111 protein-coding genes and 1 riboswitch (2 of these 112 only partly in view) are annotated in these 110,756 nt (G+C 67.7%); of the genes, 71 read left to right on the top strand and 40 right to left on the bottom strand.

Annotated features, from left to right (window positions below; genetic code table 11):
- The 7 genes from ACZ50Z_RS21745 to ACZ50Z_RS21715 form a co-directional block, all read left to right on the top strand.
- Positions 1-582: the final stretch of an aromatic ring-hydroxylating oxygenase subunit alpha gene (locus ACZ50Z_RS21745; RefSeq protein ID WP_464485402.1), read on the top strand. The gene continues 819 nt to the left of window position 1, outside the view; only the last 582 of its 1,401 coding nucleotides appear in the window; its start codon lies off the left edge, out of view; the stop codon is at positions 580-582.
- The gene (locus ACZ50Z_RS21740) at positions 579-2,423 is read left to right on the top strand and encodes a flavin-containing monooxygenase (protein WP_464485401.1); all 1,845 of its coding nucleotides are present in this window, start codon (positions 579-581) and stop codon (positions 2,421-2,423) included. Before ACZ50Z_RS21745 ends, ACZ50Z_RS21740 begins: the two co-directional genes overlap by 4 nt.
- Positions 2,420-3,370: an SDR family NAD(P)-dependent oxidoreductase gene (locus ACZ50Z_RS21735; protein ID WP_464485400.1), complete on the top strand. Its 951-nt coding sequence runs from the start codon at positions 2,420-2,422 to the stop codon at positions 3,368-3,370. The genes ACZ50Z_RS21740 and ACZ50Z_RS21735 overlap by 4 nt, the downstream gene beginning before the upstream one ends.
- A 13-nt stretch (positions 3,371-3,383) precedes the next feature.
- Positions 3,384-4,526 (top strand): CaiB/BaiF CoA transferase family protein, encoded by a 1,143-nt coding sequence (locus ACZ50Z_RS21730; protein WP_464486348.1) that lies wholly within the window; start codon positions 3,384-3,386, stop codon positions 4,524-4,526.
- Positions 4,527-4,570: 44 nt separating this feature from the next.
- Positions 4,571-6,283: a thiamine pyrophosphate-binding protein gene (locus ACZ50Z_RS21725; protein WP_464485399.1), complete on the top strand. Its 1,713-nt coding sequence runs from the start codon at positions 4,571-4,573 to the stop codon at positions 6,281-6,283.
- Between the two features lie 15 nt (positions 6,284-6,298).
- Positions 6,299-7,726 carry an aldehyde dehydrogenase family protein gene (locus tag ACZ50Z_RS21720; RefSeq protein WP_464485398.1) on the top strand — a complete coding sequence of 476 codons (1,428 nt, stop codon included), beginning with the start codon at positions 6,299-6,301 and terminating at the stop codon, positions 7,724-7,726.
- Positions 7,727-7,959: 233 nt separating this feature from the next.
- Positions 7,960-9,954 (top strand): acyltransferase family protein, encoded by a 1,995-nt coding sequence (locus tag ACZ50Z_RS21715; protein WP_464485397.1) that lies wholly within the window; start codon positions 7,960-7,962, stop codon positions 9,952-9,954.
- 5 nt (positions 9,955-9,959) lie between these two features.
- On the opposite strand, the gene ACZ50Z_RS21710 is transcribed toward ACZ50Z_RS21715, so the two are convergent.
- Both ACZ50Z_RS21710 and ACZ50Z_RS21705 read right to left on the bottom strand, forming a co-directional pair.
- Entirely contained in the window at positions 9,960-10,619 is a 660-nt protein-coding gene (locus tag ACZ50Z_RS21710; RefSeq protein WP_464485396.1) for an O-methyltransferase, read from the bottom strand.
- On the bottom strand, positions 10,616-10,864 hold the full coding sequence (locus ACZ50Z_RS21705) for a hypothetical protein (protein ID WP_464485395.1): 249 nt from the start codon (positions 10,862-10,864) through the stop codon (positions 10,616-10,618). The genes ACZ50Z_RS21710 and ACZ50Z_RS21705 overlap by 4 nt, the downstream gene beginning before the upstream one ends.
- Positions 10,865-10,875: 11 nt before the next feature.
- Positions 10,876-11,048: riboswitch (M-box (ykoK) riboswitch) on the top strand.
- Between the two features lie 250 nt (positions 11,049-11,298).
- Between ACZ50Z_RS21705 and ACZ50Z_RS21700 the strand changes: the two genes are divergently transcribed.
- Positions 11,299-11,514, top strand: a complete 216-nt coding sequence (locus tag ACZ50Z_RS21700) for a hypothetical protein (protein WP_464486408.1) — start codon at positions 11,299-11,301, stop codon at positions 11,512-11,514.
- A 73-nt stretch (positions 11,515-11,587) separates the two neighbouring features.
- Positions 11,588-13,390: an NRAMP family divalent metal transporter gene (locus ACZ50Z_RS21695; protein WP_464485394.1), complete on the top strand. Its 1,803-nt coding sequence runs from the start codon at positions 11,588-11,590 to the stop codon at positions 13,388-13,390.
- On the opposite strand, the gene ACZ50Z_RS21690 is transcribed toward ACZ50Z_RS21695, so the two are convergent.
- Positions 13,382-14,326 carry an NADP-dependent oxidoreductase gene (locus ACZ50Z_RS21690; RefSeq protein WP_464485393.1) on the bottom strand — a complete coding sequence of 315 codons (945 nt, stop codon included), beginning with the start codon at positions 14,324-14,326 and terminating at the stop codon, positions 13,382-13,384. The two genes, ACZ50Z_RS21695 and ACZ50Z_RS21690, sit on opposite strands and share 9 nt — an antisense overlap.
- Positions 14,327-14,470: 144 nt before the next feature.
- Here ACZ50Z_RS21690 and ACZ50Z_RS21685 point away from each other — a divergent pair, with 144 nt between their 5' ends.
- On the top strand, positions 14,471-15,088 hold the full coding sequence (locus ACZ50Z_RS21685) for a hypothetical protein (RefSeq protein ID WP_464486347.1): 618 nt from the start codon (positions 14,471-14,473) through the stop codon (positions 15,086-15,088).
- A 10-nt stretch (positions 15,089-15,098) separates the two neighbouring features.
- Here the strand turns inward: ACZ50Z_RS21685 and car are convergent, their stop codons facing one another.
- Both car and ACZ50Z_RS21675 read right to left on the bottom strand, forming a co-directional pair.
- Positions 15,099-18,671, bottom strand: a complete 3,573-nt coding sequence (gene car / locus ACZ50Z_RS21680) for a carboxylic acid reductase (RefSeq protein ID WP_464485392.1) — start codon at positions 18,669-18,671, stop codon at positions 15,099-15,101.
- A gap of 110 nt (positions 18,672-18,781) precedes the next feature.
- Entirely contained in the window at positions 18,782-19,537 is a 756-nt protein-coding gene (locus tag ACZ50Z_RS21675) for a L,D-transpeptidase (RefSeq protein ID WP_464485391.1), read from the bottom strand.
- A gap of 339 nt (positions 19,538-19,876) precedes the next feature.
- On the opposite strand from ACZ50Z_RS21675, the gene ACZ50Z_RS21670 reads away from it, so the two are divergent.
- Positions 19,877-20,809 carry a LysR family transcriptional regulator gene (locus ACZ50Z_RS21670; protein ID WP_464485390.1) on the top strand — a complete coding sequence of 311 codons (933 nt, stop codon included), beginning with the start codon at positions 19,877-19,879 and terminating at the stop codon, positions 20,807-20,809.
- Here ACZ50Z_RS21670 and oxc read toward each other — a convergent pair.
- Complete coding sequence (gene oxc / locus ACZ50Z_RS21665) at positions 20,793-22,550, bottom strand: oxalyl-CoA decarboxylase (protein WP_464485389.1); 1,758 nt, start codon at positions 22,548-22,550, stop codon at positions 20,793-20,795. The two genes, ACZ50Z_RS21670 and oxc, sit on opposite strands and share 17 nt — an antisense overlap.
- Before the next feature lie 254 nt (positions 22,551-22,804).
- Here oxc and ACZ50Z_RS21660 point away from each other — a divergent pair, with 254 nt between their 5' ends.
- On the top strand, positions 22,805-24,406 hold the full coding sequence (locus tag ACZ50Z_RS21660) for a FadD7 family fatty acid--CoA ligase (RefSeq protein WP_464485388.1): 1,602 nt from the start codon (positions 22,805-22,807) through the stop codon (positions 24,404-24,406).
- A gap of 12 nt (positions 24,407-24,418) precedes the next feature.
- Here ACZ50Z_RS21660 and ACZ50Z_RS21655 read toward each other — a convergent pair whose 3' ends face one another.
- Complete coding sequence (locus ACZ50Z_RS21655; RefSeq protein WP_464485387.1) at positions 24,419-26,587, bottom strand: elongation factor G-like protein EF-G2; 2,169 nt, start codon at positions 26,585-26,587, stop codon at positions 24,419-24,421.
- A 120-nt stretch (positions 26,588-26,707) separates the two neighbouring features.
- Positions 26,708-27,121: a TIGR03668 family PPOX class F420-dependent oxidoreductase gene (locus ACZ50Z_RS21650; protein ID WP_464485386.1), complete on the bottom strand. Its 414-nt coding sequence runs from the start codon at positions 27,119-27,121 to the stop codon at positions 26,708-26,710.
- A gap of 138 nt (positions 27,122-27,259) precedes the next feature.
- Here ACZ50Z_RS21650 and ACZ50Z_RS21645 point away from each other — a divergent pair, with 138 nt between their 5' ends.
- From ACZ50Z_RS21645 to ACZ50Z_RS21630, 4 genes are all read left to right on the top strand, one after another.
- Complete coding sequence (locus ACZ50Z_RS21645) at positions 27,260-28,309, top strand: S1C family serine protease (protein ID WP_464485385.1); 1,050 nt, start codon at positions 27,260-27,262, stop codon at positions 28,307-28,309.
- 121 nt (positions 28,310-28,430) lie between these two features.
- Positions 28,431-30,215, top strand: a complete 1,785-nt coding sequence (gene treS / locus ACZ50Z_RS21640) for a maltose alpha-D-glucosyltransferase (RefSeq protein WP_464485384.1) — start codon at positions 28,431-28,433, stop codon at positions 30,213-30,215.
- 2 nt (positions 30,216-30,217) lie between these two features.
- Positions 30,218-31,576: a maltokinase N-terminal cap-like domain-containing protein gene (locus tag ACZ50Z_RS21635; protein ID WP_464486346.1), complete on the top strand. Its 1,359-nt coding sequence runs from the start codon at positions 30,218-30,220 to the stop codon at positions 31,574-31,576.
- 68 nt (positions 31,577-31,644) lie between these two features.
- On the top strand, positions 31,645-32,349 hold the full coding sequence (locus ACZ50Z_RS21630; RefSeq protein ID WP_464485383.1) for a YoaK family protein: 705 nt from the start codon (positions 31,645-31,647) through the stop codon (positions 32,347-32,349).
- Between the two features lie 40 nt (positions 32,350-32,389).
- Here the strand turns inward: ACZ50Z_RS21630 and ACZ50Z_RS21625 are convergent, their stop codons facing one another.
- From ACZ50Z_RS21625 to ACZ50Z_RS21595, 7 genes are all read right to left on the bottom strand, one after another.
- Positions 32,390-33,430 (bottom strand): esterase family protein, encoded by a 1,041-nt coding sequence (locus tag ACZ50Z_RS21625; protein ID WP_464485382.1) that lies wholly within the window; start codon positions 33,428-33,430, stop codon positions 32,390-32,392.
- 234 nt (positions 33,431-33,664) lie between these two features.
- A complete protein-coding gene (locus ACZ50Z_RS21620; protein WP_464485381.1) occupies positions 33,665-34,483 on the bottom strand; it encodes an ABC transporter permease in 819 nt (272 codons plus the stop codon).
- A complete protein-coding gene (locus ACZ50Z_RS21615; RefSeq protein ID WP_464485380.1) occupies positions 34,473-35,312 on the bottom strand; it encodes an ATP-binding cassette domain-containing protein in 840 nt (279 codons plus the stop codon). Before ACZ50Z_RS21615 ends, ACZ50Z_RS21620 begins: the two co-directional genes overlap by 11 nt.
- Positions 35,309-35,770 (bottom strand): MarR family winged helix-turn-helix transcriptional regulator, encoded by a 462-nt coding sequence (locus ACZ50Z_RS21610; RefSeq protein WP_464485379.1) that lies wholly within the window; start codon positions 35,768-35,770, stop codon positions 35,309-35,311. Before ACZ50Z_RS21610 ends, ACZ50Z_RS21615 begins: the two co-directional genes overlap by 4 nt.
- Before the next feature lie 57 nt (positions 35,771-35,827).
- Positions 35,828-36,325, bottom strand: coding sequence for a metallophosphoesterase family protein (locus ACZ50Z_RS21605; protein WP_464485378.1), 498 nt, complete (start codon positions 36,323-36,325; stop codon positions 35,828-35,830).
- Complete coding sequence (locus ACZ50Z_RS21600) at positions 36,322-39,219, bottom strand: MMPL/RND family transporter (RefSeq protein WP_464486345.1); 2,898 nt, start codon at positions 39,217-39,219, stop codon at positions 36,322-36,324. Before ACZ50Z_RS21600 ends, ACZ50Z_RS21605 begins: the two co-directional genes overlap by 4 nt.
- Before the next feature lie 29 nt (positions 39,220-39,248).
- Positions 39,249-39,680: an MmpS family transport accessory protein gene (locus ACZ50Z_RS21595; RefSeq protein WP_464485377.1), complete on the bottom strand. Its 432-nt coding sequence runs from the start codon at positions 39,678-39,680 to the stop codon at positions 39,249-39,251.
- A gap of 92 nt (positions 39,681-39,772) precedes the next feature.
- On the opposite strand from ACZ50Z_RS21595, the gene ACZ50Z_RS21590 reads away from it, so the two are divergent.
- From ACZ50Z_RS21590 to ACZ50Z_RS21575, 4 genes are all read left to right on the top strand, one after another.
- Entirely contained in the window at positions 39,773-40,081 is a 309-nt protein-coding gene (locus ACZ50Z_RS21590) for a metal-sensitive transcriptional regulator (protein ID WP_464485376.1), read from the top strand.
- A gap of 32 nt (positions 40,082-40,113) precedes the next feature.
- The gene (locus ACZ50Z_RS21585; RefSeq protein WP_464485375.1) at positions 40,114-40,728 is read left to right on the top strand and encodes a mycothiol-dependent nitroreductase Rv2466c family protein; all 615 of its coding nucleotides are present in this window, start codon (positions 40,114-40,116) and stop codon (positions 40,726-40,728) included.
- A gap of 52 nt (positions 40,729-40,780) precedes the next feature.
- Positions 40,781-41,182, top strand: a complete 402-nt coding sequence (locus ACZ50Z_RS21580; protein WP_464485374.1) for a DUF302 domain-containing protein — start codon at positions 40,781-40,783, stop codon at positions 41,180-41,182.
- 123 nt (positions 41,183-41,305) lie between these two features.
- Positions 41,306-41,947 (top strand): GAP family protein, encoded by a 642-nt coding sequence (locus ACZ50Z_RS21575; RefSeq protein WP_464485373.1) that lies wholly within the window; start codon positions 41,306-41,308, stop codon positions 41,945-41,947.
- A 32-nt stretch (positions 41,948-41,979) separates the two neighbouring features.
- On the opposite strand, the gene ACZ50Z_RS21570 is transcribed toward ACZ50Z_RS21575, so the two are convergent.
- Positions 41,980-42,153 carry a hypothetical protein gene (locus ACZ50Z_RS21570; protein WP_464485372.1) on the bottom strand — a complete coding sequence of 58 codons (174 nt, stop codon included), beginning with the start codon at positions 42,151-42,153 and terminating at the stop codon, positions 41,980-41,982.
- A 71-nt stretch (positions 42,154-42,224) separates the two neighbouring features.
- Positions 42,225-43,061 (bottom strand): alpha/beta fold hydrolase, encoded by an 837-nt coding sequence (locus tag ACZ50Z_RS21565; protein WP_464485371.1) that lies wholly within the window; start codon positions 43,059-43,061, stop codon positions 42,225-42,227.
- 116 nt (positions 43,062-43,177) lie between these two features.
- Between ACZ50Z_RS21565 and ACZ50Z_RS21560 the strand changes: the two genes are divergently transcribed.
- Positions 43,178-43,633 carry a MaoC family dehydratase gene (locus ACZ50Z_RS21560; RefSeq protein WP_464485370.1) on the top strand — a complete coding sequence of 152 codons (456 nt, stop codon included), beginning with the start codon at positions 43,178-43,180 and terminating at the stop codon, positions 43,631-43,633.
- Between the two features lie 71 nt (positions 43,634-43,704).
- Here the strand turns inward: ACZ50Z_RS21560 and ACZ50Z_RS21555 are convergent, their stop codons facing one another.
- From ACZ50Z_RS21555 to ACZ50Z_RS21540, 4 genes are all read right to left on the bottom strand, one after another.
- A complete protein-coding gene (locus ACZ50Z_RS21555) occupies positions 43,705-44,895 on the bottom strand; it encodes an IS30 family transposase (protein ID WP_464483774.1) in 1,191 nt (396 codons plus the stop codon).
- A 140-nt stretch (positions 44,896-45,035) separates the two neighbouring features.
- Positions 45,036-46,331 (bottom strand): acyl-CoA dehydrogenase family protein, encoded by a 1,296-nt coding sequence (locus ACZ50Z_RS21550; RefSeq protein WP_464485369.1) that lies wholly within the window; start codon positions 46,329-46,331, stop codon positions 45,036-45,038.
- A gap of 80 nt (positions 46,332-46,411) precedes the next feature.
- Positions 46,412-47,110, bottom strand: coding sequence for a GAF and ANTAR domain-containing protein (locus tag ACZ50Z_RS21545; protein WP_464485368.1), 699 nt, complete (start codon positions 47,108-47,110; stop codon positions 46,412-46,414).
- Between the two features lie 65 nt (positions 47,111-47,175).
- Positions 47,176-48,267, bottom strand: a complete 1,092-nt coding sequence (locus ACZ50Z_RS21540; protein ID WP_464486344.1) for a F420-dependent hydroxymycolic acid dehydrogenase — start codon at positions 48,265-48,267, stop codon at positions 47,176-47,178.
- Between the two features lie 52 nt (positions 48,268-48,319).
- On the opposite strand from ACZ50Z_RS21540, the gene ACZ50Z_RS21535 reads away from it, so the two are divergent.
- Both ACZ50Z_RS21535 and ACZ50Z_RS21530 read left to right on the top strand, forming a co-directional pair.
- Positions 48,320-48,931: a GNAT family N-acetyltransferase gene (locus ACZ50Z_RS21535; protein ID WP_464485367.1), complete on the top strand. Its 612-nt coding sequence runs from the start codon at positions 48,320-48,322 to the stop codon at positions 48,929-48,931.
- A 30-nt stretch (positions 48,932-48,961) separates the two neighbouring features.
- A complete protein-coding gene (locus ACZ50Z_RS21530; protein WP_464485366.1) occupies positions 48,962-49,324 on the top strand; it encodes a hypothetical protein in 363 nt (120 codons plus the stop codon).
- A gap of 34 nt (positions 49,325-49,358) precedes the next feature.
- On the opposite strand, the gene ACZ50Z_RS21525 is transcribed toward ACZ50Z_RS21530, so the two are convergent.
- Complete coding sequence (locus ACZ50Z_RS21525) at positions 49,359-50,033, bottom strand: TetR family transcriptional regulator (RefSeq protein ID WP_464485365.1); 675 nt, start codon at positions 50,031-50,033, stop codon at positions 49,359-49,361.
- A 70-nt stretch (positions 50,034-50,103) separates the two neighbouring features.
- Here ACZ50Z_RS21525 and ACZ50Z_RS21520 point away from each other — a divergent pair, with 70 nt between their 5' ends.
- The 4 genes from ACZ50Z_RS21520 (at position 50,104) to ACZ50Z_RS21505 (ending at position 54,035) form a co-directional block, all read left to right on the top strand.
- The gene (locus tag ACZ50Z_RS21520) at positions 50,104-51,207 is read left to right on the top strand and encodes a ferredoxin reductase (protein ID WP_464485364.1); all 1,104 of its coding nucleotides are present in this window, start codon (positions 50,104-50,106) and stop codon (positions 51,205-51,207) included.
- Between the two features lie 94 nt (positions 51,208-51,301).
- Positions 51,302-52,408, top strand: a complete 1,107-nt coding sequence (locus tag ACZ50Z_RS21515) for a fatty acid desaturase family protein (protein ID WP_464485363.1) — start codon at positions 51,302-51,304, stop codon at positions 52,406-52,408.
- 44 nt (positions 52,409-52,452) lie between these two features.
- Positions 52,453-52,977 carry an SRPBCC family protein gene (locus tag ACZ50Z_RS21510; RefSeq protein ID WP_464485362.1) on the top strand — a complete coding sequence of 175 codons (525 nt, stop codon included), beginning with the start codon at positions 52,453-52,455 and terminating at the stop codon, positions 52,975-52,977.
- On the top strand, positions 52,977-54,035 hold the full coding sequence (locus tag ACZ50Z_RS21505) for an LLM class flavin-dependent oxidoreductase (RefSeq protein WP_464485361.1): 1,059 nt from the start codon (positions 52,977-52,979) through the stop codon (positions 54,033-54,035). Before ACZ50Z_RS21510 ends, ACZ50Z_RS21505 begins: the two co-directional genes overlap by 1 nt.
- A gap of 67 nt (positions 54,036-54,102) precedes the next feature.
- Here ACZ50Z_RS21505 and ACZ50Z_RS21500 read toward each other — a convergent pair whose 3' ends face one another.
- Together ACZ50Z_RS21500 and ACZ50Z_RS21495 are read right to left on the bottom strand one after the other, a co-directional pair.
- On the bottom strand, positions 54,103-55,215 hold the full coding sequence (locus ACZ50Z_RS21500) for a DUF1214 domain-containing protein (RefSeq protein WP_464485360.1): 1,113 nt from the start codon (positions 55,213-55,215) through the stop codon (positions 54,103-54,105).
- A complete protein-coding gene (locus ACZ50Z_RS21495) occupies positions 55,212-55,787 on the bottom strand; it encodes a TetR/AcrR family transcriptional regulator (RefSeq protein WP_464485359.1) in 576 nt (191 codons plus the stop codon). Before ACZ50Z_RS21495 ends, ACZ50Z_RS21500 begins: the two co-directional genes overlap by 4 nt.
- Before the next feature lie 28 nt (positions 55,788-55,815).
- Here ACZ50Z_RS21495 and ACZ50Z_RS21490 point away from each other — a divergent pair, with 28 nt between their 5' ends.
- Together ACZ50Z_RS21490 and ACZ50Z_RS21485 are read left to right on the top strand one after the other, a co-directional pair.
- Entirely contained in the window at positions 55,816-57,060 is a 1,245-nt protein-coding gene (locus tag ACZ50Z_RS21490; protein ID WP_464485358.1) for a sulfotransferase family protein, read from the top strand.
- Positions 57,061-57,089: 29 nt separating this feature from the next.
- Positions 57,090-57,977 (top strand): alpha/beta fold hydrolase, encoded by an 888-nt coding sequence (locus ACZ50Z_RS21485; RefSeq protein WP_464485357.1) that lies wholly within the window; start codon positions 57,090-57,092, stop codon positions 57,975-57,977.
- 25 nt (positions 57,978-58,002) lie between these two features.
- Here the strand turns inward: ACZ50Z_RS21485 and ACZ50Z_RS21480 are convergent, their stop codons facing one another.
- Positions 58,003-58,215 carry a TOBE domain-containing protein gene (locus ACZ50Z_RS21480; RefSeq protein ID WP_464485356.1) on the bottom strand — a complete coding sequence of 71 codons (213 nt, stop codon included), beginning with the start codon at positions 58,213-58,215 and terminating at the stop codon, positions 58,003-58,005.
- A 105-nt stretch (positions 58,216-58,320) separates the two neighbouring features.
- On the bottom strand, positions 58,321-58,935 hold the full coding sequence (locus tag ACZ50Z_RS21475) for a TetR/AcrR family transcriptional regulator (protein WP_464485355.1): 615 nt from the start codon (positions 58,933-58,935) through the stop codon (positions 58,321-58,323).
- A 128-nt stretch (positions 58,936-59,063) separates the two neighbouring features.
- On the opposite strand from ACZ50Z_RS21475, the gene ACZ50Z_RS21470 reads away from it, so the two are divergent.
- Positions 59,064-60,389, top strand: a complete 1,326-nt coding sequence (locus ACZ50Z_RS21470; RefSeq protein ID WP_464485354.1) for a cytochrome P450 — start codon at positions 59,064-59,066, stop codon at positions 60,387-60,389.
- Between the two features lie 5 nt (positions 60,390-60,394).
- Here the strand turns inward: ACZ50Z_RS21470 and msrA are convergent, their stop codons facing one another.
- Positions 60,395-60,910, bottom strand: a complete 516-nt coding sequence (gene msrA, locus ACZ50Z_RS21465; protein ID WP_464485353.1) for a peptide-methionine (S)-S-oxide reductase MsrA — start codon at positions 60,908-60,910, stop codon at positions 60,395-60,397.
- A 130-nt stretch (positions 60,911-61,040) separates the two neighbouring features.
- On the opposite strand from msrA, the gene ACZ50Z_RS21460 reads away from it, so the two are divergent.
- The 4 genes from ACZ50Z_RS21460 (at position 61,041) to ACZ50Z_RS21445 (ending at position 63,901) form a co-directional block, all read left to right on the top strand.
- Entirely contained in the window at positions 61,041-61,547 is a 507-nt protein-coding gene (locus tag ACZ50Z_RS21460) for a nuclear transport factor 2 family protein (protein WP_464485352.1), read from the top strand.
- The gene (locus ACZ50Z_RS21455; RefSeq protein ID WP_464485351.1) at positions 61,544-62,563 is read left to right on the top strand and encodes an NAD-dependent epimerase/dehydratase family protein; all 1,020 of its coding nucleotides are present in this window, start codon (positions 61,544-61,546) and stop codon (positions 62,561-62,563) included. The genes ACZ50Z_RS21460 and ACZ50Z_RS21455 overlap by 4 nt, the downstream gene beginning before the upstream one ends.
- A 79-nt stretch (positions 62,564-62,642) precedes the next feature.
- A complete protein-coding gene (locus ACZ50Z_RS21450; RefSeq protein ID WP_464486343.1) occupies positions 62,643-63,470 on the top strand; it encodes a class I SAM-dependent methyltransferase in 828 nt (275 codons plus the stop codon).
- Between the two features lie 50 nt (positions 63,471-63,520).
- Complete coding sequence (locus ACZ50Z_RS21445) at positions 63,521-63,901, top strand: DUF427 domain-containing protein (RefSeq protein ID WP_464485350.1); 381 nt, start codon at positions 63,521-63,523, stop codon at positions 63,899-63,901.
- On the opposite strand, the gene ACZ50Z_RS21440 is transcribed toward ACZ50Z_RS21445, so the two are convergent.
- Complete coding sequence (locus ACZ50Z_RS21440; protein WP_464485349.1) at positions 63,895-64,296, bottom strand: nuclear transport factor 2 family protein; 402 nt, start codon at positions 64,294-64,296, stop codon at positions 63,895-63,897. The genes ACZ50Z_RS21445 and ACZ50Z_RS21440 overlap by 7 nt on opposite strands.
- A 60-nt stretch (positions 64,297-64,356) precedes the next feature.
- Between ACZ50Z_RS21440 and ACZ50Z_RS21435 the strand changes: the two genes are divergently transcribed.
- The 8 genes from ACZ50Z_RS21435 to ACZ50Z_RS21400 all read left to right on the top strand — a co-directional run bounded on the left by ACZ50Z_RS21435 (position 64,357) and on the right by ACZ50Z_RS21400 (position 72,242).
- Positions 64,357-65,268, top strand: coding sequence for a DNA-3-methyladenine glycosylase family protein (locus ACZ50Z_RS21435; protein WP_464485348.1), 912 nt, complete (start codon positions 64,357-64,359; stop codon positions 65,266-65,268).
- Positions 65,269-65,367: 99 nt separating this feature from the next.
- A complete protein-coding gene (locus tag ACZ50Z_RS21430) occupies positions 65,368-65,916 on the top strand; it encodes a Dps family protein (RefSeq protein ID WP_464485347.1) in 549 nt (182 codons plus the stop codon).
- Between the two features lie 153 nt (positions 65,917-66,069).
- Positions 66,070-67,053: a pirin family protein gene (locus tag ACZ50Z_RS21425; protein ID WP_464485346.1), complete on the top strand. Its 984-nt coding sequence runs from the start codon at positions 66,070-66,072 to the stop codon at positions 67,051-67,053.
- Positions 67,054-67,055: 2 nt separating this feature from the next.
- Positions 67,056-67,688, top strand: coding sequence for a TetR/AcrR family transcriptional regulator (locus ACZ50Z_RS21420; RefSeq protein WP_464485345.1), 633 nt, complete (start codon positions 67,056-67,058; stop codon positions 67,686-67,688).
- A gap of 55 nt (positions 67,689-67,743) precedes the next feature.
- Complete coding sequence (locus ACZ50Z_RS21415; protein ID WP_464485344.1) at positions 67,744-68,685, top strand: class I SAM-dependent methyltransferase; 942 nt, start codon at positions 67,744-67,746, stop codon at positions 68,683-68,685.
- A gap of 32 nt (positions 68,686-68,717) precedes the next feature.
- Positions 68,718-69,659, top strand: coding sequence for a class I SAM-dependent methyltransferase (locus ACZ50Z_RS21410; protein WP_464485343.1), 942 nt, complete (start codon positions 68,718-68,720; stop codon positions 69,657-69,659).
- A 229-nt stretch (positions 69,660-69,888) separates the two neighbouring features.
- Entirely contained in the window at positions 69,889-71,322 is a 1,434-nt protein-coding gene (locus ACZ50Z_RS21405; protein WP_464485342.1) for an aldehyde dehydrogenase family protein, read from the top strand.
- 56 nt (positions 71,323-71,378) lie between these two features.
- Entirely contained in the window at positions 71,379-72,242 is an 864-nt protein-coding gene (locus tag ACZ50Z_RS21400; protein WP_464485341.1) for an SDR family oxidoreductase, read from the top strand.
- 24 nt (positions 72,243-72,266) lie between these two features.
- Here the strand turns inward: ACZ50Z_RS21400 and ACZ50Z_RS21395 are convergent, their stop codons facing one another.
- Together ACZ50Z_RS21395 and ACZ50Z_RS21390 are read right to left on the bottom strand one after the other, a co-directional pair.
- A complete protein-coding gene (locus tag ACZ50Z_RS21395; protein WP_464485340.1) occupies positions 72,267-73,100 on the bottom strand; it encodes a tyrosine-protein phosphatase in 834 nt (277 codons plus the stop codon).
- Entirely contained in the window at positions 73,093-74,313 is a 1,221-nt protein-coding gene (locus tag ACZ50Z_RS21390) for an acyl-CoA dehydrogenase family protein (protein WP_464486342.1), read from the bottom strand. Before ACZ50Z_RS21390 ends, ACZ50Z_RS21395 begins: the two co-directional genes overlap by 8 nt.
- Positions 74,314-74,432: 119 nt before the next feature.
- Between ACZ50Z_RS21390 and ACZ50Z_RS21385 the strand changes: the two genes are divergently transcribed.
- From ACZ50Z_RS21385 to ACZ50Z_RS21370, 4 genes are all read left to right on the top strand, one after another.
- The gene (locus ACZ50Z_RS21385) at positions 74,433-74,894 is read left to right on the top strand and encodes a nuclear transport factor 2 family protein (protein WP_464485339.1); all 462 of its coding nucleotides are present in this window, start codon (positions 74,433-74,435) and stop codon (positions 74,892-74,894) included.
- Between the two features lie 237 nt (positions 74,895-75,131).
- Positions 75,132-76,223: a Re/Si-specific NAD(P)(+) transhydrogenase subunit alpha gene (locus ACZ50Z_RS21380; RefSeq protein ID WP_464485338.1), complete on the top strand. Its 1,092-nt coding sequence runs from the start codon at positions 75,132-75,134 to the stop codon at positions 76,221-76,223.
- Between the two features lie 9 nt (positions 76,224-76,232).
- Complete coding sequence (locus ACZ50Z_RS21375) at positions 76,233-76,562, top strand: NAD(P) transhydrogenase subunit alpha part 2 (protein WP_464485337.1); 330 nt, start codon at positions 76,233-76,235, stop codon at positions 76,560-76,562.
- Entirely contained in the window at positions 76,559-77,983 is a 1,425-nt protein-coding gene (locus ACZ50Z_RS21370; RefSeq protein WP_464485336.1) for an NAD(P)(+) transhydrogenase (Re/Si-specific) subunit beta, read from the top strand. Before ACZ50Z_RS21375 ends, ACZ50Z_RS21370 begins: the two co-directional genes overlap by 4 nt.
- A gap of 63 nt (positions 77,984-78,046) precedes the next feature.
- Here the strand turns inward: ACZ50Z_RS21370 and ACZ50Z_RS21365 are convergent, their stop codons facing one another.
- Entirely contained in the window at positions 78,047-78,172 is a 126-nt protein-coding gene (locus ACZ50Z_RS21365; protein ID WP_003874194.1) for a hypothetical protein, read from the bottom strand.
- A 157-nt stretch (positions 78,173-78,329) separates the two neighbouring features.
- On the opposite strand from ACZ50Z_RS21365, the gene ACZ50Z_RS21360 reads away from it, so the two are divergent.
- Positions 78,330-78,965: a TetR/AcrR family transcriptional regulator gene (locus ACZ50Z_RS21360; RefSeq protein ID WP_014381479.1), complete on the top strand. Its 636-nt coding sequence runs from the start codon at positions 78,330-78,332 to the stop codon at positions 78,963-78,965.
- Here ACZ50Z_RS21360 and ACZ50Z_RS21355 read toward each other — a convergent pair.
- Positions 78,962-79,852 (bottom strand): alpha/beta hydrolase, encoded by an 891-nt coding sequence (locus ACZ50Z_RS21355; RefSeq protein WP_464485335.1) that lies wholly within the window; start codon positions 79,850-79,852, stop codon positions 78,962-78,964. The genes ACZ50Z_RS21360 and ACZ50Z_RS21355 overlap by 4 nt on opposite strands.
- A gap of 110 nt (positions 79,853-79,962) precedes the next feature.
- Here ACZ50Z_RS21355 and ACZ50Z_RS21350 point away from each other — a divergent pair, with 110 nt between their 5' ends.
- The 3 genes from ACZ50Z_RS21350 to ACZ50Z_RS21340 are packed head-to-tail and all read left to right on the top strand — an operon-like array spanning position 79,963 to position 83,186.
- Positions 79,963-81,063 carry an NAD(P)H-dependent amine dehydrogenase family protein gene (locus ACZ50Z_RS21350; RefSeq protein ID WP_464485334.1) on the top strand — a complete coding sequence of 367 codons (1,101 nt, stop codon included), beginning with the start codon at positions 79,963-79,965 and terminating at the stop codon, positions 81,061-81,063.
- 17 nt (positions 81,064-81,080) lie between these two features.
- Positions 81,081-81,824: a glucose 1-dehydrogenase gene (locus ACZ50Z_RS21345; protein WP_464485333.1), complete on the top strand. Its 744-nt coding sequence runs from the start codon at positions 81,081-81,083 to the stop codon at positions 81,822-81,824.
- A gap of 21 nt (positions 81,825-81,845) precedes the next feature.
- Positions 81,846-83,186, top strand: coding sequence for an FAD-binding oxidoreductase (locus tag ACZ50Z_RS21340; RefSeq protein ID WP_464485332.1), 1,341 nt, complete (start codon positions 81,846-81,848; stop codon positions 83,184-83,186).
- A 73-nt stretch (positions 83,187-83,259) separates the two neighbouring features.
- Here the strand turns inward: ACZ50Z_RS21340 and ACZ50Z_RS21335 are convergent, their stop codons facing one another.
- From ACZ50Z_RS21335 to ACZ50Z_RS21320, 4 genes are all read right to left on the bottom strand, one after another.
- Entirely contained in the window at positions 83,260-83,808 is a 549-nt protein-coding gene (locus tag ACZ50Z_RS21335; RefSeq protein WP_464485331.1) for a TetR/AcrR family transcriptional regulator, read from the bottom strand.
- A 15-nt stretch (positions 83,809-83,823) separates the two neighbouring features.
- Positions 83,824-84,645, bottom strand: a complete 822-nt coding sequence (locus tag ACZ50Z_RS21330) for a thioesterase family protein (protein ID WP_464485330.1) — start codon at positions 84,643-84,645, stop codon at positions 83,824-83,826.
- A gap of 18 nt (positions 84,646-84,663) precedes the next feature.
- Positions 84,664-85,482: an SMP-30/gluconolactonase/LRE family protein gene (locus ACZ50Z_RS21325; RefSeq protein WP_464485329.1), complete on the bottom strand. Its 819-nt coding sequence runs from the start codon at positions 85,480-85,482 to the stop codon at positions 84,664-84,666.
- Positions 85,483-85,555: 73 nt separating this feature from the next.
- Positions 85,556-86,032: an SRPBCC family protein gene (locus tag ACZ50Z_RS21320; protein ID WP_464485328.1), complete on the bottom strand. Its 477-nt coding sequence runs from the start codon at positions 86,030-86,032 to the stop codon at positions 85,556-85,558.
- Positions 86,033-86,164: 132 nt separating this feature from the next.
- Between ACZ50Z_RS21320 and ACZ50Z_RS21315 the strand changes: the two genes are divergently transcribed.
- From ACZ50Z_RS21315 to ACZ50Z_RS21305, 3 genes are read left to right on the top strand one after another with little or no spacing between them, the layout of a single operon-like run.
- Positions 86,165-87,055, top strand: a complete 891-nt coding sequence (locus ACZ50Z_RS21315; RefSeq protein WP_464485327.1) for an acyl-CoA thioesterase — start codon at positions 86,165-86,167, stop codon at positions 87,053-87,055.
- A gap of 5 nt (positions 87,056-87,060) precedes the next feature.
- Positions 87,061-87,981, top strand: coding sequence for an LLM class F420-dependent oxidoreductase (locus ACZ50Z_RS21310; RefSeq protein ID WP_464485326.1), 921 nt, complete (start codon positions 87,061-87,063; stop codon positions 87,979-87,981).
- Entirely contained in the window at positions 87,982-89,151 is a 1,170-nt protein-coding gene (locus ACZ50Z_RS21305; RefSeq protein ID WP_464485325.1) for an acyl-CoA dehydrogenase family protein, read from the top strand. It begins immediately after the preceding gene.
- A gap of 70 nt (positions 89,152-89,221) precedes the next feature.
- On the opposite strand, the gene ACZ50Z_RS21300 is transcribed toward ACZ50Z_RS21305, so the two are convergent.
- Both ACZ50Z_RS21300 and ACZ50Z_RS21295 read right to left on the bottom strand, forming a co-directional pair.
- Positions 89,222-89,899 (bottom strand): DUF427 domain-containing protein, encoded by a 678-nt coding sequence (locus ACZ50Z_RS21300; protein ID WP_464485324.1) that lies wholly within the window; start codon positions 89,897-89,899, stop codon positions 89,222-89,224.
- Between the two features lie 279 nt (positions 89,900-90,178).
- On the bottom strand, positions 90,179-90,913 hold the full coding sequence (locus tag ACZ50Z_RS21295) for an SDR family NAD(P)-dependent oxidoreductase (RefSeq protein ID WP_464485323.1): 735 nt from the start codon (positions 90,911-90,913) through the stop codon (positions 90,179-90,181).
- Positions 90,914-91,106: 193 nt separating this feature from the next.
- On the opposite strand from ACZ50Z_RS21295, the gene ACZ50Z_RS21290 reads away from it, so the two are divergent.
- The 10 genes from ACZ50Z_RS21290 to ACZ50Z_RS21245 all read left to right on the top strand — a co-directional run bounded on the left by ACZ50Z_RS21290 (position 91,107) and on the right by ACZ50Z_RS21245 (position 100,230).
- Complete coding sequence (locus ACZ50Z_RS21290) at positions 91,107-92,276, top strand: CaiB/BaiF CoA transferase family protein (RefSeq protein ID WP_464485322.1); 1,170 nt, start codon at positions 91,107-91,109, stop codon at positions 92,274-92,276.
- A 150-nt stretch (positions 92,277-92,426) separates the two neighbouring features.
- Positions 92,427-92,990 (top strand): hypothetical protein, encoded by a 564-nt coding sequence (locus tag ACZ50Z_RS21285; RefSeq protein ID WP_464485321.1) that lies wholly within the window; start codon positions 92,427-92,429, stop codon positions 92,988-92,990.
- A gap of 4 nt (positions 92,991-92,994) precedes the next feature.
- Complete coding sequence (locus tag ACZ50Z_RS21280) at positions 92,995-93,699, top strand: NIPSNAP family protein (protein ID WP_464485320.1); 705 nt, start codon at positions 92,995-92,997, stop codon at positions 93,697-93,699.
- A gap of 17 nt (positions 93,700-93,716) precedes the next feature.
- Positions 93,717-94,937, top strand: coding sequence for a cytochrome P450 (locus ACZ50Z_RS21275; protein WP_464485319.1), 1,221 nt, complete (start codon positions 93,717-93,719; stop codon positions 94,935-94,937).
- A 1-nt stretch (position 94,938) separates the two neighbouring features.
- Entirely contained in the window at positions 94,939-95,907 is a 969-nt protein-coding gene (locus ACZ50Z_RS21270; RefSeq protein WP_464485318.1) for a zinc-binding dehydrogenase, read from the top strand.
- 10 nt (positions 95,908-95,917) lie between these two features.
- Entirely contained in the window at positions 95,918-96,676 is a 759-nt protein-coding gene (locus ACZ50Z_RS21265) for an HpcH/HpaI aldolase family protein (protein WP_464485317.1), read from the top strand.
- Positions 96,673-97,083 (top strand): nuclear transport factor 2 family protein, encoded by a 411-nt coding sequence (locus ACZ50Z_RS21260; RefSeq protein ID WP_464485316.1) that lies wholly within the window; start codon positions 96,673-96,675, stop codon positions 97,081-97,083. The genes ACZ50Z_RS21265 and ACZ50Z_RS21260 overlap by 4 nt, the downstream gene beginning before the upstream one ends.
- A complete protein-coding gene (locus ACZ50Z_RS21255; protein ID WP_464485315.1) occupies positions 97,080-97,808 on the top strand; it encodes an SDR family NAD(P)-dependent oxidoreductase in 729 nt (242 codons plus the stop codon). The genes ACZ50Z_RS21260 and ACZ50Z_RS21255 overlap by 4 nt, the downstream gene beginning before the upstream one ends.
- Positions 97,790-99,310 (top strand): flavin-containing monooxygenase, encoded by a 1,521-nt coding sequence (locus ACZ50Z_RS21250; protein WP_464485314.1) that lies wholly within the window; start codon positions 97,790-97,792, stop codon positions 99,308-99,310. Before ACZ50Z_RS21255 ends, ACZ50Z_RS21250 begins: the two co-directional genes overlap by 19 nt.
- On the top strand, positions 99,307-100,230 hold the full coding sequence (locus ACZ50Z_RS21245) for an alpha/beta hydrolase (RefSeq protein ID WP_464485313.1): 924 nt from the start codon (positions 99,307-99,309) through the stop codon (positions 100,228-100,230). The genes ACZ50Z_RS21250 and ACZ50Z_RS21245 overlap by 4 nt, the downstream gene beginning before the upstream one ends.
- Here the strand turns inward: ACZ50Z_RS21245 and ACZ50Z_RS21240 are convergent.
- On the bottom strand, positions 100,227-101,339 hold the full coding sequence (locus ACZ50Z_RS21240; protein ID WP_464485312.1) for an alcohol dehydrogenase catalytic domain-containing protein: 1,113 nt from the start codon (positions 101,337-101,339) through the stop codon (positions 100,227-100,229). The two genes, ACZ50Z_RS21245 and ACZ50Z_RS21240, sit on opposite strands and share 4 nt — an antisense overlap.
- Positions 101,340-101,353: 14 nt before the next feature.
- Between ACZ50Z_RS21240 and ACZ50Z_RS21235 the strand changes: the two genes are divergently transcribed.
- Positions 101,354-101,830, top strand: a complete 477-nt coding sequence (locus ACZ50Z_RS21235; protein WP_464485311.1) for an acyl-CoA thioesterase — start codon at positions 101,354-101,356, stop codon at positions 101,828-101,830.
- A gap of 58 nt (positions 101,831-101,888) precedes the next feature.
- Positions 101,889-102,329: an SRPBCC family protein gene (locus ACZ50Z_RS21230; protein ID WP_464485310.1), complete on the top strand. Its 441-nt coding sequence runs from the start codon at positions 101,889-101,891 to the stop codon at positions 102,327-102,329.
- A 138-nt stretch (positions 102,330-102,467) separates the two neighbouring features.
- On the opposite strand, the gene ACZ50Z_RS21225 is transcribed toward ACZ50Z_RS21230, so the two are convergent.
- Complete coding sequence (locus ACZ50Z_RS21225) at positions 102,468-103,145, bottom strand: GntR family transcriptional regulator (protein WP_464485309.1); 678 nt, start codon at positions 103,143-103,145, stop codon at positions 102,468-102,470.
- 194 nt (positions 103,146-103,339) lie between these two features.
- Between ACZ50Z_RS21225 and fadD5 the strand changes: the two genes are divergently transcribed.
- From fadD5 to ACZ50Z_RS21195, 6 genes are all read left to right on the top strand, one after another.
- On the top strand, positions 103,340-104,926 hold the full coding sequence (fadD5, locus tag ACZ50Z_RS21220) for a fatty-acid--CoA ligase FadD5 (protein WP_464485308.1): 1,587 nt from the start codon (positions 103,340-103,342) through the stop codon (positions 104,924-104,926).
- Positions 104,927-105,219: 293 nt separating this feature from the next.
- Positions 105,220-106,035: an MlaE family ABC transporter permease gene (locus ACZ50Z_RS21215; protein ID WP_464485307.1), complete on the top strand. Its 816-nt coding sequence runs from the start codon at positions 105,220-105,222 to the stop codon at positions 106,033-106,035.
- 1 nt (position 106,036) lies between these two features.
- On the top strand, positions 106,037-106,906 hold the full coding sequence (locus ACZ50Z_RS21210) for an MlaE family ABC transporter permease (protein WP_464485306.1): 870 nt from the start codon (positions 106,037-106,039) through the stop codon (positions 106,904-106,906).
- Between the two features lie 5 nt (positions 106,907-106,911).
- Entirely contained in the window at positions 106,912-108,219 is a 1,308-nt protein-coding gene (locus tag ACZ50Z_RS21205; RefSeq protein WP_464485305.1) for an MCE family protein, read from the top strand.
- Positions 108,216-109,256 (top strand): virulence factor Mce family protein, encoded by a 1,041-nt coding sequence (locus ACZ50Z_RS21200; protein ID WP_464485304.1) that lies wholly within the window; start codon positions 108,216-108,218, stop codon positions 109,254-109,256. Before ACZ50Z_RS21205 ends, ACZ50Z_RS21200 begins: the two co-directional genes overlap by 4 nt.
- Positions 109,253-110,756, top strand: partial view of a virulence factor Mce family protein gene (locus ACZ50Z_RS21195; protein WP_464485303.1) — the 5' portion only. Its footprint extends 62 nt past the window's final position; 1,504 of the gene's 1,566 nt are visible here — the first part of the coding sequence; it begins with the start codon at positions 109,253-109,255; its stop codon lies off the right edge, out of view. The genes ACZ50Z_RS21200 and ACZ50Z_RS21195 overlap by 4 nt, the downstream gene beginning before the upstream one ends.

Below are 110,756 nucleotides of genomic sequence, written 5' to 3'. Positions count from 1 at the left end.
GTGTACACGATGGAGGAAACCAACGCCACCACCACCCAGACCCTGGTGAACGCGGCCAAGCGACTGGTCGACGAGTTGCCCGAGGGCACCCCGGCCGACAAGGTCCTCGAGCATTGGCTGGCGTCGGCGCGCCGCGACGACGAGGCCCGCGGCGTGGTGTGGCCCACGATCCCTGCCGACATTCTGGGCCAGGCCGGCACCGCGTGGCAGATCTTTCCGAACTTCCAGATCGGGCAGGGTCTGACCAGCGCCCTGTGCTACGGCGCACGGCCGCACCCCAGCTACAACCCCGACAAGTGCATCTTCGAGGTGTCGGTGTTCGAGCTGTATCCGAACGGCCAAGAGCCCCAGACGGAATGGGAGTACACGCCGGTCGGCGACCCGCGGTGGCGGTCGGTCCTGCCGCAGGACTTCTCCAATATGGCCGCGGTGCAGCAGGGCATGAAGTCGCTCGGCTTCCCCGGCACCAAGCCCAACCCGTACCGCGAACGCAGCACCGTCAACTTGCACTACCAATTATCGAGATACATGGGTGCCGGTGAGCCCCAGGAACTTCCACGCAAGGAGTCGCCCTCGGCATGACCATGTACCAGGACAACTGCGGGCCCACCGCCACGCCCGACGACGTGGACGTCGCCACGCTGCGCGAGAAGTACCGGCTGGAGCGCGAAAAGCGGCTGCGCAAGGAGGGTTCCAAGCAGTACATCGAGTTGGAGGACGATTTCGCCGGCTACTACGAGGTCGACCCCTACACTCCGACCACGCCGCGCGACCCGATTTGCGAGGACATCGACGTCGCGGTCCTGGGCGGCGGCTTCGGGGGCCTGCTGTCGGCGGCCTACCTGAAGAAGGCGGGCGTCGACGACGTCCGCGTCATCGAGCTGGGCGGGGACTTCGGCGGCGTCTGGTACTGGAATCGGTATCCCGGCATCCAGTGCGACAACGAATCCTACTGCTATATACCACTTCTCGAAGAGCTCGACTTCATGCCGTCGAAGAAATTCGCGGACGGTGCCGAGATCTACCAGCACTGCCGGAACATCGGCAAACACTTCGGGCTCTATGATTCGGCGATCTTCTCCACCCAGGTGCGCGACCTGCGTTGGGACGAGGAAATCAAGCGCTGGCGCATCGGCACCAACCGCGACGACGACATCCGTGCCCGGTTCGTGGTGCTGGCATCGGGTCCCTTCCACCGGCCGAAATTGCCGGGCATCCCGGGGATCAAGGACTTCAAGGGCCACGCGTTCCACTCGTCGCGGTGGGACTACGACTACACCGGCGGAAACAGCGGCGGCAACCTGCACAAGCTCGCTGACAAAAGGGTCGCCGTCATCGGCACCGGCGCCACCGCGATCCAGATCGTCCCGTTCCTGGGCCGAGACGCCCAGCACCTCTACGTTTTTCAGCGCACCCCCTCGACCGTCGACCAACGCAACAACGCGCCGACCGACCCGGAGTGGGCGAAGTCGTTGCAGCCGGGCTGGCAGCGGGAACGGCAACGCAACTTCCACTCCTGGACGTTCGAGGGCATGGCGCTGGGTCAGCCGGATCTGGTGTGCGACTTCTGGACCGAGCTCGGGCGCAACACCGCGGCCCGGGTGCTCGCGCTGGACGACCCCGCGTCGCTGACCCCCGAACAGTTCATGGCGATCCGCGAGGAAGAGGATTACAAATTGATGGAGCGGCTGCGCCGTCGCATCGACGTGATCGTCGAGGATGCGCAGACCGCCGAGGCGCTCAAGCCCTACTACCGGTTCCTGTGCAAGCGGCCGCTGTCCAACGACGAGTACCTGCCGATGTTCAACCGCCCCAACGTCACCCTCGTCGACGTCTCCGATTCCAAAGGCGTGGAGCGGATCACGGAGAAGGGACTGGTGGCGGGCGGCGTCGAGTACGAAGTCGACTGCATCATCTATGCCAGCGGCTTCGAAATCACCACCGAGATCAGCCGCCGCTACTCCATGGAGATCGAGGGGCGCGACGGTCTGTCGCTGTTCGACTATTGGCGCGACGGTTACCAGACGCTGCACGGGATGACCAGCCGCGGATTCCCGAACCAGTTCTATACCGGTTTCACCCAGGTCGGCATCTCCGCCAACATCGCCGCCAACTACGAGCTGCAGGGCGAGCACATCGCCTACATCATCGCCGAGGCGTTGAAGAGAGGGGCGAGGACCGTCGAGCCCAGCCAGGCGGCGCAGGAGCAGTGGTGCGCGACGATCCGGGAGACCGCGGTCGACAATTCGGCGTTCGACGCCCAATGCACGCCCGGCTACTACAACAACGAAGGCGGCGGTGGGGGAGAGGGCATCCGGTCGCACCTGGGCGAACCGTACGGCCCCGGCTTCTACGCCTTCGAGGACCTGCTGCGGGTGTGGCGCGACAAGGGCGACCTGGACGGGTTGGTGCTCGGAACTTGAGCGAAACCCTTTCAGCGCGATTGCGATTCGACGGCCGTGTTGCCGTGGTGACCGGGGCCGGCCGCGGGTTGGGTCGCGCGTACGCGCAACTGCTGGCCTCGCGCGGGGCGAAGGTGGTCGTCAACGACGTCGGCGGCGCCCTCGACGGCGCCGGGGTCGACGCCGGCCCGGCCGAGCAGGTGGTTGCCGAGATCACCGCGGCGGGCGGACAGGCCGTCGCGTGCAGCGCGTCGGTCGCGACCGCCGAGGGCGGCGACGCGATCATCGCGACCGCGATCGAGCACTACGGCCGCATCGACATCTTGGTGCACAACGCCGGCAGCGTCCGTCGCGGCTCGCTGAAGGAGATGAGTTACGAGGACTTCGACGCCGTGCTCGACGTGCACCTGCGCGGCGCGTTCAACGTGGTGCGCCCGGCGTTTCCGCTGATGTGCGCGGCGGGCTATGGGCGCATCGTGCTGACGTCGTCGATCGGCGGCCTGTACGGAAACCATGGCGTGGCCAACTATGCGGCCGCCAAGGCGGGTGTGATCGGGTTGTCCAATGTCGCCGCGCTCGAAGGGGCGGCCGAGGGCGTGCGGTGCAACGTGATCGTGCCGGCGGCGGTGACGCGCATGGCCGAAGGCATCGACACGTCGGCCTACCCGCCGATGGGCGCGGAACTCGTTGCGCCCGTGGTGGGCTGGCTCGCGCACGAATCCTGCTCGGTGACCGGTGAACTGTTCATCGCGCTGGCTGGGCGGGTTGCCCGCGCGGTGGTCGCCGAAAGCCCGGGGGTGTGCCGGTCGTCGTGGACGATCGAGGACGTCGGCAGCCATCTGGACGCGATCCGCTACGTCGAGGCGCCGCTCATCTTCCCGGTCGTTCCCGATGGCCACAACGAGCACATCCGCTACAGCTTCGATCTGGCGCACAGGTCGGGGCACCAAGGAGCGCTCAATGGCTAGCCCCACGGGCCCCATGGCCGGCGTGCGCGTCATCGATCTCACCGCGATGGTGATGGGGCCCTACTGCACCCAGATCATGGCCGACATGGGCGCCGACGTGATCAAAGTCGAACCGCCCCAAGGCGATAACACCCGCTACATCTCGGTGGGCCCCGCGCCGGGCATGAGCGGGGTGTTCGTCAACGTCAACCGGGGCAAGCGCGGCATCGTGCTGGACCTGCAGACCGACGCCGGAACACGGGCGTTGCGTGCTCTGGTCGAGACCGCCGACGTGTTCATCCACTCGATGCGCGCCAAGGCGATCGCCAAGCTCGGCTTCGGCTACGACGACGTCGCCGCGATCAACCCGCAGGTCGTCTACACCAATTGCTACGGGTACGGGCGACGTGGGCCCGATCGCGATCGCCCGGCCTACGACGACACCATCCAGGCCGAATGCGGCCTGCCTGCGGTGCAACAGCAGTTGACCGGCGAGGCCGACTACGTCGGCACCATCATGGCCGACAAGATCGCCGGATTGACGGCGCTCTACGCCACGATGATGGCGTTGTTCCACCGCGAACGCACCGGGCAGGGGCAAGAGGTCGAGGTCGCCATGTTCGAAACCATGGCGTCGTTCATGCTCGTCGAACACGCCAACGGCGCCCTGTTCGATCCCCCGCTGGGACCCGCGGTGTATCCGCGCACGGTGGCGCCCAACCGCCGCCCGTACCGCACCAGCGACGGCTACATCGCCGCGCTGATCTACAACGACAAGCACTGGAACGCGTTCATGACAGCCGTGCAGCCGCCGTGGGCCAGCGAGCTGTACGCGACGCTGGAACAGCGGGCCCGCGAAATCGACACGGTCTACGGGCTACTGGCCGAGACGATGAAGGAGCGCACTACCGCCCAGTGGTTGGAGCTCCTGCGGGAACTCGAGATACCGGCCGCGCCGCTGAACACGCCCGGCGCGCTGTTCGACGATCCGCATCTCAATGCCGTCGGGATGTTCGAGACGGTGGACACCCCGCACGGACCGGTGCGCTTCCCGGGAGTGCCCACCTGGTTCTCCCAGACACCGGGCCGCGTCGCAGGTCCGGCACCAGAACTCGGCGCCGACACCGCCGCGGTCCTCGACGAGCTGGGTCTGGCGGTCGACGCGAACCCCGGATAACGCTTGCTCATTGAAATTTATTGCTAGTAAAGGAGTTTTCCACCATGGCCGTGCCCGTCTACAAACGCATCCTCGACCTGTTCGAGGCCGAGGGCATCAACACACTGTTCGGCATTCCGGACCCGAACTTCGTGCACATGTTCGCCGAGGCCGAGGCTCGCGGCTGGTCGGTGGTCGCACCGCATCACGAATTGAGCGCGGGTTTCATGGCCGAGGCGGCGTCGCGGATGACGGGCAGGCCCGGCCTGTGCATCGGCACGCTCGGCCCCGGCATGGCCAACATGGCGGGAGCGATCCAGTGCGCTCTCGTCGAGAACTCGCCGGTGATCTTCCTCGGCGGCCAGCGCGCCCGCATCACCGAGCGCCGGGTGCGGCGTGGACGCATCCAATTCGTCCGCCAGGAACCGCTTTTCGCGGCGTCGGTGAAGTACAGCAGCTCGATCGAGTACGCCGACCAGACCGACGAGATCATCCATGAGGCGATCCGCCAGGCCATGTCCGGCACCCCCGGCCCGGTCTACGTCGAATACCCGTCGCACGTCATCCTCGAAGAGCTCAACGTGGCCGATCCGCTGCCGCCCCACCGGTATCGCCTGGTCAACCAGGGGGCAGGCGCCCCGGAGATCGCCAAGGCCGCGAAGCTGATTCGCGAAGCGAAGAGCCCGATTCTGTTGGTGGGCCACGGCGTGCACACGTCGCGCACCGGCCCCGCGGTCAAGGAGCTCGCGGACTTGATGGCCTGCCCGGTCATCCAGACCTCCGGGGGTACGTCGTACATCCCGGGTCTGCAGGACCGGACCTTCCCCTACCTGTTCTCCCCGGCCGCCAACGAGGCGGTCGAGGAATCCGACCTCTGCGTCGCGCTGGGAACCGAACTCGGTGAGCCCATGCACTACGGCCGGACCCAACATTGGGCGGACAACGACGCGAACCGCAAATGGGTGTACGTCGAGCAGGACCCGGCCGCCATCGGCGTCAATCGCCAGTTCGACGTGCCGCTGGTCGGCGATCTGCGCGGCGTCGTGCCGCAGCTCGTCGACGCGCTCCGCGACACGCCGCGCACCCCGGCGGCCAACCTCGAGAAGTTGGTCAAGGCCGACGCCGAGGAGCTCGCTCAGCTCGCCGAGAGCGCGCCGTCGGGCCGTTCGCCGATCCACCCGGCGCGCTACGTCGTCGAGGCCACCAAGGCGTTCAACGAGCTCGACGACGGCATCCTGGTGCGCGACGGCGGCGCGACCGTGATCTTCCAGTGGACCTACTCGCAGTCCAAGCCGCGCGACGTGATCTGGAACCAGAACTTCGGCCACCTGGGCACCGGTTTGCCGTACGCCGTTGGAGCGTCGGTGGCCGAGGGTGGCAACCGTCCGGTGATGCTGCTGACCAGCGATTCGGCGTTCCTCTTCCATATCGCCGAGCTGGAAACCGCTGCGCGGCAGAACCTTCCGCTGGTGTGCGTGGTGGGCGTCGACCATCAGTGGGGCTTGGAAGTGGGTGTGTACAAGCGCACCTTCGCCCAGCCGTCACCGCAGCCCGGGGTGCACTGGAGCAAGGACGTCCGGGTGGACAAGGTTGCGGAGGGCTTCGGTTGCCACGGCGAGTACGTCGAGAAGGAATCCGAGATCGGCCCGGCGATCGCCCGCGCCTACGCCAGTGGCAAAGTCGGCGTCGTGCATGTGTGCATCGATCCGAAGGCCAACTCCGAGGAGATGCCCAAGTACGACCGATTCCGGACCTGGTATGCCGAAGGCACTCAGTAAGAAGAGGATGATGTCATGCGCGAATACCTGAAGTTCTACATCGACGGACAGTGGGTCGACCCGGTGCGGCCCAACGCCTTCGAGGTGGAGAACCCGGCGACCGAGCAGGTTTCCGGCAAGATCTCGCTGGGGTCGGCGGCCGACGTCGACGTGGCGGTCCAGGCCGCTCGGCGGGCCTTCGCCGGCTGGTCGCAGAGCACCCGCGAACAGCGCCTGGACCTGTTGCAGGCCATCCTCGCCGAATACCAGAAGCGCGCGGACGACCTCGCCGAGGCGGTTACCGAGGAGATCGGGGCGCCGCCGTCGCTGGCCGCGGGCCCGCAGGTCTTCCTCGGCATCGGCCACCTCACCACGGCCATCGACGTGCTGAAGAACTTCCCGTTTTCCGAACAACGCGGACAGACCCTGATCGCCAAGGAGCCTATCGGTGTCTGCGGCTTGATCACGCCGTGGAACTGGCCGATCAATCAGGTCGCGGTCAAGGTGTACCCGGCGTTGGCGACCGGCTGCACGGTCGTCCTGAAACCCTCTGAGGTCGCGCCGTATTCGCCCTACATCTTCGCCGAGATCCTGGCCGCCGCGGGCGTGCCGGCCGGGGTGTTCAACCTCGTCAACGGCGACGGCGCGGGCGTGGGCGTGGCAATGGCGAGCCATCCCGACATCGACCTGGTGTCGTTCACCGGGTCCACGCGCGCCGGCATCGAGGTCGCCAAGTACGCCGCCCCGACGGTGAAGCGAGTGACCCAGGAACTCGGCGGCAAAAGCCCCAATATCGTCCTCGACGACGGTGGCTTCGCCGACGGCGTCCGCGCCGGTGTGGCCAACATGATGCCGAACTCCGGGCAGAGTTGTAACGCGCCGTCGCGCATGCTGGTGCCGAATTCACGGATGGCCGAGGCCATTTCGATCGCGCGCGAGGTAGCCGAGCAAGTCCAGGTGGGCAGCGCCGACGCGACGGCGATCGGGCCGGTGGCGTCGAGGGCACAGTTCGAGAAGGTCCAGCGCCTGATCCAGCAGGGCATCGACGAGGGCGCCACCGTGGTCGCGGGCGGCCCGGGCCGGCCCGCCGGGCTGGACTCGGGGTACTACGTCAAGCCGACCGTCTTCGCGCACGTCACCAACGAGATGGCGATCGCGCGCGAGGAGATCTTCGGGCCGGTGCTGTGCATCCTCGGCTACGACGACATCGACCAGGCCGTCGCGATCGCCAACGACACCGAATACGGCCTCGCCGGCTATGTTTCCGGGGCCGATCTCGACACGGCGCGCGCCGTCGCCCGCCGGATCCGCGCGGGATGGGTGACGATCAACCACGCGTTCGACATGAACGCCCCGTTCGGCGGCTACAAGCGCAGCGGCAATGGCCGCGAATGGAGCGACTTCGGCTTCCACGAGTATCTGGAGGTCAAGAGCACCCTGGGCTACGCGCCCGACAAGGCCTGATGCCCGACCCCGAAATCCGCACGCGCCGCGGCGCAAAACCGTTGCGTGTCCTCCACGCGATCCCGTAGGTCCGCCCTTAAGCTGGCTCCGTTCACGAGGAGGGGCAGCGACGTATCGGCATCAACCATGGCGCCGGGCGGGATGGTAGTCACGGCGCGTTGACGGCGAGCACCGAGCCGGGCGGGTCTCACCCCGCACCGGCGCGTCGTACTCGGCCCCGATGGGTCGCACCCGTGCGCCGGGTGGGCCGGCTGGCGGTTTGGGACCGGCCGGAGCGGCGCAGCGGAATCCCCGCGCTCGACGGCCTGCGCGCGATCGCGGTAGCGCTGGTGCTCATCGGGCACGGCGGCATCCCCGGGGTCAGCGGCGGATTCATCGGCGTCGACGTCTTCTTCGTCCTGTCCGGATTTCTCATCACATCGCTGCTGCTCGACGAGCTCGGGCGCACCGGCCGCATCGAGCTCACCGGCTTCTGGATCCGGCGGGCGCGGCGGCTGCTGCCGGCGTTGGTGTTGATGGTGCTCACCGTGGCGGCGGCCCGGCAGCTGCTGCCCGAGCGGTCGCTCACCGGTCTGCGCGACGACGCCATCGCCGCGTTCGTGTGGATGGCGAACTGGCGGTTCGTCGCCCAGAAAACCGACTACTTCACCCAGGGCGCACCGCCGTCGCCGCTGCAGCACACCTGGTCGCTCGGGGTGGAGGAGCAGTACTACTTCGTCTGGCCGCTGCTGCTGATCGCGGTCGCGGTGTCGCTGGCCGCGCGCGCGAGGCGCCGCTTCACCCGGGCCACCGTCGGCGGGGTGCGCTTCGCGATTTTCCTGATCGCCACGCTGGGGGCGTTGGCGTCCGCGGCGCTCGCCATCGTCATGGCCTCCGACGCCACCCGCGACCGGATCTACTTCGGCACCGACACCCGCGCGCAGGCACTGCTGGTCGGCGCGGCGGCGGCGGCCCTGCTGGTGCGGGATTGGCCGTCGATGAACCGCGGTTGGTGCATGATCCGCACGCGGTGGGGCCGGCGCGCCGCCCGGATTCTGCCGCTGCTGGGTTTGGCGGGGCTGGCTGCCGCGACCCACTACGCCACCGGTGCCAGCGGCGAATTCCGACACGGCTTGCTGATCGGCGTCGCGATCGCGGCCGTCGTCGTCATCGCCCCGGTCGCTTCGGAGCAACGCGGCATCGTCGCCCGCGCGCTCGCGTTGCCGCCGCTGGTGTGGCTCGGGACCATCTCCTACGGGGTCTACCTGTGGCACTGGCCAATCTTCTTAACGCTCAACGGCGAACGCACCGGATGGTCCGGGCTGCCGTTGTTCGCCGCCCGGTGCGCCGCCACGGTGGCGGTGGCCGCTGCGTCGTATTGGGTGCTCGAGCAGCCCATCCGGCGCTGGCGCCCGGCGCGGGTGCCGCTGCTGCCGTTGGCGGCGGCAACCGTGGGCAGCGCCGCGGCGGTGACGCTGTTGGTGGTTCCGGTCGGAACCGGCCCCGGGCTGCGTGAGGCGGGCTTGCCGCCCGGCGTCTCGGCGGTCGCCGCGGTCTCACCGTCGCCGCCTGGCGAAAGCCGGCCGCGCGATCCTAATCGGCCGTTCACCGTCTCGGTGTTCGGTGATTCGATCGGGTGGACGTGGATGCACTACCTGCCGCCGACACCGGGATTCGCGTTCCTCGACCACACCGTCATCGGATGCAGCCTGGTGCGCGGCACCCCGTACCGGTATGTGGGTCAGACCCTCGAGCAGCGCTCCGAATGCGACGGCTGGCCGATCCGCTGGGCGAGGCAGGTCAGCCAGGACCAGCCGGATGTCGCGCTGCTGATCATCGGCCGCTGGGAAACCGTGGACCGCGTCAACGAGGGCCAGTGGACCCACATCGGCGACCCGACCTTCGACGCCTACCTCAACGGCGAGCTCGAGCGGGCGCTGACCATCGCCGGTTCCACCGGCGTGCGGGTGGTGGTGGCGACCGTGCCCTACAGCCGCGGCGGTGAAAAGCCGGACGGCCGGCTCTATCCCGAGGACCAGCCGGACCGCGTCAACCTCTGGAACACCATGTTGCGCAAGACTGTCAGCCACCATCCAAATGTCGCGATCCTCGACCTGAACAAGAAGCTGTGCCCCGACGGTGTCTATACCGCCAAGGTCGACGGCATCAAGGTGCGCAGCGACGGCGTGCACCTGACCCCGGAAGGGGTGAAGTGGCTGACGCCGTGGCTCGAGGAATCGCTGCGGTAATTCTTCTAATTGCCCGTGCGGCAGCTGATTTCCATGCTGTCGCTGTCGCGGACTTGAAAGTTGAAGCTGACGTAGCCGTTGGCCTGGTCGCGTACGCGGTCGAGATACGGCGCCATGTCGGCTGAGCTGGCGTTGTCGGCGATGACCAACGCACCCGTGGAAAGCCGGGGCTCCAGCAACTCGATTACGGGCAGGTACAGATCCTTCCAACCGTCGAGCAGCAGGAAATCGACTGCTCCGTCCACGCTTTCCAGCGTGGTCAGGGCGTCGCCCTCGAGAATCGTGATCACATCGTCCAGGCCCGTCTCGGCGAACGTCTTCGTCGCCGCCGCGATCTTGGTCTCGCTGAGCTCGGTGGTCACCACCCGGCCGCTGCCGTTGTCACGCACCGCCGCCGCCAGGTGAACGGCGGAAATGCCGAAGGACATCCCGAATTCGACGACGGTGGCCGGGCGGGTGGCGCGCACCAGTGAATACAGCAGCCGGCCGGCTTCGGGCGTCACGGGGATGTAGAACTCGCTCATCGCCTCGGCGCGCTCCCGGGCGGTCATCGGCTGATCGAACGTGCCACGCCGCTCGCGCAACAGCGACATCTGGTTCGTCGACTCGGCGTACATGCGGTCGAGCGTCGAAGCGACCCGGGGATCCTGCAGCGTTGTGGTCATCTCGCCGAGCCTAGCCCGGCGACGGTGAGCGCCGGGACGGCGCGAGTGAGGAGTCGGGCGATCGAACCGGGCCCGGCGACGGTGAGCGCCGGGACGGCGCGAGTGAGGAGTCGGGCGATCGAACCGGGCCCGGCGACGGTGAGCGCCGGGACGGCGCGAGTGAGGAGTCGGGCGATCGAACCGGGCCCGGCGACGGCGCCACGCTCAGCGCAAATGAGTTTGACGAGCCCGGGCCGCGGTGCCACTATGGACTCCGCAAGCACCTCGGTAGGTGAGGCGTCTGCATGGATATAGGCCACTGACCCCGAACGTCGAGAGACGCCCCGGGTCAGGACAGCTCTTCCCGGACCCAAGGGTTGAGCCCAAGTGGCTTCTGGAATGTTCCGGATACGCCGTGCAGTGCCGAAGCTCCGACGAGAGGGGTGCGACCGGCGGCGTTGGTGCCGTCGGTCACTTCTGCCTCCTCCCGTTCAGGTGAATGTGACGACACCCGCGTGTGTCCCGGCCGTGAGGAGGTGAGGGCGAGATGAGTCCCGGCGATAGTCCGTATCCGAAATTCGTTTTGTCCCGATCCGGCTCCGGCATTCCTTCCGCCGCCTGACCTTGCGACTGGTCCTGCGCGGCTGACACGTTCCACAGACGGTGTCGACGCCGATCGGACCCCTGGCAGGAGAAGATCATGGCTTTTGTTGTTACGCACCGTTTTTCCGCCGTTCCGAGCGGTCGCGGGCGCTCGATGCTGCGCGCCGGCCGGCTGCTGGCCGACAAGTTGCACCTGCGGGCCAACCTGACCCCACAGGAGCGGGCCAACCTGTACGTCTCGCGGATGCCGATCGCGGTGGTCACCGCCTCGCTGGGCGGACACGCTTCGGACCGCGCCGACAACCATTGGTGATCCGTTCCGCGCATCGAGTGCATCCCGCATGCCCTCACCGCGAGGTGAGAACGATTCGTATAGCGAGGATCAGATGACGTCGATCCACACCGGCGGCGGCCGCCGCGGCCCGGGTTTCGGCCGCACGGCCGCCGCGCCGGAGAACCCGCGCGCCGACACGCAGACGCCGACGGTGCTCGACACCGCGCACGTCGGCGACATCGTCGGCGCGTTCGGTCGCATCGCGCGCGACGGCACCGGCGGCACGGCGAGCGGCCGCTGGCGGCGGCTCAAGACGCTGGCGGTCATCACCGGTCCCGGCCTGATCGTGATGGTCGGCGACAACGACGCCGGTGGCGTCGCGACCTACGCCCAGGCCGGCCAGGACTACGGGATGGGCCTGCTATGGACGCTGGTGCTGATGATTCCGGTGCTGTACGTGAACCAGGAAATGGTGTTGCGGCTGGGCGCGGTCGCCCGGGTGGGCCACGCCCGCTTGATCTTCGAACGGTTCGGCAAGTTCTGGGGCGCCTTCAGCGTCGGTGACCTGTTGGTCTTGAACGCGTTGACGATCGTCACCGAATTCATCGGTGTGTCACTGGCTCTCGGCTTCTTGGGCTGCCCGAAGATCGTCGCCGTCCCGGCGGCCGCGGTGCTGCTGTTCGCCGTCGTGGCCGGGGGCTCGTTTCGGCGCTGGGAGCGGTTGATGTTCCTGCTGATCGCGGTGAACGTCCTGATCATCCCGATGGTGCTGCTGGTGCATCCGGCCCCGAAAGCGACTGCGGCAGGGCTGATCCCGCAGTTCCCCGGCGGGCTGAACTCGACCGTGCTGCTGCTGGTGGTGGCGATCGTGGGGACGACGGTCGCGCCGTGGCAGCTGTTCTTCCAGCAATCCAACGTAGTGGACAAGCGCATCACCGCGCGCTGGATCCCTTACGGGCGAGCCGATTTGGTGATCGGGATCGTCGTCGTCATGGTCGGTGCGACGGCGCTGATGGCGGTGACGGCGTTCGGGATGGCGGGCACCGCCGATGCCGGGCACTTCACCGACGCGGGCGCGGTCGCCGGGGGGTTGACCCGGCATCTGGGCGGCACGGTAGGGGCGCTGTTCGCGATCATCCTGCTGGACGCGTCGCTGATCGGCGCCAACGCCGTCGGCCTGGCGACGACCTATGCCGTCGGTGACGCCATGGGCAGGCGGCACTCGTTGCATTGGAAGATCAGCGAGGCGCCGGTGTTCTACGGCGGCTACGCGGTGCTGCTCGCGGTATCCGCGGCGGTCTCCTTCAGCCCCGACCACGTCCTGGGCCTGGTGACCCAAGGCGTGCAGGCGCTCGCCGGCGTGTTGCTTCCCTCGGCGACCGTCTTTCTGGTGTTGCTGTGCAACGACCGCGCGGTGCTCGGACCGTGGGTGAACACGGTGCGGCAGAACATCGTTGCGTGGACCATCGTGTGGTGTCTGGTGCTGTTGTCCCTGGCGTTGACGGCGACGACCTTCTTCCCGGACCTGTCTACGGCCACCATCGAGGCCGGGCTCGCCGGCGGCGCCGCGATCGGCATCGCCGGCGGCGCGGTGATGATCATCGTCGGGCGGCGACACCGCAACCTGGCCGACGCCGAAGCGATCGTGCGCACGCTCGGAGGGGGGCTGGACCCGGAGCAGGTCGACGAACTGGACGACGCCGCTTCGCTCACCCGCGCCGAGCGGCGGGCCGTGCGCCGCCAGGACCGGGCCGCCTGGCAAACCCCGAACCTGGCCGTGCTCGACCGGCCGGCAATGTCGCCGATGCGCCGGGCGGGGTTGTTCACCCTGCGGGGCTACCTGGTGGTGGCAGTCGCGTTCGTCATCATCAAGATCGTGCAGGCCGGTGTCGCCGGACCGGTCATTTCATTGTGAGTTGGTAGGCAGCAGAACGATTTTCCCGTGGGTGTGCCGTTGTTCGAGTTCGGCGAAAGCGTCGGCGACCCGGTCCAGCGGATAGGTTGCGGCGATGTCGAAGTCGATGGCGCCGGAGACGATCAGGCCGGCCATTTCGGCGAGCACCTCGGGTGTCGAGGCGTCCATGCTGCCTTCGGTCTTGGCGCCCACCTCGGCGGCCTTCTGGAAGGCGATGATGGTGTCGATCCGCTTCGGCGCCACGCCGAGGTCCACCGCGAGCTGGACGTAGTCGGGGCCGAACAGGTCGACGAACGCGTCGATTCCATCCGGTGCCGCGTCACGTAGCCGCTCGGCGAGCCCATCACCGTAGGCGATCGGGACGACGCCATGCGCGCGCAGCCAGTCGGCGTTGCCGGGGCCCGCGATGCCGAGGACGCGCGCCCCGCTGTGCACCAGAAGTTGCACGACCAGGCTGCCCACCCCGCCCGCGGCGGCCGACACGGCGACCGTGTCACCCGGTCGGGGAGCCACCGCACGCACGGCGGCATACGCCGTCACACCGGCCACGTAGAGCGAACCCGCTGCCTCCCAACCGAGTTGGGCGGGTTTGTGGATCAATTGGCCCACCGGCACGGCGGCATGGGTCGCGTGGCTGGACCGGCGCAGGCTGAATCCCAAAACCTCGTCGCCGACCGCGAACTCGGTGACCCCGGGCGCCACCGCCGTCACGACGCCGGCGAGGTCGCTGCCCTCACCGGAGGGAAAGGTGGCCGGGAACATCTCGTGCATCGCCCCGACCCGGATGCCGGCCTCGCCGGGGTTGATCCCGGCCGCGCGAACCTCGACGACCACCTCGCCCGGGCCGGGCGCGGGCATATCGATGTCCGCGACGTACAACACCTCACGCCCCCCGTATCGGTCGAACCGTACGGCGCGCGCCGCTGCAGCGGTCATGGCGATCTCCTTACCGCGACGATGCCCCCACCCACGCCAGCATAGGCACGCGAAGAGCTATCCACCGGCGGCCCGTTGGGCATATGTTCGTAGCAACTCGAACACGGATGACGTGTGGAAGGGATTGGCGTGGGGGTTCCGGGGATGCGCAGCGCGGGCCGGGCATTGCTGCGCGTGGGCGCGATCGTCGCGGTCGGCGTCGTGGGCGCGGGCTGCGGCGGCACGGACAATCCTGCGCCGCCCTCCGCGACGGAGTCGAGCCCGCCCGCTTCGCCGACCGGATCGAGCGCGGTCACCGGGCCGCCGCCGGGGCAACCGACCGATTACGGCTACTTGCTGATCAAGTCCAGCGACGTGGGCGGGGATCTCACGGCACCCCAGTCGCCGATGCTCAATCCCAACAACGCACCGGGGGTCGCTCAGCTGTTCGCCAACGCCGACAGCAGCCGGCGCCTGTGGGACACCATCGTGGTGAGCACCGATCCGTCGGCGGCCGCGGCCGAACTCGCCGGCAGCAAGAGCGATTACGCGGGCAAGGTGGTCGGCGACTGGCGGCCTCTCGCGGTGGGAGCCAACGGGTCGACGGTGTCGGGCGCCTCGCCCGACAACTCCCAGGCGATGACGGTCCTGCTGTTCACCGAGGGCAAGGCTTTCGTCACCCTGGAATTCGACAGCGCACCGAATGACCCGTTCGACCCGGCCGCGGCGCTCGAGATCGCGCGCAAGCAGGACGCCGCGGTCAAGCGGGGGCTGCCCGGCTAGGCGGCCCCGGCTACACCAAACCCAGCAGGCGTAGGTCCGCGACATACTTGTCGATCAACGCTGCCGACAGATGCGGGATGTCCTCGTCCGCACCGATTTTGGCGATCTGCACCGCGTGGCGGAAGACGTCGGTGGGGGCCGGCGCGCCGCGCAGCGGCGTCTCGGGCTCCCGGTAGGCGTCCAGCAGCGGCAGCACCGAATGCTGGCGCTGCTTGTCCGGTAGGGCGCGAAGGGCCGTGGTGAAGCGGCCCAGCCATTCGTCGTAGTCCTCAATGCGCCGGATGTCGTGCCCGGCGGCGATCAACCAGTCGACGAACACGTCCAGGGAAACGCCGTCGTCGTGCGGGTTCATCACGTCATAGGAGCGGTAGCCGGCTTCCTCGGCCGCCATCTGCTCGCCGAGCGTGGTGACCGCTTCGGCCACGAAGTCGGCGGGCAGCCCGTCGTAGTGGGCCACCGCCCGGTCGCCTCGCTCGTCGGCCCGGTAGAACGAGGAGGGCGCGATGCCGGTGGTCAGCAGGCTGAATATTAAGCGGGTGAACGCATCTGGCACGTTCAGCTGTCCGGCGTACCGGCTGTGCGCAAGGATCATGTCGGAGCGGAAGACGGCGACCGGCAACCCGCACAGGTCGTGCGCCTCACGCAGCAACACCTCACCGGCCCACTTGCTGTTCGCGTACCCGTTCGCATAGCTGTCGTCGATCGCGCGTACCGAGCTGACCGCACGGATGTCGCCGTCTTCGGCGAACGCTCCGGGATCGACCGTCATGGCCACGGCGACGGTCGACAGATAGGTGACCGGCTTGATCCGCGTCGTGATCGCCAGGCGGATCAACTCGGCGGTGCCGACGACGTTGGGTCCGAAGAGTTGGTCGTACGGCAGCACGTGGTTGACCAGCGCGGCCGGATGGACGATCAGATCGACGGTGTGGGCCAGGCGCTGCCAAGTCGCTTGGTCCAGGCCGAGATTCGGCGCACCGATGTCGCCGACGATGACTTCCAGGTGCTCGGCGGCCAGCGCCCGGAACCTCTCCAGCAACTGCGGATCCCCGCTATCGAAAACCGCCTCCAACCGCTTGAGGGCCGCGGTGCTGTCCGTCGCGCGGATGACGCAGATGAGCTTCCCGGCGGTCTCGGCGAGGCGCTCGAGCCATTCGAGGGCCAGGAAGCGACCGAGGTAGCCGTTGGCGCCGGTCAGCAGGACTGTGTGGGGTGTGCCGGTCGCGCGCGGCAGGGTCGGCGCGTCGGCCAGGGTCGTCGCGTCGATGAACTTGTCCAACGTGAGCTCCGCGGCGCGGACCTGGGCGGCGTCGCGCCCGTGCACCGTCGCGAACGTTGGCCGGTGCGACCCCGATTCACGTTCGGACTCAACGTATTCCGCGAGCTGCGCCAGATCGGTGGCGGGTCCGGTGATCATGCCGACGGGCACGTCGACGTCGAAGATGTCGCGCAGCAGGTTGGAGAAGGTCAACGCCGACAGGGAGTCGCCGCCGAGTTCGATGAAGAGCGCGTCGGGCTCGGGCGGTCCGCCGGCCACACCCAGCAGCGCCTCGGCGGCTCGGGTGAGGGTGAAGATCACCGGGTGCTTGTCCGCCCCCTCGCGCAGTGCACGCAACTCGGTCACGCGGTTTTCGGCCAGCTCGGCGTAGAGCTGTTCGAGCCGGTCGGCGTAGCGCTCTTTGAGCTTCGGCCGCAGCAGCTTGCCCACGCCCGAAAGCAGGCCGTTGTCCTCGCTGAACGGCTCGGTCTCGACCACGAAGTCGACGGGCACCTCATAGGACTGCAGTTCGGCGAGTTGTGCTGACTGGCGCAGGGATTCGGCGAGCGCGGCCTTTAGGCCGGCGGGATCCCCGGCGAATCGCCGGTCGGCGTCGGCCGTCGGCACGACGACGGCCAGCAGATAGGGTCGTTCGCTGTTGCCGTAGACGAAGATCTGGCGGACCAGCGGCGCGCTGGCGAACACGGCCTCCAGGCGTGCGACGGCGACGAACTCGCCCTGCGCCAGCTTCAACACGTTGTTGCGGCGGTCGACGTAAGCCAGCCGATCCGGTTCCAGCTCGGCCATCACATCGCCGGTCCGGTAGTAACCGTCGGGGTCGAACGCATCGGCGGTGACGTCCGGTCGTTTGAAGTAGCCCGGCGTGGCGGTCAGCGACTTCACCAGCAATTCGCCACGGGGATAAGGCTTGTCGGTGTGGAAGTAGCCCAGTTCGGGAACGTCGATCAGCTTGTAGTCCAGCACCGGGGGACGCGTCATGCGCCCGTCCTTGGTCACCATGCCGACCTCGGTCAGTCCGTAGCCGTCGAGAACGTGGACGTCCAAACATGTTTCGACGAAGTCGCGCATCTCCGCGGCCAGCGGCGCCGTTCCGCAGAAGGCGGTCACGATGCGCCCGCCGAGAACCTGCTCACGCAGCTCGGTTTGCGCCTGGGCTTCGGCCGAGGCGGCATCGGCGCCCGACGCCACCAGTCGATCGACGGCGCTCTGGTGGCGCTGATAGAGCATTTCCGCCACCCGGGGCACCAGACCCATCTCGGTGGGGCGCACCAGGTTCCAGTCGTCGAACAACGTGGACAGGTCGCTTTCCGGCACGAAATAACTGGTGCCGCCGGCCTGGAACGCCGTCGACAGCGGTATCCGGCCGCCGAGATGATTCAGCGGCATGAAGTTGACGTTGAACACCGGCGTGTCCGCGAAGTCGGGCATCAGCTCGTTGGTCCACACCTTGGCCAGCATCCGCTCGGTGTACATGGCGCCCTTGGGTAATCCGGTGCTGCCCGAGGTGTACATGATCATGGCCAGCCGCTGATCGGTGTCACCGGTGTACATGGGCTCGGGCGGCAGGGCGCGGCCGCGTTCGATGATGTCGTCGAGGGTTTCGATGGTCACCGCCGTGCCGGCGGTCGCCAGCTTCGCCCGGGCGCGTTGCAGCGCTTCGCGGTGCTCGTCGACCTCGGGCTGGTAATCGAAGACCACGAGGCGCCGCAACGATGAGCTTTTCGCCGCCGCGTCGACGGCAAGGTCGAGATAGCCGACGCCGGCGGCCAGTATCGACGGCTCGACCTCGTCGACGATGGGCCGCAATCGTGAGGCGGTGGTGTTGTGTTGCAGCGGAACGGCAACCAGCCCGAGGTAGGCGCAGACCAGATCGAGGGTCAGGTATTCCGCGCTGGCGAAACCGACTGTCGCGACGAAGTCCCCGGGTGACACAGGGTTTTCGGCGTCGTGCCGCCACGCGCCGGCGATCGCGCGAACGTTGGCCCACAGCTCGCGGTAGGTCATCGTGTCGAACCGGGGGAGCAGTCGCGTGGTGGTGCGACCGGTCGCCGGGTCGGTGCTCAGTGTCCTGGCCCGCCAGCCCAGTGCGGGCCGATCGGCGTAGCCCTCGACAAAGAGCTCGAGAATCTGGGGCAGCCGCAGGTCGGGTTGGCGCGCTGCCTGCTGCAGCGACAGATCGGGTTTCGCGCCGCGGAACTGTTCGTCGCTGCCGGCCAACTCGCGGATGCGGCCGGCCACCCGCTCGCGCGCCGTGCTGATCGGGCCGCTAGAGCTAACTTTCGTGCGCTTCGCGTCACCGGTCATGGCCCGCCTCTCGTTCAGATCCCTCGTCTACCGAGAACTCACCGCCGCCGGCCGGTCTTCCGTTCAACGGGTGTGACGACTGTCACATGCCAGGGATCTACGGGTGCGCGTCAGGCCACGACCTGGATGGGGTCGCCGACGTTGACCTGGTTGAAGTACCACGCCGCGTTGTCGGGGCTGAGGTTGATGCACCCGTGGCTGACGTTGGCGTACCCCTGGGAATCGACCGACCACGGAGCCGAGTGCACGTAGACGCCGCTCCAGGTGACCCGGACTGCGTACTGGGCGGTGATCTTGTACCCCTCGGGCGAGCTGAGCGGGATGCCGATGGTGCGCGAGTCCATCACCACGGTGCGCTGCTTTTCCAGCGCGGTGAAGCTGCCCATCGGGGTGGGCCTGCTGGGCTTGCCCATCGACGCGGGCATGGTGCGCAGCACCTCTCCGTCCCGGCTGACGGTGAAGGTGTGCTTGGAGATGCTGGCGACACCGAGCAGTGCGTCGCCGGTGTCGAACCCGGTAGTCAGGGCCTGCACACCCACCGAGACGTGGGTGTGTGGGGGCCAGTACTGGTTGGGGACCCACTGCACGACCGTGTTGTGGACCCATTCGAAGTGTCCCGGCGTGCCGCTCGGCGACGTCACGCGGATCGACCGCTCGACGGCGGCCCGATCGGCCACCGGCGCGGTGAAGGTCACCACGACGGGGTGCGCGACACCGACCACGGCGCCGTCGGCGGGCAAAATCGAGGCGACCTCGGGGGCGGGATGCGGTGTGGGCACGGCGGCGGTGCCGCGCGCCGTCGATCCCACTAGGCCGATGACCGTGATCGCGACCATAACAAATAGATAACGAACACCTCGACGCATAGCGTCCACCCTTCGAGATGGTGCGATCAACACACGGATATTCTACGGGTTACCCAGGAATTACCGGTTTCAGCAAACAATGACAGCCCGTCGCGGTCGCCACTGTCACGATCCGGGAACCGATTGAGTTCAATTGCGTCAGCTTCCCGGCCAAGGCGTCCTGCTCGAGCGGCACCTGCGTGAAAAGCGAACCGATGCTGCGGTTTTCGCGGCCGAAATATCCCGGATCTCCCTCGCGTGCCGACGCGCGGCCGCCGCGGGCCTGGCGCACCCGTCGGGCGCGCGTTAGCCTCAGCGAGATCGGCGCCCCAAGCCCGAGCCGAACCCCGAGGAGTGCGGGTGCTCTTCCGCCAGCTGGAGTACTTCGTTGCGGTCGCCTCCGAGCGCCACTTCGCCCGGGCGGCCGAGAAGTGCTTCGTATCCCAGCCCGCGCTTTCTGCCGCGATCGCCAAGCTGGAACGGGAGCTCAACGTCACGCTGATCAACCGCGGCCACAGCTTCGAGGGCCTCACCCCCGAGGGGGAGCGGCTGGTGGTGTGGGCCAGACGGATTCTCGCCGAGCACGACGCCTTCAAGGCCGAGGTCGACGCCGTGCGCTCGGGCATCACGGGGACGCTTCGGCTCGGCACCGTGCCGACGGCCTCGACCACGGCATCCCTCGTGCTCTCGGCGTTCTGCTCCGCGCATCCGCTGGTGAAGGTGCAGATCCTGTCCCGGCTGGCGGCGACCGAACTCTACCGGCGCCTGCGCGAGTTCGAACTCGACGCCGCCATCGTGCACGCGACACCCGGCGAGGCCCACGACGCGAACCTCGTCCCGCTGTACCAGGAGCGCTACGTGCTGCTGTCGCCCGCGGAGGTGTTGGGATCCGGTGCGGCGACGATCACCTGGGCCCAGGCCGCGCAATTGCCGCTGGCGTTGCTCACCCCCGACATGCGCGACCGTCAGATCATCGACAAGGCCTTCGCCGATCACGGCATCACCGTGCGCCCCCAGGTGGAAACCGACTCCGTCGCTTCGCTATTCGCTGCGGCGGCCGCCGGAAATTGGGCATCCATCGTGCCGCACACGTGGCTGTGGACCTCCACGCTGGGCCCGGAAATCCGGGCGGTGGAGATGGTCGATCCGGTGCTGAAAGCCGACGTCGTGTTGGCGACCAACTCGAGCGGACCCGGGTCGCCGATCGCGCGTGCGCTGGCGGCGTCGGCCGCGGGGCTGGCGCTGAACGAGTTCTTCGACGCCCAACTCCTGGGCGTCACCCGCCGCCGCTGACCGTGTCTGAAGTGGCCGCGCGGGGCGGGTTCCGGTTGGCCAGATGCCCGCTTTCCACGCCGGCGGCCGGGTCGAGCTCGCAGTCGATGACCGTCGGCGCCCCGGAGCCGATCGCCTCGGCCAGCGCGGCGCGCAGCTCGCCGGGCGTGGCGACGTGATAACCCTTGCCGCCGAACGCCTCTGCGATCAGCTCGTGGCGCGCCCCGGCGTTGAGCACGGTGGGGGCCGGGTCCGAAGGGTGGGCGGCCGCGCCGGGCGCGGTCTCGTCGCCGCGATAGACGCCGCCGTTGTTGAGGATGACGACGGTCACCGGCAACCGGTAGCGGCAGATCGTCTCGACCTCCATCCCGCTGAAGCCGAAGGCGCTGTCTCCCTCGATCGCGACGACCGGCCTGCCGGTCTCGACGGCGGCCGCGATCGCATAGCCCATGCCGATTCCCATCACGCCCCAGGTCCCCGTGTCGAGCCGGTGGCGCGGCACCTCCATGTCGATGACGTTGCGGGCCAGGTCGAGCGCGTTGGCACCCTCGTTGACGACGTAGACGTCGCGGTTATCTTGCAGCACAGCCCGAATCGCGCCGAGCGCGTTGTAGAACCGCATCGGGTGGGGGTCGTCGGCCAGGCGCTCGCGCATCTTGGCGTCGTTGCGCGCCGTGCGGTCGGCCAGCTCGGCGGTCCATTCCGCGGGCGCGGCGACCGGCCGGGCGGTCACGGCGTCACACAGCGCGGCCATCACCGAGCCGATGTCGCCGGCCAGGGGCGCGGCGATCGGCTGGTTGCTGTCGAACTCCGAGGCCGCGATGTCGATCTGCACGAATTTGGTGTCGGCCGACCACTGCGGCGACTCCCCATGGCCCAGAAGCCAATTCAGCCGGGCGCCGACCAGCAGGACGGCGTCGGCGCGGGCGATCGCCAGCGAGCGTGCGGCGGCCACGGACTGCGGGTGGGAATCCGGCAGTAGCCCCTTGGCCATGGACATCGGCAGGAACGGAATCCCGGTCGCCTCGACGAACTGCCGAATCTCGTTGTCCGCCTGGGCGTATGCTGCGCCCTTGCCCAGTACGATCAGCGGTCGCCGCGCCTGGGCCAGCACGCTCAGTGCGCGCTCGACGGTGTCGGGTGCCGGCAGCTGGCGGGGCGCGGGGTCGACGACCCGCCAGATCGTGGCGGCGGCGGCCGAGGCCTCCAGGGACTGGCCCAGGACGTCGCCGGGGATGTCGAGGTAGACACCGCCGGGGCGCCCGGAGACCGCGGTGCGAAAGGCGCGCGCGACGCCGCCACCGATGTCCTCGATCCGGTTGATCCGGTAGGCCGCCTTCGCGAACGGCCGCGCGGCGCCGAGCTGGTCGAGGTCCTGGTAGTCACCGCGGCGCAGGTCCACCAGCGCCCGATCGCTCGAACCGGAGATCTGGATCATCGGGAAGCAGTTCGTCGTGGCGTTCGCCAGTGCGGGCAAGGCGTTGAGGAAGCCGGGCCCTGACGTCGTGAGGCACACGCCGGGCCGGCGGGTGAGGAATCCGGCGGCCGCGGCGGCGTTGCCGGCCGAGGCTTCCTGCCGAAAACCGATGTAGCGCATGCCCGACGCCTGCGCGGTCCGGGCGAGGTCGGTGATCGGGATGCCGACGAGGCCGTAGATGGTCTCGACGTCGTTCGCCTTGAGCGCCTCCACCACGAGGTGGAAGCCGTCGACCACGCGGGCCGGGTCCTGCGCGTCGCCTCCCGACGCCGAAACGGTGGACATCTGCGACTCCTCGGGTGCGGGCGGCGGTACTGATCCGGTACTGGCCTAGCCATCACTGTGACCCCGGCGCCCGGCGTGTGTCCAAGTCGAACCCGCTATCCGACGATTGACGACGTCTATCGCCGCAGCTCACGCCAAGCGGCCACGCTCTCGATAGCCGAGGGTTATCGGTCGTGAGTGAATCGGTATTGGCGCCTCAGACGACCGCCGGGCAGGGTGGCAGCGACGGCCAAAGTTTGGGAAGGAGCGCGGCGATGGGGTCCGATTCGACAACCGGTGGCGAGGTCACGAGGTCCGCCGGCCCGCGCATCGCCGACCTGCTCGAGGCGGCGGCGCGGCGGGCGCCGCAGGCGTGCGCGCTGGTCGTCACCGCCGAACGCATACCGCTCAGCTACCGCGAATTGTCCCGGCTGGTCGATGATCTGGCCGCGCGGCTGAAGGCCGGCGGCCTGCGGGCGGGTGACCGTGTCGCGCTGCGCGCGGGCAGCAACGCCGAATTCGTCGTCGGGCTGTTGGCGGCGTCGCGCGCCGATCTCGTGGCGGTTCCGCTCGACCCGGCCCTGCCGGCAGGCGAGCAACGCGCCCGCAGTGAGGCGGTGGGTGCGCGCGCGGTGCTCGTCGACAAACTCAGCGATGACGACAACACGGCGCCGCCGGGCTGGCCCCTGGCGGTGCACGTCGGGCCCGACGCCCCAACGGTCAGCCTGGACGTCACCGCCGCGCCCGAGCCCGACGTCGCGACGCCGCAGGGCCTGCGCGACGACGACGCCATGATCATGTTCACCGGCGGCACCACCGGCATGCCCAAGATGGTTCCCTGGACTCGCCACAACATCGCCGCCTCGGTCGCGGCCATCGTCGCCGGATACGCTCTGGGAGAACGAGATTCGACCGTCGCGGTGATGCCGCTCTACCACGGGCACGGTCTGCTCGCCGCCCTGCTGGCCACCCTGGCATCCGGGGGATCGGTGTTGCTGCCCGCGGGTGGACGGTTCTCCGCGCACACGTTCTGGGACGACATCGAGACCGTCCGGGCCTCCTGGTACACGGCCGTCCCGACGATCCATCAGATCCTGCTGGAACGCGCCCGAACCGAGCGGCCCGCCGGCACCGGCGCCCTGCGCTTCATCCGCAGCTGCAGCGCGCCGCTGACCGCCGAGACGGCGCAGGCCTTGCAGGACACGTTCTCGGCCCCGGTGGTGTGCGCGTTCGGGATGACCGAGGCGACCCACCAGGTGGCCACCACGGCGGCCGAAGGCGCCGGACACAGCGAAAACCCCGGTGCCACACCGGGTCTCGTTGGTCGTTCGACGGGCCCGGAGATCCGGATCGTCGGACCCGACGGTCAGCCGCTGCCCGCCGAGACCGTCGGTGAGGTGTGGCTGCACGGCCCCACCGTGGTGCGGGGCTACCTCGGCGACCCGTCGATCACCGACGCCAACTTCACCGGTGGATGGTTGCACACCGGCGATCTGGGCACCCTGTCGCCGGCCGGCGACCTCGTGATCCGCGGCCGCATCAAGGAACTCATCAACCGCGGCGGGGAGAAGATCTCGCCGGAGCGCGTCGAGGCGGTGCTGGCCAGCCACCCCGACGTCCTGGAGGTCGCCGTGTTCGGCAGGCCGGACACGCTGTACGGCGAGACCGTGGCCGCGGTGATCGTCCCCCGCGGATCCGCCGCGCCGACCGCCGAGGAGCTGGCCTCGTTCTGCCGTGACCGGTTGGCCCCCTTCGAGGTGCCGGCCGGCTTCCAACAGGCGGCGGAGTTGCCGCACACCGCCAAGGGCTCGCTGGACCGGCGCGCCGTCACCGAACAGTTCGGGCGCAGCGGGGCGCCGCCATCGGACGAGGGCTAGCAAGCCCCCGCCTCAGACGCCGGCGTTCACCCGGGCCGCGGCGGATTCCGGCATGGGTTCGTAGCGGGCGAACGATCGGGTGAACGAGGCGGCGCCGTGCGCCAGTGACCGCAAATCGATGGCGTAGCGGGTCAGCTCCACCTGGGGCACCTCGGCCTTGACGACGGTGCGTTCGTTGCCCGCGGTGTCGGAACCGAGGACCCGGCCGCGCCGGCTGGACAGATCGCCCATCACCGCGCCGACGAAATCGTCGGGCACCAGCACCGAGATCTCGTCGATCGGCTCGAGCAGCGCCACCTTCGTCGCGGCCGCGGCCTCCCGCAGCGCCAGCGAGCCGGCCATCTGGAACGCGAAGTCCGACGAGTCGACGCTGTGCGCCTTGCCGTCGAGCAGGCTGACGCGGATGTCGACCACCGGGTAGCCCGCGTGCACCCCCTTCTCCATCTGGGCGCGCACACCTTTCTCCACGCTCGGAATGAACTGCCGGGGCACCGCCCCGCCGACCACCTTGTCCACGAACTCGAAGCCCGAGCCCTCCGGCAGCGGCTCCACCTCGATGTCGCACACCGCGTACTGGCCGTGCCCGCCGGACTGCTTGACGTGACGGCCATGGCCTTTGGCCTTGCCGCCGAAGGTTTCTCGCAGCGGGACGCGCAGCTCGACGGTGTCCACGGTGACGCCGTACCGGTTGGCCAGCGCATCGAGCACCACGCCGGCGTGGGACTCACCCATGCACCACAGCACGACCTGGTGGGTTTCTTGGTTCTGCTCGATCCGCAGCGTCGGGTCCTCGGCGGCCAACCTGCCCAGCCCCACCGAGAGCTTGTCCTCGTCGGTCTTGGCGTGGGCGGCGATCGCGACCGGCAGCAGGGGTTCGGGCATGGTCCAGGGCTTGAGGACCAGCGGCTCCGCCTTGTCCGAAAGGGTGTCGCCCGTCTCGGCGCGGCTCAGCTTGCCGATCGCGCAGATATCACCGGCCACCACGGCCGTGGCCTGGCGCTGCTGTTTGCCCAGCGGAAACGACAGGACGCCGACGCGCTCGTCCTCGTCGTGATCGGGGTGCGCATGGCTATTGCCTTGCGTCCCTTCGAGACCGCCGAAGAACGACGCGAAATGGCCCGACACATGAATCGTCGTGTCGGGCCTGATGGTCCCGGAGAACACCCGGACCAGGCTGACCCTGCCCACGTAGGGGTCCGACGTCGTCTTCACCACCTCCGCGAGCAACGGCGCGCCGGTGTCACACGTCAGGCTGGCGTGCGGTGCGCCGAGTTGCGTAAAGACCTCCGGCAGAGGGTGTTCCATCGGCGACGGGAATCCGCGGGTGGCGACCTCCAGCAGCTCGTAGGTGCCCACCCCGGTGGTGCTGCAGACCGGGATCACCGGGAAGAACGACCCGCGGGCGACGGCCCGCTCCAGGTCGGCGATGAGGACGGATTCGTCAATGGCCTCACCGCCCAGATACCGCTCCATCAGCGATTCGTCCTCGGACTCCTCGATGATCCCTTCGATCAGGGCGCCGCGCGCCTCCTCGATCTGCCCGGCGTCCGACGGGTCCGGCGCCTGCATGGTGCGTTTGCCGTCGGCGTACTCGTAGCGCGCCTGCGACAACAGGCCGATCAGACCGTGGCAGGAGGGCAGCCCGGACGGCAGGTAGAGCGGTAAAACCTTGTCGCCGAACGCATTCTGCGCGGCAGCCAGCGCATCGGAATAATTCGCGCGGGTGTGGTCGAGCTTGGTGATCACCACGGCGCGCGGCATGCCGACCTGGTTGCACTCCTGCCACAGCGATTTGGTGGGCTCGTCGACGTCTTCGTTGGCCGCGATCACGAACAGCGCGCAATCGGCGGCGCGCAGCCCGGCCCGCAGTTCCCCGACGAAGTCGGCGTAGCCGGGCGTGTCGACGAGGTTGACCTTGACGCCGTCGTGCGACAGCGACGCGACGGCGACGCCCACCGACCGCTGCTGCCGGATCTCGGCGTCGTCGTAGTCGCAGACCGTGTTGCCGTCGGCCACCGAACCGCTTCGGGTCAGGACGCCGGCGGCGACCAACAGCGCTTCGACGAGAGTGGTTTTGCCGCCCCCCGACGGTCCCACCAGAACCACGTTGCGAATCTCGCCCGGACCGTTGGCGGTAGGAGCGTTTCCGGCGCCTTGAGAAGTAGTTGTCCTGTCCGCCATGACTTTCCTCCAGGTTGCCCGGGGCGCGCCGTCGCTGACCTAGCCAGCACCTATCTAGCTACCATCCACCCAACTTCGGTCGACCACAAGACCGTCGGGCCGAATCGAACCGCCGGGCAGTCAGTAATGCCAGCTCGACCAGTGCTGCACGGCGATGGCGATGACCGGACCGTCCAGCGAAACCGATTGGTACTGAGGGTATTTCGCACTGAGCAGCCGGCGCCCGACCTCCAGGGCCTGGCCGTCGTCGTGGATGGTGGCGACACCGTCGACCCGCACCCACCACAGCTGGGTCCAATCGTCGGAGTAGTGGTCGACCAGCAGGCTCACCCGGGGGTTGGCGTCGATGTTGGCCAGCCGCCGCAGCCGCCGCGTCGTTTTCGGTTTCGCGTCGACGGCGGTGTAGACCACGTCCCGATCGGCGGCGACCGCGAAGACCACCGGCACCAGGTGCGGCGCTCCGCCCGGTGTGACGGTGCCCAGCCGCGCTACCGGGGACTCGGTGAACCTGGTCCGGGGGTCGAATTCGCCCACCGCGTCAGCTTAGGGGCGAGAACCTGGCACATGCCGTGCATAGCTACCTGCATTACGGTTATGTACACATAATTGTGCCGCCCAGAGCCTGAGGCTGGGACAGTGTGTTGTTTACGGCGACGCAGGAGGGTGACACCGATGAGCAAATCGCACCACCGCTCGGTCTGGTGGTCAAGGGTGGTCAGCGTGCTGGCCGTGGTCGCAATCGGCCTCGGTCTGGACGCGGGTATCGGCCTCGGAACAGCGACCGCGTCGCCGCCCGCCCTGCCGCTGGACCCGTCGGCGATGGTCGGTCAGGTGGGGCCGCAGGTGGTCAACATCGACACCAAGTTCGGCTATAACAACGCGGTCGGCGCCGGCACCGGCATCGTGATCGACCCGAACGGCGTCGTGCTGACCAACAACCACGTGATTTCGGGGGCCACCGACATCAGCGCCTTCGACGTCGGCAACGGGCAGACCTACGCCGTCGACGTGGTCGGCTACGACCGGACCCAAGACATCGCGGTGCTGCAGCTTCGCGGCGCCGCCGGGCTTCCCACCGCCGCTATCGGTGGCGAGGCCACGGTGGGCGAGCCGATCGTCGCGCTGGGGAACGCCGGCGGTCAGGGCGGCACGCCCAGCGCGGTCACCGGCAAGGTCGTCGCGCTCAACCAGAGCGTCTCGGCGACCGACACGCTGACCGGTGCGCAGGAAAACCTGGGCGGCCTCATCCAGGCCGACGCGCCGATCAGGCCGGGCGACTCCGGCGGTCCCATGGTGAACAACGCCGGGCAGGTGATCGGTGTGGACACCGCCGCCACCGACAGCTACAAGATGTCCGGCGGGCAGGGCTTCGCCATTCCCATCGGCCGCGCGATGGGCGTCGCCAACCAGATCCGGGCCGGCGCCGGCTCCAACACCGTGCACATCGGCCCGACCGCGTTCCTGGGCCTGGGCGTGATGGACAACAACGGCAACGGCGCGCGGGTGCAGCGCGTGGTCAACGCCGGGCCCGCCGGGGCCGCCGGGATCGCCGCCGGCGACGTCATCACCGGCGTCGACAACGTCGCGATCACCGGCGCGACGTCCATGACCGAGGTGCTCGTCCCGCACCACCCCGGCGACACGATCGCGGTGCATTACCGCTCGGCTGACGGCGCCGACCGCACCGCGAACATCACGCTGGCGGAGGGGCCGCCGGCCTGACACATCCGGCGACGACATCCGGCCGGAGGCCAATTCGTTTGCCCCCGGCCGTGATTCGTCGTCCACATATGGCCGTGATTCCGAATGTCGCGCCTCGGGTACCCGTGGCATCGTGGATTTGATGAACGACGCACGAGAAGCTGTCGAGCACCATCCCGAAGGGGGCAGTCACGTCCAGGACGGCGTCGTCGAGCACCCCGACGCCGAGGACTTCAACAACGCCGCCGCGTTGCCCACCGACCCGACCTGGTTCAAGCACGCCGTGTTCTACGAGGTGCTGGTCCGCGCGTTCTTCGACGCCAACGCCGACGGCGCCGGTGACCTGCGCGGACTGCTGGGGCAGCTGGACTACCTGCAGTGGCTGGGCATCGACTGCATCTGGCTGCCCCCGTTCTACGACTCGCCCCTGCGCGATGGCGGCTATGACATCCGGGACTTCTACAAGGTGCTGCCCGAGTTCGGGACGGTCGAGGATTTCGTCGCGCTGCTCAACGCCGCGCACGAGCGGGGCATCCGCGTCATCACCGACCTGGTGATGCACCACACCTCCGACTCGCACCCCTGGTTCCAGGAGTCTCGCCATGACCCCGACGGCCCGTACGGCGACTACTACGTGTGGAGCGACACCAGCGAGCGTTACACCGACGCCCGCATCATCTTCATCGACACCGAGGAGTCCAACTGGACGTTCGACCCGGTGCGCAAGCAGTTCTACTGGCACCGGTTCTTCTCGCACCAGCCCGACCTGAACTACGACAACCCGGCCGTGCAGGAAGCCATGATTGACGTGCTCCGCTTCTGGCTCGAACTGGGCATCGACGGGTTCCGGCTGGACGCGGTGCCCTACCTGTTCGAACGGGAGGGCACCAACTGCGAGAACCTGCCCGAGACGCACGCCTTCCTCAAGCGCGTCCGCAAGGTCATCGACGACGAGTTCCCCGGCCGTGTGCTGCTGGCCGAGGCCAACCAGTGGCCGGCCGACGTCGTCGAGTACTTCGGTGACGCGACCACCGGCGGCGACGAATGCCACATGGCATTTCACTTCCCGCTGATGCCGCGCATCTTCATGGCGGTCCGCCGCGAATCACGCTTCCCGATCTCGGAGATCCTGGCCCAGACGCCCGAGATCCCCGACCTGGCGCAGTGGGGGATCTTCCTGCGTAACCACGACGAGTTGACGCTGGAGATGGTCACCGACGAAGAGCGCGACTACATGTACTCGGAGTACGCCAAGGACCCGCGGATGAAGGCGAACGTCGGCATTCGCCGCCGGCTGGCGCCGCTGCTGGACAACGACCGCAATCAGATCGAGCTGTTCACCGCGCTGCTGCTGTCGCTGCCCGGCTCGCCCGTCCTCTACTACGGTGACGAGATCGGCATGGGCGACGTGATCTGGCTGGGTGACCGCGACGGGGTGCGCACGCCGATGCAGTGGACGCCGGACCGCAACGCCGGCTTCTCCAAGGCCAACCCCGGGCGGCTGTATCTGCCGCCCAGCCAGGACTCCGTCTACGGCTATCAGGCCGTCAACGTCGAGGCGCAGCGCGACACGAGCACGTCGCTGCTCAACTTCACCCGGACGATGCTGGCGGTGCGGCGCCGCCACGAGGCCTTCGCGATCGGAACCTTCGAGGAGCTGGGCGGCTCGAACCCGTCGGTCCTGGCCTTCGTGCGGCAGGTGTCGGCAGGAGACCAGGCCGGCGACACCGTGCTGTGCGTCAACAACCTGTCGCGGTTCCCGCAGCCGATAGAACTGAATCTGCAGCATTGGAGTGGATGCACGCCGGTCGAGCTGACCGGGCAGGTGGAGTTTCCGCGCATCGGTCACCTGCCCTATCTGCTGACCCTGCCGGGACACGGGTTCTATTGGTTCCGGCTGACCGGATGCGAGGAGGAGGCCCTATGACCATGACCGAACCGGGCAAACTGCCGTGGTCCGACTGGCTTCCGCAGCAACGCTGGTACGCCGGACGCAACCGCCAGCTCTCCGGCGCCGAACCGAGTGTCGTCATCGGCTTGCGCGACGACCTTGACCTGGTCCTCGTCGACGCCTCCTATGCCGACGGATCCCGGGACCGCTACCAGGTGATCGTGCGGTGGGATGCCGCCCCGGTCTCCGAATACAGCAGCGTCGCCACCATCGGCGCCGCCGACGACCGGACCGGTTTCGACGCGATGTATGACGCCGATGCGCCGCAGTTCCTGCTGTCCCTCATCGACTCGTCGGCCACGCGCGGCGCGTCCGGCGTCGAGGTGCGATTCGCCAAGGAGCCCGGCGTCGAGCTGCCGCTGGAGGCGATGGCGCACGTGTCCGACGCCGAACAGTCCAACACCAGCGTCATCTTTGACCGGGACGCGATCTTCAAGGTGTTCCGCCGGGTCAGCAGCGGCATCAACCCCGACATCGAGCTCAACCGCGTGCTGGGCCGCGCCGGCAACCCGCACGTCGCCCGCCTGCTGGGCACCTACGAGATGACGGGTCCGGGCCAGGCCGCCGACGAGGTGTGGCCGCTGGGCATGGTCACCGAGTTCGCCGCCAACGCCGCCGAAGGCTGGGCGATGGCCACCGCCAGCGTTCGCGACCTGTTCGCCGAGGGCGATCTGTACGCGTACGAGGTCGGCGGCGACTTCGCCGGGGAGTCGTTCCGCCTCGGTGAAGCCGTGGCCTCCGTGCACGCCACCCTGGCCGAGACCCTCGGCACCTCGCACGCGGTCTTCCCGGTGGACAACGTGCTGGCGCGGCTGTCGTCGACCGTGGCCCTGGTTCCCGAGCTCAGGGACTGCGCGGCGACCATCGAAGAGCGGTTCGGCAAGTTGGTCGCCGAGACGATCACTGTGCAGCGCGTCCATGGTGACCTGCACCTGGGACAGGTGCTGCGCACGCCGGAAAGCTGGTTGCTCATCGACTTCGAAGGCGAGCCGGGCCAGCCGCTCGAGGAACGCCGCGCGCCCGATTCGCCGCTGCGCGACGTGGCCGGCGTCCTGCGGTCATTCGAATACGCCGCCTACGGGCCACTGGTGGACCAGGCCTCTAATAACACGGACAAGCAGCTGGCGGCCCGGGCCCGCGAATGGGTCGAACGCAACCGCGCCGCGTTCTGCGACGGCTACGCGGCCGCCTCCGGGGTCGACCCCCGCGATTCGGCGCAGCTGCTGGCCGCCTACGAACTGGACAAGGCCGTCTACGAGGCCGGCTACGAGGCGCGGCACCGGCCCGGCTGGCTCCCGATCCCGCTGCGTTCGATTGCCCGCCTGACCGCGGTCTAGGGGTTCGTCCGTTATCGGGCTCATCGCCGTGCGCTGCGCGCACCGCCGGCTTCTGGAACCATGTGCGTGTGCCGAACGAGATCAACAACAGTGAGTCGCGGTTGTCGTGGGTGCTGGCGGTGGTGGCGGGAATCCTGGGAGCGACCGCCTTCACGCATTCCGCCGGCTACTTCGTGACCTTCATGACGGGGAACGCCCAGCGGGCGATGCTCGGGTATTTCCGCGGCGACGTGTTGCTGTCGGTGACGGCGGGCGTGTTGATCGTGTGCTTCGTCTCCGGTGTGGTGATCGCCTCGGTGTGCCGCCGGCACTTCTGGGTGGCGCACCCGCATGGGCCGACGGTGCTGACGACGTTCAGCCTGGCGGCGGCCACCATGGTGGACGTCATCGACGAGGGTTGGGAAGAGAACCTGCTCGATTTCGCGCCGATCATGTTGCTGACGTTCGGCATTGGGGCCCTGAACACCTCGTTCGTCAAGGACGGCGAGGTGTCGGTCTCGCTCAGCTACGTGACCGGGACGTTGGTCAAGATGGGCCAGGGCATCGAGCGCCATATCGCCGGGGGGACGGCGGCGGACTGGCTGGGTTATTTCCTGCTGTTCGCCAGCTTCGTGGTGGGCGCCACCGTGGGCGGTTTCATCAGCCTGTTCGTCAATGGGACGTGGATGCTGGTGATGGCCACGGTCGTGTGCGCGTTTACCACCGGCTACACCTACTTCCACTCCGATCGGCGCGCCCTGCTCGGCGCGGGCGAAAAAGAGCATCGGCAGTAGCGCTGACCGGTGCGCTACTGCCGATGCTGGTTCGTCGGGTTCAGGTGGCTGGTTGTGCCGGCTGTGCCGGTTGCGCGGGTTGCGGGGTGGTGTTGCTGGCCAGCAGCACCTGCTGCATGTCGGGCTTCATGGCCATCAGCTGCTGGTTCCAGTAGGGCCACGAGTGTGTCCCGTTGGCCGGGAAGTTGAAAACGCCGTTGCGCCCGCCGGCGGCCACGTAGTTGTTCTGGAACTGCTCATTGGTGCGCAGCGTCATGCCCTCCAGGAATTTGGCCGGCATGTTGTCGCCGCCGAGGTCGCTGGGGGTGCCGTTACCGCAGTAGACCCAAAGGCGGGTGTTGTTGGCGACCAGTCTCGGAATCTGGATCATCGGGTCGTTGCGCTTCCACGCCGGGTCGCTCGACGGCCCCCACATGCTGTTGGCGTTGTAACCGCCCGCGTCGTTCATCGCCAGCCCGATCAGGGTGGGCCACCACCCCTCGGACGGGTTGAGGAAGCCCGACAGCGCGGCGGCGTACGGGAACTGCTGCGGGTAGTAGGCCGCCAGGATCAGTGCGGAGCCGCCCGACATCGACAGCCCCACCGCGGCGTTGCCCGCCGGCGAGATCTGCTTGTTGGCCTGCATCCACAGCGGCATTTCCTGGGTCAGAAACGTCTCCCACTTGTAGGTGTAGTTCTGCCCGTTGCCCGACGACGGCTGGTACCAGTTGCTGTAGAAGCTGGACTGGCCGCCGACCGGCATGATCACCGACAGGCCGGACTGGTAGAACTCCTCGAATGCGGGGGTGTTGATGTCCCAGCCGTTGTAGTCGTCCTGCGCGCGCAGGCCGTCCAGGAGGTACACGGCGTGCGCGCCGCCCGGCTGGAACTGGACTTTGATGTTGCGGCCCATCGACGGCGACGGCACCTCCAGGTATTCCACCGGGAGCCCCGGCTTGGAAAACGCGCTCGCGGTGGGGAAACCCCCGGTGGCGGCGACGAGACCGGACAGCAGGGAGGCCCCGACGGCCGCGATCGCCAGTCGGCGCGGCATGTTCGCCCCCGCGCCACGCAACTTTCGCATCTTTTCGATGAACGACATAGCTCTCTACCCATCCCAACTTTCATCTGCCGCACCGTGCGGTGGAATCTGTTCTCGGGGAGTGAAACACAAGGGGAGGGCCGGATTCGGTTGTCGTGGCCGCGGTGACTGATCGCGGTTGGCTAACGATTGAGAGTCGGCCAGACATCGTCACATTCGGGTCACGATCGATTCTCGGAACCATGCCGAACCCTTGCGCCGTGCCCGCGCGTCCGCTAGAGCCGCCGTGGCGGTCTAGGCGACCAGGCGGCGCAAAAGCGTTGACGCCGCGGTGATTCCGAGCACCGCCGCCACCACCAGCACGACGATGCCGATCGGGTTGAACGGGGTCCCGATCAGCAGCGCGCGCAGGGCATCGACCTCGTAACTGAGGGGATTGACCTTGCTCAGTGCGCGCAACCACGCCGGCATCACGTCAACCGGGTACAGCGCGTTGGAGGCGAAGAACAGAGGCATCGTGATCGCTTGTCCGATGCCCATCAGGCGATCGCGATTGCGCACCAGGCCGGCCAGCGTCATCGACAGGCAGGCGAAGAACGCGGCGCCGAGCATGACGACGGCCATCGCCGCCGCGATCCGCAAGGGATTGATCGTCAGGCCCACACCCATCAGGTAGGCCAGCGCCATCACGCCGACGACCTGGGCCACTGAACGCACCCCGGCCGCAAACGCCTTGCCGGTGATCAGCGCCGACGCCGGTGCCGGTGTCACCATGAGCTTGGCCAGGACGCCGGCGTCCCGGTCCCAAATGATCTGTATCCCATAGAAAATGGAGATGAACAACGCCGACTGGGCGATGATCCCGGGCGCCAGGAAGGCCAGATACGACACCGACCCGGTGGCGATGACGTGTAAGTGGCTGAAGGTGGTACCGAAAATCAGCAGCCACAGCGCTGGCTGCACCATCCGGGTGACCAGCTCGGTCCGGTCGTGTTGCAGCTTCTGCAGTTCGACGATCGCGAATGCCCCGATGCGGCCGGACAGCGCGCCGATCCGCTGCCAGCCCCGCGGCGCGCGCAGCAGTGTCCCGGCCGCGGCGCTATCAACCGACACGGCGCGCCACCGTTCTGCTGGAGCGGATTTCACGAATGGACGCGGATTCCTCGGCCGAATCCACCGCGTTGTCCAAACCCGTTGCCGCGTAATGGCGGAAGACATCCTCGAGCGTGGCGCCCGCCGACCCCTTCGAGATCTGGGCCTTCAACACGTCGGGGGAGCCGACGGCCCGCAACGCGCCCTGGTGCATCAGCGCCACGCGGTCACACAGCGCGTCGGCCTCCTCCATGTAGTGGGTGGTCAGCAGCACCGTCATGCCGAACTGAGCCTGCATCTTTCGCACCTGCGACCACACGCCGTCGCGCGCGATCGGATCCAGCCCCACCGTCGGCTCGTCCAACACCAGCAGCGACGGCCGATTGACCAGTGCCTGCGCCACCTCGAGACGCCGGACCATGCCGCCGGAGTAGGCCGACGCCATGCGGTCGGCCACGTCGGACAGGTCCATGGCGGCCAGCGCCTGGTCGACGCGATCGGAGCGCTCGGCGCGCGGCACCCCGTACAACCGCGCGAACCACTCCACGTTCTGCCGGCCCGTCAATGCGGGCTCGATCGAAAGCTGTTGCGGCACATAGCCGATATTGGCTCTGATATCGGTGGTCTGGCGCCGCGCATCCATGCCGAAAATGCGCAGTTCACCGTGCTGCACCGGGGCCAACGTGGTCAGCATCCGGACCATGGTCGTCTTTCCGGCGCCGTTGGGCCCCAGCAGGCCCATGGTTTCGCCGGGCCGGACCTGCAATGTCACGTCGTCGACGGCGGTGAACTGGCCATAGCGATACGTCAGGTGTTTGGCGTCGATGGCCATCGGCACCGCCGCGCTCATGATCGCCGCTCCTGAAGCATTCGGGTCATCGTGTCGAGGACCTCCAATCCCTTTGTCAAGGACTCGATTTCGTCGGCGTCGAGTTCGTCGAGCACCTCGGACAGCAAGGCGCGCCGCGCGGCGCGCGACGCGTCGAGGATCTGCTGGGCGGGCTCGGCGAGCTGAAGTCGGCACACGCGGCGGTCGGTGTCGCCGGCGGTGCGCCGCAGCAGGCCGTCGGATACCAGCTTGGTGACCAGGGTCGAGGCGGTATTGGCCACCAGCCCGAGCTCGGCCGCCGCGGCGCTGACCGAGATTCCCGGGCGCCGGCCGACCAGCCACAACAGCTCGGACTGCGATTCGGAGAGTCGCGACGAATCGAACGCGCGGCCGGCCGACCGGCGCAGCTGCCGGCGGAACCGGCCGACCACGCCGAACAGGTCGGTTGCGACATCGGTGCGTGTGTTCACTTCCGCCATGATACCTCTGTAGCCGAGCTATTTATATGGGGAAGCTCCGCCTCCGGTATGTACCCGCTACCTGGGCAGGCGATGCAGCACGACGTCGGTCACCGCGCCGTCGTCGACGTCGGCGGTCATATATGTGCAGAACGGCTGGCGGCGCCGGTCGGTGGGGGACCCGGGATTGAGCAGGCGCAACCCGGTCTCGGTGGTGCTGTCCCAGGGGATGTGGCTGTGCCCGAACACCAGCACCTGGCTTTCCGGGTACAGCCGCGCCATGCGCGCTTCGCGGCCGGCGGTGGCGCCGGTTTCGTGGGTGACGGTGAACCGGACACCCGCCAGGGTCACGTCCGCCCGCTCGGGGAGCCGGGCCCGCAAGGCCGGGCCGTCGTTGTTTCCCCAGCACCCCACCAGGCGGGTCGCGACGTTTTCGAGGCGGTCGAGGAACTCCGCGGCGATCCAGTCCCCGGCGTGCATGACGACGTCGGCCCCGGCGACCTCGTCCCACACCTGTGCGGGCAGGTCGCGGGCGCGTTTGGGGATATGGGTATCGGCGATCAACAGCAGCCTCACGGACCCATTGTGAGCGCTCCGGGCCTTTCCGGCCTCGGCCCCATGGGGTCCGGGTTACCGGCGTCCTGCCCGAGAACCAGCGAACGAACCAGCCGACGCGGTCCGAAGGGCCGCAACATGGCGCTGGCGGGACGCGGGCGCACCCGCAGCGGCCACCAGAACCAACGACCGAGCAGCGCCGCGATGGACGGCGTCATCAGCGAGCGCACGATCAGGGTGTCGAACAACAGGCCAAGCCCGATCGTGCTGCCGGCCTGTCCGATCGAGCGCAGGTCGCTGGCGACCATCGACATCATGGTGAACGCGAAGACGAGGCCGGCTGCGGTGACCACGCCGCCGGTGCTGCCCATCGAGCGGATGATGCCCGTCCTCAGTCCGGCGCCGATCTCCTCCTGGAACCGCGACACCAGCAACAGGTTGTAGTCGGATCCGACGGCCAGCAGGATGATCAACCCGAAGACCGGTGCAATCCAGTTCAGATCCAGTCCGAAGAGGTGTTGCCACACCAACACCGACAGCCCGAACGCGGCACCCAGCGACACCAGCACCGTTCCGATGATCACCAGCGACGCGATCAACGCGCGGGTGATGACCAACATGACGGCGAAAATCAATGTCAGAGCGGCTATTCCGACGATCAGCAGGTCATATTGGGAGCCCGCTTGGATATCGCGGTAGATTGCCGCCGTGCCGGCGAGGGAGAACTTCGCGCCGGTCAGGTTGGTTCCCTTGACGGCCTGCTGGGCGGCGGCCAGCTCCGGCTTGACCGCCGAGATGCCTGCAGGCGTCGCCGGATCCGCCTCGTGGGTGATGATGAACCGCGCGGCCTTGCCATCCTGCGAGAGGAAGAGTTTCAGGCCGCGCTGAAAGTCGGCGTTCTGGAACGCTTCCGGGGGAAGATAGAAATAGTCGCCACTCTTGGACGCGTCGAAGGCCTGACCCATCGCGCTCGCCGTATCGGTCATCTGGGCCATCTGCGTGACCAGGCCCGAGAAGCTGCTGTGCATCGTGAGCAGGGTTGCCTGCATGGACTTCGCCACGGCGATGATCGGCGGGAACTGCGCGAGCAACTGCGGCAGTATCGCGTCGACATTGTCCATGTCGTTGATGAACGTCTTCATGTTGGCGCTGAATTTGTCCACGCCGTCGATCGCCTCGAACACCGACCTCGATGCCCAGCAGACGGGGATGTTGAAACAGTGTTGTTCCCAATACAAATAGTTGCGGAACGGCCTGGCGAAATCGTCGAAGTCCGCCAGATGGTCTCGCATCTGGTCCACTGTCGATTGCATCTCATGCATGTCGCCGATCATGCGATGCGTCGTGTCGCTCATCTGTGCCAGCAAGCCTCGCATCCGTTCCATCGAAACGATCATGGCGCCGAGGTCATCGCTCATCGTGAGCATGTCGGCCGTGCGGTCCCTCATGAATTGAAGGTTCTGCTGGATCGGAATCGATTGGGCGCTGATCTGAAACGGTATCGACGTGTGCTCGATCGGCCCGCCCAGCGGGCGGGTGATGCTTTGCACCATCGCGATTCCCGGCGAACGAAAGACGTCCTTGGCAATCCGATCCAGGATGATCATGTCACCGCTGTTACGCATGTCGTGATCGCTCTCGACCATGAGGACGTCGGGATTCATTGTCGCGGCGCTGAAATGGCGCTCCGCGGCGGCATATCCGACATTCGATGGCAGGTCGGCGGGGATGTAGAAGCGATCGTTGTAGCTGACCTTCATGCTCGGCATGACGAGGATGCCGACGACGGCGATGGCCAGCGAGACCGCGAGCACCGGGCCGGGCCATCGCACGGTCGCGGTGCCGACCCGCCGCCATCCGTGGACCTTGACGGCCCGTTTCGGATCGAGCAGGCCGAATCGGCTGGCAACGGCGACCACGGCGGGCGCGGCGGTGAGCGCGCCGGCGACGACGACGACCAATCCCAACGCGGACGGAATGCCCAGTGCCTTGAAATACGACAGACGCGCCAGGTGGAGACAGAAGGTGGCCCCGGCGATCGTGAGCCCCGAGCCCAAGATGATATGAAAGGTCCCGCGGTACATCGTGTAATAGGCGGTTTCCCGATCGTGGCCGGCCTGCCGTGCCTCCTGGTACCGACCGATGAGAAAGATCGCGTAATCGGTACCCGCCGCGATCGCCAACGAGGACAGCATGGCGACGACGAACGTAGAGAATCCCAGCAGGCCGTTGCTCCCGAGGAGCGCGACAAGTCCTCTGGCGGTCCCCATTTCGAAACCGACCATGACGAGAACCAGTAGCACCGTGCTGATGGAACGGTAGGCGATGAAGAGCATGATCATGATGACCACGCCGGTCACGCCCATCATCTTGAACATGCTTTTGTCGGCGGCTTCGTTCATGTCCGTGGTCAGCGGGGCCGGCCCGGTGACGTAGACGTTGAGCCCTTGGGGCCGTGCTGAATTGCTGACGATGTCCCGCACCGCCTTGACGGATTCGTTTCCTTCGGTGCTGCCCTGGTTACCCGCCAGATTGAGTTGGACGTAGGCGGCTTTGCCGTCCCGGCTCTGGACACCGGCGGCCGTGAGTGGATCGCCCCACACGTTCTGGACGTGCTGCACGTGCTTGGGATCGGCCCGCAGCTTTGTCACCAGGCCGTCGTAGTAGCGGCGCGCCTCGTCGCCGAGCGGCTTGTCACCCTCCAGGACAATCATCGCGGTGCTGTCGGAATCGGACTCGTGGAAGGTGGCACCGATGTGCTTGGCGGCGATCATCGCCGGCGCGTCTTGCGGTGACATCGTCACCGCGTGGTTGCGCGCCACCGATTCGATCGGCGGCACAAGCACATTCAGCGCGACGGTCAACAGCAGCCAGCCCAGCAAGATCGGCACGGCGAACCTGCGGACAAACCGCATGAATTTCGGGCGAGTCTCGTTGTGGGTGCTCATGCGGCCTTCACCAAACAGGAAGTCTGCGCGTGGTGTCCGGCCGAGGACCGCTCATCCTTGACCTCGCCGTTGACGGTGATACGGCACCCGATGTCATCGCTATTGCCCTGTGCCACAACGCTCGCGAACACGGCCGGCACGGTCGTCGTGATCGTGAAGTCCCAGGGCAGGGTGGTGAAGTTCGCCTGTTGTGGCTTCGCTGCGCTGTCCAGGTAGCTCACGCTTCCCGTTGTGCCGCTGGGGCCGTAGACCGCGTAAGTCACCCGCTTCACGTGCGAAGCCTCGAGTGGCGCGGCGCTGCTGCCGGTCACCGAGAAGATTTCGTCGGTGCCGAATACGCCGCGCAGCCGCATGACGGCGTCACCGCCGAGGGCAACCGCCACCACGACGACGAGCGGCACCCAGGCGCGTTTGGCGAACGTCAACATCGAGACCCCCTTGATCGGTGCTCTTCCGTGCGACGGGCAATCCCTGCCCGCGCCGTCAGCATATACCCTACGGGGTATGGTATAAAGGGTGCATGGCGATCACAGGCAACGGCAGCGGACCGGACAAAGAAGGCGTCGCGAGGCACGACCCCGGCGACATCGACGTCGTCCTCACCCGGTTACGTCGGGCGCACGGTCAGCTCGGTGGAGTCATCTCGATGATCGAGCAGGGGCGTAGCTGCAAAGACGTCGTGACGCAGTTGGCGGCGGTGTCGAAGGCGTTGGACCGCGCCGGGTTCAAGATCATCGCGTCCGGCCTGCGCGACTGCATCACGCGGGAAGACGATCAGCCGGCGCTGTCCATCGATGAACTGGAAAAACTGTTCCTCAGCCTGGCGTAAGGGCCCGGCTGCTACGGAAGGGGAAGAGGCAAATGTCCTCAGCGCAGCGCGATCACACCGAACCGAAGGTGACGCTGTGGCTAGACCCGGTGTGCCCGTTCTCATGGAACACCGCGCGTTGGCTGCACGCCGTCGCCGAGAAGGCCGGCTGGGCCGTCGATTGGCGGCTGATGAATCTGGCCGTTCTCAATGAGGGCCGCGAACTGCCGCCCGCCCAGCGGGCCCGGATGCGTGACTCACAACAGATCGGCCGGCTGATGGCCGCCATCGCCCGCGAACCGGACGCCACCGGATGGGCGGCCGCGTATTTCGCCTTCGGGAAGCGTTACTTCGACCGTTCGGAACCCCTGGATGCCGGCCTCGTCGCGCACACGCTGACGACGGTCGGCGCCCGCGGCGCCCTCGCCGCGGCGGTCTCGGACGCCACCCTGGACGAACTCGTGCGCCGGGAGCATCAGGCTGGGCAAGACGCGCTGGGTGAAACCGGCGGCAGCCCGATCCTGCAGATCGGCGAGCACGCATTCTTCGGGCCGGTCCTGACCGCGCTACCGGACACGCACGCCGCCGCCGCGCTGTTCGATGCGGTCGCCACGTTGGCCGCAACACCGCAATTCGCTCAGTTGCAACGGCCACGTACTGCGGCCTGACGCGGTACACGGCGAAAACTTGGGTAGTTCAACGCTGAAAGAGGAGAAACACATGACATCGGGATTGAGCACCACGCTGCACACCTCGTTCGAGGACGCGGTGGACCGAACCACAAAGGCGCTGGCCGATCAGGGTTTCGGCGTACTGACCACCATCGATGTGAAAGCGACGCTGAAGCAAAAGCTCGGGGAGGAGATGGAGGACTATCTCATCCTGGGTGCCTGCAACCCCGCGCTGGCGCATCGCGCACTGGACATCCATCGCCAGATCGGCCAGTTATTGCCGTGCAACGTGGTGGTGCGTTCCGACCCGGCCGGCGACGGCGACGCAGTCCTGGTCGAGGCGATGGATCCGCAACTCATGGTCAAAGTCACCGGCCAGGCGGGCGCATTGCAGGACGTCGCGGACCAGGCGACCGCCAAGCTGCAAGCGGCGATCGGCGCACTGGGCTGACGCGTCGGCAGATGCGTCGCCGCCCACCGACCGCTGTCTCGCGGCTTCCCCGGGGGACCCGCGTGACGCACCGGCCGCGCATCCTTCCTGAAAGGCGTTGATTTGTCGGTGCTTTCAGGCCTGGTGGCAGCGAAGCTGACCGCACCGGCGGTGGTGATCGCGCTGTCTCCCGTGCCCATTGTGGTGTCGTTGCTGCTGCTTGTTCACCATGACCGGCCGTATACGTCCAGTGTCGCCTACCTCCTGGGAAGATTGGTTTCGCTGGGAACGCTCACGTTCGCGTTCATGCGCGTCCCGCGACTGTTCGACATGCTGCTGCAACCCGCCCCCCGATGGGTCGACTGGGTGACAATGGCCGGAGGCGCAACCCTCGTGGGGTTGGGGGCGCGCCTGTGGTGGTTGCGTCGCGGTTCGGCCTCCCCTCCCGGATGGGAGGGGAGTGTTGGCACCATAAGCCCTGTGGCGGCGGCCGGAATCGGCATGTTTCCAATGCTGGCCAACCCAAAAGTGTTGGCCGCCAGCGCGGCCGTCGGTGCCGAGATCGCCCCCTTCTCCGGTGCGAGCGCCGTTACCGCCGTCGCCTACTACACCCTCCTGGCGAATTCGACTGTGGCAGCGCCGATCCTCGCTTACTTTGTCGTCGGCCCGCGCATCGATTCGCGACTTGAACGGCTACGACATTGGATTCAGCGTCGGCACCGAGAGATCATGGCGGTCACGCTCGTGATCGTGGGCATCGCGGTCGTGCTGTACGGCTTGGCCTGACAGCGGGCGCGCCACGGCATCGCCGTGCGCTGTCAGTCTTGTTCGCTTCGCGCTTCCGCCCCGGTCTCGCCGGCATCGAAATCGTCATCGGCCCCGGCCGCTCCGACGTAGGAGCCATCCTCCTCGCCTGCGGCGGCACGCGACCGCGTTTGGTGCGTTTCGGGTTCGACGTCGGGCTCGGATTTGTGTCCCTTATCTTCGAGCATGCTTTCCTTCCCTGCAGCTCATTGCCTTCGGAAAGGGATTCCCTCGTTGCTCTTGGTGAAACACACTCGAGCTAGCGCGCCAGGAAATCGAGCAGCGCGGCATTGAATTCCTCGGGATGGCTGATGTGGCAGCCGTGCGGCCCGTCGGCGATCACCCGCAGTTCGCTGCCCGATATCGCTTCGTGCGTGCGCAGTGCCGACCCGTGCAGCGGCACGGATTCGTCGCCCTCGCCGTGGATGATCAGCGTCGGCACCGACACCCGCGCCAGGTCACCCCGGAAGTCGGTGTTGGCCCACGCGGCCATGCACGCCAGCGACGCCTCCTTGCTCGCCTGCTTGCACAGCCCGAGCGCGGCGTCGCGCGTCGCACCGCTCACGCGCAATTGCCCGTTGGCGGTGAAGAATTCGGTCATTTGTTGGTCGTAGAAGGCGTCTTGGTCCTTGACGAACGCGGCGGTCGCCCGCGCCGCGTCCTTCATGGTGAGCGGCCCGTCCGGATTGGCGGTGGTCTGCAACAGGTACGGGGTCACCGACGAGGCGAACACGACGCTGTGCACCCGGTCGGCGCCGTAGGTCGACAGGTAGCGGGCGATCTCGCCGCCCCCCATGGACGAGCCCACCAGAGTGAGGCTACGCAGGTCGAGGGACTCGATCAGGCTGTGCAGATCGTGCGTGAGGCTTTCGTAGCTGTAGCCGGTGAGCGGCTTGTCGCTGCGACCGAACCCACGCCGGTCATACGTGATGACCCGATAGCCGGCGGCGTGCAGGACCGGGACCTGAGCCGACCATGCCTGCCCGGACAGTGGCCAGGGGTGCATGAGCAATACCGGTCGACCCGTGCCACCGGTGTCGTCGAGATGCAGGCGGGTGTCTTTGACAAGTCCGTGATGCGCGATCACATCGGGCATGAAGCGGCCCTTCCGTGAGATGGGTGCGTCCGTTCACCGGCTACTACCCGCGAGGGCCCGGGGCTAACCGTGCGGCCCAACGCTATTGTTATCAGCCGAAACCAAGGAGAACACGCATGCGAACCTTTGAATCAGTCGCCGACCTCACCGCCGCGGCGGGCGAGACTCTGGGACACAGTGACTGGGTCACCATCACCCAGGAAGACATCAACCTGTTCGCCGACGCGACCGGCGATCACCAGTGGATCCACGTCGATCCGGAGCGAGCCGCGTCCGGGCCGTTCGGCAAGACCATCGCCCACGGTTTCATGACCCTGGCGCTGTTGCCTCAGCTGCAGCACCAGATCTACACCGTCAACGGCATCAAGCTCGCAATCAACTACGGCCTCAACAAGGTTCGTTTTCCCGCGCCGGTTCCGGTCGGCTCGCGGGTGCGCGCGCAACTCTCGCTGGTCAGCGTCGACGACGTGGGCAACGGCGCCGTGCAGGCCACCCTCTCGACCATCGTCGAGATCGAGGGCTCGGCCAAGCCGGCGTGCGTGGCCGAGAGCGTCGTCCGCTTCGTCGCCTAAAACCCGCGCCGACGACGCGCCCCGAAACCCGCATCGAGCGTCGACTTGTTGGGGTGGATAACGGGGCGGTTTCACGCGGTGTTTGCAACAGCGGGTGGTTTTGACGGGTTGGAGAGTAGTTCGTCGAGGGCTTCGGCGGGGGTTTTCCAGCCCAGTGTTTGGCGGGGCCGGTTGTTGAGTTTGGCGGCGACGTAGTCGAGGTAGTCGGCGGGAAACGCGGATAGGTCGGTGCCTTTAGCAAAGTATTGGCGCAGCAGTCCGTTGGTGTTTTCGTTGGTGCCGCGCTGCCACGGTGAGTGGGGGTCGCAAAAGTAGATATCCAGTTGGGCGGCCTCGGCGATGGCGATGTGGTTGGCCATTTCTTTGCCTTGATCCCAGGTCAGTGTTTTGCGCAGGATTGCCGGCAGCTGCGCCATTTTGGCCACGATGGCCTCCTGCAGCGCCAGCGCTGTGTGGTCCTCAGGCAGGTGCAGCAGCATCACGAACCGCGTCATCCGCTCCACCACGGTGCCGATCGCCGAGGCCGATGCGGCGCTGCCCAGGATCAGATCGCCCTCCCAATGCCCGGGTACGGCGCGGTCTTCGACCTCGGGTGGGCGCTCGCTGATGTTGACCATGTTCGGGATGCGGCCGCGGCGCTGATCGGCGCGGCGCTGGGGTTTGCGCAGTGCACGCCCGGTGCGCAGGCAGCTGTGCAACTCGCGGCGCAAGTTCCCTTTGCCCTGAACGTAAATCGCTTGATAGATCGTCTCGTGGGACACCCGCATCTCCGCCTCGTCGGGAAAATCCATCACCAGCCGCTGAGCAATCTGGGTGGGACTGTGCTGGTCTTGCAACCGAGTCTGCACCTCATCATGCAGCCGCTGGTTGGTGGCCAGCTTGCCCGGTTTGGGCCGGCGAGCCCGCTCCCGGGCGCGCGCATGGGCCTTACTCGCGCGATAACGCGGCCGGGGATCCCACCCGCCGCGCCATCGGGCGCCGAATCGATACCGCGCCCGGTAGCGCCCGCGGCACCACCCATTGCGGTTGATCTCACGCATCACCGTCGTTGGGTGACGACCCAACCGATTCGCGATGTCACGGATCGACTCGCCACGGGCCACACCGTCCTGGATCTCTTCGCGCTCCTCATAGCTCAGCCGAGGCCGCGAGCGGGGCCCAACTGCTGGAAACTTTGGTCTCACCCCGCCAGCATCAGCAAACCATTGCTGACCACTGGACATCGACACGCCGACAGCCACCCCGGCCTCACCGGGCGACATTCCCTCCTTGATGTGATCCCAAAACCGACGGCCCAACCATGACAACGACGACGGACGCACAACAACTCCTCATCTAGAAGCTGTTGCATTCACCCCCTGAAGGGAAGCGGGTTTTTCGCCCAACAGGTCGACGCTCGACGTTAGAACTCGGCGACCGCGTGTTCCAGGCGTTCAGCCAGCCGCGCCTGGGCTTCCGCCCGCCGGGTGGGGATATGGGCCGACGGGAAAGGCGTTGTCACCGGCTCGTATTCGCGCAGCGTGCGGCGGGCCACCGTCATCTTGTGCAGCTCGGTGGCGCCGTCGGCGATGCCCAGCGACTCGGCGGCGACCATCATTTTGACGAAGGGCATCTCGTCGGAGACGCCGAGCGCGCCGTGCAGGTGCATGGCCCGCTGCGCGACGTCGTGCAGCACCTGGGGCATCGCGACCTTCACCGCCGCGATGTCGCGCCGCACCTTCTGGTAATCGTGGTGCTTGTCGATCAACCACGCGGTGCGCAGCACCAGCAGCCGGAACTGTTCGATCTGGATCCAGCTGTCGGCGATCTTCTCCTGGGTCATCTGGAAATCGGCGAGCCGCCCGTGCCGGGTTTTGCGTGACACCGCTCGTTCGCACATCATGTCGAAGGCACTGCGCGCCAAGGCAATTGTGCGCATCGCGTGGTGGATCCGCCCCCCGCCGAGCCGGGTCTGCGCGATCATGAACGCCTGCCCCTCACCGCCGAGCACGTGATCGGCGGGCACCCGCACGTCGTTGTAGCGGACGTAGGCGTGGCTGGCGCGCTGTGACGACTCCGCGCCGACGCCGACGTTGCGCACGATCTCGATGCCCGGCGTCTCGGCGGGAACGATGAACAGCGACATCTTGTCGTAGGTGCGGGCGTCGGCGTTGGTGACCGCCATGACGATGAAGAACGACGCGTGTTTGGCGTTGGTGGAGAACCACTTTTCGCCGTTGATGACCCAGTAGTCGCCGTCACGGATGGCCGCGGTGACGAACTGCCCCGGGTCGGAACCCCCCTGGGGTTCGGTCATCGAATAGCACGAGGTGATCTCGCCGTCCAAGAGCGGCTGCAGATAGCGCGCCTTTTGCTCGTCGGTGCCGAACAGCGCGAGAATCTCGGCATTGCCGGAGTCCGGCGCTTGGCAGCCGAAGACCGACGGGGCCCAGCGGGATCTGCCCAGGATTTCGTTGAGCAGCGCGAGTTTGACCTGACCGAAGCCCTGGCCGCCCAACTCCGGGCGCAGGTGCGCGGCCCACAGCCCCTGCTCCTTCACCTGCTGCTGCAAGGGCCGCAGGACGGCCATCATCTCGGCGTTCTTCTTGTCGTAGGGGTCGAGGGCGACCAGATCGAGCGGCTCCAGCTCCTCGGCCATGAATTTTTCAACCCAGTCCAGCTTCGCCTGGTATTCGGGGTCAGTTTCGAAGTCCCACACCGTGGCCACCATTCCCCGGCGCCGCGCCGCGCCGGACTCGTTGCTGAAGCCACCCCATCCTAGAGCGGGGCGAACAAGGATCAGACTTCGCCGCGGGTGTCGATCACCCGCTGGGCGATGTCGATGAGCTTGGTCTGGCTCTCCTGCGACAGCCGACGCAGCAATTCGAAGGCGCGCACGTCGTCGACGCCGTAGCGCTCCATGATGATGCCCTTGGCCTGCCCGATTCGGTCTCGCGTCGACAGGGCCGACTGCATCTGCAGCCCGTGGCGCCCGGCCATGATCGCCGAGGCGGCATGCGCGGCGAACACGGTTCCGATGGTCTCGGCTTCGGTGTCCCACACGCCGGACTGGAAACTGAACAGGTTCAGCGCGCCGGCGGTGCGTTCCGCGGTGTACAGCTTGAACGACAGGCCGCCGAGCACGCCGCGTTCGACTGCCGCCGGGGCGTACCGGGGCCAGCGCGGTTCGTCGCGCATGTCGTCGCTGCGCACGATCGTTTCCTTGAGGGCCGCGTCGTGACACGGCCCCTCACCGAAATCGTGCTGCAGCTTGTCGAGCTGGGCGACCAGGCTGTCGGTGTCCGCGACCGATTCGAACTCCCCACCCGCCTTGAGCAGCAGCACCCCAGCGAGGTCGGCGGCCGGTATCAGCTCGACCGCGGCGGCCGTCACGTCGGCGAGGACGTCGTCGAGCGAGCGTGGCGTGGCGATCTCACGCGCAAGATCGGCCATCCGCACGGCCAGCTCGTGTGCTGCGGTTGGGTCTGGAGACTCCATGGGACCGAATTGTCCACGATGTGGTCCGCTGCGTCACTGTCGGGCGGCGCTCCGATCGGCCTGGCTCAGCGCAACTTCGGCAGGACGTCGGTCCGGTAGAAGTCGATGGCGGCGATCGGGTCGTCCTGGGGAAAGTGCAGGAAGGGAACGGCGCCTGCGTCGAGCACCCGCTGCACGGCGCTGACGTGCGGGGCGGGGTCGGTGCCGACGGTCCAGCCGGCCAACACCTTGTCGATGGGGTTGGACTCGGCGGCGCGCTGGATCTCGACGGGATTGGGTTGGTCGACGGCGCCGGCCGTGAAACGCCACAGCGTCGCCGCGCGCGCGGCCTTCGCCTTGTCGCCGACGACCGCGAACACTTCGGCGCGTTTACCCAACGTGCCCACATCGCGCCCGGCCGCCTGGGCTCCGGCACCGAAGGCCGCCAACAGTTTTGGGTTCGTCACGTCGTGGGCCTGGGTGATCCAGCCGTCGCCGTACTGTCCGGCCAGTTTCGCGCTCTTCGGGCCGCCGGCCGCCACGAAGATCGGCGGCGGGGTGGCCGGGACGTCGTAAAGCTTCAACGAATTCGTCTGAAAGTACCGACCGGAGAAGGAGATTCGCGATCCGCTCCACAACCGGCGGATCAGGTCGATCGCCTCGACCAGCCGGTCATGGCGCTCGGCGTAGTTGCCGTAGGCATTGGTGGTGGCCTGTTCGTTGAGGCGCTCGCCCGTGCCGACTCCCAGAAACACCCTGCCCGGGTTGAGGATTTCCATCGAGGCGAAGGCCTGCGCGACCGTGGCGGGGTGGTAGCGGTAGGTCGGGCAGGTCACCCCGGTGCCGAACGAGATCCGGCTGGTGGCGCTGCCCACCAGCGCCAGCGTGAGCCACGGGAACATCGAATGGCCCTGGTTGTCCTGCCACGGCTGTATGTGGTCGCTGGCCCACACGTAGTGGAAACCCGCCTCCTCGGCCGCCTGAGCCTGCGCCACCAGCCGATCGGTGCGGAACTGCTCGTGGGACAGCACCAACCCCACGCGCTTGCTCGACGGCGAACCGGTGGACTTGCCGTGACCGGTGCCCGGTTTCGCGCAGCCGTCCGCCAGCCCGACGGACCCGAGTACGCCCGCGCCGGCGGCCACCCGCCCGAACGCTCGCCGCGACATGCCGATCACCGGGTCGGCATACCCGCGCCGCCTCACCCACACACCCACTAGCGTGACGTGGATGACCCCGCACGTCCGCCCGGCGCGCAAGGCCGACGTCCGCGAGCTGTCGCGCACCCTGGCCCGCGCGTTCTATGACGACCCGGTGATGATCTGGCTGATGCCCGACGCGGTCAAGCGCACCGCGCACCTGACCCGGCTGTTCGCGACGATGACCCGCCACCACCATCTGGCGCGCGGCGGGGTGGAGGTGGCCGAGGACTCCGGCATCGGCGCTGCGGCGCTGTGGGATCCGCCGGATCAGTGGCAGGAGACGCCCGGCGCGCAGCTGGCGATGACACCCACGTTCCTGCGGGTGTTCGGTCTGCGTTCGATGCGCGGGCGCGCGGTCCAGGAATTGATGAAGAGCGTGCACCCCGAGGAACCGCACTGGTATCTGGCGGTGATCGGCAGCGACCCGGCGGTCCGCGGTCAGGGATTCGGTCAGGCCCTGATGAGATCGCGGCTGGACCGCTGCGACGCCGAATACTGCCCGGCCTACCTCGAGTCCACCAAAGCCGAAAACGTCCCGTATTACGAGCGTTTCGGCTTCAGCGTCACCCAGGAGATCGTGCTGCCGGACGGCGGCCCGACGATGTGGGCCATGTGGCGCACGCCGCGGGCCCGCGTTTAGTCACCCAATCCGGCGGGCAACCGTTTTGGCATGAGCGACAACCCCCACGCCGACGATCTGGTCGACCCCGCCGACTTTCCCGAAGAGGGCGGCCCGGGTGACACCCTGAACGCGAGCGAAGGTACCGACTCGGACGAACTGCGCAACGACGACGGCGACATCGTCGTCGATCCCCCCGAGGACTGGAGTGAGGCCAACCGTTTCGGTGTGACGGCGAGAGAAGAACGGGAGGGCGAATCCCTCGACGACCGGCTGGCCGCCGAAGAGCCCGATGTGCCGGATGACATCGAGCCCGTCGACCCCGTCGACAAGGCCCCGCGGCGCGCGCACCGCGGTCAGATCGACGGCACACCGGAAGACGGCGATTCGCTCTACGACGTCGTCGACGAGTAAGTCAGTGCTCGCCTGTTTACTGCCGCCGGCGTGATCAGGGGGTGCTTTGCCACCCGGCGATGCCGGTCGCGATCATCCGCAACTGCTTGACGGCGAGCCGGCGGATGTCCTCGGTGGCCTCGGCGCTCCGCGAATCCTCGATGGCCTCCGCGATGACGATCATGGCGTTGACGAACAGGGTCGCCAGCACGTTGAGGTCCTCGGTGGTCCACTTGTTCAACCCCGGGAACCGCGCCAGGTCGGTGGCCAGCTCCGACGTGATCAGCCGGATCTCGGTGCGAATGGCGTAGCGCAGCACGGACAGCCCGCTGTTGCGCTCGCGACCGATGAGCCTCCAGTGCTCGCGCCGGTCGGCCACGCTGGCGACCAGGATCTCGACGGACGACTCGATCACCCGGTTCGGGTCCAACTTGCCGGCGCGCGCGTCGCGCAGGGTGTCACGCAGGCTGCGAAACGACTCGTCGATCAGGACCAGGCCGAGCGCCTCCATCGACTCGAAATGGCGGTAAAACGCCGCCGGCACGATCCCGACCTCGCGGGTCACCTCGCGCAGGCTCAGGCTGGAAAAGCTGCGGTCCTGCAACAGCTTGAGGGCCGCGGCGATGATGGCGCGCCGCGTCGCCTCCTTGCGCTCCTCGCGCGACTGGCTTTCCCGCGAGCGTTCGCGTCCGGAGCCGCGCGCCCGTGAGCTAGGAGTACGGCTGTTCACTATGTGAACCCTACCACATCCGGCTAGTAAACCCTTGACGACCTGGCTGTTGCGGTCGCACGGTGTACATATGTTCACTCAAACCGCTCAAGCTTCTGGCCGAGTCCTCGCGCGGACGTTCCGCCAGCGCGTGTTGGGTTCAGAGCTCCTAGACCTGCTGACCGGTCCGCACGGCGTCGACCGCTACACCGAACTCGTCGCACCGACCTGGACGCTGGGCGAAGCCCGCGCCAAGGTGACCGACGTGCGCCGGACCACCCCCCGCAGCGTCACGCTCACCCTGACCCCCAACGACACCTTCCTGGCCGCGAACTCCGTCCGAGCCGGACAGTACGTCAACCTGACCGTCGAGATCGACGGGCGGCGGCACACCCGCTGCTACTCGCCGGCCAATGCCGAAGGGACGACCACCCTCGAACTGACCATCGGCCGGCACGAGGGAGGGCTGGTCTCCAACCATCTGTACGAACACGCCCGCCCCGGCATGGTGATCGGTCTGGCCGGCGTCGGCGGCGACTTCACGCTGCCGCCGCACGGCTCGCAACGACCGCGCCGGATCCTCTTCGTCTCCGGGGGAAGCGGGATCACTCCGGTGATGGCGATGCTGCGCACCCTGCTCGCCCAGGACCATCGCGGCGAGATCGCCTTCGTCCACTACGCGCGCACACCCGCGGAGGCCTGCTATCGCGACGAACTGGCCGCGATGCCCTCGGTGCAGGTACTGCACGGTTACACCCGCTCACAGGGCGGCGATCTGGATGGCCGCTTCGGCGCGGAGCACCTGGCCGCCGCGATGCCCTCGCCCGATGCGGTATTCGTGTGCGGGCCATCGGCTTTGGTCGAGGCCGTGCGCGAGCACTGTGACACCGTGTACACCGAAAGCTTCGTCCCACCGGCCTTCGACCCGCCGGCGAACCCGTCGGGCGGGCGAGTCACGTTCTCCGACAGCGGTGTCGACGTCGTCGACGACGGACGCTCGCTGCTGGAGCAGGCCGAATCCGCGGGCCTCTCCCCGGAAAACGGCTGCCGCATGGGCATCTGCCACACCTGCACCCGGCGCAAAACCGCCGGAACCGTGCGCAACCTGGTCACCGGCGCGGTCTCGACCGCTCCCGATGAGGACGTGCAGATCTGCGTGTCCGTTCCGGTCGGTGACGTCGACCTGTCCCTCTAACAGCAACCAAGCTCGCGAATGTGAATTATGCGACGGCCGCACCGCGTGTCGCGTCGCGAGATTCACAGTCGCGGCGGAATCCGGAGGAAATGCCATGACACAGAACAAGATCACCCTGACACCCGAACAGGCCGACGCCTTCGGCCGCGAGCTCGACGCCATCAAAGAGCGCGTGATGGCCGACCTCGGCGAAAAGGACGCCGAGTACATTCGTCGCGTCATCAAGACCCAGCGCGCCCTGGAGGTCGGCGGACGCGTGCTGCTGTTCCTGCCGCCGGCCTGGCTGCTGGGCACCGGCATGCTCGGCGTGGCCAAAATCCTGGACAACATGGAGATCGGCCACAACATCATGCACGGCCAGTACGACTGGATGCGCGACCCGGCGATCTCCGGTCGCACCTTCGAGTGGGACACCGCGTGCCCGGCGGATCAATGGCGGCACTCGCACAACTACATGCACCACACCCACACCAACATCGTGGGTATGGACCGCGACATCGGCTACGGCATCCTGCGGATGAGCGAGGACCAGCGCTGGCAGCCGTACTTTTTGGGCAACCCGATCTACGCCTTCCTGCTGATGGTGTTGTTCCAGTACGGCGTCGCGCTGCACGAACTGGAAACCGAGCGCATCCGCTCCGGCGAGATCGGCCTCGAGGACAAGCGCGAGGTGCTGCGGGCGATCTGGCAGAAGACCCGGCGGCAGACGCTCAAGGACTACGTCGCGTTCCCGCTGCTGGCCGGCCCCTTCGCGCCGTTCGTCTTCACCGGCAATCTCACGGCGAACCTGATGCGCAACGTGTGGTCGTACATGATCATCTTCTGCGGCCACTTCCCCGATGGCACACAGGAATTCACCGTCGAGGAAACCAAGGACGAGTCGCGTGGCATGTGGTACTTCCGCCAGGTCCTCGGCTCGGCGAACCTCACCGGCGGCAGGCTCTTTCATCTGCTGTCCGGCAACCTCTCCCACCAGATCGAGCACCACCTGTTCCCGGACATGCCGGCCCGCCGCTACGCGGAGATCGCGCCCGAGGTGCAACGGATCTGCGAGCGCTACGGCATCCCGTACAACCGCGGGCCCCTGCTGCGGCAGTTCGGCACCGTCGTCCGCAAGATCGTCAGGCTGACCTTCCCGGACGGCTGGCTGCCCAAGCCCGGCGCCGAGGAGCCCGCCGTTCGCGAGCCGGTCGCCGCGTAAGTCGGGGCCGTTCCGGCATTGCCTTGTGCCGGGCGAAGGGGACAATGAGGTCCGTGGAATGGACCGGCGCGCGCTATGCGGACACTCCGACCGTGGAGGCCTCGACGTGGATCGACGCCGATCCCGAGCGCGTCTGGAGCCTGGTCTGCGACATCGCGCTGATGCCCGCGGTCAGCAACGAACTCCAGGCGGTGGAGTGGGCGGAGGGATCGGACGGCCCGCGGGTCGGCGCCCGCTTCGTCGGGCACAACGAGCATGAGGCCTTCGGTCAATGGAGCACCACGTCGCAGATCGTCGCGTGCGATGAGCCACGCGAATTCGCCTGGGCCGTCGGCCAACCCGACAACCCGGCCGCAACTTGGCGATTCCGGCTGACTCCCCGCGACGGCGGCACCGCCCTGAACTACTGGATGCAGATGGGTCCGGGCCGCTCGGGGCTGTCGACCGCGATCGACTCGATGCCCGACAAGGAACAAAAGATCGTGTTCGTGCGGATGCGGGAGTTCGAGGCCGCGATCGGAAAGACCCTGGCGTCGATCAAACGGCTGGCCGAGCACGGAGTGCGGTGATGCGGACCGCCACCACGGTGGAGTTCTCCGGTACCGGGAACGACGCCGGGCAGGTCGTGGCGCTCGCGGTCGAGGCAGAGAAGCTGGGCCTCGACGTGTGCTGGGTGGCCGAGGCGTGGGGCGCGGACGCGCCGTCGGCGCTGGGCTACCTGGCCGCGCGCACCGAGCGGATGCTGCTGGGGTCCGGCGTGATTCAGGCCGGCACCCGCTCACCCGTCCTGGTCGCCCAGACCGCGATCACGCTGTCCAACCTGTCGAACGGGCGGTTCATGCTCGGTTTGGGCGCCTCGGGCCCGCAGGTGATCGAGGGCCTGCACGGCGTCCCGTTCGCCCGACCGCTGGCGCGCATCTCGGAAACGATCGACATCGTCCGGCAGGTGTTCGCGGGTGGAAAGGTTTCATACACCGGAAAGGAATTCGAGCTGCCCCGACCCGGCGGCGAGGCGGTGCCGATGCGCTTGTCGACGCGGCCGGAACACCCCATCCCGATCTACCTGGCCACCCTGTCACCGGCGATGCTGCGGTTGACCGGACGGATCGCCGACGGGTGGCTGGGCACCAGCTTCGTCCCGGAAGGCGCGGCGGACGCCTACTTCCGCCACCTCGACGAGGGCCTGGCGGCGGCCGGGCGCACCCGTGCCGACATCGACATCTGCCAGGGCGCCGAAGTCGCTTTCGCCGCGGACGAAGACGAGTTGCGGGGCATGGTCGCCGGCCGCAAGAAAGAGCTCGCGTTCAGCCTTGGCGGGATGGGATCGTCGGGCACGAACTTCTACAACCGGGCCTACGGCCGGCAGGGCTGGGCCGACGTCGCCGCCGAGGTGCGCGAGCGCTGGCAGCGCGGGGACCGGGACGGAGCGGCCGCCCTGGTGACCGACGAGATGGTGTTGGCGACCACGCTGATCGGGACCGAACCGATGGTGTCCGCGCGCCTTGCGGTGTGGCGCGATGCCGGCGTCAACACGGTGCGGCTCTATCCCGCGGGCGACACGCTCGACGCCAAGCTGGAGACGCTGGGCCGCGCCATCGAGCTGGTCCGGCAGACGCCGGCTCCGTGACGGCCGCCGAACGTGCACTGGCTGCGAGTTCTCGCCCTTTTCTCGCCCCCAGTGCACGCTCGGCGGATCAGCTGGTGGTCGTGGGCGCGTCGGCCGCCTTGACGAGTCGCACCTCCGGGCGCTGCGGCACCCCGTCGGCGAGAAACCACCGGAAGGCCAGGTTGCCGCGCGGGTAGCCCAGCGTGGTCAGGGAATTCGGGTGCGCGGTCTTCGCGCCGGACAACACGATCGTCACCGACCCGTCGCTGTTGGCGACGGCGCTGTGGCCGTTGATCGAGCAACGCGCGTCGGGGCCCTCCGACGCGCCGTAGGTGGCCATGAACTGGTTCCAGACGACCATGTTCCAGAACCTGCACGCCGGCGGCCGATGCGTGATCACCAGCGCCTCGTCGTCGTCGAGCACGAAGCTGCCGTACGAGTAGCAGGCGTCGCGAGCCGACCAGCCGAAGTTGGCGTCGGGAACCTGGTAGGGGTCGGCGAATGCGTTTGCGGCGTGGGCGGTTTCGTGTCCGAGGGCGTGGGAATCCTCGACCCGGTTCCCGACGGCCAGCGGCACGATGGCGAACATGGTCTGCAGCCAGGTCGCGACCGCACGCAGGCGCGTCGCGGTCTCCGTGTCGCCATGCCGGATCGGCGCCGGCGCGTCGAGCGCCTCGATCCGCCAGACGACGGGGCGTCCGGTCAGAGGATCGGCCTGGTAGTCACGGGTCATCAGAACCGCGGCGTCGGCCGTCGGTGGGAATTCGAAGGAGAAGTTGCCGTCGGCGTCGATGTCGAGGTCGCTGTCGCGGACGATCGCGACCACCCGGTCCGACCATGCCCCGAGCGTCGGTTCGTTGTAGGCGGTGACCGAGAAGTACACGCTGTCACCCTTGTTGCCGCTGATGCGATAGCGGCGGGCGGGATCGATCGGGCAGATGTGATAGTAGGCGTCGGTGTTGTCCCCGCCCCAGCGCCGGTCGCGGCGAAACGGCGTGTTCACCGCGACGAACTGCGGCCGATCGGGTTCGGGGAACAGGTAGGTGTCCAAGGCCACGCCCAGCGTGGTGGCCAGCATGCGGTAGCCATCGGCGATGTGCCGGTCGTCGGTGACGGAGCGGTCGCCCTCCAGAAACGAACGATCCAGACCGCCAAGGGTTTTCAGTAGTTCCCGCCACGCGGCCGTCGACTCGTGCGTCATGCGCTGATTCCTTTCAGGAGCAACTTTGTCGTGCGATCGACCCACGCGTCGTCGAGCTCGGTGGCGCGGGTGAGCAGGGCGACCAGCGTGATGCCGGCGATGGTCTCCGCCAGTTCCGCGGCGGTCACCTCCGGGCGCACCTCGCCGCGGGTCGCGGCCGCGGCGAGCCAGTCGGCCAGTCCGCCGCCGATGATGCCGGCGAAGCGCTCCAGCAACGCCGAGTGCAGGCTCGGGTCCGCGGCCATTTCGCCGATCAGGCCCGGCAGGGCCGCCCGGGCGGATGGTGTAGTAAGGAAAACCATTGTGCGGCGCACCATCTCGCGCAGGCCATCGGGTGTCGAGCCGCTATCGGGGATGGCGGTGCCGGCGCCGATCGGGAATACCGCTTCGTGCACCAGATGTGCCTTGCTGGGCCAGCGGCGGTAGATCGCGGGCTTGCTGGTGCCGGCGCGCTGGGCGATGGCGGAGACCAACAGCCCCGCATAACCCGACTCGGCGAGCAGTTCCACCGTCGCGCGCAACACCGCGGCGTCGATACGCGGATCGCGGGGCCGGCCAAAATCAACAACCATTACGAAACTCAGAGTAACATAAGTCGCCGTGACCGATGCCGTTCGCTCCGTTTCCCTCGATGACCTGGCCGTACCCCGATTCAGCGCCGAGGGTCAGCAGATCCTCGACATGATGACCGCGCTGGCCCCGCAGTGCCCGCTGGACGCCGACGCCCTGCACGCCAAGGCCGTCGAGGACACCGGCCTGCATGATTTCGGGCCCGACGACTACCGCGAACGCCTCGACGTCTACCTCGCCGCGCTGCGCGAGATCGACGGCCTGCACGGCGCCGGCGCGGTCAACTTCTACGGGCAACTGCTGCAGATCCTCAAAAACCGGCTGCTGCTGGCCGACCTGCTGCGGCGCCATCCCGAGATCAACGACATCGAACTGACCTCGCCCGTGGTGATCGCCGGGCTGCCGCGTACCGGCACCACACACCTGCACAACCTGCTGGCGGCCCCACCCACCTTCCGCACCATGCCGTACTGGGAAAGCAACGAGCCCTTCCCGATGCCGAACGAGGCTGGTGTGCAACCGGATCCAAGGCGTACCCGCATGGACGTGGCGGTCGGGGTGATCAACATGGTGATGCCCCATTTCGCGCTCATGCACGAAATGACGACCGACCACGTCCACGAGGAGATCCAGCTGCTGGCCAACGACGTGTCCACGATGCTGCTGGAGACGCTCGCCGACGTGCCCCGCTGGCGCGACTACTACCAAGCCCACGACCAGACGCCGCACTACGAATACCTGGCCACCCAGCTGCGGGCGATGCAGTTCCTGCGCGGGGGGCGGCGCTGGCTACTCAAGTCGCCCCAGCACCTCGAACAGGTGCCGGTCCTGGACCGGGTGTTTCCCGACAGCATCGTCGTGTTCACCCACCGCGACCCCGTGCCGGTGGCGCTGTCGATGATCGCGATGATCACCTATTCCGCGCGCATGCACCGCTCGCCGGTGCCGGTGGAGGAGATCGCCCACTCCTGGGTCGACCGCCTCGATCAGATGCTCAGCGCGCTGGTGCGCGACCGCGACACCGTCGGCCCGGACCGCTCGGTCGACATTCGGTTCGACGACTTCATGGGCGACGAATCCGGGGTCGCCGAGCGGGTTTACGGCCTGGCCGGCGAGCCCTTCACCGACGAGGCGCGCGAGGCCGTCGGGGCCTACCTCGCGGGTCACCGGCGCGGGCGGTTGGGCAACGTCGAAACGTCCTTCGAGATGTTCGGGCTAAACGAGAAGGACCTGCGGGAGCGCTTCGCGCCGTACGTCGAGCGGTTTCTGGCCTGAGGCTTTCCGAGCCGCTACGTTCTCAACACATGGTGACTATGCCCGCGCTGGACGGTGTCGAACACAGGTATGTCGATCTTCCAAACGGCGTGACGATCCATGTCGCGGACGCGGGTCCGGCGAGCGGGCCGGCGGTGATGCTGGTCCACGGCTTTCCGCAGAACTGGTGGGAATGGCGCGAGCTGATCGGGCCGCTGGCCGCCGACGGCTATCGGGTGTTGTGTCCGGACCTGCGCGGCTCGGGCTGGAGTTCGGCGCCGCGTTCCAGCTACCGCAAGGACGAGATGGCCGAGGATCTGGCCGGGGTGCTGGATCGGTTGGGCGTCGCGACGGTCACGCTGGTGGCCCACGACTGGGGCGGGCCGGTCGCGTTCATCATGATGCTGCGCCACCCGGAAAGGGTGACCGGCTTCTTTGGGGTGAACACCTCGGCGCCGTTCGTCAAGCGCTCCCCGTCGACGCTGCGCAACGTCTGGCGGTTCTGGTACCAGATCCCAATCTCGTTGCCGATCATCGGCCCCCGGGTGATCAGCGCGCCGAACTCCCGGTTTCTGCGGCTACTGGGGTCATGGGTCGGCGGCGGCTACACGCTCCCCGACGAGGACGTGCAGCTGTACCTGGAGTGCATGCGCCAGCCCGGCCACGCCGAGGCGGGCTCGCGATGGTATCGGTCGTTTCAGACCCAGGAGATGTTGAGCTGGATGCGCGGCGAGTACGACGACGCCCGGGTCGACGTGCCGGTTCGCTGGCTGACCGGCACCGAAGATCCGGTGATCACCGCGGACCTGACCGCAGGATATGCCGACCACATCAAGGATTTCGAGGTCGAGCTAATCGACGGCGTCGGCCATTGGATCGTCGACCAGCGGCCCGACCTGGTCCTGGATCGGGTCCGCGCCTTTCTCGCCGAGAAGTAAACCGCGCCAAGGCGTTTCGGCGTGGCTAGTCGACCCCGATGGTGACTTCGGTCGATTTGATGAACACGGTCGCCGGCTGGCCCACCTTGAGCCCGAGGTCGGTCGCGGCGTCCTTGGTGACCGACGACGTGACGACCTGATCGCCGCCGTCGAGCGTCACCTTCACCACCGCCATCACGCTGCCGAGTTCGACCTCGGTGATCTTTCCCCGGAGCTGGTTTCGAGTCGAGAGCCGCATCGCAGAATCCTCCATGTCAGAACGGGCGGGTCTGCCGTGAGCCTAGCCCCGCCAGGGCGGGCCCGGAATGGCTTGCGGCACCTCGATTTACGCGGGCCGACGGGTTCACTGCCGCGGGCCGAGCAGGGCTACGGACGCATCGACGGCGGGTTCCACGATTTCTCGGACCGGTGTTCCGTCTTCGACCGCAAGTGCGGTCAGCTCCCGCAGACCCCCCAACAGGATCACGGCCAACGGCGCGGTCAACGGCGGCAGCTTCGCGCGCCGGAACCCCGGGCTGGCGCTGAGGTCGATCAGCAGGCTGGTCAACAACTGCAACCCACGGCGCTGGACCGGGCGAGCGGCCGCACCCAGCGAGGGCAATTCACGGATCCAGCTCAACGTGATGGCCGGGCGCGCCTCGATGTATCCGACATAGGCCTCGACCGCCTGCCGGATCTGCGCGTGCCAGTCGGCGTCGGGATCGACCGACGCCGCGATCTTCGCGCCCAGCTTCTCGATGTCGACGGCCAGCAACTCGAGGAAGCACTCTTCCTTGCCCGCGAAGTGGTCGTAGAAGGTGCGTTTGGACGTGCGTGCGTGACGGACGACGTCGGCCACGGTGCTGGCGCGATAGCCACGCTCGGTGATCGAGGTGGCGAGGCCGTCGAGCAGTCGTTGCCGAAAGGGATCCGGCTCGGCGGGTGCGTCGCCGGCCGTCGCTGTCGCCGCTGATGTCACGCGGGCGCCCCTTTCGGCGAGTGCGGCACCTTGTCAGGCTTGGTACTTCAGAGTACCGTACCTGGAAGAACCCGCGGTACATCGCCGTACCAACCCCGGTGCAGGGGCCGACGTTGGGAGAAGTCGTCATGAGCCACCAAGTCGTCGCCCCACCGGCCGCCGTCAAGTTGCCGCCGACGGCCCGGATTCCCAAGGTATTTCAGGGACTTGGCTTCGCGATGTCGCGGCGAACGATGATGCGACGACTGTCCCGCCGCTACGGGAACGTCTTCACGCTGCGCCTGCCGATGTGGGGGCGCGTCATCATGGTCAGTGACCCGCTGCTGGCCAAGCAGATCTTCACCACCAGCCCCGACGAGCTCGGCAACATCCAACCCAATTTGAGCAGGCTGTTCGGTCCCGGCTCCGTGTTCGGGCTCGAGGGCGACGACCATCGCCGCCGGCGACGCCTGTTGGCCCCGCCGTTCCACGGCAAGAGCATGAAGAATTACGAGAGCATCATCGAAGAAGAGACGCTGCGCGAGATGGCGGGCTGGCCGGAGGGCGCGTCATTCGCGACGTTGCCGCCGATGATGCGAATCACGCTGAACGCCATCCTGCGTGCGGTTTTCGGCGCGGAGGGTGCCGAACTCGACGAGCTGCGCCGGCTCATCCCGCCGTGGGTCACCCTGGGGTCCCGCCTTGCGGCGCTGCCGAAGCCCAAGCGCTATCCGCGGTTCGGCCCGTGGGGCCGGTTGGACAAGTGGCGGCGCCAATACGACAACGTCATCGAGAGGCTGATCGCCGCGGAGCGGGCCGACCCGAACTTCGCCGAGCGGACCGACGTGCTCGCGCTGCTGCTGCGCAGCACCTACGACGACGGTTCCGCGATGTCGCGCAAGGACATCGGCGACGAGCTCCTGACCTTGCTGGCCGCCGGGCACGAGACCACCGCGTCAACGCTGGCATGGGCATTCGAGCGGATCAGCCGGCACCCCGAGCTGCTGGCGAGGCTTGTCGAGGAGGCCGACGGGGCCGACGAAGCCGGCAACGAGTTACGCCAAGCGACTATTCTGGAGGTCCAACGGGCAAGGACCGTCATCGATTTCGCCGGTCGCCATGTCTACCCCGATGTCTACCAGCTCGGCGAATGGGCGATCCCGCGCGGCTATTCGATCATCGTCGGCATCGCGCAGATCCACGACAATCCCGACGTGTTCCCCGACCCCCAGCGGTTCGACCCGCAACGCTTCATCGACACGAAACCGTCAGCGCTGTCCTGGATCCCGTTCGGCGGCGGGACCCGCCGCTGCGTCGGGGCGGCGTTCGCCAACATGGAAATGGACGTTGTGCTCCGGACGGTGCTGCGCCACTTGACAATCCAGACCACGGATGCGCCCGGCGAGCGGTGGCATTGCCGCGGTGTGGCGTTCACGCCGAAGGACGGCGGCCGGATCGTGGTACGCCGACGCTGAATTCGTTACTGGCTGGAGGCGGCCCGATGCGGCAGCTTCCAGCCCGGGCGGATGAAGTGGCAGGTGTACCCGCTCGGATAGTGCTGTAGGTAGTCCTGGTGTTCGGGCTCGGCTTCCCAGAAGTCGCCGGCCGGGCTGACCTCGGTCACCACCTTGCCGGGCCACAGGCCGGACGCCTCGATGTCGGCGATGGTGTCCAGCGCGATCCGCTTCTGCTCCTCGTCCAAATAGAAGATGGCCGAACGGTAACTGGGTCCGCGGTCGTTTCCCTGACGGTCTTTCGTTGTCGGGTCGTGGATCTGGAAGAAGAACTCGAGGATCGCCCGGTAATCGGTTTGCGCCGGGTCGTAGACGATCTCGATGGCTTCGGCATGGGTGCCGTGGTTGCGGTAGGTCGCGTTGGGGACGTCACCGCCGCTGTAGCCGACCCGGGTCGAAACCACCCCGGGCTGCTTGCGGATCAGTTCCTGCATCCCCCAGAAGCACCCGCCGGCGAGAATCGCTTTTTGGGTATCGGTCATGGCATTGCCTCGCTTCACTCGCACCGCATGGTCGCAATCTCGCTTCCGATTATCCTGATCTTTTTCCGGGGGTCACGCCGGCGAGGCCAAACCCTCGACAAACTACGGTAGAACGTGTTCTAGTTTTGGCGTGAGTAGCCCGCAATTCTCCCGCAGCGAACTCGTCGATGCGTTCGCGAAATTCGAGGCGACCGTCGACGCGGCGGCGCAGTCGCAGGACTGGGACGCGTGGGTCCAGCACTACACCCCCGACGTCTTGTACATCGAACACGCGGCGGGCACCATGCATGGCCGCGACGAGGTCCGCGAGTGGATCAGCCGGACGATGGGCAGCTTCCCCGGCAGCCACATGGTCGCGTTCCCGTCGCTGTGGTCGGTCATCGACGAATCGACCGGGCGCATCATCATGGAACTCGACAACCCGATGCGCGATCCCGGCGACGGCACTGTCATCGGCGCCACGAACATCTCGATCATCACCTACGCCGGCGACGGCCTATGGCGTCAGCAGGAAGACATCTACAACCCCCTGCGCTTCGTGGCGGCCACGTTGAAGTGGTGCCGCAAGGCGCAGGAGCTCGGCACCCTCGACGAGGCCGGCGCGCAATTCATGCAGCAATACGGAGGCGCCCAGTGAGCACCAAGCCCAAACTCGTCATAGGCGCCAACGGCTTTCTGGGTTCACACGTCACCCGCCAACTGGTCGCCGCCGGCCACGAGGTGCGGGCCATGGTGCGCGAGGGCGCCAACACCCGCTCGATCGACGACCTCGAGCTGAAACGTTTTCACGGCGACGTGTTCGACACCGCCGTGCTGCGGGAGGCGATGGACGGCGTCGACGACGTCTACTACTGCGTCGTCGACACCCGCGCCTGGCTGCGCGACACCTCGCCGCTGTTTCGCACCAACGTCGAAGGGTTGCGCAACGTTCTCGACGTGGCCGTCGCGCAACCCGACCTGCGCCGGTTCGTGTTCACCAGCACCTATGCGACGGTCGGCCGGCGCCACGGGCACGTCGCGACCGAGGACGACATCGTCGGCACCCGCGGACTGTCGGATTACGTCCAATCCCGGGTCCAGGCCGAGAACCTGGTGATGCGTTACGTGGCCGAGGCGGGTTTGCCCGCGGTGGCGATGTGCGTGTCGACGACCTACGGCGACGGCGACTGGGGCCGCACCCCGCACGGCGCTTTCATCGCCGGCGCGGTCTTCGGCAAGCTGCCGTTCACGATGGAGGGCATCGCGCTGGAAGTCGTCGGCGTCACCGACGCCGCCCGGGCCATGCTGTTGGCGGCCGACCGAGGGCGCATCGGCGAGCGCTACCTGATCTCCGAGAAGATGATCGCGTTGAAAGAGGTGGTCCGGATCGCGGCTGACGAGGCCGGCGTTCCGCCGCCGCGGCGCTCGATCTCCGTCCCGATGCTCTACGCCCTGGGCGCGCTGGGCGACCTGCGCGCCCGGCTCACCGGCAAGGACGCCGAGCTCAGCCTCGCGTCGGTGCGCATGATGCGTGCCGAGGCGCCCGTCGACCACGGCAAGGCCGTCCGCGAACTGGGCTGGCAACCGCGCCCGGTCGAGGAATCCATCCGCGAGGCGGCCCGGTTCTGGGCCGCGATGCGAAACGCCAAGGGTAAGAGCACGACTCCCCGCTGAACACCGCGCCGACCGGTGTTCAGGGCGCGGCGCGGCGGTTGGTATGGGACTAGCCTCGGGCGGTGTGAATACCGCACGAGTGTCCGTCGATCTGACCGGGGCACCCCAGACCATGCTGGCGACGTTCTACGCGAAGGCGCTGGACGCCGACTTCGAAAAGCCGATCCTGGGCGATCGGTACGCGAAGGAGATCGTCGAGCGCATCGACTACGACTGGAAGAAAACGACCATCACCGCGCGGCGGGCGCCGTCGGTCACCACCCGTTCGGCGCACTTTGACGAGTGGACGCGCAAATTCCTTGCGGCGCATCCGCGTTCGGTGGTGCTGCATGTGGGCTGCGGATTGGACAGCCGGTTTTTCCGCGTGCAGCCGGGCCCGGACGTCGAGTGGTACGACGTCGACTACCCCGAGGTCGCGGCGCTGCGCACCCAGCTCTACCCGAGCCACGATCACTATCGCGTCATCGCCGCCTCCGTCACCGACCCGGCATGGCTGAGCGAAATCCCCACCGACCGCCCCACACTGATGATCGGGGAGGGGCTGACCATGTACCTGACCGAGCAGGACGGCACCGCGCTGCTGCGCCGGGTGGTCGACCGGTTCGGTTCGGGCGAGCTGCAGTTCGACGTGTTCAATTGGCTCGGGATCAAGTCGCAATGGCTCAACACCGTGGTGCGACGGTCGGGATCCACTCTGCGGTGGGCGATCAACGGACCCGACGACATCATCGAGGCCGTGCCGACGGTGCGGCTGCTGGCCTGCGAGCGATGGTTCGAGTCGGACACCTTCGCACGATTGCCACGCTCATCCCGCGTCCTGGGCAGGGTCATGTCGGTGGTCCCCGCCGTGGCGAACATGTCTCAGTACCACCGGTTCGCCTTCGGTCCACCGGACGGGAAGGCTTGACAGCCGCCCGGCGTTGCAGCCTCAATAGTCCTGTTTAGGAGGTATCGATCATGGCCCACCGGCAAGTCCTGGAGCCAAACGCGGGGCATCCCATCACCATCGAACCCACGAAGGGCCGGGTGCAGGTCCGCGTCAACGGCGAGCTGGTGGCCGACACCACCGCCGCGCTGGAACTGCGCGAAGCCACAATCCCTGCGGTGCAATACATTCCGATCGCCGACGTGGCGCAGGGCCGGCTCATCCGCACGGATACCAGCACGTACTGTCCGTTCAAGGGCGACGCCAGCTACTACAGCGTGACGACCTCGTCCGGTGACACCGTCGACGACGTGATCTGGACCTACGAGCAGCCGTATCCGGCGGTCGCCGCGATCGCCGGGCATGTCGCGTTTTATCCGAACAAGGCCGACATCAGCTTCTCGCCTCAGTAGGGGACCCACCCCGGAAGCGCCGAGGCCACCGCCCGGGTGTCGCCGTAGAGGCGCATCGAGACGATCAGCCCGTCACGGGTGTCGAAGATGCAGACGAACGGGCTGTCGTAGGCGGCGCCGGCGGACGTCGTGCCGGTGGCCTGCGCCTCCACCACCACGGTCTCTCCCTCGTTGACGCAGCGCACCAGGTCGATGGTCAGTTCGAGTTCTTGTTTGCGCCGCTCCACCCCACGCCGAAACGCGTCCTTGTCACAGGCGGTGCGGGTATAGAGCGTCCAGTAGGTGAAGTCGTCGCTGAGCAGGGCGAAACCCTCGTCCAGATCGCCGCCGTCGCTGGTGCTCTGCAGGAACATCCAAGCGAGTTCGCCCTGCGGGTCATCGAACGGCGTCATCACACCGCAATATTGACGTGGGACGCAGTTCACGGTCAATCACGGCAGTCGGGGAGTCATCAGGTGAAAACCGCACGCACGGTCGTGTTCCCGGGCGCCGCCAGCTTCGGGCACACGCTGTCGCCGCTTCGCCGTGGCCCCGCGGATCCCTGTTTCCGGACGCCGGGGGACGGCGCTATCTGGCGGACCAGCCTGCTCCCCACCGGCCCGGTCACGGCACGGATCACCCGCGCGGCCCCCGACGCCGCGCACTGTGTGGCGTGGGGCGGCGGTGCGCAGGAATTCGTCGAAATGCTGCCCGCCATGCTGGGTCTTCAGGACGATGCCTCGGACTTCGTGCCACGGCACCCGACGGTCGCCGCCGCGCACCGACGGGTTCCGCACCTGCGCCTGGGCCGCACCGGGCTGGTGCTCGAGGCCCTGATCCCGGCGATCATCGAGCAGCGGGTGCCCGGCGCCGACGCGTTTCGTTCCTGGCGTGTGCTGGTGACCAAGTACGGGACCCCCGCGCCGGGTCCGGCCCCGGAGGGAATGCGGGTGCTGCCGTCGGCGCAGCAGTGGCGAACCATCCCGTCGTGGGAGTTTCACCGCGCCAACGTCGACCCGAGGCGGGCGCAAACGGTGGTGACCTGCGCGCAGCGCGCCGCTTCGCTGGAGCGGTTGATGTCACGGCCGGCGGCGCAGGCGCGCGAGGCCTTGATGTCCTTGCCGGGCGTGGGAGAGTGGACCGCCGCCGAGACCGCGCAGCGGGCTTTCGGCGACGCCGACGCCGTATCGGTGGGCGACTACCACATCCCGAAGATGATCGGCTGGACGTTGCGGGGAGAGCCGGTCGACGACGCGGGGATGCTCGAATTGCTGGAGCCGATGCGGCCGCACCGCCAGCGGGTGGTCCGGTTGCTCGAAGCCAGCGGATTGGCATACGAACCGCGGCGGGGACCGCGCCTGCCGGTGCAGCAAATCCGCTCGCTGTGATCCGCCGGGTTTTTCGCACCCGCCATCGGGTACCCAACACCGCAAGTAACTGTGTGGGAACACCATGGCAGGAAGCACGGAAGGAGCGAGAAACCCGCGATGACTCAGTTCACGATTCCGGGATTGACCGACAAGCAGGCGGCGCGGCTCACCGAGCTGCTGCAAAAGCAACTGAGCACCTACAACGATCTCCACCTGACGCTCAAGCACATTCACTGGAATGTCGTCGGCCCGAACTTCATCGGTGTGCACGAGATGATCGACCCACAGGTGGAGGCGGTGCGCGGCTTTGCCGATGATGTCGCCGAACGCATTGCCGCCCTGGGTTCTTCGCCGCAGGGTACGCCTGGTGCCATCATCAAGGACCGCTCGTGGGACGACTATTCGGTTGGCCGCGACACCGTCCAGGCCCACTTGGCCGCGTTGGATCTCGTCTACAACGGCGTGATCGAAGACATCCGCCAATACATCGACGAGACGGACGAACTCGACCAGGTGACCCAGGACCTGCTGATCGGCCAGGCCGGGCAGCTGGAGAAGTTCCAGTGGTTTGTGCGGGCGCACCTGGAAAGCGCCGGCGGTCAGCTGGCCCATCAGGGCAAGAGCACTGAGAAGTCTGCCGCCAAGAGCGCGCGCAGCAAATCCTGATCCACCCATTCGCACACTTCGCGCAGCCGCCCCGGCAAATCGATGTCGGGGCGGCCGCGCGTCGCGCCGGCCGCGCGGTGGCGCGGACCGCTTCGGAATAAGTGGACCACAGTCCGGTTATACCGGGTAGTTCCGCTCTACGAGGAGGGTCTGTTGCCTGCAGTTACGGCCAACACGCTGACATTGCCGCGAGTCCACGGCCCCGGTCCCGCCGACACCGAGCGGCCGGTGCGGTCCATCACCACCTGCCCGCGCGGGTACGAGGGCGAAGGTTTTCCGGTTGTCCGCGCCTTCGCCGGGGTCGGCGCCGCGGCCCTGGATCCGTTCGTGCACATGGACCAGATGGGTGAGGTCGACTACGAGCCGGGCGAGCCCAGGGGCACCGACTGGCATCCGCACCGCGGCTTCGAAACCGTCACCTACATGCTCGACGGGAAATTCGCTCACCAGGACTCCCACGGCGGCGGCGGCCTGATCGCCGACGGGGCCACGCAGTGGATGACCGCCGGCTCGGGCATCCTGCACATCGAGACGCCGCCGGCCGAACTGGTCGACAGCGGGGGCCTTTTTCACGGCGTCCAGCTGTGGGTGAACCTGCCGAGAAAGGACAAGTTCGCGCCGCCGCGGTACCAGGCCATCGAGGGAGCCGACGCCGCGTTGCTCGCGTCCGACGACGGCGGAGCGCTGGTCCGCATCATCGCCGGCGAGATCGACGGCCATCGCGGACCCGGCGTCACGCACACGCCGATCACGCTCGCGCACGCGACCGTCGAGAACGGGGCCCGGCTCAACATTCCCTGGCGGCGCGACTTCAACGCGCTCGTGTACGTGTTGTCGGGCAGCGGGTACATCGGCCCGGTCTCCCACCCGATCCACGCGGGGCAGCTGGCGGTCCTGGGCCCCGGTGATCGGATCACCGTCGGCGCGCAGCGAGCGCGGGATTCGGGCGGCGCAACCGCCATTGATGTGCTGCTTCTTGGTGGCCGGCCCATTCGCGAGCCGGTATTCCACTATGGGCCTTTCGTGATGAACACCCGCGCGGAATTGATCGAGGCGCTCGAGGACTATCGCGCCGGAAAATTTGGCAGTATTCCGCCAAATGCGCTAATGCCCCACCGTGGCGGTGGCACACTCTAGCAATGCTTCCTCGGGGGAATCGCAGGCCGGGCCGTCCGCCTGCGGCGAAGGCGGACGAGACCCGGCAGCGAATCATCCAAGCTGCTCGTTTGGTATTCAGCGAACGCGGCTACGACGGAGCGACGTTCCAGGCCATCGCGTCTCGCGCGGACCTGACCCGCCCGGCGATCAACCATTACTTTTCGAGCAAGCGCGCCCTGTATCGGGAAGTTCTCAACGAGACGAACAAACGCGTCCTCGGGGTCGGTATCAAACAAGCCGAGCAAGAGTCCACGCTGGCGGCGCAGTTGACGGCATTCATCTACGAAGCGACGCGAGCTAATGCCGAGAATCCGGCCGGATCCGCCTTTTTAATCAGCGGCGTACTGGAATCGCAGCGCCATCCGGATTTGGCCGGAGCTGAAAACGAGTCCGTGCGGATTGCCCGCGAATTCCTGATGCGCTGGGTCACCGAGGCGATCGAGCGTGGGGAGATCGTCAGCGACTTCGACGCGTCGGCATTGGTGGAGGCGCAGCTCGTGCTCATCTGTGGGGTGGGCCTGTACGCGGGCTACATCCAGAGCCCGGAGGCCATCCTGGCCCTCACCGGGGTGCTGCGTCAGCTGTTGGAGGGCGCGCTGCGGCGACGCGAGTGAAGTTGCGCACAAAGCGTATAGGCTAACTAACTTATCCCGGTACCATGGTCGGGATATGACTGACCTGGATGCCTCGATGCCGCCTTCCGTGCGGTCCGCCGGCGACAGCTGGTCCATCACCGAACTCGTCGGCGCCACCGCGCTGGGCGTCGCCGCATCGCGCGCGGCGGAGACCGCCGGCCCCGATCCGCTGATCCGCGACGAGTTCGCCCGCCTGCTGGTGTCCTCGGCCGGCCCGGCCTGGGCGCGGCTCGCCGACCCCGAGCTGGCCTGGCTCGACGACGATCAGCACGGGCGCCGCGCGCATCGAACCGGAATCGACTACCAGGCCGTGCGCACTCACTTCTTCGACGAATACTTCGACGGCGCGGTGCGTTCCGGAATCCGGCAGGCGGTGATCCTGGCCGCCGGGCTGGATTCGCGGGCCTACCGGCTGGACTGGCCCACCGGCGCCACGGTCTACGAGATCGATCAGCCCAAGGTGCTCGAATACAAAGCCGGCATCCTGCAGCAGCACGGCGCCGTGCCGACCGCCATCCGCCATCCCGTCCCGGTCGATCTGCGCGAGGACTGGCCCGCGGCCCTGACCGCCGCCGGGTTTGACCGCACGCAACCGACCGCGTGGCTGGCCGAGGGGCTGCTCCCGTACCTGCCCAGCGACGCACAGGACCGGCTGTTCGAGATGTTCACCGCGCTCAGCGCGCCCGGCAGTCAGGTCGCGATCGAGGTGTTCGGCATGAACTCCCGGAGCAACTCGCAGCGCTGGTTGCGGATGCGCGAGCGACTCGGCTTGGACGTCAACGTCCAGGCGCTGACCTATCACGAGCCGGACCGCTCGGACGCCGCCGCGTGGCTGAGCGACCACGGCTGGCACGTCCAGGCCATAGACAACCGCGACGAGATGGCCCGACTCGGCCGTGCGGTACCCGACGACCTTTCCGACGAGGCGGTGCGCAGCATCTTGCTGCGGGCGCGCCTCGGCGGGACCACCGCCTGACCTTCGCTGACAAGACCCCAAGGAGTTAATGCATGAGCTCACTGCGCACCCACGACGACAGCTGGGACATCAAGAGCAGCGTCGGCACCACCGCGGTGATGGTGGCCGCCGCGCGGGCGATCGAGACCGAGCAGCCCGACGCGCTGATCCGCGACCCCTACGCCCGGCTGCTCGTCAACAACGCCGGTGCCGAGGTCTTGTGGGAAGCCATGCTCGACCCGGACGTCGTGGCCAAGATCGAATCCATCGATGAGGAATCCGCGGCCCGGATCCAGCACATGCGCGGCTATCAGGCGGTGCGGACCCACTTCTTCGACTCATACTTCGCTGACGCCGTCGCCGCCGGGATCCGGCAGGTCGTGATTCTCGCGTCGGGGTTGGACTCGCGGGCGTACCGCCTCGACTGGCCGGCGGGCACCACGGTTTACGAGATTGACCAGCCCCAGGTGCTGGACTACAAAACCACCACGCTGGCCGAAAGCGGCGCCACGCCGTCCGCCGATCGCCGCGAGGTGGCGATCGACTTGCGCGAAGACTGGCCGGCCGCCCTGCGCGCCGCGGGTTTCGACCCGGCGCAGCCGACCGCCTGGCTGGCCGAGGGACTGCTGATGTACCTGCCCGCCGAGGCGCAGGACAAGTTGTTCACGCAGATCGGCGAGCTGAGTCCGGCGGGCAGCCGGGTCTCCGCCGAGACCGCGCCGATGCACGCCGAGGAGCGGCGCCAGCAGATGCGGGAGCGGTTCAAGAAGGTGGCCGATCAGCTCGGCCTGGAGGAGACCATCGACGTCGGCGAGCTGATGTACCGCGACGAGCACCGCGCGAACCTCGCCGACTGGCTCAACGAAAACGGTTGGCGCGCCACGGCGCAGAACTCGATCGACGAGATGCACCGCCTGGGCCGCGGAGTGCAGAGTTCTGAGCTGGACCAGGACAGGGACGCCTTCTCCGACTTTGTGATCGCCGAGCGCCGGTAGCGAACCGCGGGCCGTCGATGCTTTGCGGCCGGGGAGCTGCACGTGCCGGCGACCGCGCAAAGCTCGGTGGCCCCCGGAACCGTGCGGCTGACCGTGGGAGAGCGGTTCCCCGCGGCGGACTATCTCGCCCGCCCCGATCCTTTCTACTGCTCTCCCAACCGGATGGTTAGTATCGCGGTTATCACCGATGAGCGGCCGCCACGCGGCGGGACTCTGCTCGGGAAGGACAATGATGACCACCGAATCGGTTGCATCGAAGACGTCGCTCGCCACGGACTCCACGAACGGGACCACAACGGCCGACATCGCCGCCACGGTTGCCCGGCTTCGTCAGACCTTCGCCACCGGGCGCACCCGCGACATCGAATGGCGCAAGCGGCAGTTGCTGCAACTGGTGAAGCTGATGGAGGAGAACGAGGCCGCGCTGGCCGCCGCGCTCGCCGAAGACCTGGATCGCAGCCCCTTCGAGGCCTACATCGCCGACATCGCCACCACCGCGGGTGAGGCCAAGTACGCGGCCAAACGGGTCCGCAAGTGGACGCGGCGCAAGTATCAGCTGCTGGAGCTGCCGCAGCTGCCCGGCCGCGGCTGGGTGGAATACGAGCCCTACGGCACCGTGCTGATCATCGGCGCCTGGAACTACCCCTTCTACCTGACGCTGGGCCCCGCCGTCGGAGCGATCGCCGCCGGGAACACCGTGATCCTCAAGCCGTCGGAAATCGCGGCCGCGTCCTCGCGCGTGATGGCCGAGCTGGTGCCCAAGTACCTCGACAACGACGCCATCGCCGTGATCGAGGGCGACGGCGCGACGAGCCAGGAACTCATCGCCCAGGGCCTGGACCGGGTGATGTTCACCGGCGGCACCGAGATCGGCCGCAAGGTCTACGAGGGCGCGGCGCCGCACCTGACCCCCTGCACCCTCGAACTCGGCGGCAAGAGCCCGGTGATCGTCGCGGCAGACGCCGACGTCGACGTGGCGGCCAAGCGGATCGCCTGGATGAAGCTGCTCAACGCCGGACAGACTTGCGTCGCACCGGATTACGTGTTGGCCGACGTTACGATTCGCGACGAACTGGTGAACAAGATCGGCGCCGCCATCACGAAGTTCACCTCCGACAAGCCGGACGGCATGCGGGTGATCAACCAGCGGCAGTTCGACCGGATCAGCGGCTACCTTTCCGGATCCGACGGCACGGTCACCGTCGGCGGGGCCTGCGACGCGTCGACACTGCGCATCCAGCCCGCGGTGGTGGTGGACCCCGACCCGGACGGCCCGCTGATGCAAAACGAGATCTTCGGTCCCGTCCTGCCGGTGATCACCGTCCAAAACCTGGACGAGGCAATACGTTTCGTGAACTCACGAGCCAAGCCGCTGTCGGCGTACCTGTTCACCAAACGCCGCGAGACCCGCGAGCGGGTGATCAAGGAGGTGCCGGCGGGCGGCATGCTGGTCAACCACGTCGCCTTCCAGGTGTCGACCGCCAAGCTTCCCTTCGGCGGGGTCGGCGCGTCGGGCATGGGCGCCTACCACGGCAAGTGGGGTTTCGACGAGTTCAGCCACCGCAAGGCGGTCCTGACCAAGCCCACCCGCCCCGACCTGTCGAGCTTCATCTACCCTCCATACACCGAGCGGGCCTTCAAGATGGCTCGCCGGATGTTCTGACCCGGCTTCGCCGAACCAGTTGCTAGACAGAGTTTTTCACAGCAGAGAGGAACCTAATGCCCGGAGTGCAGGATCGCGTCGTCATCGTCACCGGAGCCGGTGGGGGACTGGGCCGTGAGTACGCCCTGACCCTCGCCAAGGAAGGCGCCAGCGTCGTGGTCAACGATCTCGGCGGCGCCCGCGACGGCACCGGCGCCGGCCACAACATGGCCGACGAGGTGGTCAAGCAGATCAAGGATGCCGGCGGCCGGGCGGTCGCCAACTACGACAGCGTCGCCGAATCCGAAGGCGCCGAGAACATCGTCAAGACCGCGCTCGACGAATTCGGCAAGGTCGACGGTGTGGTCAGCAACGCGGGCATCCTGCGCGACGGCACGTTCCACAAGATGTCCTTCGAGAACTGGGACGCCGTGCTCAAGGTGCACCTTTACGGCGGGTACAACGTCATCCGCGCCGCGTGGCCGCACTTCCGTGAGCAGAGCTTCGGCCGCGTCGTGGTCGCCACCTCCACCAGCGGTCTGTTCGGCAACTTCGGGCAGGCCAACTACGGTGCCGCCAAGCTCGGCCTGGTCGGCCTGATCAACACGCTGGCCCAGGAGGGTGCCAAGTACAACATCAAGACCAACGCGGTCGCGCCGATCGCCGCCACCCGGATGACGCAGGACATCCTGCCGCCGGAGGTCTTCGAGAAGCTCACCCCGGAATACGTCGCGCCGGTGGTGGCCTACTTGATGACCGAGGAGCTGACCGACACCGACTCGGTGTTCATCGTCGGCGGCGGCAAGGTGCAGCGCACCGCGCTGTTCCAGAACGACGGCATCACCTTCGACAGCGTGCCGTCGGTCGATGACATCGCCGCCAAGTGGGGACAGATCACCGACTTGTCCGCCGCCCAGCAGGCCAGCTTCAAGCTGGGCTGAGCCCGCGACGCCGTGGTCGGCGGGTCAGGCGAGCAGCGCTTCGCGCAGGCGCTCCACGTCTGACTCGCTGACGCTCGCGGCGCGCAGATAGGCGTCCAGCGAGCCGAATTCCTCGTCGATTGTTTGGCGCGCGGCGGCCAGGTAGACCTCCCGGACCCCGAGCACGCCGTCGGACAGCCGCGCCTCGGTCCAGGTCACCACCTCCGGGGTCAGCTCGGCGTCCTGGCGCTGCGCGATCATCGCCGAGATCTGCGCCCGCAGGGCCGGGGCCGCGTCGTTGCTGCGCAGGAAGTCGGCCAGGATGGTGTCGCGATCGATGCCGATCGCTTCGAGCACCGTCGCCACCACGAAGCCGGTGCGGTCCTTGCCGGCGAAGCAGTGCGTGAGCACCGAATGCCCGGCGGCCAGCAGTGAGATGACGCGGTGCACCGCCTGCGGCGCCCCGTTACGCGTGGGGAATTGCCGGTATTCGTCGATCATGTAGCGGGTGGCGGCTTCATCGACGGATTGGCCCGACTGCTCCGATTCTCCTTCGCCGGTGAGCAGCCGCTGAAAGGCGTGTTCGTGCGGCGCCGCGTCGTCGGTGCCGGCGTCCTGCTCGCCGAGATCGGGGAAGGGCAACAGGTGCACCTCGACACCGTCGGGAACCAGCCCCGGCCCGCGCCGGGCGACCTCGCGGGTCGCCCGCAGGTCGGCGACGTCGGTGATGCCCAGCCGGCTCAGCGTCGCCCGGCCGTCGTCGTCGAGTCCGCTCAGTTCGCCGGAGCGGAACAGCCGCCCGGGGCGCAGCGCCGCGGTGCCTTCTGCGACGTCACGAAAGTTCCACGCGCCCGACAGTTCTCGCAACGCCTCAGTCATGCGCGGTGACCGCCGCGGCGAGCGCCGACTTCTCCCGGCCGAGCTCGGCGCGCGCGATGGTGCGCATGTGCACCTCGTCTGGGCCGTCGAAGATCCGCATGGCGCGGTGCCAGCCGTACAGACGGGCCAGCACCGTGTCGTCGCTGACACCGGCGGCCCCGTGCACCTGGATGGCGCGGTCGATGACGTCGCAGGCCACCTGCGGGGCCACCGCCTTGATCTGCGAGACCAGCAGATGTGCGGCCTTATTGCCGTGCTGGTCGATGGTCCATGCCGCCTTCTCGCACAGCAGCCGCGCCTGGTCGATTTCGTTGCGCGACTTGGCGATTGACTCCCGCACCACACCCTGCTCGGCCAGCGGGCGGCCGAACGCCACACGCTTTTGGGCCCGGTCGGACATCAAAGCCAGGGCGCGCTCGGCGCCGCCGAGGGCGCGCATGCAGTGGTGGATGCGGCCCGGGCCGAGCCGGGCCTGGGCGATCGCGAAGCCGCCGCCCTCCTCGCCCAGCAGGTTGGTGACCGGCACGCGCACGTTGTCGTAAATGATCTCGCAGTGCCCGTGCTGGTCCTGCCAGCCGAAGACCGGCGTGGAGCGCACCACCGTCACACCCGGCGTGTCCATCGGCACCAGCACCATCGACTGCTGCTGGTGGCTGGCCGCGTCGGGGTTGGTGCGGCCCATCACGATGAGGATCTTGCAGCGCGGGTCGGCCGCCCCCGACGTCCACCACTTTCGCCCGTTGATCACGTAGTCGCCGCCGTCGCGCACGATCGAGGTCTCGATGTTGCGGGCGTCGCTGCTGGCGACGGCCGGCTCGGTCATCGAAAAGGCGCTGCGGATCTCGCCATTGAGCAGCGGCTCGAGCCACTGCTTGCGCTGTTCCTCGGTGGCGAACAGGTGCAGCGTCTCCATGTTGCCGGTGTCGGGCGCCGCGCAGTTGAGCGCCTCGGGGGCGATCTCGAGGCTCCAGCCGGTGATCTCGGCCAGCGGCGCGTATTCGAGGTTGGTCAGCCCCGATTCGGCCGGCAGGAAAAGGTTCCACAGGCCCTGCTGCTTGGCCTTGATCTTCAGCTCCTCGACGACGGGGGGAACCGTGTGGTCGCGCGGGCCGGCATCGTGGCGGTGCTTGTCGTAGTCGGCCTCGGCCGGGAACACATGCTCGGTCATGAAATCGGTCAGCCGCTTGTGGTAGTCGCTGGCCTTGGCCGACATCGCGAAGTCCATGCCCGTCACGATAGGACACGTGTCATCGGACGGCGCGAGCAGACGCAAAATCGCATGCTGCAGTGCGGATTAGTGCGATTCTGTGTCTGCTCGCGCAGGATGAGGGCGTGACCGAATCCCGCCCCCCGTTCCCGCCGTTCACGCGCGAGACCGCGATCCAGAAGGTACAGGCGGCCGAGGATGCCTGGAATACCCGCGATCCCCACCGCGTCAGCCTGGCCTACACGGTCGATTCGCAGTGGCGAAACCGCGGCGAACACATCGTGGGCCGCGACGAGATCGTGGCGTTCTTGACCCGCAAGTGGCAGCGCGAACTCGATTACGCGCTGCGCAAGGTTCTGTGGGACTTCCACGACAACCGCATCGCGGTGCGGTTCCAATACGAGTGCCACGACGAGTCCGGCCAGTGGTATCGCAGCTACGGCAACGAGCTGTGGGAGTTCACCGAGTCGGGTCTGATGGCCCGCCGCGAAGCCAGCATCAACGATGTGCCGATCGACGAATCGCAGCGACGCTTCTTCGGGCCCCGCCCGTCGTCCGAACACGGCCACGACATCCCGCTCTGGTAGCAACAACGGCCCCTTGTGACCTCACAACGGTGCGGGAGCTACTGCATCGCCGGACAGCGGCGAAGCATCGACCGGGAGTCGATCGTCCGCGGGCGGGGTATCCGGCCCCGGGTGGCCTAGAGCCGATCACCCATCCATGGCGAAACCTGGTTAAGGTAGCGAAGCGCGCGGCCGAGCCAGCGCCACGCCCATCGGCACGGACAGTACGTAACAGTACGGAAAGTAGATGTACGCGCCATGACAGATGCGCAGACCAACGCGGTCAAGGTAGGAGTGGTCTCCGAGTCCGGGGCCGACGAGCGGCGGGTCGCGCTGGTGCCGAAGGCGGTGGCGTCGCTGGTGGGCGGCGGCGTGGCGGTCGTGGTCGAGTCGGGCGCGGGCGAGCGGGCGCTGCTGCCCGACGCCCTCTACACCGAGGCCGGCGCCAGCATCGGGGACGCGTGGGCCGCCGACGTCGTGGTCAAGGTCGCGCCGCCGACCGCGGACGAGGTCGGCAAGCTGCGCAGCGGGCAGACGTTGATCGGCTTCCTCGCCCCGCGCAATGCCGAGAACTCAATCGGCGCGCTCAAGGCGGCCGGGGTGCAGGCGTTCGCGCTCGAGGCCATCCCGCGGATCTCGCGGGCGCAGGCGATGGACGCCTTGTCGTCGCAGGGCAACGTGGCCGGCTATAAGGCCGTGTTGTTGGCGGCCTCGGAGGCGACGCGGTTCTTCCCCATGCTGACGACGGCGGCCGGCACGGTGAAGCCGGCCACGGTGCTGGTGCTCGGGGTGGGTGTGGCCGGCCTGCAGGCGTTGGCGACGGCCAAGCGGCTCGGCGCGCGCACCACCGGTTACGACGTGCGGCCCGAGGTCGCCGACCAGGTGCGCTCGGTGGGCGCGCAATGGCTCGACATCGGGATCGACGCGGCAGGGGAGGGCGGATACGCCCGCGAGCTGACCGAGGAGGAGCGCGCGCAGCAGCAGCAGGCGCTGGAGAAGGCCATCAGCGGTTTCGACGTGGTGATCACCACGGCGCTGGTCCCGGGCCGGCCGGCGCCGCGTCTGGTGACCGCCGCGGCCGTGGAGGCGATGAAGCCCGGCAGCGTGGTCGTGGACCTGGCCGGTGAGACCGGCGGCAACTGCGAGCTCACCGAACCGGGCAAGACCGTCGTCAAGCACGACGTCACCATCGCCTCGCCGTTGAACCTGCCGGCGACGATGCCCGAGCATGCCTCCGAGCTCTACAGCAAGAACATCACCGCGCTACTGGATTTGTTGCTCACCGACGGCAAGCTGGCGCCGGACTTCGACGACGAGGTCATCGCGGACTCCTGTGTGACGCGGGACTGAGAGGACTACATGTACGACGAACTGTTGGCCAACGTGGCGATCCTGGTGCTGTCCGGGTTCGTCGGGTTCGCGGTCATCTCCAAGGTGCCCAACACGCTGCACACGCCGCTGATGTCGGGCACCAACGCCATTCACGGCATCGTGGTGCTGGGCGCGTTGGTGGTGTTCGGCACGGTCGAGCATCCCTCGCTGGCCGTGCAGATCATCCTGTTCGTCGCGGTGGTGTTCGGCACGCTGAACGTCATCGGCGGGTTCATCGTCACCGACCGGATGCTGGGCATGTTCAAGGGCAAGAAGAAACCGGTGCCCGCCAACAGTGAGGAGCCGGCCGCCAAATGAACTACTTGGTCATCGGCCTGTACATCATTTCTTTTGCCCTGTTCATCTATGGCCTGATGGGTCTGACCGGGCCCAAGACGGCGGTGCGGGGCAACCTGATCGCCGCCGTGGGTATGGCGATTGCGGTCGCGGCGACCCTGGTCAAGATCCGCCACACCGACCAATGGGTGCTGATCATCGCCGGTCTGGTGGTGGGCGTGGTGCTTGGTGTCCCGCCGGCGCGCTACACCAAGATGACGGCGATGCCGCAGCTGGTGGCGTTCTTCAACGGCGTCGGCGGTGGCACGGTCGCGCTGATCGCGCTGTCGGAATTCATGGAGACAACCGGGTTTTCGGCCTTCCAGCACGGTGAGTCGCCGACCGTGCACATCGTGGTGGCGTCGTTGTTCGCCGCGATCATCGGCTCGATCTCGTTTTGGGGATCGATCATCGCGTTCGGCAAGCTGCAGGAGATCATCTCGGGCGCACCGATCGGTTTCGGCAGGGCCCAGCAGCCGGTGAACCTGCTGCTGCTGGTCGCCGCGGTGGTCGCCGCGGTGGTGATCGGGCTGCACGCCCATCCCGGCACCGGCGGGGCGTCGCTGTGGTGGATGATCGGGCTGCTGGCCGCCGCCGGCGTGCTGGGCCTGATGGTGGTGCTGCCCATCGGCGGCGCCGACATGCCCGTGGTCATCTCGCTGCTCAACGCGATGACAGGGCTCTCGGCCGCGGCCGCCGGGCTGGCGCTGAACAACACCGCGATGATCGTGGCCGGCATGATCGTTGGTGCATCCGGCTCGATCCTGACCAACCTGATGGCCAAGGCCATGAACCGCTCGATCCCCGCGATCGTCGCCGGCGGCTTCGGCGGCGGTGGGGTGGCGCCCAGCGGCGACGGCGGGGGGGACAAGACGGTCAAGGCCACCTCGGCCGCCGACGCCGCGATCCAGATGGCCTACGCCAACCAGGTGATCGTGGTGCCCGGCTACGGCCTGGCCGTCGCGCAGGCGCAGCACGCCGTCAAGGACATGGCCGCCCTGCTGGAAGACAAGGGCGTGGAGGTCAAGTACGCCATCCATCCGGTCGCCGGACGGATGCCCGGGCACATGAACGTGTTGCTGGCCGAGGCCGAGGTCGACTACGACGCCATGAAGGACATGGACGACATCAACGACGAGTTCGCGCGCACCGACGTCGCGATCGTCATCGGCGCCAACGACGTCACCAACCCGGCGGCCCGCAACGACGCGTCCAGCCCGATCTACGGCATGCCGATCCTCAACGTCGACAAGGCCAAGTCGGTGATCGTGCTGAAGCGGTCGATGAACTCGGGGTTCGCGGGCATCGACAACCCGCTGTTCTACGGCGAGGGCACCAGCATGCTGTTCGGGGATGCGAAGAAATCGGTGACCGAGGTCGCCGAGGAGCTCAAAGCGCTATAACCATCGTGGTGATCGCAAGCGCAGCGGAGCTGGGCGTAGCGGGTCGCCACGAAAAAGATGGGGCTAGACCGGCGGGTAGGCCGGGGGCGGGTAGCCGTTGCCGTCCGTGACGCCGCGCAAACCCCAGGTGAGGTACCGCATGAAGAACTCGATCTCGTCGCTTCCGTCGTAATCCGGGCTCGGATCCATCGGTCCCACCTCTCGAATCGCGTTCGATGAGGAGTCTAGTCGCATGCCCGTCGACGGGACACCCGGCGTTTTTGCTTAAACTGTCCAACCAGTTGATTGATAGTTATTCTTGGCCGAACCGGGGCTGGCCTGCCCGTACCGACGATAGTGAGAACAGATGCCCACCGACAGCATCACACCCAATGGGCAAACGCGGCGCGAAGAGCTGCTCGCCGTCGCCACCAAGCTGTTCGCGGCGCGCGGCTACCACGGCACCCGGATGGACGACGTGGCCGACGTGATCGGCCTGAACAAGGCCACCGTCTATCACTATTACGCCAGCAAGTCGCTGATTCTGTTCGACATCTACCGCCAGGCCGCGGAAGGCACGCTGGCCGCCGTGCACGACGACCCGTCCTGGACGGCGCGCGAGGCGCTCTACCAATACACCGTCCGGCTGCTCACCGGCATCGCCAGCGACCCCGAGCGGGCCGCGGTGTACTTCCAGGAGCAGCCGTACATCACCGAGTGGTTCACCAGCGAGCAGGTCGCCGAGGTCCGCGAGAAGGAGGCGCAGGTCTACCACCACGTGCACGGCCTGATCGACCGCGGGATCGCCAGCGGCGAGTTCTACCAGTGCGACTCGCACGTGCTGGCGCTGGGCTACATCGGCATGACGCTGGGCAGCTACCGCTGGCTGCGGCCCAGCGGGCGGCGCTCCGCCAAGGAGATCGCGGCCGAGTTCAGCACCGCGCTGCTGCGCGGACTGATCCGCGACGAGGCGATCCGCACGACGTCGCCGCTGGGACCCTAAGTCCGTAGGTGCTTGTCGAGGAACGCGAGCTGGTCGGCGACCACCCGCTCGAACGCGTCGTCGACGTAGATCGCGAAATGGCCCTCGGGATACAGCTTGACCTCGCCGCGGGGCGCTTTGGCGGCGTGGCGCAGGGTCGCGGCCGCGGGCGCCACCGAGTCGGCCTCGCACACGCAGAACAGGATGGGGCAGGAGATCTTCGGCGTCAGGCGTCCCGGGCGATAGGTGAAGACCTGCAACGCGATTCGGGCGGAGACCTCGTTGGGTAGGTCAACGCCGTCGGGCACCAGCCGCAGGTAGCCGGCATACGCGTCGGGGGTGTTCATCAACGCGACCTCGCCGGGCCGGCCCGCGGTGGCGACCAGCACCGGCGGCCTGCCCCGCTTGCTCGCGAGCACGTCGCGCACCGCGCGGGTGGTGACGCGCGCGACGACCAACGGGTTGGTGATGGTGCGCGCCGACGCGAGGCCGTCGGTGAAGGGGCACTGGGCGATGGCCGCGGCGATGCCCGGCAGCCGCGCCGCGGTGGCGATCACGTGACCGCCGGCAAAAGAGGTGCCCCACAACGCGATTCGGTCGGGGTCGATCCCCGCCAGGGTACGGGCGTAGTCGACGGCCGCCGCCCAGTCGGCGAGCTGCATGCCGACATCGAGGACCTGACGCGGTCGGCCCGCGCTGTCGCCGAAATTGCGGTAGTCGAACACCAGGCAGGCGTAGCCGGCCGCGCTGAAGCGTTCGGCGTAGGCGTCCAGGCGCATGCCGCGCACCGCGCCCAGGCCGTGCGCCATCACCAGCAGCGGCGCGGGCCCGTCGCCGGGCGGCCGATAGAGCCAGGCGCTGATCAGGTCGTCGCCGGACGGGAACTGAATGTCTTCGCGTGCTGTCATCAACGGTTGATTCTGCCCCCGCGGACGGCGGGCGGTCCGCCGGTATGCGTGCCCAATTTAATGGACTACTGTCTAGAAAAGTTTTGAGCGCTCAACGGACGGAGACTGTCATGGCGTTCCGCGTCGCGCACGTCGGTACCGGAAACGTCGGTGGGCTGGCCCTCGCCGAACTGATCACCAACCCGCAGTTCGAACTGACCGGGGTGTGTGTCTCCACCCCCGAGAAGGTGGGCAAGGACGCGGGGGAGCTGTGCGGCGTCGGCCTGGACCCCGGAGTGGTCACCGGCGTCGCGGCCGTCGACGACCTGGACGCGATCATCGCCGCCAAGCCCGAGTGCGTCGTCTACTGCGCGATGGGCGACACCCGGCTGCCCGAGGCGATGGCCGACGTCATGCGCATCCTTGCCGCCGGCATCAACGTCGTCGGATCCTCGCCGGGCCTGCTGCAGTACCCGTGGGGCGTGATGCCCGACAAGTACATCGCCCGCGTGGAAGACGCTGCCAAACAAGGTAATTCGAGCATCTTCATCAGCGGTGTCGACCCGGGGTTCGCCAATGACCTGATCCCGTTCGCGCTCGCGGGCACGTGTCAGCGCATCGAGCAGGTGCGCTGCATGGAGATTCACGACTACGCGTCCTATAACGGGACCGAGGTCATGGACTACATGGGATTCGCCAAGCCCATGGACGAGATCCCGATGCTGCTGCAGCCGGGGATCCTCAGCATCGCCTGGGGCACCGCGATCCGTCAGCTGGCGGCCGGCCTGGGCATCGAGGTCGACGAGATCACCGAGTCGTATCAGCGCGAGCCGGCGCCGGAAGACTTCGACATCGCGATCGGCCGCGTCGCCAAGGGGACCGTGGCCGTGCTGCAGTTCGAGATCCGCGGCATGGTCAAGGGCCACCCCGCCATCGTCATCGAGCACGTCACCCGGCTGCGGCCCGACCTGCGCCCCGACCTGCCCCAGCCCGCCGCGGGCGACGGCTCGTACCGCGTCGAGATCACCGGCGAGCCCTCCTATGCCGTCGACATCATTCCGAGCAGCCGCAAGGGCGACCACAACCACGCCGCGATCGCGGGCGCCGCGGGGCGCGTCGTCAACGCCATCCCCGCGGTGATCGCGGCGCCGCCGGGCATCCGGACCACGCTCGATCTGCCGCTGGTCACCGGAAAAGGCCTTTACGCACCAAGCACTTTGGTGACCACTTAAATCGAAAGGAGACCCACGTGGGTCGAGTAGACGGCAAAGTTGCACTGATCAGTGGTGCCGCCGGCGGCATGGGCGCCGAAGACGCGCGGCTGCTCGTCGAGGAGGGCGCCAAGGTGGTGATCGGCGACATCCTCGACGAGCAGGGCAAGGCGCTGGCCGACGAGATCGGCGACTCCGCGCGCTACGTGCACCTCGACGTCACCCAGCCCGACCAGTGGGAAGCCGCCGTGCAGACCGCCATCGGCGAATTCGGCAAGCTCAACGTGCTGGTCAACAACGCCGGCACTGTCGCGCTCGGCCCGCTGAAGAGCTTCGATCTGGCCAAGTGGCAGAAGGTAATTGACGTCAACCTGACCGGAACGTTCCTGGGCATGCGGGTGGCCGTCGACCCGATGATCGCCGCCGGGGGCGGGTCGATCATCAACGTGTCGTCGATCGAGGGTCTGCGCGGCGCGCCCATGGTGCACCCGTACGTCGCGTCCAAGTGGGGGGTGCGGGGCCTGGCCAAGTCGGCCGCCCTGGAGCTGGCGAAGCACAACATCCGGGTCAACTCCATACACCCCGGCTTCATTCGCACCCCGATGACCAAGCATCTGCCCGAGGACATGGTGACCGTCCCGCTGGGCCGGCCCGGGCACGTGCGGGAGGTCGCAACGTTCGTGCTGTTTTTGGCCAGCGACGAATCGTCGTATGCGACCGGCAGCGAATTCATCATGGATGGCGGGCTGATCACCGACGTGAACCACAAGGACTTGTTCTAATGCGGTGCTATAACCGCAAGCATGCTGCGTAGCCTGGCTGGCCTGGTCGGGTCGAATCACGTCGTCACCGACCCCGACGTGCTGGCCGCGCGCAGCGTCGACCACACCGGCCGTTACCGCGGGCGGGCCAGCGCGCTGGTGCGGCCCGGCTCGCCCGAGCAGGTGGCCGAGGTGCTGCGCGTGTGCCGCGACGCCGGCGCGCACGTGACGGTGCAGGGCGGCCGGACCTCGCTGGTGGCCGGCACCGTCCCCGAGCACGACGACGTGTTGTTGTCCACCGAGCGGCTGCACACCCTCGGGGACGTCGACACCGTCGAGAGCCGCATCGAGGTCGGCGCCGGCGCCACCCTGGCCGCGGTCCAACAGGCCGCGGCTGCGGCCAATCTCGTGTTCGGCGTGGACCTGTCCGCCCGCGACACGGCGACCGTCGGCGGCATGGCGTCGACCAACGCCGGCGGCTTGCGCACCGTCCGGTACGGCAACATGGGCGAGCAGGTGATCGGCGTGCAGGTCGCGCTCCCCGACGGGGCACTGCTGCGCCGGCACAGCCGGGTGCGCCGCGACAACACCGGCTACGACCTGCCGGCGCTGTTCGTGGGCGCCGAGGGCACGCTCGGCGTCATCACCGGGCTGGACCTGCGGCTGCACGCCATCCCCCCGCACCGGGTGACGGCCATCTGCGGGTTCGCCGACCTGGATGCGCTGGTGGCCGCCGGCCGCATCTTCCGCGACGTGGACGGCATCGCGGCCCTGGAGCTGATCGACGGCCGGGCGGCCGCGCTGACCCGCGAGCACCGCGGCGTGGGTTCGCCGGTCACGGGGGACTGGCTGCTGCTGGTGGAATTGGCCGCCGATCACGACCAGACCGAGCGTCTCGCCGAACTGCTCGACAACGTGCCCATGTGCGGCGAACCGGCGGTGGGCGTGGATCTTGCTGCGCAGCAACGGTTGTGGCAGGTTCGCGAATCATTGGCCGAGGTGCTCGGCGTGTACGGCCCGCCGCTGAAGTTCGACGTCTCGCTGCCGCTGTCGGTGATCGGCGAATTCGAAAGCAACGCAGTCGATTTGGTGCACACGCATGCACCCGAGGCGCTGCCGCTGTTGTTCGGGCATATCGGCGAGGGCAACCTGCACCTGAACGTGCTGCGGTGCCCGGGTGAGCAGGAGCGGCACCTCTACGAGCCGATGATGGACCTCATCGCGCGATCCGGCGGCAATGTCAGCTCCGAGCACGGCGTCGGCAGCCGCAAGCGGCCCTATCTCGGCATGTCACGCGAGCCCGCCGACATCGCCGCGATGCGGGCGCTCAAGGCCGCGCTGGACCCGACCGGCTACCTGAACGCCGCGGTGCTGTTCGACTGATCACCGCGCCGCGAAACTGTAGTTGCCGACACCGCCACTCGAGAAACGCGTTGCCAGTTACAGTTTCGCCGGGCTAGGACGTGGCTTTGATGCCGACCGCGTGGCGCAGCTGCGCCAGGAATTGGTCGGCGTCGTCGCTGCGCACGATGTAGTGCGAGATCGCAATTCGGATCACCGTCGCCGCCTTCACCGCGGAGTTGGGTCCGGGCAGGTGCCGTCGCAGCCCTTCGCGCATCTGCGGGATGACCCAGGAGAACTGGGCGATGGTGTGCTCGGGCTCGACGTCGACCATGCGCACCCCGGAATACGAATGCTGGTAATCGACGATGAACCGCAGCACGGCGTCGAGCTTGTCCACGCCCTTGAGGCCCGCGGTGGCCTTCACCAGGCCGCTTTCGAAGATTTGTCGCTCGTAGGCCGAAAACGCCGACAGCAACTCCTCTTTGGAGGCGAACCAGCGGTACAGCGTCGGGCGGGAGACGCCGGCCTGGGTGGCCACGTCGGACAGGCTGAGCTTGGTTTTGCCGTTGCGGCCGAGCACCTCGGCGGTGGCCGCCAGGATGCGCTGACGGGTCGAGGTGTCAGTGTCGGCGATCGTCGTCGCCCGGACCGGCTGGCTCATGTTTTCGCCTCCACGTTAGGCCCGAGGGGGGCGCCGGCGCACCAGCACCGACTGCTGGATGGCGCCCACCGCGCCCTGTTCGTCGAACAATGTGCCGATCGTCGTCCCGATCCCGTCCGGCCCATAACTGGTTTCCGCCCTGATCCCGATCCAATCACCGTCGGGAACACGAAACACGTGCACGGCCAGATCGGTGTTGAGGAACGTCCATTTGGTGATGTCGAGCTTGCTGCCGATGCCGTTGGCGCAGTCGGCGACCGCGAACAGCCGTTCCAGCGGGGTCATGGACTCGCCGTTGACCAAGTCGACGGTCGGGTTGATCCACGATTCGCCGGGGCCTTCGCTCAGCGGCTCGGTCAGCCACAGCCACTCCAAGCTGTGCACGTAGTTGCGGTCCCAGTCCTTGGCCTTGAGGTTGCGGTCGTAGGCCTCGGCTCTCGGCCGCGGCAGCGGCACCGCTGCGTGCGCCAGCTCCTGGGTGTCCTGGTGCTGCAACCGCCAGCCGCTGGCGCGCGCCACCGGCCGGGGAGCGCCGTCGGGGCCGGGGGCCAGCATCTCGGCGCTGACGAGTTCGATCTGCCTGCCGGGGCGTTGCACCTGCGAGCGGACCCACAGGTCGCCCTCGGCCGGCACCCCGCCCAGCAGGTCGATGACCACCCGGGACAGCCGGGTGTCGTCGCGCTGTTCGCACCGTTCCAGCGCCCGCACCAGCAGCCCCGACACCGGGCCGCCGTGCTGGATCGCCGCCGACCAGGTGCCGCGCGCCAGGTCGGTCGCCCGAAACTTCTCGCCCACCGCGTCGGCCGGGTCGATCAGTTCGTAGTAGGCGTCGGTCATCGTCAACCTCTCGGGATGTCAGGGCAGGCCGGCGCCGGGGGTGGTCACCGTGACGGCGTCCAGCCGGGAAAGCCGGGTGCCGACCAGGCGCTGAGGATAGGCGTCCGTGCTCGACAAGAGAAACAGCGTGCGGCGCTGCGGGCCGCCGAGGGCGCAGGCGATCGCGATGCGGTCACCCATGTCGATGCGGTCGGTCACCTCGCCGCCGGCCACGATCCGCTCGAACTGGTGGGCCAGCGTCATCGACGCCCACACCCCTCCCTCGGCGTCGAGCGCGATGCCGTCGGGCGGCCCGTCCAGGCCGTCGGCGAAGACGCGCCGGTCGGTCAGTCCACCGTCGGCGCCGAGCGAAAACGCGCTCAGCCGCCGGCCGGTCGATTCGGCGACGATCAGCGTCCGGCGGTCCGGGGTGATCGCCATTCCGTTGGGGAAGTCGAGGTCCTCGGCCACGACGGAGGCGGTGTCGTCGGGGTCGAGGCGGATGATGACGCCGCCGGTTCGCGCCTGGCATCCGATGTAGGCGCGGCCCGCGTCGTCGATGACCATGTCACCGAGGTCGGCCGGCGCCATGTCGGCGAGATCGGCGATGGTGACGACGGTTTCGCCGTCGTAGCAGAGCACCTGCCGGTCCTCGGTCGAGGCGATCAACAGCGAGCCGTCGGGGCGGAAGCCCAGACCCGACGGCGAGTGCCCGGGCAGAGGCAAAGTGGTTAGCGATCCCCCCATGGTCGAGGTGTGGACCGCTTCGCCTAGCATGTCGGAGAACCACAGCAGGCCCTCGAACCAGCGCGGTCCCTCGCCGAAGCAGAACCCGTTGGCCAGCGGCTCGGGGATCATCCGCTCATGCCTTCGGCCAGCCCTTCCGCTTTACAAAACACCGAAAAAGTGTCACGCACCGCGGGTGTCGGTGTCAATCTGCCGATCGGGCGAGTTCGGTCGCGACGGCCTCGTGGTAGGCGTCGATCTTCGCCGGGTTGGCCTGGACGAAGAGCTGATCGGGCAGCGGCGCGTGCTTGTACGCCTCGATCGTCATGGTCCGGGAGAACAGCGTGACGTCCTGGCCGGGCCGGGTGAAGTGGTACGACACGGTGATCCGGCCCTCCATTCCGCCGTTACCGTCGCGGTCATGGCCCAGCCGGCCGACCGAGGTGAACACGAACAGTGTCGGCCGCACCGCGGCGGCCAGTTGCCAGCGGAAGATGCGGTCGCCGTCGGGGCCGGCCTCCTCCCAGGTGTCGCCGACCTTGAGGGGAAGCTCGGGCAACCCGCCGATGTGCGCGCTGCCCGGGTAGGTCTTCGTCCAATTGGCCGGGTTGGTGACGAAGTCGTACACGATCTCGGCGGACTGCGTGAACGCGGTCTCCGAAGTGGTGGTCACGATGCCCAATGGTGTTGCCTCCCTGTGCTTTCCGGTGGCCGGTTCGGCCGCCGGGCCGCCGTCTTGTTAGCCAAGCTTTACAAATCCTACTCAAAGTGTCACGCTGAGCCCTGAGCTGCTAGCGCGAGAGGTAGAGCGGATTTGACGAAAGCTTCCGAGGAATCTCAGCAGACCGAGTGGACGGTGCAGGGCCTGCTGGATCTGTTTGACGTGCAGGCCGACGGGCAGGACCGGTTCACCGGCGAAACCGGCATCGCCGTCGGCGACGAGCGCCAGGTGGTCGAGGGCACCCAGGTGCTGGCTCAGGCGATCGTCGCGGTGGCCAAACGATTCCCGGATAAGTCGGTGCGCTCGGCGCACGCGGTGTTCTCCCGTGCCGTGACGGTCGGTCCGCCGATCGAGCTGGTGCTCGACGTCGTCGCCGAGGGCCGCTCCACCGCCACCGCGGTCGTCGCCGTGCACCAGAACGGCCGCCGCTGCCTGAGCATCACGGTGCTGGCCGACGTCCCGACCGGCGATGTCATCCGCCATCACCTGCCGCGCCCCGAAGTGGCCGCGCCGGCCGACGCCAACCCCTCCCCGATGCCGATGGTCGGGCGCGAGCTGCGCCTGGTGGACGTCGTCGACGTCAACAGCCCCGACGAGGTCGGCCCGCCGGAGCTCCACGCGTGGCTGCACTACGACCCGATCCCGGAACGGGACGACCTGGCCAAGGCCCTGCTGGCCTACTTCACCGGCCACCTGGGGATCTCCACCACCATGCGCGCGCACGAGGGCATCGGCACCGCCCAGGCGCACCTGACCGTGTCCACCGCGCCGATGAGCATCTCGGTGGCTTTCCACGAGCCGGTGCGCTGGAGCGGGTGGCTGCTCTACACCCACGAGAGCACCCAGGTGGGCGCCGGAATGTCGTACGTGCGCGGCACCGTGCACGCCGAGGAGGGCGAGCTGCTGGCGTCCTTCAACCAGGAGGCGCTGATCCGCCCGCTGCGGAGCAGCGACACCTCGATCGATTCCCGCGCGCGTTTCTGACGGCCATGCAGTTCACCATCACCCACCCGATGCACAGCCATCCCTACAACCCGGAGTTGGTGAGTGGGGACGGCATCGGCAAGGTGGCCGCGGCCACGGAGGCGGCCGGGATCCACGGGTTCGGCTTCACCGATCACCCCGCCCCGTCGCAGCGGTGGCTCGATGCGGGCGGGCATGACGCGTTGGACCCTTTCGTCGCATTGGGATTCGCCGCGGCGACCACGTCCACCCTGCGGCTGATCCCCAACATCGTGGTGCTGCCGTACCGAAACCCGTTCGTGGTGGCCAAGTCCGGTGCCACCCTGGACCTGCTGTCCGGCGGCCGCTTCACGCTCGCGGTCGGCGTGGGCTACCTCAAGCGCGAGTTCGCCGCGCTGGGCGTCAGCTACGACGAGCGCGCCGAGCTGTTCGAGGAAGCGCTACAGGTGATCCGGGCCATCTGGACCGAAGACGACATCTCCTTTGAGGGAAAGCATTTCAGCGCGCGCGGCATCACCGCGCACCCCCGTCCCGTCAGCAGCCCGCACCCACCGATCTGGATCGGCGGCAACACCACCTCATCGCGCCAGCGGGTGGCGCAGTACGGCGACGGCTGGTGCCCGTTTCCCGCCCCGCCCCAGCTGGCGCAGACCGCGGGCACGGCCACCATCGATTCGCTGGCCAAACTCACCGAGGGCATCGAGGACCTGCGGCGCAGATGCGATGCCGCGGGCCGGGATTGGTCGGCGATCGACGTCACGTTCACCAACTTCGACGGCGGCAGTCCCTCCGACGACGCGTTCAACGCCGACGCCTACCTGGAAGGCCTGGACAAGCTCGCCAAGCTGGGGGTGACCTGGGTCAGTGTCCACCTGCCCGGCGACAGCATGACGCACGCGCTCGAAACCCTCGACCGTTTCCGCACCCTCGTGATCGACGCCGCCTGAATGGACTTCTCCCGCGTTGCGCTCTCACCCGAGGACCAGGATTTCCACGATCGGTTCCGGGGGTTCCTCACCGAGCACGTCACCGACGAGGTGCGGCGCCGCGATCGCGAGACCGGTGAAAACTTCAGCGAGCCAGTGCATTTGGCGTTGGGCGAAGCGGGGTATCTGGAGTCGGACTGGAAGCTGGAGTCCGAAGGCGGATTCAATCCGGTGCGCCGCCGGATCTTTCACCTCGAGATCGGCCGTGCCCACGCGCCGTGGTTCCACTGGGGCACCACCGCGGTCGTCGCGAGGTTGGTGCAGCGGTTCGGGGCGGCCGAACTGGTCGACGCAATCCTGCCGGGCGTGCTGTCCGGGGAGATCCGGCTATGCCTGGGCTACACCGAGCCCGAGGGGGGCTCCGACGTCGCCACCTGCAAGACGCGCGCCGTGCGGGACGGATCGAGCTGGATTATCAATGGCTCCAAGATGTTCACGTCGAACGCGCAGAACGCCAGGTACGTCTTCCTGCTCACCAGCACCGATCCGCAGGGGCCGAAGCACAAGAACCTGACCATGTTTCTGGTGCCGCTGGATACACCGGGCATCGAGATCCAGGGCATCCGCACCCTCGACGGTGACCGCACCAACATCGTGTACTACAGCGACGTGCGTGTCGATGACCGCTACCGGATCGGCGAGGTCAACGGTGGCTGGACGGTGATGCGGTTCGCCCTCGACGCCGAGCATGGTATTGCCGAGATCGAAGGCCATGGCCTGCAGAACATTTCGATGCTGTCCGAGCACGGCCACCTGATGGCCGAGGCGGCCGACGGAGTCGCGGCGATCCTGTCCAGGCCCGATGCCAACGGGCGGCGCCCGATCGACGACGAGGCCACGAAATATCGGCTGGGGCGCTGCATGGCCCGCATCGAGGCGGCGATGTCGACTCCGGGAATGTACGGGCGCGTGGGGCTCATTCAGACCATGCGTGAGGTCTCCCAGGAATTGATGGACATGCTGGGGGCGGCATCGGCATTGCCCACCGACACAACGGGTTCCGCGGACGACGGCGCCATCGAGTTCATCTTCCGGCACGGGGTGCCCGCCGGCATCTACGGCGGCACCATGGAGGTGTTCCGCAACATGATCGCCCAGCATGAGTTGGGGCTCGGGCGCCCGAGCTACTGATCGTGCCGCGAGAGTGTAACTACCGACGCAGCCTCTCGGGGAATGTGTCGCCAGTTGCAGTTTCGCGGAGTCAAGATGCGGGCAGCTCGGCGCGCACGTCGGCGCGGGCGTCGTCGAAACTGAGAAACCCCTTGATGGGCAGGCTTTCCGGCGGCGGATCGGGGTAACACCAGGCGACGTCCTTTACGACACGGTCGCCCGAGACGAACGACCAATACGTCGCGAAGCCTTTGTAGTTGCAGTAACTCGACGTCTCCGATCGCCGCAGCAGATCGGTGCGTACGTGTGCCGGGTCGACATACAGCCTCGGGCTGAGCGCGGTCTCGAAAAGGATCATCGTGTCGTCGGTGTCGACCAGCGTGGTGCCGGCGACGCGGACGCGCAGGCGCCGTTGCGTCGGACGGCAGTCGACGCGGTGATACGGGTTGGGCGGGTAGTGCACGAGCTTGCGGCCCTCCTCGAACCAGGTGTCGACCGCGTCCCAGGGGACACGGACGAAACCCGGCGCCTCCGGCTCGGGCTCGCTCGGCAGGTCGGCGACCTCGCCGGGCGCGAACACGTAGGACAGCGGCCGGTCCCGCCGGTGCACCAGCAGCGCCCGCTCGGTGTCGATCACCAGCTGCCCGTCCTTGACCGCCTGCACACGGCGGGGATGCGGCTCGACGTAGACGACTCCGTCGGGGATCGCCGGCGAAAAGCGTCCCGCCGGATCGTTGCTGAGCGGACCACGCCCGGCCACCAGAGTCATGGTGCTCCTCCCGACGGCGATGAATTGGCGCGCACGCCCGTCACCATTCTGCTCCCCAGCCAAACCATGTCATCACAGCGCGCATCAGTCCACGATGATTCCGCCGGTCAAGTTGGCGACGGTTCCGGTCACATCTCCTTCGCCAACGCATCGAGGTCGCCGTGGTCCCGCCCGACCAGAAGGCGCGGGCGGCGGCAAGCCCCGCCTCTCCTTCACCGCCGTGGCGGCCTTTGTGTCTGGATGCGTTGATGAACCGCTGAACCGAATCTGCACAGCCGCTTAGGATTTGACGGCCTCAGCTTGGGCGAGTAAGGCCGCGTACTGCTGTTCGAGCATCTTCGCGGCGCCCTCGCGCCAGCGCTCGGTCAACGACCGCGACATCGGGTCCGGGAAGATTTCGTCATCGCCATTTTCCACACCGTCGAAGATGCCCTTCGCGACCGATTGCGGAGCGGCCTTCGGGATGTCAAGAGCACGGGTCATATCGGTATCCACGGGGCCGGTCAGCACAGCATGAACCCGCACACCTTGGGCCGCCAAGATGACGCGCAGCGATTGCGTCAGGGAGAACGCGGCGGCCTTGGAGACGGAGTAGGCCGGAATCAGCGACAACGGCGCCAGGGCGTTCACCGACAGATTGTTGACGATCGAGCCCCGGGATTGAGCCAGTAGCGGCAGGAACGCCTGAACCAGATCGTACGTGCCGAGAAGATTCACCGCGAGATGCTGTTGCAGTACGGACCGATCGTTGAGATCGTCGTAAAGCGCTAGGCCGGCATTGTTGATCAAGACATCGAGCGAGTCGACCTTCTCGACTGCCGCACGGATCTGCGAGGCATTGGTGATGTCCAGGGCCACGGGCGTAACGCGGGAATCGATGTTGTCGGCCAAAGCCTTCCGGGTGCCGACGTAGACCCGCCTGGCACCTCTGTTCAACGCTTCGGAGACCAGTGCACTCCCGATGCCGCGGTTGCCCCCGGTAATCAGGACCGCGCTGCCTGAGATTGTGACCATGATGACGATCTCCTTTTCTGGTGTCCGTTTGGGCGGGCCCGCGTGGGTGGGCTCGCCGCGGCCCGCCGTTGCACGATGCCCGCACGTATTCCGATACGCGGGGCGGCGCAGAATCATCGCGAGGCAGCTCAGAACCCTTCGAAGTAGTCGAAATAGTCGCGCCGACGTCCAGGCGTGGGATAGGAACTTACGCATGGCGGGACCGGTGGAAGGCGTCAAAGTCGTCGAGCTCGGGGTGTGGGTGGCCGGGCCGGCCGCCGGCGGCATCCTGGCGGACTGGGGCGCCGACGTGATCAAGATCGAACCCCCGACCGGTGATCCGGCGCGCATGTTCGGCCGCATGCTGGGCTGCGACCTGGGCGTCAACCCGCCGTTCGAAATGGACAACCGCTCCAAGCGCAGCGTCGTGCTGGACCTGGGCACCGAGGCGGGCCGCGCGACCGCTTTCGAATTGCTCGCCGGCGCAGACGTTTTCCTGACCAATGTGCGACCCGGCGCGCTGCAGCGCCTCGGGCTGGACTTCGAGTCGGTGTCGGCGGCCAACCCCCGCCTGGTCTACGGGCTCATCACCGGCTACGGCGAAAGCGGGCCGGACGCCGATCGCGCCGCCTTCGACGTGGCCGCGTTCTGGTCCCGCGCCGGGGTGGCCCACCTGCTCACCCGGCCCGGCGAGACGCCGCCGTTTCAGCGCGGCGGCATGGGCGATCACTCGGCCGGCATGACGATGGCCGCGGCGGTCTGTGCGGCGCTGCTCGCCCGGGAACGCACCGGGACGGGCCAACTGGTGACCACCTCGCTGTACCGGCAGGGCGCCTACACCGTGAGCTTCGACCTGAACACCTATCTGATGAGCGGACAGCCCATCGCGATCGGGCAACGCGAATCCATGGGCAACCCGTGCATGAACAACTACGCCGCCTCCGACGGGCGGCGGTTCTGGATCGTCGGCCTCGAGCCCGAGCGGCACTGGCCGGCGCTGTGCCGCGCCGTGGGACGCCCCGAATGGCGCGAGGATCCGCGGTTCGCCGATGCCCGCTCCCGCGCGGCCAACTCGGCGGCGCTGATCGTCGCGCTCGACGAAATCTTTGCGACGCGACCCCTCGACGAATGGGCGCAGGTCTTCGCCGGCGAGCCGGATTTCTTCTGGTCACCGGTCAACACGCTCGAGGACGTCGTGGCCGACGAGCAGTTCCACGCCGCGGGCGGCATCGTCGACGTGCCCGACGGGGACGCGGCCGTGCCGATGGTGGCCACGCCGGCGGATTTTCACGGCACCCCGTGGGCTCCGCGTTCTGCGGCACCGGAACTGGGGCAGCACACCGAGGAAGTCCTTGCCGACCTCGAGGCGCGCCGCGGTACGTGACGGGCCGTCGGGACCTTTACAAATTTCGCCAGAAGTGTCACGCTGTGCGGTGAGTCGCTTCACCCGACGCGTGCGGCGGCTCCAGCCCTTGAGAAAGCCCATGACAAGCGCTTGAGGCCCGCCAGCGGGGCCGTGGTGAGGAATGGATCGATGGTCGCTCCAACGTTCGATATCAGCAAGAGCAGCGCCGCCCCGGCCACCCAGGCCATCGCGGAGGGTCTGCGCTATCGACTGGACGTCGTCGCCGCCAGCGCCGTCGACGTCGTGCAATCGGCCGGAGGTTGGCTCTACGACCGGGCGATGGCCGGATGGGAGGTGACCGTGCTGCTCCCGCAGGGCCGCGACACCCGATCGCTGCGGATCCTGGGGGTGCGGGTATGCGACCTCGAGTCGTCCCTGGCCGCTCTGGGGGCGGGCTCGACCAGCCTGGCCGTCAGTGCCGACGCGTTCACCGCCGACGCGCGGGTGCGTGACGCGGTGCTCGAGTCGCTGGACAACCGGCTGACCGAGGTCGCGTTGTGGGGCGACGGGTGGCCGCTGGGGGTGCATCGTGCGACGACGCGCGCCCAGCACCTGCTCAGCGGTGCGGCGCGCATGTTCAAGGGCTATGCGCTTGCGGCAGCGGGCATTTCGGACGCCACAGTCGCCCCCACCGAGACGCTGCTGTGCGACGTGGGTTCGGGGGCCGACTCCGAGCTGATCCGGCTCGACTAGGCCCATGAAGAAGTACTACAAACACGCACTGCTCTACCTGCACGAGACGATCTCGCTGGGATCCGGGCGAAGCGACCGGTTCACCGAGATCTTCGCCGATACCTACCAGCCGATGATGGAACAACTCGGCGCCCGGCTGTTCGCGATCTGGGAATCCACCCCGTACAACGGTCACTGGCCGCAGGTGACGGTCATCTGGGAGATCGACGGGTTCGCCGACTACGCCAGGATCGGCGCCGCCCAGGCCCGCGGCGGCAGCCACGAGGCTACCGCCGGCAAATGGTCGGCGTTTCTGGCCGATCTCGGCGCCTCGGGCGAGGGCCGGATCATGTACGCCGGCCCCAGCAACAGGACGCTCGCGCAGCTGCGCGAGGCCAACTTCACTGCGCCACTGGTGATTCAGGAGATCATGCAGACCAAGCCCGGGCGCCAGGACGACTACATCCGCGAACTGGAGCGGCTTTACGTGCCGTGGTCGGAACGCACCGGGAAACGCTGGCTCGGTTCGTTCACCACGACCTTCCGCTTCAACGAGGTCATCCACTACTGGGCGCTGGACGGGGGATGGGACTGTTTCGCCGAGCACTACCCCTCGTGGAAGGAGAGCCCACCCGCCGAGATCGTCACCTGGATGAGCGTGGCCCCCGCGCTGCGCGACGGCTGGGAAGATTCCATCCTGGCTGCCCTCCCGCCCTCACCGCTGCAGTGACCGGGCGCCAAGGACCCATGGACCACGCCGACTTCCGCTACGACCCTTTCGACGCTGCGGTGATGGCAAACCCGTTGCCGTACTACCGAATCCTGCGCGACCACCACCCGGTGTATTACATGCCGCAATGGGACACCTTCGCGCTGTCGCGTTTCGAGGACATCTGGAAAGTCCTGGAAGTCAACAACGGCACGTTCGTCGCCTCGGAGGGCACGCTGCCGGCGGCATCGGTTCTGGCCCAACATAATTCCGGGCCGGTCGACGACCCGCCGCTGCACCCGCTGCCGTTCCACGCGATGTTCGACGCGGACCTGTACGGCGAGATCCGGCGCACGCACTCCCGGCCGTTTCGGCCACGTTCGGTCACGGACCTCGAGGGCAGGATCCGGGCCCTGGCCAACGAACGACTCGACCTGCTGCTGCCGCGCGGCTCGTTCGACCTGACCCAGGACTACGGCGGCGTCGTGGTGGCCGCGATCGTCTGCGAACTGCTGGGCATTCCCACCGATCTCGCACCGCAGGTTCTCGCCACGGTCAACGCCGGCAGCCTCGCGCAGCCCGGTGTCGGCGTGGATACCGGACAGGCCCGCCCGAACTATTTCGAGTTCCTGCTGCCCGCGGTCGCCCGGCGCCGCGCCGACCAGTCCGGGCCGCCCGTGGACGTGGTCGACGGCCTGCTCGGCTATCACCTGCCCGACGGCCGCGCGCTCGACGACACCGAAGTCGCCACCCAGATGCTGTGCATCTTCATCGGGGGGACCGAGACGGTGCCCAAGATCGTCGCCCACGGGCTGTGGGAGCTCAGTCAGCGGCCCGATCAGCTGGCCGCCGTCCGCGCTGATCCCGAAAGCAACGTGCCCATCGCGCGCGAGGAGATGATCCGGTACTGCGCGCCGGCGCAGTGGTTCGCGCGAACGGCGCGCAAGCCCTTCGACATTCACGGTCAGAGGATCAACCCCGGCCAGCGCGTCATCACCCTGCTCGCGTCGGCCAGCCGCGACGAACGGGAATACCCCGACCCCGACGACTTCATCTGGGATCGGCCCATCCGCCGTTCACTGGCGTTCGGCCGCGGCCAGCACTTCTGCATCGGCTACCACCTGGCGAGGCTGGAAATCGATGTGCTGCTGGCCGAATGGGTGCGCCGGGTGCCCGACTACGCGATCCAGGCCGACACCGCCACCCGGTTGCCGTCCAGCTTCCAATGGGGCTGGAACAACATCCCGGTGGAGGTCTGACGTGTGGTCCTACCGGCTCACCGCCCCGTATCAGTTCGAGCGGACGACGATCGCGGACACAACGCCTGAGTCCCTGACCGACGGGCAGGTGCTGCTGCGGTTTTTGGCCGCCGGCGTCTGCGGCAGCGATCTGCCCGCGTTTCGCGGTGCCAGAGGCCGCATCCCGGGCGACGACGGGCGCAGCGGCCCCGAGAAAGACGGCTTCCCCATCCACGAGGTCGCCGGCGAAGTGATCGCCAGCCGGCACCCCGCACACCGCCCGGGAGACCGCGTCGTCGGCTGGGCCTCCGGGTTCGACGGCATGATGGAACGCATCGTCAGCAACGGCGACGGGCTGGCACCGTACGACCCGGCGCTGTCACCGGCGCAGGCGATCGGCCTGCAACCGCTGGCCTGTGTGCTCTACGCCTGCGAGCAGCTCGGCGACTTGGCCGGCCGGCACGTCGCGGTCATCGGCCAGGGATCGATCGGCCTGCTGTTCTCCTACGTCGCCAAGGCGGCCGGTGCGCGGCGCGTCACCGGGGTCGACCCGATCGACCGCCGCGATCTGGCAAGGGCATTCGGCGTCGACGACCCGGTGCGCGCCACCAGCGACCGCTGGGCGAGCCAGCTCGAGCCGGGAGACCGCGCCGACGTCGTCATCGAGGCGGTCGGCCACCAGGTCGCCACCCTCGCGCACGCCATCGACGCCACCGCCCCCGGGGGCACCGTCTTCTATTTCGGCGTCGCCGACGACGACATGTATCCGATCAACATGCGGGCCATGCTGCGCAACAATCTGACGCTGAAATCCGGTGTGACGCTTGACCGCCGTCGGATGCTGGAGCTCGCGACGAAGTTCAGCACCGAGCATCCCTGGCTGCTCGGCGCCTACCTCACCCACACGTTCGGGGTCGACGCGGTGCAGGACGCGTTCGAGCTGGCCTGCCGGCCGGCGCCCGAGCGCATCAAGATCGCGATCGCCGGGTGAGGGGCCGATCATGACGGACACCTCGCCGAGCAATCTGCACCGGGCGTTGAGCGGCAAACCCGTGGTATTCGGCGGCTGGGTCACCGGTCCAACGTGGCTGGGACCCGAGGAATTCGCACGCGCCGGTTACGATTACGTCGGCTTCGATGCCCAGCACGGCTATCTCGACGACGCCGACATCGCGCGCATGCTGCGCCGCACCGAGCACCTGCCGCTGGGGACCGTCGTGCGACTGCCCAACGCCGACGCCGCACCGATCGGGCGGGTGGCAGACGCCGGGGCTGACGCCGTCGTCATTGCAATGATCGAAACCGCGGACGAGGCCGCCGCGGCGGTCGCCGCCACCCGCTACCCGCCGGTGGGCGTGCGCAGCTTCGGCCCGCTGCGCGCCAGCCTGGGCCACGACCCCGCCGCCCACGAATCCCGGATCGGCGTGTTCGCGATGATCGAGACCGCCGCGGCGCTGGCGGACATCCACACGATCTGCGCCGTCGACGGCCTGACCGGAATCTACGTCGGGCCAGCCGATCTCGCCATCTCGATGGGCGTCGGCGTGGTCGGGGCGACCCGGCATCCCGACGTGCTCGAAGCGATCACGCGCATCCACCGGGTGGCCTCGGACGCCGGCCTGGTCACTGGCATTCACGCCGGAGACGGCGCGACGGGACAGGCCATGGCGCGGTTAGGGTTTGGCATGATCACCCTGGCCGCCGAGTCGGTGGCGCTGCGGCGCGGGGCCACCGAACACCTGCGTGAGGCGACACAATGACCGCCCGCCCGTCCGACGATGAGGCCGCGATCCGCGACCTCATCGCGAGCTACGCGCTCGCACTCGATGCCCGCGATGCCGACGGGTGCGTCCAGCTGTTCGCTCCCGACGGCGAATTCCTGGTCTACGGAAAGACTTTCGTGGGACACGACGCGCTCGCCCGCATGTTCCGCGACGCGGCGCACGGCCTGCATCTGACCGGCGTCTCGCGGATCACCGTTGAAGGGGAGCGCGCCACCGCCCGATCACAGGTGCTGTTCGTCCGGGCCGGCGATCTGCACCTGCGCCCCGCGCTCTACGACGACGAGCTGACGCGCGTCGCCGGGCAGTGGCGCTTTGCGCGGCGGCGGTGCAGCTTCATCACGAGCGGCGGATTGGCCGAGAGCCCCGAGGGGGCGCCGGCATGAACCCACGCGTCGCACTAGTGACCGGCGCGGCCGGCGGGCAGGGCCGGGCTATCGCGGAAAGACTGCGCGCCAAGGGGTTTTCGGTGGCCGCCTGCGATCGGCGGGCCGACGAACTCGCCGCGGTTGCGCGCGAATCGGGCGACGCGGAGCTGATCCCGGTCGAGCTCGACGTCACCTCCGAGCAGCAGTGGGGCTCGGCCGTCGCAGCGGTCGTCGACCACTTCGGGTCGCTGAGCACCCTGGTCAACTGCGCCGGCGTGCTGCACCGGGCGGCGCTGACCGACGAGACCGCCGAAGGATTCGAAAACTCCTGGCGGGTCAATTGTCTGGGCGCCTTCCTCGGCATGCGCGCGGCGCTGGAACACCTGCGCGCGGCGTCCGACGCTTCCATCGTCAACATCTGCAGCACCGGCGCGATCCGCCCGTTCCCGCAGCACGGCGCCTACGGCTCGTCGAAGTGGGCGCTGCGCGGCCTGACCCAGACCGCCGCCGCCGAACTCGCCCCCTCCGGCATCCGCGTCAACGCCGTGTTCCCCGGGCCGATCGCCACCTCGATGCTCGACGAGACCACCCAGTCCCGGCTGGCCGCGGCGTCGATGTTCGGGCGGATAGGCCGGGCCGACGAAGTGGCCGACGCCGTGGCCTTCCTCGTCTCCGCCGAGGCGTCGTTCATCACCGGCTCCGAACTCATCATCGACGGTGGTCAATGCCTGCAGATCCGATGACCGACCTGTCGGTCGGCATCATCGGCGCCGGCCCGGGCGGCCTCGCGCTGGGAATCATGCTGTCGCGCGCGGGTTTCGGCAATTTCACCATCTTCGACCGCGAAGACGGCGTCGGGGGGACCTGGCGGATCAACACCTATCCGGGACTGGCGTGCGACGTCAAGTCGCACCTCTACTCGTTCTCGTTCGACCTGAACGCCCACTGGTCACGGCTGTGGTCGGGACAACCCGAAATCCTGGACTACTTCCAGCGCACCGCCGACAAGCACGGCCTGCGGCCGCACCTGAAGCTGCGCACCGAAATCCGCTCCGCGCACTGGGATTCGGACACCCAGCTATGGTGCCTGACCACCGCATCCGGCGAACAGCATCACTTCAACGTCGTCGTGTCGGCGGTGGGCCTGTTCACCCGGCCGCTGCTGCCCGACCTCGTCGAAGAGGAGCCCTTCACCGGAACGGTGATGCACTCGTCGCGTTGGGATCACTCGATACCGCTGGAGGGCAAGAAAATCGCGGTTCTGGGCACCGGATCGACGGCCTCCCAGCTGATCCCCGAATTGGTCAAAGTGGCCGCCACGGTGTATTCGGTGCAGCGATCACCCACCTGGATCCTGCCCAAGCCGGACCGGCATTACACGCGGCGGGAGCGCTGGGCCTTCGCGCATCTGCCCTTCGCCAAAAAGATCTACCGGACCCGGCTGTGGCTGCGCAGCGAATCCAACATCTCGGTGATCGAGCACGGGAGCGAAAAGACCGAGCAATTCACCGCGCTCGCCCTGCACCTGCTCGAAAAGACGGTCGACGACGAGGAATTGCGCCGCAAGCTCACACCGGATCATCCGATGGGTTGCAAGCGGCTGGTGTTCTCCTCGGATTACCTGGCCGCGCTGACACGTCCCAACGTCGAGGTGGTGACCAGCCCGGCGCGTTCCCTGCGGGCCCGATCCCTGGTCGCCGAAGACGGCAAAGAACGCGAGGTCGACCTGGTGGTCTGCGCCACCGGCTACGCCGCCGCCGACTATCTCGGGGAACTGGACGTCCGCGGCGAACACGGAATCACGCTGCGAGAGCTCTGGCGCGACGGAGCACACGCCTACCTCGGCATGGCCGTGCCGGAATTCCCCAATTTCTTCATGCTGTACGGCCCCAACACCAACGTCGGCTCCAACAGCGTCATCTTCATCCTCGAAGCCCAGGCGCGCTACATCGTGCGGGCGCTGCGACACCTGCGGCGCCACCGCAAGCGCTACGTCGCGGTGCGACCCACCGCGCTGGCCGACTTCGTCGACAAGATCGACCGATGGATGGTGGGCACCGTCTGGACCACCCAGTGCAGCAACTACTTTCGCGCTCCCAACGGGCGCGTGGTCACCCAGTGGCCGCGCAGCGCACGTACCTTCTGGGGAATGACGCGCAGGTTCAAGCCCGCCGACTTCCACTTCGCCCCGGCGGCGGCGTCCACCCCACCGAAGGTCGCCGCACCCGAGCGGGGCACGCGGTGACCGAGCTCGACGACGCCGATCGCCTCGACCCGGCGCTGCGCGCGATCGCGACCGCGCGCACCGACTTCACCGCTGCCGCAATTCAACTGACCCGCGAACCGTTCAACGAACGCCGCCGCGTCACCGCCGAGCAGACCGACGCCCGCGACGTGCGGATCATCGAGGACGACGCGGCCGGGGTCGGGGTGCGCATCTATCGCGGCGGTCCTGCGCCGGCGCCCATCGTCGTGTATTGCCACGCCGGCGGTTTCGCCCTGGGAAACCTCGACACCGATCACCGCCAATGTGTGGAGCTCGCCCGCCGGGCGCGCTGCACGGTGGTGTCGGTGGATTACCGGCTGGCACCGGAGCACCCCTATCCCGCCGCGCTCGAGGACGCGAGCGCCGTGCTGCGCTGGGTGGTCGCCAAGGCGGCGTCGCTCGAAGTGGATCCGGCACGGATAGCGGTCGCGGGCAGCAGCGCCGGCGCCACCCTGGCCGCATGCCTGGCGCAGCGCGCCGCCGACGGTTCGTTGCCGCCGGTGGTCTTCCAGCTGCTGCACCAGCCGGTGCTCGATGACGGTTCCACGCCGTCGAAGGCACAGTTTCGCACCAGTCCGGCCTTCGACGGCGAGGGCGCCGAGCTGATGTGGCGCCACTACCTGGGCCCAGAAGCAGTACCGCAGGCCGCGGTGCCCGCACGTCGACCCGAATTCTCCGGTCTGGCACCGGCTTTGATCACCTGCGCCGAGATCGACCCGTTCCGCGACGAGGCCATCGACTATGCGCTACGGCTCTTGCGCGCGGGAGTGTCCGCCGAGCTGCACGTGTTCCCGCGCGCCTGCCACGGATTCGATTCACTGCTGCCGGAATGGCCGGGCTCACAACACCTTTTCGCGCTTCAAGGCGCCGCGCTGTCCAGCTCGCTGCACGGCGACTAAGCGTCGAATCGGATGAGCTGGCGCACCGCGGTGCCGTCGGCCAGATGGTCCATCGCCTCGTTGATGTCGTCGAGCCGGATCGTCGAGGACACCAGCGATTGCACCGGCAGCCGGCCAGAGCGCCACAGCTCCACGAACCGGGGGATGTCCCGGCTGGGCACCGCCGACCCGAGGTAGCTGCCGATCAGCGACCGCCCCTCGGCCACAAAACCCAACGGCGACACGGTGATCCGTGCGTCCGGCGGCGGCAAGCCCACCGTGATGGTCCGTCCGCCGGGCGCGGTCAGGCCGATCGAGGTCTCCAGCGCGGCCGGATGACCGACGGCCTCGACCACCACCGCGGCCTTCACCCCGGCGTCGCCGGCCTGCTGCGGTGTGTAGGCGTCATGGGCGCCCAGGCGGCGGGCGGCCGCCAACTTTTCCGGCAGCTGGTCGACGGCGACCACACGGACGTCGTCATAGGTGAGTGCGGTGAGCAGGGCGGCCATGCCGACGCCGCCCAGCCCGACCACGGCGACGGTCTGACCCGGCCGCGGCTGCCCCACGTTGAGCACCGCGCCACCGCCGGTCAGCACCGCGCACCCCAGCAGCGCGGCGACGTCGGCCGGCACGTCGGGCGGCACCGCGACCGCGCTCGCCCGGTTGACGACCGCGTGCGTCGCGAAACCCGAGACCCCGAGGTGGTGATACACCGGTTGGCCGCCGCGGCTGAGCCGGATGTCGCCGCCCAGCAAGGTGCCGGCACCGTTGGCGGCGCTGCCCGGCTCACACGGCGTCAACCCTTGCGTCGCGCACGCCGCGCAATGGCCGCAGCGCGGCAAGAACACCAGCACCACCCGCTGACCGACGGCCAGGTCACCGGCACCGTCACCGACCCGCTCGACGATGCCGGCGGCCTCGTGGCCGAGCAGCATCGGCACCGGGCGCACCCGGTTGCCGTCGACCACCGACAGGTCGGAGTGGCAGAGGCCGGCCGCCTCGATGCGGACCAGGACCTCGTCGCGGCCCGGGGGCGCGAGGTCGACGTCGGCGATGCTGATGGGCCGCGACCGCGCGTAGGGCCGGGGCGCCCCGATCTGCTCCAGCACCGCGCCCCGAATTCCGGACATGCTGGAATACAACCATGGCGTCGGCTCCAAAAGTTCCCCCCGCCCCGGACGGGTTGACCAGCAACGACTTCCCGGTGCTGTGGCCGGTCGGGACGCGGTGGGCCGACAACGACATGTTCGGCCACCTCAACAACGCCGTCTACTACCAGTTGTTCGACACCGCGATCAACGCCTGGATCAACACCAGCACCGGGCTGGACCCGCTCATCACGCCCGCGCTGGGCATCGTCGCCGAGTCGGGCTGCCGCTACTTCTCCGAACTGCATTTCCCGCAGCACCTCGTGGTGGGTCTGGCCGTGACGCGGCTGGGCCGCAGCAGCGTCACCTACCGGCTGGGTGTGTTCGAGAGTGGAGACGGCGAAACGCGGCCGATCACCGCGCTGGGGCACTGGGTGCACGTCTACGTCGACCGGGTCACCCGCAAGTCCGTCCCGATTCCCGATCCCATCCGTGCCCTGCTGTCGACGGCCGGCGTCGGCGAATCGGCCTAGCCGCGGCCCAGATAGCGCCCCGCGCTGGGGTTTTCGCGCGCCCCGTTATGCTGCGCGCATGCCAGTGTTGAGCAAGACGGTCGAAATCGGCGCCGACGCCGCGTTGATCATGAAGATCGTCGGCGATTTCGAGGCCTACCCGCAGTGGAACGAGGAGATCAAGGGTCTGTGGGTGCTCGCCCGCTACGACGACGGGCGGCCCAGCCAGCTGCGGCTCGACACCGATTACCAGGGCATGCAGAGCCTGTTCATCCAGGCCGTGTACTACCCGGGGGAAAACCAGATCCAGACCGTCCTGCAGCAGGGCGACCTGTTCACCAAGCAGGAGCAGCTGTTCAGTGTGGTGGCGATGGGCGCGTCGAGCCTGCTGACCGTGGACCTGGACGTCGAGACCTCGATGCCGGTCCCGGCGCCGATGGTCAAGCAACTCCTCAACAACGTCCTCGACCACCTCGCCGAGAGCCTCAAGCAGCGCGCCGAGCAGCTGGCCGCCAATTAGTGGTCTGAGTCGCTAATCCGTGGGCGCCACGGCGCCGAACGTGCACGTATTGCGACAAACTGCACCGAATTTCGCAGTGAGCGCACGTTCGGCGACATTGCCGGGCGCCGTCCTATCTTCGTCCGGTTTCGCCGCAGGTCAGAAGATCCCGGTGCGGTCGCGCATCTCGGTCAGGCGGGCCGCCGCGTCGGTGAACTGCCACACGGTGTGCTCGATCACCGCGGCGGTGTCGCGATGCCGCAGCGCGGCGATCAGCTTCCGGTGGTTGTCGACGGCGGCCTTGCCCCAATGCGGATCGGCGGCGTACACCAGCACCGGCATGTAGCGGGCGGCGTTGAGCAGGAACCACGCCAGCTTGATCCGGCCGCTGGCTTGGTTGAAGACACGGTGAAAGGCGAACTCGATGCCCGCGATGGTCTCGGCGTCGCTGGATCCGACGGCCGCGGCGAGCGAATCGTTGATGCGGTCCAGCTCGTCGATCTCGGCGTCGGTGATGTGGTCGGTGGCCGCGGCCGCCAGCTCTTTGGCGATCGAGGCCTGCAGCCAGAAGATGTCCTCGATGTCCTGGCGGGTGAGCGGCAACACGACGTGACCGCGGTGCGGCTCCAGCTGCACCATGCCCTCGCCGCGCAGCTTCAGCAGGGCTTCGCGCACCGGGGTGACGCTGACCCCGAGCTGGGCCGCGGTCTCGTCGAGACGGATGAACGTCCCCGGACGCAGCGTGCCGGACATGATCGACGCCCGCAGATGGCCCGCGACCTCGTCGGACAGCTGAGCCCGCCGCAGCGGCCGCCGGCTCCTCGGCTGCATAGACATCGGTGCGTTCACAGGGTCTGCCAGGACTTTCAGTGACTTGGCGGGGCAGGGTTCAGGTTGTGACGGGCCTTGACGGGGGCTGGTCGAGGACTTGTCAGTGGACCGTCAAAGCCATAGTGTGACCCACACAACACTATGTTTTATCAAATATCAACCTGGCGCAAGCGGTGCGCGAGTGAAGGGAAGTGTGGAGTTTGACCGCGCAATTGGCAGACCATCTGACACAACAGCCGTACCTGGCGCGGCGGCAGAACTGGGTGAACCAGCTCGAGCGGCACGCGCTGATGCAGCCGGACGCGACGGCGCTGAGGTTCCTGGGCAAGACCCAGACGTGGGGCGAACTGCGCGGCCGGGTGGCGGCGCTGGCCGACGCGCTGAGCCGCCGGGGTGTCGGCTTCGGCGACCGGGTCATGATCCTGATGCTCAACCGCACCGAGTTCGTCGAGTCGGTGCTGGCCATCAACATGCTCGGCGCCATCGCCGTGCCGCTGAACTTCCGGCTCACCCCGGCCGAAATCGCCTTCCTGGTCCAGGATTGCGAAGCGCGTGTGATCGTCACCGAATCGGTGCTCGCCCCGGTGGCCACCGGCGTGCGCGACATCGAGTCGCTGCTCGGCACCGTCGTCGTCGCTGGCGGTTCGACCGCCGACAACGTGCTCGGTTACGAGGACCTCATCAACGAGACAGGGGAGTCGCACCAACCCGTCGACATCCCGAACGACTCGCCGGCGTTGATCATGTACACCTCGGGCACCACCGGGCGCCCCAAGGGCGCCGTGCTCACCCACACCAACCTGACCGGCCAGACGATGACCGGGCTCTACACCAACGGCGCCGACATCAACAGTGACGTCGGGTTCATCGGGGTGCCGTTCTTCCACATCGCCGGCATCGGCAACATGCTGACCGGAGTGCTGCTCGGCATCCCCACGGTCATCTACCCGCTCGGCGCGTTCGAGCCCGGCCAACTCCTCGACGTGCTCGCCGCAGAAAAGGTCACCGGGATTTTCCTGGTTCCCGCGCAGTGGCAGGCCGTCTGCGCCGAGCAAAAGGCGCATCCGCGCGATCTCAAACTGCGGGTGATTTCGTGGGGCGCCGCACCGGCTCCCGACGCGCTGCTGCGGGAGATGTCGGCGAGGTTCCCCGGCACCCAGATCCTGGCCGCGTTCGGCCAGACGGAGATGTCCCCGGTCACCTGCATGTTGCTGGGAGAGGACGCCATCCGTAAGCGCGGCTCGGTCGGCAAGGTGATTCCGACGGTGGCCGCCCGAGTGGTCGACGAGAACATGAACGACGTGCCGATCGGTGAGGTCGGTGAAATCGTCTATCGCGCACCAACTTTGATGAGTGGTTACTGGAACAATCCGGAGGCGACGGCGGAAGCGTTCGCCGGCGGCTGGTTCCACTCCGGCGACCTGGTCCGCATGGACTCCGACGGCTACGTGTGGGTGGTCGACCGCAAGAAGGACATGATCATCTCCGGCGGGGAGAACATCTACTGCGCCGAGGTGGAGAACGTCCTGGCCAGCCACCCGAGCATCGTCGAAGTCGCCGTCATCGGCCGCACCCACGACAAGTGGGGCGAGGTGCCGATCGCGGTAGCCGCGGTGGCGGGCGAGAAGTTGGGGCTCGACGAGCTGGACGAGTTCTTGACCGAGCGGCTGGCGCGCTACAAGCACCCGAAGGCCCTCGAGATCGTCGACGCGCTCCCGCGCAACCCGGCCGGCAAGGTGCTCAAGACTGAGCTGCGGATCCGTTACGGAGTCGCAAAAATCGACTAAATCCATTCTAGGGCAAGAGGTTTTAGGGCCAGAGAGGAAATTCGGCAGGTGCTGTAACGTTTGCCAGCTGTTGGCGAAGGGTTAATTGTGCAGATGCGGTTCACACGTGCTTGGCCATCGGGTACATTCCTGTGGTCTCCGTTACTACTTGCCAGTAGGGAGCCGATGGTCACAGGCATCAAGTCGGGGCGAGGTGGGGGCACCCCCGGCCGCACAGCAGTCAGGGGGCGAGGCGTGCTAGACGATCCGCCGCGACGCCAGGGAGCGCGCGGTGACGGCCAGAGGGGGCAGCGGTGACTTCATCGTCGACGAGTCGACGGGGTCCCTACTTGGTCGGCTATGTGCGCGATCAACTGCAGACCCCGCTGGAGCTTGTCGGCGGGTTCTTCCGGATGTGCGTGCTCACCGGAAAAGCGCTGTTCCGTCGGCCGTTCCAGTGGCGTGAACTCGTCCTGCAGTGCTGGTTCATCATGCGGGTGGCGTTCTTGCCGACCGTCTTTGTCTCGATTCCGCTGACCGTGCTGCTGATCTTCACCCTCAACGTGCTGCTGGCTCAGTTCGGTGCCGCTGACCTCTCGGGCGCCGGCGCGGCCATCGGTGCGGTCACCCAGCTCGGCCCGCTGACCACGGTGCTGGTGGTCGCCGGCGCCGGCTCGACGGCGATCTGCGCCGATCTGGGTGCGCGCACCATCCGCGAAGAGATCGACGCGATGGAGGTGCTGGGGATCGACCCGATCCATCGGCTGGTGGTGCCCCGGGTGATCGCCGCAACCGTGGTCGCCACCTTGCTCAACGGCCTGGTGATCACCGTCGGTCTGGTCGGCGGCTACCTGTTCGGCGTCTATTTGCAGAACGTGTCGGGTGGGGCGTACCTGGCCACCCTGACCACCATCACCGGCCTGCCCGAGGTTGTCATCGCGACCGTCAAGGCCGCGGTCTTCGGCCTGATCGCCGGACTGGTCGGATGCTTCCGTGGGCTGACCGTGCGCGGCGGCTCCAAGGGGCTGGGCACCGCCGTCAACGAGACGGTCGTGCTCTGCGTCGTCGCGCTGTATGCGGTCAACGTCGTGCTGACCACGATCGGCGTGCGATTCGGGACGGGGCACTGACATGTCAACGACCGCCGTCTTTCGCTCCCGCTTCCCGCGGGCGGCAGAAAATCTCAACCGCTACGGCCTTGCCGCGGCTCGCGGGCTCGACGACATCGGTCAGATGGCGTGGTTCGGTGGGGTGGCCCTGGCGCACATTCCGCACGCGCTGCGCAACTACCGCAAGGAAACCCTGCGGTTGATCGCCCAAATCGGCATGGGCACCGGCGCCATGGCGGTCATCGGCGGCACGGTCGCCATCGTCGGCTTCGTGACGTTGTCCGGTAGCTCCCTGGTCGCGATCCAGGGGTTCGCCTCGCTGGGCAACATCGGCGTCGAGGCGTTCACCGGGTTCTTCGCCGCGCTGATCAACGTGCGCATCGCCGCACCCGTCGTCACCGGCATCGCGATGGCCGCCACGGTCGGGGCCGGGGCGACGGCCGAGTTGGGGGCGATGCGCATCAGCGAGGAGATCGACGCGCTGGAAGTGATGGGCATCAAGTCGATTTCGTTCTTGGCGACCACCCGGATCATGGCCGGCCTCGTAGTGATCATCCCGCTCTACGCGCTGGCGATGATCATGTCGTTCCTGTCGCCGCAGATCACCACGACCGTGCTCTACGGACAATCCAACGGCACCTACGAGCACTACTTCCGGACGTTCCTGCGTCCCGACGACGTTTTCTGGTCGTTCTTGGAAGCCATCATCATCACCGCGGTCGTCATGATCACCCACTGCTTCTACGGCTACAACGCCGGCGGCGGGCCGGTCGGCGTGGGTGAGGCCGTCGGTCGATCGATGCGTTTCTCGCTGGTGTCGGTGCAGGTCGTCGTGTTGTCCGCCGCGTTGGCGCTCTATGGCGTCAACCCCAACTTCGCGCTCACGGTGTAGCCGCCATGCCCGCGCCGATCCAGACCAACGCCCAGCGGACGCCGCCCTACAAGTGGGTCGGTTTGGCGGGCCTGGTGATCGCCGCGCTGGTCCTCGGGTTCGTCTACGGGCAGTTCCGTGGTGATTTCACCCCGAAGGCCAACCTGACGATGTTGGCGTCGCGGGCCGGTTTGGTGATGGATCCGGGGTCGAAGGTGACCTATAACGGGGTGGAGATCGGCCGGGTGGGCAAGATCGCGGAGACGGTGCGCGACGGCAAGCCGGCGGCCAAGTTCACTCTCGAGGTCTACCCGCGGTATTTGAAGCTGATCCCGTCGAATGTGAATGCCGATATCAAGGCGACGACGGTCTTTGGCGGCAAGTATGTGTCGCTGACGACGCCGGCCAATCCGTCGCCGCAGAAGATCACTGCGCACACGGTGCTGGATGCCCGCTCGGTGACCACCGAGATCAACACGCTGTTTCAGACGATCACCTCGATCGCGGAGAAGGTTGATCCGGTCAAGTTGAATTTGACGTTGAGCGCGGCGGCGCAGTCGTTGGCCGGGCTGGGGGACAAGTTCGGGCAGTCGATAGTCAACGCCAATGTGCTGCTCGATGACGTCAACCCGCGAATGCCGCAGGCGCGCAAGGACATTCAACAGTTGGCGGCGCTGGGCGACACGTATGCGGACGCGTCGCCGGATCTGTTCGACTTCTTGAATAACGCGGTGGTGACCTCGCGCACGATCAACGCGCAGCAAAAGGATCTGGATCAGGCGTTGTTGTCGGCGGCCGGGTTCGGTAACACGGGTGCGGATCTGTTCAGCAAGGGCGGGCCGTATCTGGCGCGCGGTGCGGCCGACCTGGTGCCCTCGGCGGAACTGCTCGACACCTACAGCCCCGAGTTGTTCTGCACGGTGCGCAACTACCACGACATCGAGCCCAAGGCCGCCTCGTTCCTGGGCGGCAACGGCTACTCGCTCAACAGCCACACCCAAGCGCTGTCCGGACTGGGGCTGATCGCCAACCCGCTGTCGTTGGTCGCCGTCGCCGCGCTGACGCTGGGCCTCGGTGCCACTGCCGGTCTGGTCGGCGGCGCGCCCAACCCCTACGTCTGGCCCGAGAACCTGCCGCGCGTGAACGCCCGCGGCGGCCCCGGCGGCGCCCCGGGTTGCTGGCAGCCGCTCACCCACGATCTGTGGCCGGCGCCCGAGTTGGTGATGGACTCCGGCAACAGCCTCGCGCCGTACAACCACCTGGACACCGGATCGCCGTACGCGATCGAGTACGTCTGGGGACGCCAGGTAGGGGATAACACGATCAACCCATGAAAATCACCGGAACCGTTGTCAGACTCGGCATCTTCTCCGTGGTGCTGTTGATCTTCACTGTGATGATCATCGTGGTGTTCGGTCAGATGCGCTTTGACCGCACCAACGCGTACTCGGCGGAATTCAGCAACGTCAGCGGCCTGCGCGCAGGCCAGTTCGTCCGCGCGTCCGGCGTCGAGGTCGGCAAGGTCGACAAGGTGGAACTGATCGACGGCGGCAAGCGCGCCCGGGTGAAGTTCAACGTCGACCGCTCGATCCCGCTCTACCAGTCGACGAGCGCCCAGATCCGCTACCTCGACCTGATCGGTAACCGCTACCTGGAGATCAAACGGGGTCAGGGCGAAGGCGCGGACAAGGTCTTGGCCCCCGGCGGTTTCATCCCCCTGTCGCGCACCCAGCCGGCGCTGGACCTCGACGCGCTGATCGGCGGTTTCAAGCCGCTGTTTCGGGCGCTGGACCCGCAGAAGGTCAACACCATCGCGTCCACGCTGGTCACCGTCTTCCAGGGCCAGGGCGGCACCATCAACGACATCCTCGACAACACCGCGCAGCTGACCAACCAGCTCGGTGAGCGCGATCAAGCGATCGGCGAGGTCATCAAGAACCTGAACGTCGTCTTGGACACGACGGTCAAGCATCGCCAGCAATTCGACCAGACGGTCGACAAGCTCGAGGTGTTGATCACCGGGCTCAAGAACCATGGCGACCAGCAGGCCGCCGGGTTCGCCCACATCAGCAACGCCGCCGGGACGGTCGCCGATCTGCTGGCCGAGGACCGCACACTGCTGCACAAGACCCTGAATTATCTGGACGCCGTGCAGCAGCCGCTGATCGACCAGCAAGACCAGTTGCAGGACTACCTCAAGAAGGTGCCGACCGCGTTGAACATGATCGGTCGCGCCATCGGTTCCTACGGGGACTTCGTGAACTTCTACGCCTGCGACATCACCCTCAAGATCAACGGCCTGCAGGCGGGCGGGCCGGTCCGCACGGTCCGGCTGTTCCAGCAGCCGACGGGTAGGTGCACGCCGCAATGAGAACACTGGAGCCAGAGAACCGGGTCCGCATCGGGCTGATGGGCATCGTCGTGACGGTGCTCGTGATCGGCGTCGGCCAAAGCTTCACCAGCGTTCCGCTGCTGTTCGCCAAGCCGAGCTACTACGGGCAGTTCACCGACTCCGGCGGCATCAACACCGGCGACAAAGTGCGCATCGCCGGCGTGGACGTCGGCAAGGTGGAGGGCCTGAAGATCGACGGCGACCACGTCAAGCTGAAGTTCTCCGTCGGCACCAACACCATCGGCACCGAGAGCCGGCTGGCGATCAAGACCGACACCATCCTGGGGAAGAAGATCCTCGACGTCGAGGCCCGCGGCAACCAGCCGCTGCGGCCCGGCCAGACCCTGCCGCTGGGCCAAAGCACCACGCCGTATCAGATCTACGACGCGTTCTTCGACGTCACCAAGGCTGCCCAGGGCTGGGACATCGACACCGTCAAGCAGTCACTGCACGTGCTCTCGGAGACCATCGACCAGACCTACCCGCACCTGAGCCCTGCGCTCGAGGGCGTGGCCAAGTTCTCCGAAACGATCGGCAAGCGCGACGAAGAGGTCAAGCATCTGCTGGCCCAGGCCAACCAGGTGGCCAGCGTCCTGGGTGACCGCAGCAACCAGGTCGACCGGGCGTTGGTCAACGCGAAAACGCTGCTGGCCGCCTTCAACGAGCGCGGCCAGGCCATCAATGCCCTGCTGGCGAACATCGCCGCATTCTCCGAGCAGGTCAAGGGTTTCATCAATGACAACCCGAACATCAACCACGTGCTGGAGCAGCTGCGCACGCTCAGCGACATCCTGGTGCAGCGCAAGGACGACCTGGCCAATGGGTTCACCGAGGTCGGCAAGTTCCTGCCGTCGCTGAACGAGGCCATCGCTTCGGGACCGTTCTTCAAGGTGGTCCTCCACAACCTGGCCCTCTATCAGATCTCGCAGCCGTGGGTCGACGCGGCGTTCAAGAAGCGCGGCATCGATCCGGAAGACTTCTGGCGCAGCGCCGGACTGCCCGCCTACCGGTTCCCCGACCCCAACGGCACCCGGTTCCCCAACGGCGCACCGCCCCCGGCGCCCCCGGTGCTCGAGGGCACGCCCGATCACCCGGGCCCGGCCGTCCCACCGGGATCGCCGTGTTCGTACACGCCCGCGGCCGACGGGCTGCCCCGGCCCGACAACCCGCTGCCCTGTGCGGGCGCGGTGTCCGGGCCGTTCGGTGGGCCGGGCTTCCCGGCGCCGGTCGACGTGATGACGTCGCCGCCGAACCCTGCGGGCCTGCCGCCCACGCCGGGCATCAATATCGCCGGGCGGCCGGGCGACCCGCCGCCGGACGTGCCGGGAACGCCCGTGCCGTTGCCGACGCAGGCGCCCCCGGGTGCGCGTACCGAGAACCTCGCGCCGGCCGGACCGGTGCCGCCGCCGTCGACGTTCGCGCCGGGATTCCCGCCGGGACCGGCGGCGCCGCCCGGGCCGGGCAACCAGCTGCCGGCAC

Source organism: Mycobacterium sp. NTMscope_MAC_269 (assembly GCF_976985695.1).
The sequence above is the reverse complement of the archived record's forward strand: the minus strand, read 5'-3'. Positions and strand labels throughout refer to the sequence as shown.

What these genes read in the sequence shown, in the direction of transcription:
- ACZ50Z_RS21740 (WP_464485401.1), top strand. Translation starts at nt 579, where the DNA reads ATGACCATGTACCAGGACAACTGCGGGCCCACCGCCACGCCCGACGAC.
- ACZ50Z_RS21730 (WP_464486348.1), top strand. Translation starts at nt 3,384, where the DNA reads ATGGCCGGCGTGCGCGTCATCGATCTCACCGCGATGGTGATGGGGCCC.
- ACZ50Z_RS21725 (WP_464485399.1), top strand. Translation starts at nt 4,571, where the DNA reads ATGGCCGTGCCCGTCTACAAACGCATCCTCGACCTGTTCGAGGCCGAG.
- ACZ50Z_RS21720 (WP_464485398.1), top strand. Translation starts at nt 6,299, where the DNA reads ATGCGCGAATACCTGAAGTTCTACATCGACGGACAGTGGGTCGACCCG.
- ACZ50Z_RS21710 (WP_464485396.1), bottom strand. Translation starts at nt 10,619, where the DNA reads ATGACCACAACGCTGCAGGATCCCCGGGTCGCTTCGACGCTCGACCGC.
- ACZ50Z_RS21700 (WP_464486408.1), top strand. Translation starts at nt 11,299, where the DNA reads ATGGCTTTTGTTGTTACGCACCGTTTTTCCGCCGTTCCGAGCGGTCGC.
- ACZ50Z_RS21695 (WP_464485394.1), top strand. Translation starts at nt 11,588, where the DNA reads ATGACGTCGATCCACACCGGCGGCGGCCGCCGCGGCCCGGGTTTCGGC.
- ACZ50Z_RS21690 (WP_464485393.1), bottom strand. Translation starts at nt 14,326, where the DNA reads ATGACCGCTGCAGCGGCGCGCGCCGTACGGTTCGACCGATACGGGGGG.
- ACZ50Z_RS21685 (WP_464486347.1), top strand. Translation starts at nt 14,471, where the DNA reads ATGCGCAGCGCGGGCCGGGCATTGCTGCGCGTGGGCGCGATCGTCGCG.
- car (WP_464485392.1), bottom strand. Translation starts at nt 18,671, where the DNA reads ATGACCGGTGACGCGAAGCGCACGAAAGTTAGCTCTAGCGGCCCGATC.
- ACZ50Z_RS21675 (WP_464485391.1), bottom strand. Translation starts at nt 19,537, where the DNA reads ATGCGTCGAGGTGTTCGTTATCTATTTGTTATGGTCGCGATCACGGTC.
- oxc (WP_464485389.1), bottom strand. Translation starts at nt 22,550, where the DNA reads ATGTCCACCGTTTCGGCGTCGGGAGGCGACGCGCAGGACCCGGCCCGC.
- ACZ50Z_RS21660 (WP_464485388.1), top strand. Translation starts at nt 22,805, where the DNA reads ATGGGGTCCGATTCGACAACCGGTGGCGAGGTCACGAGGTCCGCCGGC.
- ACZ50Z_RS21655 (WP_464485387.1), bottom strand. Translation starts at nt 26,587, where the DNA reads ATGGCGGACAGGACAACTACTTCTCAAGGCGCCGGAAACGCTCCTACC.
- ACZ50Z_RS21645 (WP_464485385.1), top strand. Translation starts at nt 27,260, where the DNA reads ATGAGCAAATCGCACCACCGCTCGGTCTGGTGGTCAAGGGTGGTCAGC.
- treS (WP_464485384.1), top strand. Translation starts at nt 28,431, where the DNA reads ATGAACGACGCACGAGAAGCTGTCGAGCACCATCCCGAAGGGGGCAGT.
- ACZ50Z_RS21635 (WP_464486346.1), top strand. Translation starts at nt 30,218, where the DNA reads ATGACCGAACCGGGCAAACTGCCGTGGTCCGACTGGCTTCCGCAGCAA.
- ACZ50Z_RS21625 (WP_464485382.1), bottom strand. Translation starts at nt 33,430, where the DNA reads ATGTCGTTCATCGAAAAGATGCGAAAGTTGCGTGGCGCGGGGGCGAAC.
- ACZ50Z_RS21615 (WP_464485380.1), bottom strand. Translation starts at nt 35,312, where the DNA reads ATGAGCGCGGCGGTGCCGATGGCCATCGACGCCAAACACCTGACGTAT.
- ACZ50Z_RS21610 (WP_464485379.1), bottom strand. Translation starts at nt 35,770, where the DNA reads ATGGCGGAAGTGAACACACGCACCGATGTCGCAACCGACCTGTTCGGC.
- ACZ50Z_RS21600 (WP_464486345.1), bottom strand. Translation starts at nt 39,219, where the DNA reads ATGCGGTTTGTCCGCAGGTTCGCCGTGCCGATCTTGCTGGGCTGGCTG.
- ACZ50Z_RS21595 (WP_464485377.1), bottom strand. Translation starts at nt 39,680, where the DNA reads ATGTTGACGTTCGCCAAACGCGCCTGGGTGCCGCTCGTCGTCGTGGTG.
- ACZ50Z_RS21590 (WP_464485376.1), top strand. Translation starts at nt 39,773, where the DNA reads ATGGCGATCACAGGCAACGGCAGCGGACCGGACAAAGAAGGCGTCGCG.
- ACZ50Z_RS21585 (WP_464485375.1), top strand. Translation starts at nt 40,114, where the DNA reads ATGTCCTCAGCGCAGCGCGATCACACCGAACCGAAGGTGACGCTGTGG.
- ACZ50Z_RS21580 (WP_464485374.1), top strand. Translation starts at nt 40,781, where the DNA reads ATGACATCGGGATTGAGCACCACGCTGCACACCTCGTTCGAGGACGCG.
- ACZ50Z_RS21570 (WP_464485372.1), bottom strand. Translation starts at nt 42,153, where the DNA reads ATGCTCGAAGATAAGGGACACAAATCCGAGCCCGACGTCGAACCCGAA.
- ACZ50Z_RS21565 (WP_464485371.1), bottom strand. Translation starts at nt 43,061, where the DNA reads ATGCCCGATGTGATCGCGCATCACGGACTTGTCAAAGACACCCGCCTG.
- ACZ50Z_RS21560 (WP_464485370.1), top strand. Translation starts at nt 43,178, where the DNA reads ATGCGAACCTTTGAATCAGTCGCCGACCTCACCGCCGCGGCGGGCGAG.
- ACZ50Z_RS21555 (WP_464483774.1), bottom strand. Translation starts at nt 44,895, where the DNA reads ATGTCGCCCGGTGAGGCCGGGGTGGCTGTCGGCGTGTCGATGTCCAGT.
- ACZ50Z_RS21545 (WP_464485368.1), bottom strand. Translation starts at nt 47,110, where the DNA reads ATGGAGTCTCCAGACCCAACCGCAGCACACGAGCTGGCCGTGCGGATG.
- ACZ50Z_RS21535 (WP_464485367.1), top strand. Translation starts at nt 48,320, where the DNA reads ATGACCCCGCACGTCCGCCCGGCGCGCAAGGCCGACGTCCGCGAGCTG.
- ACZ50Z_RS21530 (WP_464485366.1), top strand. Translation starts at nt 48,962, where the DNA reads ATGAGCGACAACCCCCACGCCGACGATCTGGTCGACCCCGCCGACTTT.
- ACZ50Z_RS21520 (WP_464485364.1), top strand. Translation starts at nt 50,104, where the DNA reads ATGTTCACTCAAACCGCTCAAGCTTCTGGCCGAGTCCTCGCGCGGACG.
- ACZ50Z_RS21515 (WP_464485363.1), top strand. Translation starts at nt 51,302, where the DNA reads ATGACACAGAACAAGATCACCCTGACACCCGAACAGGCCGACGCCTTC.
- ACZ50Z_RS21510 (WP_464485362.1), top strand. Translation starts at nt 52,453, where the DNA reads ATGAGGTCCGTGGAATGGACCGGCGCGCGCTATGCGGACACTCCGACC.
- ACZ50Z_RS21505 (WP_464485361.1), top strand. Translation starts at nt 52,977, where the DNA reads ATGCGGACCGCCACCACGGTGGAGTTCTCCGGTACCGGGAACGACGCC.
- ACZ50Z_RS21500 (WP_464485360.1), bottom strand. Translation starts at nt 55,215, where the DNA reads ATGACGCACGAGTCGACGGCCGCGTGGCGGGAACTACTGAAAACCCTT.
- ACZ50Z_RS21495 (WP_464485359.1), bottom strand. Translation starts at nt 55,787, where the DNA reads ATGGTTGTTGATTTTGGCCGGCCCCGCGATCCGCGTATCGACGCCGCG.
- ACZ50Z_RS21485 (WP_464485357.1), top strand. Translation starts at nt 57,090, where the DNA reads ATGGTGACTATGCCCGCGCTGGACGGTGTCGAACACAGGTATGTCGAT.
- ACZ50Z_RS21480 (WP_464485356.1), bottom strand. Translation starts at nt 58,215, where the DNA reads ATGCGGCTCTCGACTCGAAACCAGCTCCGGGGAAAGATCACCGAGGTC.
- ACZ50Z_RS21470 (WP_464485354.1), top strand. Translation starts at nt 59,064, where the DNA reads ATGAGCCACCAAGTCGTCGCCCCACCGGCCGCCGTCAAGTTGCCGCCG.
- msrA (WP_464485353.1), bottom strand. Translation starts at nt 60,910, where the DNA reads ATGACCGATACCCAAAAAGCGATTCTCGCCGGCGGGTGCTTCTGGGGG.
- ACZ50Z_RS21445 (WP_464485350.1), top strand. Translation starts at nt 63,521, where the DNA reads ATGGCCCACCGGCAAGTCCTGGAGCCAAACGCGGGGCATCCCATCACC.
- ACZ50Z_RS21430 (WP_464485347.1), top strand. Translation starts at nt 65,368, where the DNA reads ATGACTCAGTTCACGATTCCGGGATTGACCGACAAGCAGGCGGCGCGG.
- ACZ50Z_RS21420 (WP_464485345.1), top strand. Translation starts at nt 67,056, where the DNA reads ATGCTTCCTCGGGGGAATCGCAGGCCGGGCCGTCCGCCTGCGGCGAAG.
- ACZ50Z_RS21415 (WP_464485344.1), top strand. Translation starts at nt 67,744, where the DNA reads ATGACTGACCTGGATGCCTCGATGCCGCCTTCCGTGCGGTCCGCCGGC.
- ACZ50Z_RS21410 (WP_464485343.1), top strand. Translation starts at nt 68,718, where the DNA reads ATGAGCTCACTGCGCACCCACGACGACAGCTGGGACATCAAGAGCAGC.
- ACZ50Z_RS21405 (WP_464485342.1), top strand. Translation starts at nt 69,889, where the DNA reads ATGATGACCACCGAATCGGTTGCATCGAAGACGTCGCTCGCCACGGAC.
- ACZ50Z_RS21400 (WP_464485341.1), top strand. Translation starts at nt 71,379, where the DNA reads ATGCCCGGAGTGCAGGATCGCGTCGTCATCGTCACCGGAGCCGGTGGG.
- ACZ50Z_RS21395 (WP_464485340.1), bottom strand. Translation starts at nt 73,100, where the DNA reads ATGACTGAGGCGTTGCGAGAACTGTCGGGCGCGTGGAACTTTCGTGAC.
- ACZ50Z_RS21390 (WP_464486342.1), bottom strand. Translation starts at nt 74,313, where the DNA reads ATGTCGGCCAAGGCCAGCGACTACCACAAGCGGCTGACCGATTTCATG.
- ACZ50Z_RS21380 (WP_464485338.1), top strand. Translation starts at nt 75,132, where the DNA reads ATGACAGATGCGCAGACCAACGCGGTCAAGGTAGGAGTGGTCTCCGAG.
- ACZ50Z_RS21375 (WP_464485337.1), top strand. Translation starts at nt 76,233, where the DNA reads ATGTACGACGAACTGTTGGCCAACGTGGCGATCCTGGTGCTGTCCGGG.
- ACZ50Z_RS21370 (WP_464485336.1), top strand. Translation starts at nt 76,559, where the DNA reads ATGAACTACTTGGTCATCGGCCTGTACATCATTTCTTTTGCCCTGTTC.
- ACZ50Z_RS21365 (WP_003874194.1), bottom strand. Translation starts at nt 78,172, where the DNA reads ATGGATCCGAGCCCGGATTACGACGGAAGCGACGAGATCGAGTTCTTC.
- ACZ50Z_RS21360 (WP_014381479.1), top strand. Translation starts at nt 78,330, where the DNA reads ATGCCCACCGACAGCATCACACCCAATGGGCAAACGCGGCGCGAAGAG.
- ACZ50Z_RS21355 (WP_464485335.1), bottom strand. Translation starts at nt 79,852, where the DNA reads ATGACAGCACGCGAAGACATTCAGTTCCCGTCCGGCGACGACCTGATC.
- ACZ50Z_RS21350 (WP_464485334.1), top strand. Translation starts at nt 79,963, where the DNA reads ATGGCGTTCCGCGTCGCGCACGTCGGTACCGGAAACGTCGGTGGGCTG.
- ACZ50Z_RS21340 (WP_464485332.1), top strand. Translation starts at nt 81,846, where the DNA reads ATGCTGCGTAGCCTGGCTGGCCTGGTCGGGTCGAATCACGTCGTCACC.
- ACZ50Z_RS21335 (WP_464485331.1), bottom strand. Translation starts at nt 83,808, where the DNA reads ATGAGCCAGCCGGTCCGGGCGACGACGATCGCCGACACTGACACCTCG.
- ACZ50Z_RS21330 (WP_464485330.1), bottom strand. Translation starts at nt 84,645, where the DNA reads ATGACCGACGCCTACTACGAACTGATCGACCCGGCCGACGCGGTGGGC.
- ACZ50Z_RS21325 (WP_464485329.1), bottom strand. Translation starts at nt 85,482, where the DNA reads ATGATCCCCGAGCCGCTGGCCAACGGGTTCTGCTTCGGCGAGGGACCG.
- ACZ50Z_RS21310 (WP_464485326.1), top strand. Translation starts at nt 87,061, where the DNA reads ATGCAGTTCACCATCACCCACCCGATGCACAGCCATCCCTACAACCCG.
- ACZ50Z_RS21305 (WP_464485325.1), top strand. Translation starts at nt 87,982, where the DNA reads ATGGACTTCTCCCGCGTTGCGCTCTCACCCGAGGACCAGGATTTCCAC.
- ACZ50Z_RS21300 (WP_464485324.1), bottom strand. Translation starts at nt 89,899, where the DNA reads ATGACTCTGGTGGCCGGGCGTGGTCCGCTCAGCAACGATCCGGCGGGA.
- ACZ50Z_RS21295 (WP_464485323.1), bottom strand. Translation starts at nt 90,913, where the DNA reads ATGGTCACAATCTCAGGCAGCGCGGTCCTGATTACCGGGGGCAACCGC.
- ACZ50Z_RS21290 (WP_464485322.1), top strand. Translation starts at nt 91,107, where the DNA reads ATGGCGGGACCGGTGGAAGGCGTCAAAGTCGTCGAGCTCGGGGTGTGG.
- ACZ50Z_RS21285 (WP_464485321.1), top strand. Translation starts at nt 92,427, where the DNA reads ATGGTCGCTCCAACGTTCGATATCAGCAAGAGCAGCGCCGCCCCGGCC.
- ACZ50Z_RS21280 (WP_464485320.1), top strand. Translation starts at nt 92,995, where the DNA reads ATGAAGAAGTACTACAAACACGCACTGCTCTACCTGCACGAGACGATC.
- ACZ50Z_RS21275 (WP_464485319.1), top strand. Translation starts at nt 93,717, where the DNA reads ATGGACCACGCCGACTTCCGCTACGACCCTTTCGACGCTGCGGTGATG.
- ACZ50Z_RS21265 (WP_464485317.1), top strand. Translation starts at nt 95,918, where the DNA reads ATGACGGACACCTCGCCGAGCAATCTGCACCGGGCGTTGAGCGGCAAA.
- ACZ50Z_RS21260 (WP_464485316.1), top strand. Translation starts at nt 96,673, where the DNA reads ATGACCGCCCGCCCGTCCGACGATGAGGCCGCGATCCGCGACCTCATC.
- ACZ50Z_RS21255 (WP_464485315.1), top strand. Translation starts at nt 97,080, where the DNA reads ATGAACCCACGCGTCGCACTAGTGACCGGCGCGGCCGGCGGGCAGGGC.
- ACZ50Z_RS21250 (WP_464485314.1), top strand. Translation starts at nt 97,790, where the DNA reads ATGCCTGCAGATCCGATGACCGACCTGTCGGTCGGCATCATCGGCGCC.
- ACZ50Z_RS21240 (WP_464485312.1), bottom strand. Translation starts at nt 101,339, where the DNA reads ATGTCCGGAATTCGGGGCGCGGTGCTGGAGCAGATCGGGGCGCCCCGG.
- ACZ50Z_RS21235 (WP_464485311.1), top strand. Translation starts at nt 101,354, where the DNA reads ATGGCGTCGGCTCCAAAAGTTCCCCCCGCCCCGGACGGGTTGACCAGC.
- ACZ50Z_RS21230 (WP_464485310.1), top strand. Translation starts at nt 101,889, where the DNA reads ATGCCAGTGTTGAGCAAGACGGTCGAAATCGGCGCCGACGCCGCGTTG.
- ACZ50Z_RS21225 (WP_464485309.1), bottom strand. Translation starts at nt 103,145, where the DNA reads ATGTCTATGCAGCCGAGGAGCCGGCGGCCGCTGCGGCGGGCTCAGCTG.
- ACZ50Z_RS21210 (WP_464485306.1), top strand. Translation starts at nt 106,037, where the DNA reads ATGTCAACGACCGCCGTCTTTCGCTCCCGCTTCCCGCGGGCGGCAGAA.
- ACZ50Z_RS21205 (WP_464485305.1), top strand. Translation starts at nt 106,912, where the DNA reads ATGCCCGCGCCGATCCAGACCAACGCCCAGCGGACGCCGCCCTACAAG.
- ACZ50Z_RS21200 (WP_464485304.1), top strand. Translation starts at nt 108,216, where the DNA reads ATGAAAATCACCGGAACCGTTGTCAGACTCGGCATCTTCTCCGTGGTG.